At 64.6% G+C, this 111,468-nt stretch carries 105 protein-coding genes, 1 tRNA gene and 2 pseudogenes; 38 read left to right on the top strand and 70 right to left on the bottom strand.

All coding sequences use genetic code 11. From position 1 onward, the window contains the following. From JQ616_RS25155 to JQ616_RS25170, 4 genes and pseudogenes are all read right to left on the bottom strand, one after another. Positions 1-212 (bottom strand): annotated as a pseudogene (locus tag JQ616_RS25155) (protocatechuate 3,4-dioxygenase subunit beta); the annotation flags it as partial. Between the two features lie 54 nt (positions 213-266). After that, positions 267-806: a DUF4863 family protein gene (locus JQ616_RS25160; RefSeq protein ID WP_212019188.1), complete on the bottom strand. Its 540-nt coding sequence runs from the start codon at positions 804-806 to the stop codon at positions 267-269. A gap of 14 nt (positions 807-820) precedes the next feature. Beyond that, complete coding sequence (locus JQ616_RS25165) at positions 821-1,549, bottom strand: nitroreductase (protein ID WP_212019190.1); 729 nt, start codon at positions 1,547-1,549, stop codon at positions 821-823. Beyond that, complete coding sequence (locus tag JQ616_RS25170; protein ID WP_249137266.1) at positions 1,525-2,754, bottom strand: ABC transporter substrate-binding protein; 1,230 nt, start codon at positions 2,752-2,754, stop codon at positions 1,525-1,527. The genes JQ616_RS25165 and JQ616_RS25170 overlap by 25 nt, the downstream gene beginning before the upstream one ends. Before the next feature lie 205 nt (positions 2,755-2,959). Here JQ616_RS25170 and JQ616_RS25175 point away from each other — a divergent pair, with 205 nt between their 5' ends. Then, entirely contained in the window at positions 2,960-3,937 is a 978-nt protein-coding gene (locus tag JQ616_RS25175) for a LysR family transcriptional regulator (protein ID WP_212019192.1), read from the top strand. A gap of 28 nt (positions 3,938-3,965) precedes the next feature. Here the strand turns inward: JQ616_RS25175 and JQ616_RS25180 are convergent, their stop codons facing one another. Continuing rightward, positions 3,966-5,126 (bottom strand): ABC transporter substrate-binding protein, encoded by a 1,161-nt coding sequence (locus tag JQ616_RS25180; RefSeq protein ID WP_249137267.1) that lies wholly within the window; start codon positions 5,124-5,126, stop codon positions 3,966-3,968. A 251-nt stretch (positions 5,127-5,377) separates the two neighbouring features. Between JQ616_RS25180 and JQ616_RS25185 the strand changes: the two genes are divergently transcribed. Then, positions 5,378-5,971, top strand: a complete 594-nt coding sequence (locus tag JQ616_RS25185; protein WP_212019196.1) for a MarR family winged helix-turn-helix transcriptional regulator — start codon at positions 5,378-5,380, stop codon at positions 5,969-5,971. An 8-nt stretch (positions 5,972-5,979) separates the two neighbouring features. Here the strand turns inward: JQ616_RS25185 and JQ616_RS25190 are convergent, their stop codons facing one another. The 3 genes from JQ616_RS25190 to JQ616_RS25200 all read right to left on the bottom strand — a co-directional run bounded on the left by JQ616_RS25190 (position 5,980) and on the right by JQ616_RS25200 (position 8,869). Next, on the bottom strand, positions 5,980-7,218 hold the full coding sequence (locus JQ616_RS25190; RefSeq protein WP_212019198.1) for an NAD(P)/FAD-dependent oxidoreductase: 1,239 nt from the start codon (positions 7,216-7,218) through the stop codon (positions 5,980-5,982). Beyond that, positions 7,215-7,571 (bottom strand): non-heme iron oxygenase ferredoxin subunit, encoded by a 357-nt coding sequence (locus JQ616_RS25195; RefSeq protein ID WP_212019200.1) that lies wholly within the window; start codon positions 7,569-7,571, stop codon positions 7,215-7,217. The genes JQ616_RS25190 and JQ616_RS25195 overlap by 4 nt, the downstream gene beginning before the upstream one ends. 74 nt (positions 7,572-7,645) lie before the next feature. Then, on the bottom strand, positions 7,646-8,869 hold the full coding sequence (locus JQ616_RS25200) for a Rieske 2Fe-2S domain-containing protein (protein WP_212019202.1): 1,224 nt from the start codon (positions 8,867-8,869) through the stop codon (positions 7,646-7,648). Positions 8,870-8,972: 103 nt separating this feature from the next. Here JQ616_RS25200 and JQ616_RS25205 point away from each other — a divergent pair, with 103 nt between their 5' ends. Beyond that, the gene (locus tag JQ616_RS25205; protein ID WP_212019204.1) at positions 8,973-9,848 is read left to right on the top strand and encodes an SDR family NAD(P)-dependent oxidoreductase; all 876 of its coding nucleotides are present in this window, start codon (positions 8,973-8,975) and stop codon (positions 9,846-9,848) included. 13 nt (positions 9,849-9,861) lie between these two features. Here the strand turns inward: JQ616_RS25205 and pcaG are convergent, their stop codons facing one another. The 3 genes from pcaG to pcaF form a co-directional block, all read right to left on the bottom strand. Further along, positions 9,862-10,461, bottom strand: coding sequence for a protocatechuate 3,4-dioxygenase subunit alpha (gene pcaG / locus JQ616_RS25210; RefSeq protein ID WP_212019206.1), 600 nt, complete (start codon positions 10,459-10,461; stop codon positions 9,862-9,864). After that, entirely contained in the window at positions 10,462-11,163 is a 702-nt protein-coding gene (gene pcaH / locus JQ616_RS25215; RefSeq protein WP_212019208.1) for a protocatechuate 3,4-dioxygenase subunit beta, read from the bottom strand. Between the two features lie 105 nt (positions 11,164-11,268). Beyond that, positions 11,269-12,477: a 3-oxoadipyl-CoA thiolase gene (gene pcaF, locus JQ616_RS25220; RefSeq protein ID WP_212019210.1), complete on the bottom strand. Its 1,209-nt coding sequence runs from the start codon at positions 12,475-12,477 to the stop codon at positions 11,269-11,271. 214 nt (positions 12,478-12,691) lie between these two features. Here pcaF and mutS point away from each other — a divergent pair, with 214 nt between their 5' ends. Both mutS and JQ616_RS25230 read left to right on the top strand, forming a co-directional pair. Further along, positions 12,692-15,418 (top strand): DNA mismatch repair protein MutS, encoded by a 2,727-nt coding sequence (mutS, locus tag JQ616_RS25225; RefSeq protein ID WP_212019212.1) that lies wholly within the window; start codon positions 12,692-12,694, stop codon positions 15,416-15,418. A gap of 44 nt (positions 15,419-15,462) precedes the next feature. After that, complete coding sequence (locus JQ616_RS25230) at positions 15,463-16,548, top strand: hypothetical protein (RefSeq protein WP_212019214.1); 1,086 nt, start codon at positions 15,463-15,465, stop codon at positions 16,546-16,548. A gap of 5 nt (positions 16,549-16,553) precedes the next feature. Here JQ616_RS25230 and JQ616_RS25235 read toward each other — a convergent pair whose 3' ends face one another. From JQ616_RS25235 to JQ616_RS25255, 5 genes are all read right to left on the bottom strand, one after another. Further along, positions 16,554-17,354, bottom strand: coding sequence for a hypothetical protein (locus tag JQ616_RS25235; protein ID WP_212019216.1), 801 nt, complete (start codon positions 17,352-17,354; stop codon positions 16,554-16,556). 141 nt (positions 17,355-17,495) lie between these two features. Then, positions 17,496-18,005 carry an OsmC family protein gene (locus tag JQ616_RS25240; RefSeq protein WP_212019218.1) on the bottom strand — a complete coding sequence of 170 codons (510 nt, stop codon included), beginning with the start codon at positions 18,003-18,005 and terminating at the stop codon, positions 17,496-17,498. Positions 18,006-18,063: 58 nt separating this feature from the next. Then, positions 18,064-18,849: an ABC transporter ATP-binding protein gene (locus JQ616_RS25245; RefSeq protein ID WP_212019220.1), complete on the bottom strand. Its 786-nt coding sequence runs from the start codon at positions 18,847-18,849 to the stop codon at positions 18,064-18,066. Continuing rightward, complete coding sequence (locus JQ616_RS25250) at positions 18,849-19,685, bottom strand: ABC transporter permease (protein WP_212020149.1); 837 nt, start codon at positions 19,683-19,685, stop codon at positions 18,849-18,851. The genes JQ616_RS25245 and JQ616_RS25250 overlap by 1 nt, the downstream gene beginning before the upstream one ends. Positions 19,686-19,887: 202 nt before the next feature. After that, entirely contained in the window at positions 19,888-20,862 is a 975-nt protein-coding gene (locus tag JQ616_RS25255) for an aliphatic sulfonate ABC transporter substrate-binding protein (RefSeq protein WP_212019222.1), read from the bottom strand. Positions 20,863-21,060: 198 nt separating this feature from the next. Between JQ616_RS25255 and JQ616_RS25260 the strand changes: the two genes are divergently transcribed. After that, positions 21,061-23,853 carry a [protein-PII] uridylyltransferase gene (locus JQ616_RS25260; protein ID WP_212019224.1) on the top strand — a complete coding sequence of 931 codons (2,793 nt, stop codon included), beginning with the start codon at positions 21,061-21,063 and terminating at the stop codon, positions 23,851-23,853. 64 nt (positions 23,854-23,917) lie between these two features. Here the strand turns inward: JQ616_RS25260 and JQ616_RS25265 are convergent, their stop codons facing one another. The 3 genes from JQ616_RS25265 to JQ616_RS25275 all read right to left on the bottom strand — a co-directional run bounded on the left by JQ616_RS25265 (position 23,918) and on the right by JQ616_RS25275 (position 27,840). Next, on the bottom strand, positions 23,918-25,864 hold the full coding sequence (locus tag JQ616_RS25265; RefSeq protein ID WP_212019226.1) for a glycosyltransferase: 1,947 nt from the start codon (positions 25,862-25,864) through the stop codon (positions 23,918-23,920). After that, a complete protein-coding gene (locus tag JQ616_RS25270) occupies positions 25,861-27,219 on the bottom strand; it encodes an HlyD family secretion protein (protein WP_249137268.1) in 1,359 nt (452 codons plus the stop codon). The genes JQ616_RS25265 and JQ616_RS25270 overlap by 4 nt, the downstream gene beginning before the upstream one ends. Positions 27,220-27,582: 363 nt before the next feature. Continuing rightward, complete coding sequence (locus tag JQ616_RS25275; protein ID WP_212019228.1) at positions 27,583-27,840, bottom strand: hypothetical protein; 258 nt, start codon at positions 27,838-27,840, stop codon at positions 27,583-27,585. A 425-nt stretch (positions 27,841-28,265) separates the two neighbouring features. Between JQ616_RS25275 and JQ616_RS25280 the strand changes: the two genes are divergently transcribed. The 4 genes from JQ616_RS25280 (at position 28,266) to JQ616_RS25295 (ending at position 31,447) form a co-directional block, all read left to right on the top strand. Then, positions 28,266-29,960, top strand: a complete 1,695-nt coding sequence (locus JQ616_RS25280; RefSeq protein WP_249137269.1) for a PAS domain-containing sensor histidine kinase — start codon at positions 28,266-28,268, stop codon at positions 29,958-29,960. Next, positions 29,954-30,622 (top strand): response regulator transcription factor, encoded by a 669-nt coding sequence (locus JQ616_RS25285; RefSeq protein ID WP_212019230.1) that lies wholly within the window; start codon positions 29,954-29,956, stop codon positions 30,620-30,622. The genes JQ616_RS25280 and JQ616_RS25285 overlap by 7 nt, the downstream gene beginning before the upstream one ends. Positions 30,623-30,712: 90 nt before the next feature. Continuing rightward, on the top strand, positions 30,713-31,102 hold the full coding sequence (locus tag JQ616_RS25290) for a response regulator transcription factor (RefSeq protein WP_249137270.1): 390 nt from the start codon (positions 30,713-30,715) through the stop codon (positions 31,100-31,102). Between the two features lie 168 nt (positions 31,103-31,270). After that, on the top strand, positions 31,271-31,447 hold the full coding sequence (locus JQ616_RS25295) for a hypothetical protein (RefSeq protein ID WP_212019232.1): 177 nt from the start codon (positions 31,271-31,273) through the stop codon (positions 31,445-31,447). 342 nt (positions 31,448-31,789) lie between these two features. Here the strand turns inward: JQ616_RS25295 and JQ616_RS25300 are convergent, their stop codons facing one another. Then, positions 31,790-32,314, bottom strand: a complete 525-nt coding sequence (locus JQ616_RS25300; RefSeq protein ID WP_212019234.1) for a methylated-DNA--[protein]-cysteine S-methyltransferase — start codon at positions 32,312-32,314, stop codon at positions 31,790-31,792. A 110-nt stretch (positions 32,315-32,424) separates the two neighbouring features. Between JQ616_RS25300 and JQ616_RS25305 the strand changes: the two genes are divergently transcribed. The 3 genes from JQ616_RS25305 to JQ616_RS25315 all read left to right on the top strand — a co-directional run bounded on the left by JQ616_RS25305 (position 32,425) and on the right by JQ616_RS25315 (position 35,811). After that, positions 32,425-32,787, top strand: a complete 363-nt coding sequence (locus tag JQ616_RS25305; RefSeq protein WP_212019235.1) for a DUF1304 domain-containing protein — start codon at positions 32,425-32,427, stop codon at positions 32,785-32,787. A gap of 203 nt (positions 32,788-32,990) precedes the next feature. Then, positions 32,991-34,211, top strand: a complete 1,221-nt coding sequence (locus JQ616_RS25310; RefSeq protein ID WP_212019237.1) for an ABC transporter substrate-binding protein — start codon at positions 32,991-32,993, stop codon at positions 34,209-34,211. A gap of 373 nt (positions 34,212-34,584) precedes the next feature. Then, complete coding sequence (locus JQ616_RS25315; protein ID WP_212019239.1) at positions 34,585-35,811, top strand: ABC transporter substrate-binding protein; 1,227 nt, start codon at positions 34,585-34,587, stop codon at positions 35,809-35,811. Between the two features lie 168 nt (positions 35,812-35,979). Here the strand turns inward: JQ616_RS25315 and JQ616_RS25320 are convergent, their stop codons facing one another. Beyond that, positions 35,980-36,405 carry a DUF1330 domain-containing protein gene (locus JQ616_RS25320; protein WP_212019241.1) on the bottom strand — a complete coding sequence of 142 codons (426 nt, stop codon included), beginning with the start codon at positions 36,403-36,405 and terminating at the stop codon, positions 35,980-35,982. Between the two features lie 136 nt (positions 36,406-36,541). Here JQ616_RS25320 and JQ616_RS25325 point away from each other — a divergent pair, with 136 nt between their 5' ends. Next, positions 36,542-38,794: a transglycosylase domain-containing protein gene (locus tag JQ616_RS25325; RefSeq protein WP_212019243.1), complete on the top strand. Its 2,253-nt coding sequence runs from the start codon at positions 36,542-36,544 to the stop codon at positions 38,792-38,794. Between the two features lie 180 nt (positions 38,795-38,974). On the opposite strand, the gene JQ616_RS25330 is transcribed toward JQ616_RS25325, so the two are convergent. The 4 genes from JQ616_RS25330 to JQ616_RS25345 all read right to left on the bottom strand — a co-directional run bounded on the left by JQ616_RS25330 (position 38,975) and on the right by JQ616_RS25345 (position 43,095). Beyond that, positions 38,975-39,814: a M48 family metallopeptidase gene (locus tag JQ616_RS25330; protein ID WP_212019245.1), complete on the bottom strand. Its 840-nt coding sequence runs from the start codon at positions 39,812-39,814 to the stop codon at positions 38,975-38,977. A 198-nt stretch (positions 39,815-40,012) separates the two neighbouring features. Next, positions 40,013-41,341 (bottom strand): polyhydroxyalkanoate depolymerase, encoded by a 1,329-nt coding sequence (locus JQ616_RS25335; protein WP_212019247.1) that lies wholly within the window; start codon positions 41,339-41,341, stop codon positions 40,013-40,015. A 127-nt stretch (positions 41,342-41,468) separates the two neighbouring features. After that, positions 41,469-42,293 (bottom strand): ABC transporter permease, encoded by an 825-nt coding sequence (locus tag JQ616_RS25340; protein WP_212019249.1) that lies wholly within the window; start codon positions 42,291-42,293, stop codon positions 41,469-41,471. Continuing rightward, positions 42,286-43,095 (bottom strand): ABC transporter ATP-binding protein, encoded by an 810-nt coding sequence (locus JQ616_RS25345; RefSeq protein ID WP_212019251.1) that lies wholly within the window; start codon positions 43,093-43,095, stop codon positions 42,286-42,288. Before JQ616_RS25345 ends, JQ616_RS25340 begins: the two co-directional genes overlap by 8 nt. Before the next feature lie 105 nt (positions 43,096-43,200). Between JQ616_RS25345 and JQ616_RS25350 the strand changes: the two genes are divergently transcribed. Then, complete coding sequence (locus tag JQ616_RS25350) at positions 43,201-44,520, top strand: ActS/PrrB/RegB family redox-sensitive histidine kinase (protein ID WP_212019253.1); 1,320 nt, start codon at positions 43,201-43,203, stop codon at positions 44,518-44,520. 119 nt (positions 44,521-44,639) lie between these two features. Beyond that, entirely contained in the window at positions 44,640-45,194 is a 555-nt protein-coding gene (locus JQ616_RS25355) for an ActR/PrrA/RegA family redox response regulator transcription factor (RefSeq protein WP_021077587.1), read from the top strand. 286 nt (positions 45,195-45,480) lie between these two features. Here the strand turns inward: JQ616_RS25355 and JQ616_RS25360 are convergent, their stop codons facing one another. Then, the gene (locus tag JQ616_RS25360) at positions 45,481-45,963 is read right to left on the bottom strand and encodes an MmcB family DNA repair protein (protein ID WP_212019255.1); all 483 of its coding nucleotides are present in this window, start codon (positions 45,961-45,963) and stop codon (positions 45,481-45,483) included. 148 nt (positions 45,964-46,111) lie between these two features. Here JQ616_RS25360 and JQ616_RS25365 point away from each other — a divergent pair, with 148 nt between their 5' ends. Next, positions 46,112-47,230, top strand: coding sequence for a vWA domain-containing protein (locus tag JQ616_RS25365; RefSeq protein WP_212019257.1), 1,119 nt, complete (start codon positions 46,112-46,114; stop codon positions 47,228-47,230). Between the two features lie 29 nt (positions 47,231-47,259). Here the strand turns inward: JQ616_RS25365 and JQ616_RS25370 are convergent, their stop codons facing one another. Both JQ616_RS25370 and JQ616_RS25375 read right to left on the bottom strand, forming a co-directional pair. Continuing rightward, positions 47,260-48,873, bottom strand: a complete 1,614-nt coding sequence (locus JQ616_RS25370; protein WP_212019259.1) for an alpha-amylase family glycosyl hydrolase — start codon at positions 48,871-48,873, stop codon at positions 47,260-47,262. Positions 48,874-48,969: 96 nt separating this feature from the next. Continuing rightward, positions 48,970-49,782: an RMD1 family protein gene (locus JQ616_RS25375; RefSeq protein ID WP_212019261.1), complete on the bottom strand. Its 813-nt coding sequence runs from the start codon at positions 49,780-49,782 to the stop codon at positions 48,970-48,972. 168 nt (positions 49,783-49,950) lie between these two features. Here JQ616_RS25375 and JQ616_RS25380 point away from each other — a divergent pair, with 168 nt between their 5' ends. Further along, the gene (locus JQ616_RS25380; protein WP_212019263.1) at positions 49,951-50,619 is read left to right on the top strand and encodes an MBL fold metallo-hydrolase; all 669 of its coding nucleotides are present in this window, start codon (positions 49,951-49,953) and stop codon (positions 50,617-50,619) included. Here the strand turns inward: JQ616_RS25380 and JQ616_RS25385 are convergent, their stop codons facing one another. Continuing rightward, positions 50,620-51,807: an extracellular catalytic domain type 1 short-chain-length polyhydroxyalkanoate depolymerase gene (locus JQ616_RS25385; protein WP_212019265.1), complete on the bottom strand. Its 1,188-nt coding sequence runs from the start codon at positions 51,805-51,807 to the stop codon at positions 50,620-50,622. It abuts the gene before it with no gap. 209 nt (positions 51,808-52,016) lie between these two features. Further along, positions 52,017-53,423 carry an MFS transporter gene (locus tag JQ616_RS25390; protein WP_212019267.1) on the bottom strand — a complete coding sequence of 469 codons (1,407 nt, stop codon included), beginning with the start codon at positions 53,421-53,423 and terminating at the stop codon, positions 52,017-52,019. 298 nt (positions 53,424-53,721) lie between these two features. Between JQ616_RS25390 and JQ616_RS25395 the strand changes: the two genes are divergently transcribed. After that, positions 53,722-54,963: an LLM class flavin-dependent oxidoreductase gene (locus tag JQ616_RS25395; protein WP_212019269.1), complete on the top strand. Its 1,242-nt coding sequence runs from the start codon at positions 53,722-53,724 to the stop codon at positions 54,961-54,963. 208 nt (positions 54,964-55,171) lie between these two features. Here the strand turns inward: JQ616_RS25395 and JQ616_RS25400 are convergent, their stop codons facing one another. Both JQ616_RS25400 and JQ616_RS25405 read right to left on the bottom strand, forming a co-directional pair. Next, positions 55,172-56,185 carry an adenylate/guanylate cyclase domain-containing protein gene (locus tag JQ616_RS25400; RefSeq protein WP_212019271.1) on the bottom strand — a complete coding sequence of 338 codons (1,014 nt, stop codon included), beginning with the start codon at positions 56,183-56,185 and terminating at the stop codon, positions 55,172-55,174. 26 nt (positions 56,186-56,211) lie between these two features. Next, positions 56,212-57,051: an SDR family NAD(P)-dependent oxidoreductase gene (locus JQ616_RS25405; RefSeq protein WP_212019273.1), complete on the bottom strand. Its 840-nt coding sequence runs from the start codon at positions 57,049-57,051 to the stop codon at positions 56,212-56,214. Between the two features lie 179 nt (positions 57,052-57,230). Here JQ616_RS25405 and JQ616_RS25410 point away from each other — a divergent pair, with 179 nt between their 5' ends. Both JQ616_RS25410 and JQ616_RS25415 read left to right on the top strand, forming a co-directional pair. Next, complete coding sequence (locus JQ616_RS25410; RefSeq protein ID WP_212019275.1) at positions 57,231-58,193, top strand: sensor histidine kinase; 963 nt, start codon at positions 57,231-57,233, stop codon at positions 58,191-58,193. A gap of 203 nt (positions 58,194-58,396) precedes the next feature. Further along, the gene (locus JQ616_RS25415; RefSeq protein WP_212019277.1) at positions 58,397-60,169 is read left to right on the top strand and encodes a putative bifunctional diguanylate cyclase/phosphodiesterase; all 1,773 of its coding nucleotides are present in this window, start codon (positions 58,397-58,399) and stop codon (positions 60,167-60,169) included. 283 nt (positions 60,170-60,452) lie between these two features. Here JQ616_RS25415 and JQ616_RS25420 read toward each other — a convergent pair whose 3' ends face one another. Continuing rightward, the gene (locus JQ616_RS25420) at positions 60,453-61,106 is read right to left on the bottom strand and encodes a carboxymuconolactone decarboxylase family protein (protein WP_212019279.1); all 654 of its coding nucleotides are present in this window, start codon (positions 61,104-61,106) and stop codon (positions 60,453-60,455) included. Positions 61,107-61,207: 101 nt separating this feature from the next. On the opposite strand from JQ616_RS25420, the gene JQ616_RS25425 reads away from it, so the two are divergent. Continuing rightward, on the top strand, positions 61,208-61,612 hold the full coding sequence (locus tag JQ616_RS25425) for a YccF domain-containing protein (RefSeq protein WP_163160147.1): 405 nt from the start codon (positions 61,208-61,210) through the stop codon (positions 61,610-61,612). A gap of 121 nt (positions 61,613-61,733) precedes the next feature. Here the strand turns inward: JQ616_RS25425 and JQ616_RS39900 are convergent, their stop codons facing one another. Beyond that, positions 61,734-61,991 (bottom strand): GCG_CRPN prefix-to-repeats domain-containing protein, encoded by a 258-nt coding sequence (locus JQ616_RS39900; protein WP_433996000.1) that lies wholly within the window; start codon positions 61,989-61,991, stop codon positions 61,734-61,736. Positions 61,992-62,125: 134 nt separating this feature from the next. Next, a complete protein-coding gene (locus JQ616_RS25430; RefSeq protein ID WP_212019281.1) occupies positions 62,126-62,800 on the bottom strand; it encodes a CerR family C-terminal domain-containing protein in 675 nt (224 codons plus the stop codon). Positions 62,801-62,885: 85 nt separating this feature from the next. Between JQ616_RS25430 and JQ616_RS25435 the strand changes: the two genes are divergently transcribed. Beyond that, positions 62,886-64,229 carry an oxygenase MpaB family protein gene (locus JQ616_RS25435; RefSeq protein ID WP_212019283.1) on the top strand — a complete coding sequence of 448 codons (1,344 nt, stop codon included), beginning with the start codon at positions 62,886-62,888 and terminating at the stop codon, positions 64,227-64,229. 122 nt (positions 64,230-64,351) lie between these two features. Here JQ616_RS25435 and JQ616_RS25440 read toward each other — a convergent pair whose 3' ends face one another. Continuing rightward, on the bottom strand, positions 64,352-65,392 hold the full coding sequence (locus JQ616_RS25440; protein ID WP_212019285.1) for an alpha/beta hydrolase: 1,041 nt from the start codon (positions 65,390-65,392) through the stop codon (positions 64,352-64,354). Between the two features lie 93 nt (positions 65,393-65,485). After that, a complete protein-coding gene (locus JQ616_RS25445; RefSeq protein WP_212019287.1) occupies positions 65,486-66,565 on the bottom strand; it encodes an LLM class flavin-dependent oxidoreductase in 1,080 nt (359 codons plus the stop codon). A gap of 129 nt (positions 66,566-66,694) precedes the next feature. On the opposite strand from JQ616_RS25445, the gene JQ616_RS25450 reads away from it, so the two are divergent. Beyond that, a tRNA-Arg gene (locus tag JQ616_RS25450) sits at positions 66,695-66,771 on the top strand. Positions 66,772-66,801: 30 nt separating this feature from the next. On the opposite strand, the gene JQ616_RS25455 is transcribed toward JQ616_RS25450, so the two are convergent. Further along, positions 66,802-68,760 carry a glycoside hydrolase gene (locus JQ616_RS25455; protein ID WP_212019289.1) on the bottom strand — a complete coding sequence of 653 codons (1,959 nt, stop codon included), beginning with the start codon at positions 68,758-68,760 and terminating at the stop codon, positions 66,802-66,804. 224 nt (positions 68,761-68,984) lie between these two features. Between JQ616_RS25455 and JQ616_RS25460 the strand changes: the two genes are divergently transcribed. Further along, positions 68,985-70,271 (top strand): YXWGXW repeat-containing protein, encoded by a 1,287-nt coding sequence (locus JQ616_RS25460; RefSeq protein ID WP_212019291.1) that lies wholly within the window; start codon positions 68,985-68,987, stop codon positions 70,269-70,271. A 118-nt stretch (positions 70,272-70,389) separates the two neighbouring features. Here the strand turns inward: JQ616_RS25460 and JQ616_RS25465 are convergent, their stop codons facing one another. The 4 genes from JQ616_RS25465 to bioB form a co-directional block, all read right to left on the bottom strand. Beyond that, on the bottom strand, positions 70,390-71,652 hold the full coding sequence (locus JQ616_RS25465) for an adenosylmethionine--8-amino-7-oxononanoate transaminase (protein WP_212019293.1): 1,263 nt from the start codon (positions 71,650-71,652) through the stop codon (positions 70,390-70,392). Further along, positions 71,649-72,281 (bottom strand): dethiobiotin synthase, encoded by a 633-nt coding sequence (bioD, locus tag JQ616_RS25470; protein ID WP_212019295.1) that lies wholly within the window; start codon positions 72,279-72,281, stop codon positions 71,649-71,651. Before bioD ends, JQ616_RS25465 begins: the two co-directional genes overlap by 4 nt. After that, positions 72,278-73,432, bottom strand: coding sequence for an 8-amino-7-oxononanoate synthase (locus JQ616_RS25475; RefSeq protein ID WP_212019297.1), 1,155 nt, complete (start codon positions 73,430-73,432; stop codon positions 72,278-72,280). The genes bioD and JQ616_RS25475 overlap by 4 nt, the downstream gene beginning before the upstream one ends. A 64-nt stretch (positions 73,433-73,496) precedes the next feature. After that, positions 73,497-74,492: a biotin synthase BioB gene (gene bioB, locus JQ616_RS25480; protein ID WP_212019300.1), complete on the bottom strand. Its 996-nt coding sequence runs from the start codon at positions 74,490-74,492 to the stop codon at positions 73,497-73,499. A gap of 123 nt (positions 74,493-74,615) precedes the next feature. Between bioB and JQ616_RS25485 the strand changes: the two genes are divergently transcribed. Next, a complete protein-coding gene (locus tag JQ616_RS25485) occupies positions 74,616-75,254 on the top strand; it encodes a GntR family transcriptional regulator (RefSeq protein ID WP_212019302.1) in 639 nt (212 codons plus the stop codon). Between the two features lie 12 nt (positions 75,255-75,266). On the opposite strand, the gene greA is transcribed toward JQ616_RS25485, so the two are convergent. The 4 genes from greA to JQ616_RS25505 form a co-directional block, all read right to left on the bottom strand. Further along, positions 75,267-75,749, bottom strand: a complete 483-nt coding sequence (greA, locus tag JQ616_RS25490) for a transcription elongation factor GreA (protein ID WP_212019304.1) — start codon at positions 75,747-75,749, stop codon at positions 75,267-75,269. 80 nt (positions 75,750-75,829) lie between these two features. Further along, positions 75,830-78,976, bottom strand: a complete 3,147-nt coding sequence (locus JQ616_RS25495) for an efflux RND transporter permease subunit (RefSeq protein WP_212019306.1) — start codon at positions 78,974-78,976, stop codon at positions 75,830-75,832. Further along, complete coding sequence (locus tag JQ616_RS25500; RefSeq protein WP_249137272.1) at positions 78,973-80,208, bottom strand: efflux RND transporter periplasmic adaptor subunit; 1,236 nt, start codon at positions 80,206-80,208, stop codon at positions 78,973-78,975. Before JQ616_RS25500 ends, JQ616_RS25495 begins: the two co-directional genes overlap by 4 nt. Before the next feature lie 264 nt (positions 80,209-80,472). Next, entirely contained in the window at positions 80,473-81,510 is a 1,038-nt protein-coding gene (locus JQ616_RS25505; protein ID WP_212019308.1) for an MDR family NADP-dependent oxidoreductase, read from the bottom strand. 1 nt (position 81,511) lies between these two features. Between JQ616_RS25505 and JQ616_RS25510 the strand changes: the two genes are divergently transcribed. Next, a complete protein-coding gene (locus JQ616_RS25510; protein WP_212019310.1) occupies positions 81,512-82,222 on the top strand; it encodes a TetR/AcrR family transcriptional regulator in 711 nt (236 codons plus the stop codon). Between the two features lie 59 nt (positions 82,223-82,281). Here JQ616_RS25510 and JQ616_RS25515 read toward each other — a convergent pair whose 3' ends face one another. Together JQ616_RS25515 and JQ616_RS25520 are read right to left on the bottom strand one after the other, a co-directional pair. Then, on the bottom strand, positions 82,282-83,415 hold the full coding sequence (locus JQ616_RS25515; RefSeq protein ID WP_212019312.1) for a hypothetical protein: 1,134 nt from the start codon (positions 83,413-83,415) through the stop codon (positions 82,282-82,284). A 272-nt stretch (positions 83,416-83,687) separates the two neighbouring features. Further along, a complete protein-coding gene (locus JQ616_RS25520) occupies positions 83,688-84,122 on the bottom strand; it encodes a hypothetical protein (RefSeq protein WP_212019314.1) in 435 nt (144 codons plus the stop codon). Positions 84,123-84,238: 116 nt separating this feature from the next. On the opposite strand from JQ616_RS25520, the gene JQ616_RS25525 reads away from it, so the two are divergent. Together JQ616_RS25525 and JQ616_RS25530 are read left to right on the top strand one after the other, a co-directional pair. Then, positions 84,239-84,637, top strand: coding sequence for a TfoX/Sxy family protein (locus tag JQ616_RS25525; protein ID WP_212019316.1), 399 nt, complete (start codon positions 84,239-84,241; stop codon positions 84,635-84,637). Between the two features lie 136 nt (positions 84,638-84,773). After that, positions 84,774-85,886 carry a helix-turn-helix transcriptional regulator gene (locus JQ616_RS25530; RefSeq protein ID WP_212019318.1) on the top strand — a complete coding sequence of 371 codons (1,113 nt, stop codon included), beginning with the start codon at positions 84,774-84,776 and terminating at the stop codon, positions 85,884-85,886. 10 nt (positions 85,887-85,896) lie between these two features. Here the strand turns inward: JQ616_RS25530 and JQ616_RS25535 are convergent, their stop codons facing one another. Continuing rightward, positions 85,897-86,664 (bottom strand): dienelactone hydrolase family protein, encoded by a 768-nt coding sequence (locus JQ616_RS25535; RefSeq protein ID WP_212019320.1) that lies wholly within the window; start codon positions 86,662-86,664, stop codon positions 85,897-85,899. 226 nt (positions 86,665-86,890) lie between these two features. Between JQ616_RS25535 and JQ616_RS25540 the strand changes: the two genes are divergently transcribed. From JQ616_RS25540 to JQ616_RS25550, 3 genes are read left to right on the top strand one after another with little or no spacing between them, the layout of a single operon-like run. Further along, a complete protein-coding gene (locus tag JQ616_RS25540; RefSeq protein ID WP_212019322.1) occupies positions 86,891-87,244 on the top strand; it encodes a hypothetical protein in 354 nt (117 codons plus the stop codon). Between the two features lie 13 nt (positions 87,245-87,257). After that, entirely contained in the window at positions 87,258-87,899 is a 642-nt protein-coding gene (locus JQ616_RS25545) for a glutathione S-transferase family protein (protein ID WP_212019324.1), read from the top strand. A gap of 7 nt (positions 87,900-87,906) precedes the next feature. Beyond that, positions 87,907-88,419 carry a DUF1697 domain-containing protein gene (locus JQ616_RS25550; RefSeq protein ID WP_212019326.1) on the top strand — a complete coding sequence of 171 codons (513 nt, stop codon included), beginning with the start codon at positions 87,907-87,909 and terminating at the stop codon, positions 88,417-88,419. A gap of 153 nt (positions 88,420-88,572) precedes the next feature. On the opposite strand, the gene JQ616_RS25555 is transcribed toward JQ616_RS25550, so the two are convergent. From JQ616_RS25555 to JQ616_RS25620, 14 genes and pseudogenes are all read right to left on the bottom strand, one after another. Continuing rightward, the gene (locus JQ616_RS25555; RefSeq protein ID WP_212019328.1) at positions 88,573-89,796 is read right to left on the bottom strand and encodes a threonine ammonia-lyase; all 1,224 of its coding nucleotides are present in this window, start codon (positions 89,794-89,796) and stop codon (positions 88,573-88,575) included. Between the two features lie 65 nt (positions 89,797-89,861). Then, the gene (locus JQ616_RS25560; protein ID WP_212019330.1) at positions 89,862-89,999 is read right to left on the bottom strand and encodes a hypothetical protein; all 138 of its coding nucleotides are present in this window, start codon (positions 89,997-89,999) and stop codon (positions 89,862-89,864) included. A 100-nt stretch (positions 90,000-90,099) separates the two neighbouring features. Further along, positions 90,100-90,255: a response regulator gene (locus JQ616_RS25565; protein WP_249137273.1), complete on the bottom strand. Its 156-nt coding sequence runs from the start codon at positions 90,253-90,255 to the stop codon at positions 90,100-90,102. A 54-nt stretch (positions 90,256-90,309) separates the two neighbouring features. Continuing rightward, positions 90,310-90,720 (bottom strand): aminoacyl-tRNA deacylase, encoded by a 411-nt coding sequence (locus tag JQ616_RS25570; RefSeq protein ID WP_249137274.1) that lies wholly within the window; start codon positions 90,718-90,720, stop codon positions 90,310-90,312. Positions 90,721-90,844: 124 nt separating this feature from the next. Continuing rightward, on the bottom strand, positions 90,845-92,371 hold the full coding sequence (gene bchE / locus JQ616_RS25575; protein ID WP_212019332.1) for a magnesium-protoporphyrin IX monomethyl ester anaerobic oxidative cyclase: 1,527 nt from the start codon (positions 92,369-92,371) through the stop codon (positions 90,845-90,847). Positions 92,372-92,531: 160 nt separating this feature from the next. Beyond that, positions 92,532-93,272: a di-trans,poly-cis-decaprenylcistransferase gene (locus JQ616_RS25580; RefSeq protein ID WP_212019334.1), complete on the bottom strand. Its 741-nt coding sequence runs from the start codon at positions 93,270-93,272 to the stop codon at positions 92,532-92,534. Positions 93,273-93,302: 30 nt separating this feature from the next. Beyond that, positions 93,303-93,725 (bottom strand): transcriptional regulator, encoded by a 423-nt coding sequence (locus tag JQ616_RS25585; RefSeq protein ID WP_212019335.1) that lies wholly within the window; start codon positions 93,723-93,725, stop codon positions 93,303-93,305. Next, on the bottom strand, positions 93,712-94,329 hold the full coding sequence (locus JQ616_RS25590; protein WP_212019337.1) for a hypothetical protein: 618 nt from the start codon (positions 94,327-94,329) through the stop codon (positions 93,712-93,714). Before JQ616_RS25590 ends, JQ616_RS25585 begins: the two co-directional genes overlap by 14 nt. A 128-nt stretch (positions 94,330-94,457) precedes the next feature. Continuing rightward, positions 94,458-94,814: a DUF1428 domain-containing protein gene (locus tag JQ616_RS25595; RefSeq protein ID WP_212019339.1), complete on the bottom strand. Its 357-nt coding sequence runs from the start codon at positions 94,812-94,814 to the stop codon at positions 94,458-94,460. A 58-nt stretch (positions 94,815-94,872) separates the two neighbouring features. Then, positions 94,873-95,610 carry a DUF899 domain-containing protein gene (locus JQ616_RS25600; protein ID WP_212019340.1) on the bottom strand — a complete coding sequence of 246 codons (738 nt, stop codon included), beginning with the start codon at positions 95,608-95,610 and terminating at the stop codon, positions 94,873-94,875. An 18-nt stretch (positions 95,611-95,628) separates the two neighbouring features. Next, positions 95,629-95,991: pseudogene (locus JQ616_RS25605) on the bottom strand (SRPBCC family protein); the annotation flags it as partial. Continuing rightward, positions 95,976-96,428: an ArsR/SmtB family transcription factor gene (locus tag JQ616_RS25610; protein ID WP_212019342.1), complete on the bottom strand. Its 453-nt coding sequence runs from the start codon at positions 96,426-96,428 to the stop codon at positions 95,976-95,978. The gene JQ616_RS25610 and the pseudogene JQ616_RS25605, both read right to left, overlap by 16 nt. A gap of 126 nt (positions 96,429-96,554) precedes the next feature. Continuing rightward, complete coding sequence (locus JQ616_RS25615; protein WP_433996001.1) at positions 96,555-96,845, bottom strand: DUF3551 domain-containing protein; 291 nt, start codon at positions 96,843-96,845, stop codon at positions 96,555-96,557. Positions 96,846-96,966: 121 nt separating this feature from the next. Further along, entirely contained in the window at positions 96,967-97,938 is a 972-nt protein-coding gene (locus JQ616_RS25620; protein WP_212019344.1) for a Bug family tripartite tricarboxylate transporter substrate binding protein, read from the bottom strand. Positions 97,939-98,155: 217 nt separating this feature from the next. Here JQ616_RS25620 and JQ616_RS25625 point away from each other — a divergent pair, with 217 nt between their 5' ends. Beyond that, positions 98,156-98,575, top strand: a complete 420-nt coding sequence (locus tag JQ616_RS25625) for a VOC family protein (RefSeq protein ID WP_212019346.1) — start codon at positions 98,156-98,158, stop codon at positions 98,573-98,575. Between the two features lie 192 nt (positions 98,576-98,767). Beyond that, on the top strand, positions 98,768-100,348 hold the full coding sequence (locus tag JQ616_RS25630; protein ID WP_212019348.1) for an AMP-binding protein: 1,581 nt from the start codon (positions 98,768-98,770) through the stop codon (positions 100,346-100,348). Between the two features lie 100 nt (positions 100,349-100,448). Here the strand turns inward: JQ616_RS25630 and JQ616_RS25635 are convergent, their stop codons facing one another. The 4 genes from JQ616_RS25635 to JQ616_RS25650 all read right to left on the bottom strand — a co-directional run bounded on the left by JQ616_RS25635 (position 100,449) and on the right by JQ616_RS25650 (position 106,025). Next, a complete protein-coding gene (locus JQ616_RS25635; RefSeq protein WP_212019350.1) occupies positions 100,449-101,738 on the bottom strand; it encodes a cytochrome P450 in 1,290 nt (429 codons plus the stop codon). Between the two features lie 144 nt (positions 101,739-101,882). Then, on the bottom strand, positions 101,883-102,980 hold the full coding sequence (locus JQ616_RS25640) for an HD-GYP domain-containing protein (protein WP_212019352.1): 1,098 nt from the start codon (positions 102,978-102,980) through the stop codon (positions 101,883-101,885). Between the two features lie 271 nt (positions 102,981-103,251). Continuing rightward, positions 103,252-105,537, bottom strand: a complete 2,286-nt coding sequence (locus tag JQ616_RS25645; RefSeq protein WP_212019354.1) for a xanthine dehydrogenase family protein molybdopterin-binding subunit — start codon at positions 105,535-105,537, stop codon at positions 103,252-103,254. Next, positions 105,534-106,025: a (2Fe-2S)-binding protein gene (locus tag JQ616_RS25650; protein ID WP_212019356.1), complete on the bottom strand. Its 492-nt coding sequence runs from the start codon at positions 106,023-106,025 to the stop codon at positions 105,534-105,536. The genes JQ616_RS25645 and JQ616_RS25650 overlap by 4 nt, the downstream gene beginning before the upstream one ends. Before the next feature lie 284 nt (positions 106,026-106,309). Between JQ616_RS25650 and JQ616_RS25655 the strand changes: the two genes are divergently transcribed. The 3 genes from JQ616_RS25655 to JQ616_RS25665 are packed head-to-tail and all read left to right on the top strand — an operon-like array spanning position 106,310 to position 108,172. After that, positions 106,310-107,077, top strand: coding sequence for an alpha/beta fold hydrolase (locus JQ616_RS25655; protein ID WP_212019358.1), 768 nt, complete (start codon positions 106,310-106,312; stop codon positions 107,075-107,077). A gap of 35 nt (positions 107,078-107,112) precedes the next feature. Next, positions 107,113-107,448: a hypothetical protein gene (locus JQ616_RS25660; protein WP_212019360.1), complete on the top strand. Its 336-nt coding sequence runs from the start codon at positions 107,113-107,115 to the stop codon at positions 107,446-107,448. A gap of 49 nt (positions 107,449-107,497) precedes the next feature. Further along, positions 107,498-108,172, top strand: coding sequence for a dienelactone hydrolase family protein (locus tag JQ616_RS25665; protein ID WP_212019362.1), 675 nt, complete (start codon positions 107,498-107,500; stop codon positions 108,170-108,172). Between the two features lie 104 nt (positions 108,173-108,276). Here the strand turns inward: JQ616_RS25665 and JQ616_RS25670 are convergent, their stop codons facing one another. The 3 genes from JQ616_RS25670 to JQ616_RS25680 all read right to left on the bottom strand — a co-directional run bounded on the left by JQ616_RS25670 (position 108,277) and on the right by JQ616_RS25680 (position 110,247). Continuing rightward, positions 108,277-109,023, bottom strand: a complete 747-nt coding sequence (locus JQ616_RS25670; RefSeq protein WP_212019364.1) for a polysaccharide biosynthesis/export family protein — start codon at positions 109,021-109,023, stop codon at positions 108,277-108,279. A 116-nt stretch (positions 109,024-109,139) separates the two neighbouring features. Further along, positions 109,140-109,799 (bottom strand): peptide-methionine (S)-S-oxide reductase MsrA, encoded by a 660-nt coding sequence (gene msrA, locus JQ616_RS25675; RefSeq protein ID WP_212019366.1) that lies wholly within the window; start codon positions 109,797-109,799, stop codon positions 109,140-109,142. 130 nt (positions 109,800-109,929) lie between these two features. Then, on the bottom strand, positions 109,930-110,247 hold the full coding sequence (locus JQ616_RS25680) for a hypothetical protein (RefSeq protein WP_212019368.1): 318 nt from the start codon (positions 110,245-110,247) through the stop codon (positions 109,930-109,932). A gap of 371 nt (positions 110,248-110,618) precedes the next feature. Here JQ616_RS25680 and rpsT point away from each other — a divergent pair, with 371 nt between their 5' ends. Continuing rightward, entirely contained in the window at positions 110,619-110,885 is a 267-nt protein-coding gene (gene rpsT / locus JQ616_RS25685; protein ID WP_057015335.1) for a 30S ribosomal protein S20, read from the top strand. Positions 110,886-111,468 lie beyond the last annotated feature (583 nt).

The raw sequence follows: 111,468 nt of genomic DNA on the forward strand, positions 1-111,468 counted from the left end.
TCGCCGAGCGGCTCGCCCTTGGCCTGGACGGTGAGGTCGTTGTCGTGCGCGCGCACCGTCTCATGACCATAGACCGGACCAGTCAGCTCCGAGAGCGTGTGCCGCATCGGGATCAACGGCTTCTGCGGCGAGCGCTTGATCGCGCTCCGGTATGCCGGCGACAGCCGCGCGGGATGGACGCCATTCGAAGCGACCGGATAGATCAACGTCATGTGCTTGCTCCAGACCGGATTTGTTGCCGTGGCCTGTGCCACCGGCGCCGAACGTCAGGCCGGCTCCTTGAAATCATAGGAGATGCGCCCGGCCGGCAGATAGAACAGCGCGATGACAGCGCCGCCCCTGACCTCGGGATAGTGCCGGCTACCCGGATCCGGCGCGGTCCAGCCTGGTCCCTGCCAGCCCTGCAATCCCTTCAGCTCTGCGCCCTTGTCGAGGGGAACGACGAGGTTGAGCTCGCCATAGGGGTGGCCATGATACTGCCCGCGCAGCACGTCATGATCGTCCTCGTCCTTGAAACGGCGCGGATCGGTGCTGTTCATGTAGACCGCGGTGATGCTGAACTGGAATGTCTCGGGCACCGGCTCGAGGATGCGGCTGCGCCGATAATTCGGGCCTTCCACCTCCTGGTTTGCGGCCCAACCCTCCTCGACGCCCATTTTGATCAGACGCGCGAGATCCTGGTAGAGCGCGCTCGTCTCTCCATAAGTCTCGTTGAGCCAGCGCTCCATCGCCGCGCTCGGCGTCATGTCCTTGACTTCGCGCAGAAACGGAATGCTGCGTTCGATTAGTTGTTCACGGCTTCCCATGACACTCTCCTGTTCTAATTCTCGAAACCCTTGAAGGAAGCGAATGCCTCCAGATCCGCGCGCGGCATCAACCGCGCTCTCGCCTGATGCCTGGGGTGACCCATCGAGATCCCGCAGGCCACCATCTGCTCGGCCGGGATCGACAAGGCCGGACGCAAGATCCGGTGGTACTTGGCGAAGGTTTCCTGCGGACAGGATTGCAGCCCGCGTCCGACCGCCGCCAGCATCACGTTCTGGATGAACATGCCGAGATCGAGCCAGCTCCCCATCGCGAGGCGGCGATCGATGGTGACGATCAATCCGACCGGCGCACCGAAGAACGCGAAGTTCTTCGCGGTCTGCCTGCTTCGCGCCGCAGTATCGCTTTGCGCGATGCCGAGCGAGTCGTAGAACAACCGCCCGAACTCCTGGCGCCGGCCGAGATACGGCTGGGGAAACTCGCTGGCGTAATATTGATATTCGGAGACGTGCTCGTTCGGCTCATTCTCATATGCGTGCAGGAGCGCGGCCGACACTTCGGCCTTGGCGGCACCCGCCAGCACGTAAACGTGCCAGGGCTGAACGTTTGCCCCACTCGGTGCGAACCGCGCCACGCGCAGGATCTGCTCGACGGTCGATCGGGAGACGGGATTGCCGGAGAACTCACGGCACGAGAGCCGGCCAGCGATCACCTCGTCGATCGGATTGCGCGCAACGCCGCATGCTGCGTCCTGCTCGATCACGACTTCTTCACGAGCGGACATCCGCCGTCCTCCATCGGTCTGAAGGCCTCATCCCCCGGGATGGTGGCCAGGAGCTGGTAGTAGTCGAACCGGTACTTCGATTCCTCCGGCGACTTGACGCGGAACAGATACATGTCGCGGACCAAGCGGCCGTCCGGACGGATCTTGCCGTTGCGGGTCATGAAATCATTGACAGGCAATTCGCGCATCTTGGTAGCGACCGTCAGCCCATCGAGCGAACCGGCGGCTTCGACGGCCTTGAGATAGTGCATGACAGCGCCATAGGTGCCGGCATGGATCATGGTCGGCACCTTCCCGGTCTTCTCGATGAAACGCTTCGACCAGGCGCGTGTCTCATCGTTGATGTCCCAGTAGAAGGCCGAGCTGAGCATCAGCCCCTGCGCGCTTTGCAGCCCGAGGCTGTGAATGTCGGCGATGAAGACGATCAGGCCGGCGAGCTTCTGCCCGCGCGTCACGCCGAATTCGCCGGCCTGCTTCACGGCGTTGATGAAATCGCCACCGGCATCGGCAAGCGCGATCACGTCCGCCTTGGAAGCTTGCGCCTGCAGCAGGAAGGACGAGAAATCGGGCGTGTTGATCGGATGCTTCACGGCGCCGACCACCTTGCCGCCCGCAGCATCGATCACCTTGCGGCTGTCCGATTCGAGCTGCGCGCCGAGCGAGTAGTCGGCCGACAGGAAGAACCAGGATTTTGCGCCGAGACGGGAAATCGCCCGCGTCGTCCCCTGCGACAGCGCATAGGTGTCGTAAGTCCAGTGGATGCCGGTCGGCGAACACTCGTCGCCGGTCAGCCGGGACGTGGCTGCGCCGGTGGCGAGAAACAGCTTCTTCTTGTCGCGCGTGATGCCCTGCACCGCGAGGGCAACAGCGGAATTCGGAACGTCGAGGATCGCCTCGACGTTCTCGTTCTCCAGCCAGCGCCGGGCAATCGCCGCGCCGACATCCGCCTTGTTCTGGTGATCTCCGGCGATGATCTCGATCGGACGCCCGAGCACCTTGCCCTTGAAATCGTCCACCGCCATCTGCGCTGCGACAACCGAGCCCTGGCCACCGTTGTCGGCGTAGAGCGACGACATGTCCGTCAGCACGCCGAGCCTGACCGGCCCGCTCTCGGCAACCGTTGGCGTTGCTGTCGCCACGAGCATCAGCGCCAGTCCGATCGATTTACGTGCGCCACTTCGGGCCGTCTTCACCCAGGCCTTCATCGCTTTTCTCCTCCCAACCCGGCGCCGGCAATCTTGGCCAGAACGCCGGATCGCGGAAGTGAAAGTCTTGCAGGGTGATCTTGAACCGGCTTCAGAACGCCGGTGGTGGCGATGCGGCAGCCTGCTCTCGGGCAATCCGATCGGTTGCATCCGCCGAACGCTTGGCCTTAACTGCGAACGATCCGCGGCAGACGGGGCTCTCAGCGTGTCCGTTTCCTTCAAGACCCTCGACCTGAATCTGCTCAAGGTGTTCGACGCCGTGATGGAAGAGCGCAGCGTGCTGCGCGCCAGCCAGAAGGTCGCGCTGAGCCAGTCCGCGGTAAGCCACTCGCTGGCGCGGTTGCGCGAGATGCTGGATGACGAACTGTTCGTCCGCACCGCCACCGGCATGCAGCCGACCGCGCGCGCATTGACGATGGCCCCACAGGTCCGCCAGGCGTTGCGATCGCTGGAAGCGGCGGTCGAGCTGCCGACCTTTGCGCCGGCGGTCTCAACCAAGCCGTTCACGCTCGCCGCCAACGATTTCACGACGATGGTGCTGGCGCCGCCGCTGCTGAAAATACTCGGCCGGGAAGCCCCGTCGATCGACCTCACCATCAAGCCGGTGACGCGGATCGATCTTGCCGAGCAGATCGACCTCGGCCGCATCGACGTCGCGATCGGCGTGTTCTCATCGCCGCCGAGCCGCTTCCGCACCGCGCTGCTGTTCGAATATGACGATGTGCTGATCATCGGGAAAAAGCGCAAGCTCGGCCGGCTCGACAAGGCAAAGCTCGCAACCCTGCCACTGGTCGTCGTCTCCTTTGGCGGCGAGCAGGAGGGCGCGATCGGCGGGTTCATTTCGGAGCGCGGACTTGCCCGACGTTCGGAGATGTACGACCGCCCCGCGCTGGAACGGGCGCTGGCCGACAGCGAGCGGCCGCCGCGGATCGCGGTCTCGCTGCCGCACTTCCTGGCGCTGCCCGCGCTGCTGGTCGATTCCGAGCTGGCGGCGATCGTTCCGCGGCCGCTGGCGCAGGCGCTCGAGCGAGCCCATGCGATCACCACCCATGAATTGCCTTACACCACGACGCCCGTGGAGGTGCGGCTGCTCTGGCACGAACGCGTCGAGGACGAGCCATCGCACGAATGGCTTCACGAGGTGCTGCGCCGCGCGACTGAAGAGCTCAGGCGCGGCCGCTAGGCCGCGCTCCGCCCACGAACACCGCGTCTTATTGCGCGGCCATGGCTCCTGACATCGGAACCCAGCGCTCGCCGTCGAAACGCTGCGGCCGCAGCGATGTGATCAGGCGATAATCGTCCGGGCTGCTGTTGACGGTGATGCCCGGGATCAGGCCCGGCAGCGCCAGATTCTTCAGTGCGGTGGCATGCTTCATGATGTTCTGCCGCGATAGATCGTCGCCGCAGGCCTCGATGACCTTGGTCATCAGGACAGCGACGTTCCATCCGGTGAAGTTGAGCTGATCCTCGATATCGCCCTCCGGATAGTATTTCTTCATGAAGGCCAGCCACTCCAGATAGGCGGGATCGCTGGCCCATTCCGGATCGCCGACCGACTTGGTCGGCGTCGCCGAGATCGCGCCCTTGGCGTTGTCGAGCCCGGCCGGCTTGAGGATCGTCGGCACGAAGTTGCTGCCGATCGGCAGGAACTGCTGCGCATGCCAGCCAAGCTCGCCCGCCTTGCGGATCGCCTGCGAGGTGAACTTGCCGGTCGACGCATTGAGGAAGACGTTGGCGTTGGTGCTGGCCAGCGAGACGACCTGCGAATCGACCGTCGGCGACGTGACTTCGTAGGGTGAGGCCGCGACGATCTCGGCCTTGGGATCGAGCCGGCCCAGTTCGGCCTTGAAGCTGCGGAGATATTCGCGGCCGTAATCGTCGTTCTGGTACAGCACAGCGACGCGCGAGGCAGGCGTGTGCTCGGCTACCAGCCGCGCATAGATCGCAGCCTCGGTGCTGAACAGCGTCATTCCCGAGATGGTGTAGGGGCTGGTCTTTGGATCGGCAAAGCGCTCGCTGGCCGCAAACACGAACAGCTGAGGGATCTTCTTGGCGTTGAGATATTTCTGCACCGCCGCGTTCTGTGCGGTGCCCATGCTGCCGAAGATCGCGACCGCCTCGTCGTTCTCGATCAGCCGGCGCGTCTGCTCCACGGCCTTCGGCGGGCTGTAGCCGTCGTCAAGCGAGATCAGCTTGATCTTGTGGCCATTGATGCCGCCGCGATCGTTGATCATCTGAAAGTAGCGGGTCTGCACCTTGCCCACCGCACTCAGCGCCGACGCCGGCCCGCTATAGGGCATGGTCTGGCCAAGAATCAGTTCGGTCTCGGCCGCCCTGGCCGAACCGCAAGCGGCCACTAAAGCCGCAAACATGACTATCGCGCGCAATCCGCGCATGCGCCCCTCCCTTGTTTTCTTACCTGGAATATTCTTCCTAGGAAGACAATTGTCAACCCGGACGAAAGGCGGCAAATGGCCGCTGCGTGGCGCGGCGCACTCGTGCGGAGCAATGCCGGGAACTTGCAAGGCGACACGCCGATTCGACAGTGTTAGATTGCTGCGACGCATGGTGCCGACGCCCTTGGCTCGGGATCTTGGCGCGGGATGAAGGGGACTGGACGGGAATGAAGAAGAGCAGCGTGTCACGTCGCACCGAACCTGCGATCAAGCAGCCGCCCGCACCCGATAGCACCCTTTACGACGACATCGAGGCGGCCTGGCTGGAACAGCGCCCGGACCTCGATCTCGCCGCCGCCTGCACCTTGTTGCGGTTGGAGCGCGTCAACCAGCTTCACGAGTTGCGCCTGCAGGACATCGCGAAAGCCGTCGGCCTGCAGACCGGCGAGCTCTATGTGCTGCTGGCGCTGAGGCGCTCGGGAAAGCCGTACGAGCTGCGCCCGACCGACTTGTTCCGCGCCCTCCTCGTCACATCGGGCGCCATGACCAAGCGCGTGGCGCGGCTCCAGGAAGGCGGCTTCGTCCTGCGCGTATCGGCCAGCGACGACGGTCGTTCGGAGCTGGTCCGCCTCACCGCGAAGGGTCTTGCCGCCGCCGACCGCGGCATCGCCGAGGTGGCGCGGGTTGTGGAGGCCGTGACCGAGGCGAGCGGGCTTACCAAGGCAGAGCTCGCAATGCTTGATCGCTGCCTGCGCAAGCTGCTCGCCGTCCGATCCGTGAAGGCTCCGAAGAAATCCGGCCGGCTTGCAGCAGCGGATTAGCGACAACACTATGCAACGGCCTTGCGGCCTGGCTTCAGGAGCGATCTGAGATCGCAGGAGCTGTCTGCCGCCTGCCCCGGCGTCGGCGAAATGCCCGCTGCGATCAGCCGCCGCACCACCATCTGGTCGGCGGGATTGTTGATGCTGTCGACCGCAACCAATTTTCCTTGCCTATAGTTGAACACGGAGAACCGGCCGGCTTCGATCGCGCCACGGATCACCATCCGGTCGCTACGCGCGGCGTGGCCGACGATTTGCAGCTTGAGATCATGCTGATCCGACCAAAACCTCGGCACGCTATCGTAGGCTTCATGGCTGTCCGCGATCGCAAGTCCAACCGCCCTGCCCTGATCCTGCGCGTGCTGAACCGACTCCAGCTTGATCCAGCCCTCGGCAAACCGGCTGTAGTGGCTGGCGCAGTCGCCGGCCGCGTAGATGCCCGAGCACCCCGTGCGGCCATGCTCGTCCACCACGATGCCGTTGGCGCATTCGAGCCCTGCGGCGACGGCGAGCGCATCATTGGCGATACCGCCAATGCCGACGACGACAAGATCTGCGCCGAGACGAATGCTTCCGTCCAGTTCGACCGCCGTAACCCGTCCGCCATCTCCGATCATCGCCGAAACGGCCGTGCCGAACTTCACTTCGACGCCCGCCCGGGTGTGAGTATCGAGCAGGAAGCGCGACACCGCCGGAGACACCGCTCGTTCCAGCAGTCGCGATGCCGCCTCGATCACCGTCACCCGCTTGCCGAGCTTGGCAGCCGAGGACGCAACCTCTAGCCCGATGAAGCCGCCGCCGATGATCACGATCTCACCGGCCTCGCCGAGCCGCGCCTTGAGATCGGCGGCATCCGCGATCGACCTGAGATAGCAGACTCCGTCGAGGTCGGCGCCACGGACCGCGATCTTCCGTGCGCGCGAGCCGGTGGCGATGACGAGCTTGTCGAAGTCCAGCATCGTGCCGTCGGCTAACGCGATCCGACCGGCTTGACGATCGATCTCGACGACGCGGTGACCCAGACGCAGCTCGATCTTGGCGCCGGCGAAAACGGCTTCGTCGTGCATCAGGAAACCCTGCGCGTCGATCTCGCCGCGCAGAAAATCCTTTGACAGCGGCGGCCGCTGATAGGGCAACGCGTGCTCATCGGCGATCACAGTCACCGGCTCGGCATAGCCCGCTTCGCGCGCAGTGAGCGCCGCCTGAATACCCGCATAGGAGGCGCCGATGACGACAAGACCGCTCATGGTTTGATGTCCGCACCGCCATCGCCTGTGGCTTCCAGGGCAGCGCCGCCACCGAGCTGCACATAAACCTCACCATCGTGGATCTCGACCTTGAAGGCCTCGATATCCTTGTAGGCGCTCGAACGACATTTGCCGTCACGGACATCGAACATCGCGCCGTGCAGCGGGCACTCGATCACATGCCCTTCGAGAAAGCCCGTCGACAACAGCGCAAACGCGTGCGAGCAGACATCGTCCGTGGCGAACACGTCGTCGCCGACCTTGTAGAGCGCGACGCGCCGCTCGCCGACCCTGAAGCCCAACGGCTCCCCTTCGGACAGTTTTGCGGCTGCGCAGAGATGGTGCCAGGTCATGAGAACTCGTCTCCTGGGTCGATGCGGAGAAATGGGCGCGGACACGATGCCCGCGCCGCAGGCTTCCAATCCGATCAGCGCGGAATCTGCCGCCAATCCTCGGAAGCTGACGCAAGCCGGCCGCCGACCGCGCGAATGTCCTTGTAGGACATGGTCCCGCTCTGGCCGCTCTTCGGCGGCTTGCCGTCCATGAAGCCGCGCACCTCGTCGAGCAGTTGGCGGCGCACCCTGACGATCGCCTGGTCCGCCGAGCAGAGATATTCCTGCGAACGATCGACGATCGGACCCATGCTGACCATGACGACGAAATCCTCGATGACGATCTCGTGGAAGCCGGTGCTGTTGCCGGCATCCATGATCTGGCGGTTCTGTCCCCAATTGTTGCTTTGATCACCCGGCAGGCCGCCGGCCATCGGCCACTGGTTGGCGCGCTGCACTTTGCGCCAGGAATCCACCGGCTTCTCGGGATTATAGAAGATGTACCATTGGATCAGGTTCTCGTCGTCGATCGGCACCGCAATGATCGCGGTGCGATCCTGCTGCGGCCCGGAATAGATCGGCGCGATCAAGCCATAATAGGGCATCACGAACTCGGTGACGCGGGCGAGGCACGATCCATCCGGACCGGTGCGCAGCGCGGCGGCACGAAAGCCATAAGGCTTCTTCTCGAATTCGTAGCCCACTTCGGTGTTGACGCGGGTCGCGCCGAAATCGGTCGACGAGGTCGCGGTCCAGCTCTGGTGCAGCAGCGCGACGTGCGAGGAATCGATCGTAGCCTCGACGCCCTGCAACCAGTTGGCATTGAGCTCGATACCGGCCGTGTAGACCTGGTCCGGCGGCAAATCCATCCACTCGAAGTCGGGCGCCGGCGGTGCCGCGCCCTCACCGAGCCAGACCCAGATCAGCCCGGCGCCTTCGCGCACCGGATAGGCTTTCGCCCGGACGGTCCTGGCGAATTCCCTGGGGTTGTTCGGCTCGTTGGGAACATCGAGCACCTCGCCATCGGCCTTGATCTTCCAGCCGTGGAACAGGCAGGTCAGCGAGCAATCATCGACCCGCGCCAGCGCCAGCGACGCGCCGCGGTGCGGACAGGCTTCGTCGAGGAAGCCGACAGTGCCGTCCTTGCCCCTGAACGCCACGAAGTTGCGGCCGAACAGCTTGACGCGAACCGGCGCCTCGCCCTTGCGCACGCGCACCGAGAGCACGGCCGGCAGCCAGTAATGCTGCCGCAGCATGCGTCCCATCGGCGCGTCACCCGTGACGCGGCACAGCAATTCATTCTCTTCCCTCGTGACCATCGCGAAACCTCCCTGGTTGACGCTTTCGACGTTCTTCGCCTAATATCTTCCTAGGAAGATTATTGTCAAGATATCTTCTGAGGAAGCTATATCGGGAGATCACATGACCAAGGGACGCCTCAGGGATCGCATTGTGCTGGTGACGGGAGGAAGCCGCGGGGTCGGCAAGGGCGTCGCCATCGGCCTGGCCGAGGCCGGCGCGACGGTGATCGTCACGGCACGGACGCGCAACAGCGGCGGATCGGAATGGCCGGGCTCGCTCGACGAGACCATCGCCGCGATCGATGCGGCGGGCGGCCGCGGCATCGGGCTGCTATGCGATCATTCCGACGACGGATCGGTGAAAGAGATCTTCGATCTGGTCCGACGCGACCACGGCCGGCTCGACGTGCTCGTCAACAATGTGTTCGCGGCGCCCAACGTGATGCCGGTGAATGTGCCGTTCTGGCAGCTCCCCGCCTCGCTATGGGACACCATGCATCGCGTCGGCCTGCGTTCGCATTTCGTCGCCAGCCAGTTCGCAGTGCCGCTGATGCTGCCGCAAGGGCGCGGCTTGATCGTCAACACGTCGTCGGGCGGCGGCATCCGCTACACGTTCAACGTTCCGTTCGGCGTGCAGAAATCAGGCGTCGACCGGATGGCGCGCGACATGGCGCATGAGCTGCAGCCGTTCGGCATCGCCGCAGTGTCGATCTGGCCCGGCTACATCAAGAGCGAGAAGCTTGCGGCGCAGCCCGACCGGGTGCCACCGGCGCTTGCCAGGCTGATCGCCGAACGCGGCGAGACGCCGGTATTCGCGGGACGCGCGGTGGCGGCACTTGCGGCCGATCCCGGCGTGATGGCCAAGAGCGGCCAGATCCTGCTCGCCTCGGAGCTGGCGGCCGAATACGGCTTCACCGATATCGACGGCAAGGTCCCACCACCGCCGAGCCGCGATCCCGCGCCGCTCTCGGTGTTCAGGCCGACCGTCATGCCTTGATCAGGGCGACCAGCTAGACGTCGAAGAACACGGTCTCGTTGTCGCCCTGCAGATGGACGTCGAAGGTGTAGGTGCTGGCTGCACCGGCCTTCTTCGCAATCAACGTCGCCCGGCGATCGGCCGGCACCAGGGCGAGTACGGAATCGCCGGCGTTGCCGGCTTCGTCGTCGAAATAGATCCTTGTGTAGAGATGCAGCAGCATGCCGCGCGCGAACACCGCGAGCGCAATGTGCGGCGCCTGCGGTTTGCCGTCGGCATCCGGCACCACGCCGGGCTTGATGGTGTCGAACGCGTAAGCGCCGCTCTTGTCGGTTCCGGCGCGGCCGAAACCTTTGAAGCTTGAGTTCGGCAGCGCGCGCGTGTCCTGCGGGTCGGAGAAGCGGCCTTGCGCGTCGGCCTGCCAGATCTCCAGCATGCAGTCCGGGATCACGGCGCCGTCGCCGTCATAGACCTTGCCTTCGATCCGGATGCGTTCGCCGGATGTATCCGGTGTCAGCAGGTTGTTGGTGAAGGCGTCGTTCCAATCATACTCGCCGTTCGGCGTCAGGCCGTACTTGAAGTAGGGACCGACGGTTTGCGAGGGCGTAACTCCATCAGGACGCGGGTTCGACACTTACTTGGTCTCCATCGGCGTGGCGTTGCGGCCGCGCAGCACGATATCGAAGCGATAGCACAGCGCCCAATCCGGCTTGGTGTTGTCGAGATCGAACGACGAGATCATCCGGGAGCGCGCCTTCGCGTCGGTCACCGAGTTGAAGATCGGATCGAACGGAAACAGCGGATCGCCGGGGAAATACATCTGCGTCACCAGACGCGAGACGAAGGCATGGCCGAACACCGAGAAGTGGATATGCGCGGGCCGCCAGGCATTGTGGTGATTGCCCCAGGGATAGGCGCCGGGCTTGATGGTGATGAACTTGTAATAGCCCTTGTCGTCGGATTGCGTGCGACCGGCGCCGGTGAAGTTCGGATCGAGCGGCGCCGGATGCTGGTCGACGACGTGGATATAGCGGCCGCAGGCATTGGCCTGCCACAGCTCGACCAGCGTGTTCGGTACGCCGCGGCCGTCCTCATCCAGCACGTGACCGTGCACGATGATGCGCTCGCCGAGCGGCTCGCCCTTGGCCTGGACGGTGAGGTCGTTGTCGTGCGCGCGCACCGTCTCATGACCATAGACCGGCCCGGTCAGCTCCGAGAGCGTGTGCCGCATCGGGATCAGCGGCTTCTGCGGCGAGCGTTTCACGGTCGAGCGATAATCCGGCGACAGTCGCGCCGGATGGGCTGCGAGCGATTGCAGCGGATACAACAGGGTCATGGCGAATTCCTCCGCGGCCCACGCGCCCGGTGAGCTCACATCAGATCATTATAGCGCATAACCAAATTGGGGAAGGGCTGTTTTCAGTCCTTCCAAGCGATTGAATCAGCTCAGCTTTTCGATCGCGACCGCAACACCTTGGCCGACGCCGACGCACATAGTTGCCAAGGCAAGCTTCCCGCCCCGCTTCTCCATGCCGTGAACGGCGGTCAGAACCAGCCGCGCGCCGCTCATGCCGAGCGGGTGGCCGAGCGCGATCGCTCCGCCATGCGGATTGACGAAATCGGCATCTTCCTTGACGCCGAGCTGGCGCAGGCAGGCGATGCCCTGCGAGGCGAAGGCCTCGTTGAGCTCGATCAGATCGAAGTCCGACACCTTGATGCCGAGACGCTCGACCAGCTTCTTCGTCGCCGGCACCGGGCCGATGCCCATGATGCGCGGCGGCACCGCAGCCGAGGCAAGGCCGAGGATCTTTGCGCGCGGCGTCAGGCCGTGCTTCTTCACCGCGGCCTCCGAGGCGAGGATCATCGCGGCGGCGCCGTCATTGACACCCGACGCGTTGCCCGCAGTCACCGTGCCCGGATTGCGCACGATCGGCTTCAACTTGGCGAGAGCTTCGAGCGTGGTCTCTGGACGCGGATGCTCGTCCTTGTCGACGGTGATGGGACCGGCCTTGCCGCCGGGCACCTGGATCGGGATGATCTCCTCGGCGAAATAGCCCGACGCGATCGCGGCGCCGGCGCGCTGCTGCGAGCGGATCGCCATCGCATCCTGATCGGCGCGCGAGACCTGGAATTCCTCTGCGACGTTCTCGCCGGTCTCCGGCATCGCATCGACGCCGTACTGCGCCTTCATCAGCGGGTTGATGAAGCGCCAGCCGATCGTTGTGTCGTAGATGTCGGACGAGCGCGAGAAGGCTTCAGCGGCCTTGCCCATCACGAACGGCGCACGCGTCATCGATTCGACGCCGCCCGCGATCGCGAAATCGATCTCACCGGCGCGGATGGCGCGGCCCGCGGCGCCGACCGCATCGAGGCCGGAGGCACAGAGCCGATTCAGGGTCTGGCCGGGAACCGACTCGGGCATGCCGGCGAGCAGCAGCGCCATGCGCGCGACGTTGCGGTTGTCTTCGCCGGCCTGGTTGGCGCAGCCGAAATAGACCTCGTCGACCTCGTTCCAATTGATCGTCGGGTGCCTGGCCATCAGCGCCTTGATCGGGGCCGCCGCGAGATCGTCGGCGCGCACCTTGGCGAGCGAACCGCCGAAACGGCCGATCGGGGTCCGGACGGCATCGCAAATGAACACATCACGCATTGAATCTCTCCCTGAATGCCGCGACTTAGGCGCTGGATCGGCTGGAACTTGAGGGCAGTTTTAGGAGTGTGCCCGCGGCAGGTCAATTGACGCCGCTGCACGGTATGCGCGCATTGCCGTGATGCCTTGTCATATCTTAGCCCGTGGACAGGGTGGAAAACCCTCCTCTCGCGGATAGGACCGCCCGGCGAAATTTTGTAGTTTCCGCCCCCTCATGACCATTCAGCAGCCCATCCCCGTTCCGCCCGAAGCCACTCCCGCCGAGGCGCCGTCGCGCGTCACGCCGATGATGGAACAGTACCTGGAGATCAAGGCCGCCCATCCCGGCCTGCTGCTGTTCTACCGGATGGGCGATTTCTACGAACTGTTCTTCGAGGATGCCGAGATCGCCTCCAAGACGCTCGGCATCGTGCTGACCAAGCGCGGCAAGCATCAGGGCATGGACATCCCGATGTGCGGCGTGCCGGTCGAACGCTCCGAGGACTATTTGCATCGCCTGATCGGCGCCGGCCACCGCGTCGCGGTGTGCGAGCAGACCGAAAATCCCGCCAAGGCCAAGGCCCGCGGCAACAAGAGCGTGGTTCGCCGCGGCGTGGTGCGGCTGGTGACGCCGGGCACCCTGACCGAAGACACGCTGCTCGACGCCCGCACCAACAATTATTTGATCGCGATCGCGCGCGCCCGCGGTTCGGCCGGCGCGGATCGTCTTGGGCTTGCCTGGATCGACATCTCGACCTCCGAATTCATGGTGACCGAGTGCGCGACATCAGAGCTCGCGGCGACGCTGGCGCGGATCAATCCGAACGAGGCGATCGTCACCGACGCGCTCTACAGCGACAATGAGCTGGCGCCGACCTTGCGCGAGCTGCCGTCGGTGACGCCGCTGACCCGCGACGTGTTCGACAGCGCCACCGCCGAGCGGCGGCTGTGCGACTATTTTGCGGTCGCGACCATGGATGGCCTGTCCGCGATGTCGCGGCTCGAGGCGACCGCCGCGGCCGCCGCCGTCACCTATATCGACCGCACGCAAGTGGGAAAGCGTCCGCCGCTGTCGCCGCCGGCGCGCGAGGCTGCCGGCACCACGATGGCGATCGACCCGGCGACCCGCGCCAATCTCGAATTGACGCGGACGCTGGCCGGCGAGCGCCGCGGCTCGCTGCTCGATGCGATCGATTGCACCGTGACAGCGGCAGGCTCGCGCCTGTTGGCGCAGCGCCTTGCCGCACCGCTCACCGACGTTGCCGTGATCGCGCGGCGGCTCGATGCCGTGTCGGCTTTCGTCGCGGATTCCGCCGCGCGCGAGGACGTCAGGACCGTGCTGCGCGCTGCGCCCGACATGTCGCGCGCGCTGGCGCGGCTCTCGGTCGGCCGCGGCGGCCCGCGCGACCTCGCGAGCCTGCGCGACGGCATCCTTGCCGCCGACCAGGCGCTGGAGCTGCTGGCCCAGCTTGCCGATCCGCCGGCCGAGGTTTCGACCGTGATGGCGGCCTTGCGACGCCCCTCGCGCGACCTGGTGCGGGAATTCTCGCGCGCATTGAGCGAGCAATTGCCGCTGATCAAGCGCGACGGCGGCTTCGTGCGCGAGGGCTATGAAGCCGCGCTCGACGAAAGCCGCAATCTGCGCGATGCCTCGCGCCTCGTCGTCGCCGCGATGCAGGCGCGCTATGCCGAGGACACCGGCATCAAGACGCTGAAGATCCGGCACAACAACGTGCTCGGCTATTTCGTCGAGGTCACCGCACAGCACGGCGACAAGCTGTTCGCGCCGCCGCTCAATGCGACCTTCATCCACCGCCAGACGCTCGCCGGGCAGGTCCGCTTCACCACCGCAGAGCTCGGCGAGACCGAGGCCAAGATCGCCAATGCCGGCGATCGCGCGCTCAACCTCGAGCTCGAGATCTTCGAACGGTTGAGCGCGATGGCGCTCGCGGCCAGCGACGATCTGCGCAACGCCGCACATGCCTTCGCGATGCTCGATGTTGCGACCTCATTGGCGAAGCTCGCGATCGACGACAATTATGTGCGGCCCGACGTCGATGGCTCGCTCGGCTTTGCGATCGAGGGCGGCCGGCATCCGGTCGTCGAGCAGGCGCTGAAGCGCGACGGCCAGCCGTTCATCGCCAATGCCTGCGACCTGTCGCCGACGCCCGCACAAAAATCCGGCCAGCTCTGGCTGATCACCGGTCCGAACATGGCCGGTAAGTCGACCTTCCTGCGTCAGAATGCGCTGATCGCGCTCTTGGCGCAGATCGGCTCCTACGTGCCGGCGTCGCGCGCGCGGCTCGGCATCGTCGACCGGCTGTTCTCGCGCGTCGGTGCCGCCGACGACCTGGCGCGGGGACGCTCGACCTTCATGGTCGAGATGGTCGAGACCGCCGTGATCCTCAATCAGGCGAGCGAGCGGTCGCTGGTGATCCTCGACGAGATCGGTCGCGGCACCGCGACCTTCGACGGCCTATCGATCGCCTGGGCCGCGATCGAGCATCTGCATGAAAGCAACCGCTGCCGCACGCTGTTTGCCACCCACTATCACGAGCTGACGGCGCTCTCGGCGAAGCTGCCGCGGATGTTCAACGCGACGGTGCGGGTCAAGGAATGGCAGGGCGACGTCGTGTTCCTGCACGAGGTGCTGCCGGGCTCGGCCGACCGTTCCTACGGCATCCAGGTCGCCAAGCTCGCCGGTCTGCCGCCCGCCGTGATCACGCGCGCCAAATCGGTGCTGGCGAAACTGGAGGCCCAGGACCGCGGCCAGACTGCGCGCGCGTTGGCCGACGACCTGCCGCTGTTCGCCGTCCCCTCCCGCGCCGCCGCCGAGGACAAGCCGCCGAGCGATGCGGACCTGCTGGTCGAAGCCGTGAAGGCGCTGCACCCGGACGAAATGTCGCCGCGCGAGGCGCTGGATGCGCTCTATGCGCTGCGGGCGAAGCTGCCGAAGCAGTAGGCGATCCGGCTTCCAACAACCAGGGAATGCTGCCAAGCTGGGGCATGTTGTCGCCTGCTCGGTCCATCCTCTCGCCATTGCTTTTGGGTAAGCTCGCCGCTCTTGCAACGCGGCCAGCGACCAATCACGAATTGCACGACATCCTTACCGAACTCGCTACGCTGCCGGCACACCTTGTTGTGCGGGCTAGCCGGGAAATCGCGACCGTCGCAGGTCTTGGCCGGTGGCAGCCGGAAGAGCGGCCGCGCCAAGTCGTCCCATCCGACCAAGCGAGCCTTTTCCAGCAGATCAAAGACCGGTTCGTGCCGAAGCCGCCGCCCGTTTCCTTTCCGCCTGACCAAGAATTGCTCGTCGCAAATCGAGACTTCGCGTGGCTGTTCCTGTTTCACCCAAGTGGCTACCTCAGAGAGGCAGCGCTATGCCACATAGCGACACCGCCGAGCTCGCCCTTCTTCCTTGCGGCTCTTGCGTGGCGCCTGAATGATTGGGTTGAGCCGATTCGTCGCGCCGCGATGGAATGTTTCAGCCGCGTTTCGGCAGACATCCCCGCTGCTATTGCCGCGGAGGCGGCCATCTACCTGCTTGAACGACGGTTCGTCTGGGGACGGTGGTCCGATGAGGTCGCAACTCTGGATCCGATATTCGCTCGCGGCGACGTCCTCGCGGCACTAGCGGCCGAACTTGAAAGACGCCCGACTGGCAGGCTGAGTGGCTGTCTTCGCTCCGCATTGCGATATCCCGGCATCGACCAACACTTGCCGCGACTGGCAACGGCCGCGATTCAGCCCCCAATTAGAGCCATCGCTTATCAGTGCCTGATATTGCGGAAGCTCAGCTGGCCGGTGGGATTCGACTGGGTCTGGCTCGACAAGGTATATGGCTTGCGACGACGCATCCCGAAGCTGGACAGTCGCGACATCGAAAGCGATCAGCTGCTCGCAGATCTCATCGCTAGGGGTATCCGCGACAAATCAGCATTTGTGCGGAAAATTGTCGCGGATGCAATGATCGCCGTGCGCTCTCAGGTAGCCGAAGAGGGTCCGTTGGTGGCTCTGTTGGCGAACGATCCAAACCCTGCCGTACGATCGCGCGGTGATTTCTTGGTGAGGCACCCACGCTCGTCGCAATGATGTGGCTACGCCTTCACGGCGTTCCTCCGCCCGAGCTGCCACAGCACCAGATTCCATGCGATGCAGGTGGCGAGCGCGCAGCTGAGGCCGATCGCCGAGCCGAATTGCGCGACCGCGACGTGCAGCACGGCGATGCCGAGGCCGAAGCCGAGCAGGCCCCAGGCGCTGTTGGCGAGCACGGCGGCAGTTGCGGGGCCGCCGATCCGCGGATGCAGGATCAGCATCATCGAGGAGAACACGATCGGAAACAGCGCGATCACGCCGGTGACGCGCGGACCGACCCAGGTCGACGCGGTGACCACGGTGCCGACCAGGCTCGCGACCAGCGCGGCGCGCAACGGAATGTCGTACCAGCGCCGCGGGAGCAGCGGCATCTTCGCGACGTGCCGGTACGGCTTGAGCAACGGAATGCAGATCGCAAACGCAATGGCATTGAGGATCAGCCCGCCGGCCAGCGTCCAGGCGAACTGACGGATGATGGTGCCGAGCACGAGCCACAACGCGATCGCGGCGCCCGCACTGATCCACATGCTGAAGCGCTGCGCCAGCACCGCATAAGTGAGGCCCATGAAGATCGTCGCGGCGTTGACCGGCAGGCTCGACAGCGCGCCCTCGGCGATGAAGGCGGCGTCATGGTCGAGCGCGAGGAAGGTGTAGGACGGCCCAGCGGAGATCGGCAGGGTCGCGATCAGCGCGCCGATCACCGGCCCCGACCGCTCGGTGATGATGGACGCGCTGACCACGAACGCGGCCGCAACCGCCATGCGCAGCACGAGGAAGAGGGCGAAGTGGAGTTCGGGGGACATTCTGCGTCATCCCGGCGAAGGCCGGGATCCATAACCACGACTGTTCGTGGGGAGCGAAAGTCGACGGGCAGCGAAGCTTGAATCGAGAAGACACGACGTATGGGTCCCGGCTTTCGCCGGGACGACACCGATTAAACCTGTTTAAACCCTCACCATCGTCACCGACACCTTCGGACCGTTCTTGATGGTCTGATAGACCACGCAATAGCGCTCGGTGAGCTTCAGCAACAGATCGAGCTTGTCCTGCGGCGCGTCGGTGCCGACGTCGAAGCGGAGACGGATCTCACGGAAACCGACCGGGGCCTCCTTGTCGACGCCGAGCGTGCCGCGGAAATCGAGATCGCCTTCGGCGAAGACATTGCCGACCTTCAGCGGCACCTCGACGGCAGTCGCGACCGATTTCAGCGTGACGCCGGCGCAGGCGACCAGCGCCTCCAGCAGCATATCGCCGGAGCAGAGCTCGAGCCCGGAGCCGCCGGTGGCGGGATGCAGGCCGGCGACCGCGAGCGCGCGGCCAGTCTCGACCTTGCAGGACAGGCTTTCGTTGTCGATCGTGCCCTTGGCCTTCAGCGTGATTACGGCGGCCTGGGGATCGGTCTTGTAGCGCTCCTTGATCGGAGCCTGCATTGCGCGGAGTTCGGCGGAGTCCATGGGTCTGCTCCCGGCTGTTCTTCTTAGCCTTCGGATGTAAGGCCTTAGAGCGCCGATGTCACCACCACATCGCCTCGCCGGCGCTGGATTTGTCCGTGACGTCACGCACCGAACGGTCCAGCGAGCGGTCGAGCGCGGTCAATACGCGGCGCTTGAAGGTGTCGAACAGCTCCGATTTGCGGTCGCGCGGCCGCGCCAGATTGATGGTGATCTGCTCGAACAGCCGGCCCGGCCGCGGCCGCATCACCAGCACGCGGTCGGCCAGCACCACGGCCTCGTCGACGTCATGGGTGACCAGGATCAAGGTCGGCCGCGTATCGGCCCAGAGATCGAGCAGATGATCCTGCAGATCGCGCCGCGTGAAGGCATCAAGCGCCGAGAACGGTTCGTCGAGCAGCAGCACTTCGGGCTGCGGCACCAGCGCGCGGGCAATCGCCACCCGCTGCGCCTGCCCGCCGGAGAGCTCGCGCGGCCAGGCTGACGCCTTGTCGGCGAGAGCGACGCGGGCCAGCGCGGATGCGACCCGCTCGCGCCTGACGTCGGCCGGGAGATCGGCGAGGCCGAAGCCGATATTGTCGGCGACGCTGAGCCAGGGCAGCAGCCGCGGCTCCTGGAAGATGATGCCGATCTTGGCATGCGGTGATGTGATGACGGCATTGTCGAGCGTCACGCTGCCGGTCGTGGCGCGATCGAGCCCGGCGATGGCGCGCAACAGCGTCGACTTGCCGCAACCGGAACCGCCGATGATGGCGATGATCTCGCCGGGCGCAATCTCGGCCGAGAAGCGTTCCAGCGCATGGACACCGTTCGGATAGGTCTTGCCGACTTCCTTCAGCGCCAGCATCAGGTCGCTCCCCGCGTGCTGAACGCGTCCTGCCAGCGCAGCAGCGGCGCGGCGGCGATTTCGATCAGCCAGTCGGTCAGCTTGCCGAGGATCGCGAAGATCACGATCGCGGCGAGGATCTGCGCCGGCTTGCCTAGCTGCTGGCCGTCGATCAGGAGATAGCCGAGCCCTTCGGAGGCGCCCATGAATTCGGCCGCGACCACGAACATCCAGCCGAGGCCAAGCCCGACCCTCAGCGACACCACATAGGCCGGCAGCACCGCGGGCAGCAGGATGCGGCGGATCATCGCAAAGCCGGACAGGCGGAACACGCGGCCGACCTCAACCACCTTGCGATCGACCGACAGGATCGCGCCCATCACGCCGAGATAGACCGGAAAGAACACCCCGACCGCGATCAGCGCGACCTTCGAGGTCTCGAAGATGCCGAGCCACAGGATGAACAGCGGCACCCAGGCGATCGAGGGGATCGCGCGGAGCGCCTGCACGGTCGGATCAAGCAGCCGCCGCGCGAAATTCCAGTAGCCGGAGATCGCACCCATGATGGTGCCGGCGACGACGCCGAGCGCAAAGCCGGCACCGACCCGCCACAGCGTCGCCAGGATATGGCGCGACAGCTCGCCGCTTCCGGCGAGCGCCACGATGGTCTCGAACACTTTTGAGGGCGGCGGCACCAGCCGGCCATTTGAGTAGCCGAGAGCAACGGCAAGCTCCCAGCCGAGTGCCAGCACGACCGGCACCACGAGCCCCAGCACCGGCCGCGCAAAACGCGACCACCGCGCCGACGCGGCACGCGGCGCGGCCGTCTGTTCCAGCGCGGGCAGATCAACGGTCATGGCCATAGCAAGAACGACTCTTCGCGGGGGATTGCAAGGCGGGGATCGCGCTGGCTCCATCCCCACGTCGTCCCGGCGAAGGCCGGGACCCATCACCACAGGGCGTGGTGATGGAGCAGACTGGAGCCACGGCCTTGTTCAACAACAAAGCCCTGTGGTGATGGGTCCCGGATCGCGGTTCGCTTGTCCGGGACGACAACCATCAATTCGTCGGCAGCGGGACCTGGTCGTCGATCAGGGCATCCACCGCCGCCTTCACGTCGGTCTTGGCGTCGATTACGCCAGCCTGCTGCAGGGCGAGACCCGCGGCGAGGATCGATTCCCGCTGGGGGCTACCGATCCGGCTGTGGGTCAGCTCGGTGCGCTCCTTGAGCTGCTTGTCGACCACGGCGTCGGGCAGTTTCGTCACCGCAATGAAGGTCTTCTTCAGCTCGTCATAGTTGGCCAGCGAATATTTCCGCGCCTCTTCATAGGTTGCGAGCACACGGCGGACGATGTCCGGATGCGCCTTCAAAAACTCTTCGCGCACATTGAGGATGCCCCAGGTGTTGGCGTCGGGCTTGCGGTAGAACAGCTTGGCGCCGTCCTCGACCTCGGCCTGCGCCATCATCGGGTCGAGGCCGGCCCAGGCATCGACGTCGCCGCGGATCAACGCGGTCTTGCCGTCGGCGTGCTGCAACAGCACCGGCGTGATGTCCTTTTCGGTGAGGCCGGCGCCGAGCAGTGCACGGACCAGGAAGATGTGCGGGTCGGTGCCCCGCGTCACCGCGACGCGCTTGCCCTTGAGATCGGCGACCGAGGCGATCTTGGAATCCTTTGATGTGACCAGCGCGGTCCATTCCGGGCGCGAATAGACATAGATCGACTTGATCGGGTTGCCGTTGATCCGGGCAACCAAGGCGGCCGAGCCCGCGGTCGAGCCGAGATCGATCGAGCCGGCGTTGAGGAATTCGAGCGCCTTGTTGGAGCCGGCCGACTGCACCCAGACGATGTTGATGCCGTCCTTGGCGAATTCCTTTTCCAGCAGCCCCTTCTGCTTCAGGACCAGCGACACCGGATTGTAGGTCGCCCAGTCGATCCGGATCTCCTTCAGCGCGTCGGCGGCGAACGCCGCACCGGGCAACAAGGTCGCGACCGCGAGTAGCGCAGCGAAGCCGCGCCGGGAAAATTTCTGCATTCGTCGACCCCCTTGATCGGATTAAGAAACAATCTTTTATTTCAATGAGTTATCCTTGCGGTCAACGAGAAAATCTCTACCCTTTACGAGACGGCGCGAGAACGAACTTGCTCGAAGCGCCAGCACGAGAGCATGGAGCTGCTGTCATTATACTTTGGTCAGTGACAGCAACAGCTCCGTCCGATATCGGATGAACGTATGGACAGTGTCGTAGCCGAAGCCCGCCCTGAAGCGGATGATCGTTTCGAGACCGCGCGGATCACCGCGGCCGTCAATGCACTGGCCGAGCAGCATGCCGGCCGCGAGGACCAGTTCCGCGCCGCGATGGCACAGCTGCTCAAGGCCGAGCTGATCGCGGCGCGCGCCACGGCGCAGGCGCTGCTGCTGAAGGACCGTCACGGAAGGCGCTGCGCCGAACGGCTCTGCTTCGTGCAGGACGAGATCATCCGCATCCTCTACGCGGCGGCGACCCGACATCTCTACCACTCGCCGATCCCCTCGGGCGCCGAGCGCATGGCCGTGGTTGCGACCGGCGGCTATGGCCGCGGGCTGATGGCGCCGGAGTCCGACATCGATCTGTTGTTCATCCTGCCCTACAAGCAGACCGCCTGGGGCGAGCAGGTCGCCGAAGCCATCCTCTATTGCCTGTGGGACATGGGGTTGAAGGTCGGCCACGCCACGCGCTCGGTCGATGAATCGATCCGCCAGGCGCGCGGCGACATGACGATCCGCACCGCGATCCTGGAGACCCGCTTCCTGACCGGCGACCAGCCGCTCTATGACGAGCTGGTCGAGCGCTTCGACAAGGAAGTGGTGCAGGGCACCGCGCCGGAATTCGTCACTGCAAAACTCGCCGAGCGCGAGGAGCGGCATCGCCGCGGCGGCCAGTCGCGTTACCTGGTCGAGCCCAATGTCAAGGACGGCAAGGGCGGCCTACGCGACCTGCACACGCTGTTCTGGATCGCCAAATACGTCTACCGCGTCCGCGAGACCGACGAGCTCCTGGAACGCGGCGTGTTCGACGCGCAGGAGTACCGCACCTTCCGCCGCTGCGCCGACTTCCTGTGGTCGGTGCGCTGCAACCTGCACTTCTTCGCCGGAAGGCCTGAGGAGCGGCTGTCGTTCGACATGCAGCGCGAGATCGCCGTCCGCCTCGGCTACACCTCGCATCCCGGCATGCAGGACGTCGAGCGCTTCATGAAGCACTACTTCCTGATCGCCAAAGACGTCGGCGACCTCACAGCGATCCTGTGCGCCAAGCTCGAGGAAGAGCACAACAAGCCCGCGCCGGTGCTGAGCCGGATGGTGGCGCGGCTGCGGCCCGGCACCAAGCGGCGGCGGGTTAACGGCAGCGACGACTTCATCGTCGACAACAACCGCATCAACCTCGCCGCGCCTGACGTGTTCAAGCACGATCCGGTCAACCTGATCCGGATCTTCCGCCTCGCGCAGCAGAACAACCTCGCCTTCCATCCCGACGCGATGCGCACGGTGACGCGTTCGCTGAAGCTGATCAACACCCAGCTGCGCGAGAACGACGAAGCCAACCGCCTGTTCATGGAGATCCTGACCTCCAACGACGCGGAGACCGTACTGCGGCGGATGAACGAGACCGGCGTGCTCGGCCATTTCATCCGCGCCTTCGGCAAGATCGTCTCGATGATGCAATTCAACATGTACCACCACTATACGGTGGACGAGCATCTGCTGCGCTGCATCGGTTTCCTGCAGGACATCGAGCGCGGCGGCAATGAGGAGTTCACGGTCGCCAGCGACCTATTCCGCAAGATCCGCCCCGAGCACCGCCCGGTGATCTATATCGCGACGCTGCTGCACGACATCGCCAAGGGCCGGCCGGAGGATCACTCGATCGCCGGCGCCAAGGTGGCGCGGCGGCTGTGCCCGCGACTCGGCTTCTCCGCGGCCGACACCGAACTGGTGGCCTGGCTGATCGAGGAACATCTGACCATGTCGACGGTGGCGCAATCGCGCGATCTGTCGGACCGCAAGACCATCGAGAATTTCGCCGCCGTGGTGCAGTCGGTCGAGCAGATGAAGCTGCTGACGATCCTGACCACCGCCGATATCCGCGGCGTCGGCCCCGGCGTCTGGAACGGCTGGAAGGCGCAGCTGATGCGCACGCTGTATTACGAGACCGAGCCGGTGCTGACCGGCGGCTTCTCGGAAGTCAACCGCGCGCAGCGCATCGCGGTGGCGCAGGCCGAGTTCCGCCGCGCCTTCACCGAATGGCCGGAGACCGAGCTCAACGCTTATATTGGCCGGCATTATCCGGCCTACTGGCTCAAGGTCGAGCTGCCGCGCAAGATCCGCCAGGCGCGCTTCATCCGCGCCAGCGAGCAGGCCGGCCACAAGCTTGCGATCAATGTCGGCTTCGACGAGATCCGCGCCGTCACCGAACTCACAATTCTGGCGACCGACCATCCCTGGCTGCTGTCGATCATCGCGGGCGCCTGTGCCTCGGCCGGCGCCAACATCGTCGATGCGCAGATCTACACCACGACCGACGGCCGCGCGCTCGACACGATCTCGATCTCGCGCGAATACGACCGCGACGAGGATGAGGGCCGCCGCGCCACCCGAATCGGCGAGATGATCGAGCAGGTGCTGGAGGGCAAGCTCAGGCTGCCCGAGGCGGTGGCCAAGCGCGCCGTGCGCAGCAAGGTGCGGCCGTTCATCGTCGAGCCCGAGGTCATCATCAACAACCAGTGGTCCGATCGCTACACCGTGATCGAGGTCTCCGGCCTCGACCGGCCCGGCCTGCTCTACCAGCTGACCACCGCGATCTCGAAGCTCAACCTCAACATCGCCTCGGCCCATGTCGCGACCTTCGGCGAACGCGCCCGCGACGTGTTCTACGTCACCGACCTGCTCGGCGCCCAGATCACCGCACCGACCCGGCAGGCCGCGATCAAGAGCGCACTGCTGCATCTGTTGTCGAGCGAGGACCAGGCGGCGAAGCCGGCGGCCTAAGGCCGGGCTCTTTCCACGTCATTCCGGGGCGCGCGTAGCGCGAGCCTCGGAATGACGGCGAGAGTCAGCCAAACAACCGCATCAGCAGCGCCTTGCCGACCGGCGCGGCGCGGACGCTGCGGAAGGCGCGGACATACTCGCCGGCATAGAATGCGCGCACGACATTGACCCGCGTCGCGACCGCGTCCTCGAAACGGACGCCGAAACCGTCGCGGGTGCGGCGGACCACCAGTGCGGTGACGTTCTGCCCGTAGACGTTGCACTTGATCGAGACGCCGATGGCCGGCGGGGCCGGATCGATGAAGCGCGCGCCCGAGATCGAGATGTCGGCCATCCGCACCAGCCGCGACTCCGTGCCTTCCTGAATCAGGATCGGCTCGTCGCGCTCGAAACGCTCGGCCTTCCTGCGCCGCGGCTGCTCGATGCAGATGAAGCAGACGATCGCGAGCACCACGCAATTGTACAGGCTCCAGGCCAGCGCCAGTCCGCCATAGGCGATGTTCTCGCCGCGCAGATGCACGATGAAAGCGTAAGCGATCGCGACCAGCGTGATCAGCAAGGCTCCGCCATAGATCCGCAGCAACGGCCATTCGATGAAGCGGCGGTTGCGATCGCCGCCCTTGGCCGTCACCTTGAACTTATGGCCCTGCGGCTTGGCGAGCCCGGTGACGACTGCCTTCAGGACCGCGGGTGCGGCAATGTATTGCGAGACGTCGGTCATGATCGCGAGCGAGCGGCCGCGCGAGATCCAGGCCATCGTGAAGGCGTGCCAGACATAGAACGGCATGAAGTATTTCAGCAGCTCGAAAAGGTCGGCATGGACCGCCTTGATCCCGAACAGCAGATAAAGCCAGGGCACGACGAGGCCGAGGATCTTGGTGCCGTAGACCGCCGCCCAGCTCATGAAGGCATCGACCAGCGACAGACGGTCCATGAATTCGAGCTTCGACTGGCGTGAGAACGGCCCGCTGCGACCGCGGACGATCTGCATGAAGCCGAGGCACCAGCGCCCGCGCTGGGTGATGTATTCCTTCAATCCTTCCGGCGCGAGGCCGAGCGTCAGGCGCTCGTTGAGATAGACCGTGCGCAGGCCCTTTTCCTTCAGCCGCAACGTGACGAGGTAATCCTCCGTCACCGAGTCGGTCGGGAAGCCGCCGATCTGCATCAGGCCGGCGTAACGGATCAGCGATGAGGTGCCGCAACAGAACGCGGTGCCCCAGGCATCCTTGGCCGGCATCAGTATGTCGAAGAAGAAGCGCTGCTCGTCGGGCCACACATCGGTCGCGGCGAGATTGGTCTGGATCGGATCCGGATTGATGAAGTGCTGCGGCGTCTGCACGACGCCGACAGTGCCGTCCTGCATCAGGCTCATCGCCCGGGTCAGGAAATCCGGCATCGGGACGAAATCCGCATCGAGGATCGAGACGAAGTCCGGCCGCTCGGCCAACCCGGATACATGCCGGAGCGCATGATTGATGTTGCCGGCCTTGGCGTGACTGTTGTCCGGGCGGGTCAGATAGTTGCAGCCGAGTTCCTGGGCGAGCCTGCGCAGCCACAGCCTGCGGCCGTCATCGAGCACCCAGACGCGATAGTTGGGATAGTTCAGCCCGGTCGCGCCGATGATGGTGCGCTCCAGGATCGCCTTCTCCTCATTGTAGGTGCAGATGAAGACGTCGACGAGCGGCGCATCCGTGCCCGCCTTGGATCGACGCAGGATGGCGTTGACCTCGGGCGAACGGTCGATGGTGCGGCTGAGGAACAAGAGCGACAGGCACACCGCGATCATCGAGGCGGCCTCGGCCACCACGAAGGGATAGCCGACCACGGCGTCCGCGGTGAAACCCGGCGGCGGCAGGGTCTCCGTCACGCGCCAGACGAAATAGTGCAGCAGCAGAACGAACGACATGCCGGTCATCATGACGCGGGCCAGCGTCTGCTCGCGGTTGAGCAGGGGCAGGAGCGCAAGACAGGCACCGAAGGCCACCAGCCCGGGCGCGAATGCCGCCATCATGGCTTTGCCGCGTCCGTGTTGAACACCACCCGGCCGGTGCGGCCGACCGCGCATTCCTTGCCCGTGGTATCGATCTCCGGCATCGAGACCGTCACCCGGTACGGCTCCTTGTTCAGCGCATCCGGATTGATCGCAAGGTTCGCCGGCGCGCCCGACGCGCCGGTGAGGTTGACGATCTCGCCCTTGATCGCGGCGCTGCCGTCGTTCGGCTCGAAGCTCGCCTGCTCGCCGAGCTTGAGGCGGTTGTAGACGCCTTCGGTGACGTTGGCGGTGACCACCGCGCCGCTGCAATCCAGCAGCTTGAGCAAGGGCTGCCCGGCCCTGACGTCCTCGCCGGGTGACGTCATCATCTCCCAGATCCGTCCGGCGACCGGTGCCTTGATGTCGGCTTCGGCCCGGTTGATGTAATGCAGCTGCTCCGAGGCAATCTCGTGGGTGAGCCAATCGATCTCCGCATCGGAATGCGTCAGGTCGGCGCGCAGATCGCTGACGCGCTGGCGCATTTCCTCTTCGCGTTGCACGGAACTCGGCCGGTCATTGTAGCTGTCGCCGAGATAGGTCCCGTTCTGCGCGGCCGTGAGCTCGACCTTGGCGGCGTCGAGCCGCCGCTGTGCGCCGATCTCGGTCTGCTGTGCGATCGACTGCTCGCGCGTCAGCCGGGCCATTTCGACGGTCGAGACGCTGCCCGATTTGATCAGCGAGGAGGCGCGTTCGACCGCCGCCGTCGCCTCTTCGCGCCGCGCGGCCGCGGCCTCGATCGCGGTCTGGATTTCGGCGATGCGGGCCTGGAGCTGGAGGATGCGGCCGTCGCGGAACTGGCCGGCCTGGCGGGCGAGATCCTGTTGCGCCGTCTCGGCGGCCGCGAGCTTGGCGGCCAGGCTCGGCCGCTCATTCTCGAAGCGGGACATCTGCCGCCGGAGATCGTCGAGCCGCACGCGATCGCCGCGCGCGTTGACGACATGAAGGATCGCGTCGCCCTCATGGACCACGCTGAGCTGCGTCGAGCTTTGCTGCGGCTTCGCGCTCACGGTGCCGTCGATCGGCGAGCGCAAGGTCACAATCCTGGCATTGACCACGGCCTCGACGCTCGAGGTCTGCAGCACGGCTTTCAGCGGCAGCCATCCGAAGATCGCGACGATCGCAAGGCCAATCCCGACCTTGAACAGGCGGCGGACCATCCGCCCCGAGCCCGCGGGCGCTTCCGGCTGGGGAACGCTCTCGCTGACCGGCTCGTCATGCGCCGGCTGCAGGCGATCCTGCAAGTCGCGCTGCAATCCGCGCGCGCCATCGGCCTCGTCCTTGGTGACGGAAACATTGTCGTCGGGAAACGGCTTGTGCTGCTGCGCCTGATTCATGATGACCGGCCCCTGATCTGCGGAGTTGCGCGTACCAACGCACAGCTCTGAGGAGCGATGCCGTTGCCGGACCGATCCAATATTCAGGTGCTTCAAAACCGGCTAAAGTGAACCAGCCATCTTTCGGAAAAATTTCTGCAATTCTGCACGGGTCGGGAGCCTGATGCTGGAGCAAGGCCGTCGACCTGTTCCGCCGTCATTCGGGACGCGGGAGAAAAAACTGAGCCCGGAATCCATCAGGGCTAGAGGGGACTGGATTCCGGGCTCTCTCGGAAGGCTGTTGTCGGACCCGTCTTGCGCGACCCTGGCGTGAGCAGCCATCGCTCCGGTCCGGCAGCCTGCCGGGGCTAACTCCTGGCGTGCCTACGATCCTGGATCTGCTTGCGCCTGCAGCGCTGCCAGGCTCGCGCCCAGCAGGGCCAGATAGCTCGCCTGACAGATCACGACGCCCAGATCGAAGACGTCGAGCAGGTCGATCCAGGAATTGTCGGCCGGCGCGCTCGCCGCTTGCTTGCCACCATTAATCACGGTCGGCTGGAAGCTGCGGTCGAGCCTCTCGCGCTTTGCCTCGTGCCCGGCATCTTCGGAGCAGAGGATCAAATGCAGGCGCCTGTTGGGCATTTCAATCTCCCGTCTCTGATTGGCGATTGCCGAAGCCCGGAGACCTCTACCGTCATCGAGTTACCCAATAAGCGTAGTCACCGGGAGGAAACGGGCCATTGAACGGAGGTTGGTCCGGCCGTTACATTCGGATGGGGACGACATACTTAGGTTTATCCGCAACCTTGGCCTGGGCGTATCCGGCGATTTCACCTTCCGCGCGATTTCGCGCCACGCCGGCGGATCGCCAAAAAGGTCGGTGTGATCCGATCCGGGCGTTGAGAAAGCTGCTAAGATACAGCCCGTTAGGAGGGCGACGTTGTCGCCGCTGATGATAGCGGTCACCTAGCGACGCAGCGCGGCCCAAGTACTATGTACTGGTGCTGCCGATGAAGCGCATCCCGACCATGAAGTCCTGGTCGGCCGAGCAATGGCTGCTCGGCGGCATGGTGCTGGCCTTGGCCGCAACCTGCATGGGGCTGTTGCTTGCGCCGCAGCCCGAAGCTTCCGCCCATCTGATCGCGTTGGCCCTGCTCGTCGCCTCGCTTGCCGCGGCGCTACTGGTGATGCGCGTGGCGGGCCGCACCCACAGGCAAATGGAAGCCATGTTGCACGGTCGGGCCAGCGGCGAGCAGCGCGCGATGGAGGCGCTGCGCAACAGCGAAGCGCAATGGAAGGAGGTGTTCGAGCACAACCCGGTCATGTACTTCATGGTCGACGCCACGGGCCTCGTGCTGTCGGTCAACACCTTCGGCGCGGCGCAACTCGGCTACACCGTCGACGAGTTGCTCGGACAATCCGTGCTGCGGGTGTTTGCCGCCGCAGACCTGCATATGGTCCAGCGCAACGTCGCTGCGTGCCTCGACCATATCGGCCAGACCCTGAATTGGGAAATCCGCAAGGTCCGCAAGGACGGTTCGCGGCTTTGGGTACGTGAGAACGCCAAGGCCGTGCGGCGGCTCGACGGTCAGCTGATCGTCCTGATCGCATGCGAGGACATTACCGAGCGCAAGCAGGCCGAGAATGCGCTGCAGCAAAGCGAGATGTATCTGACCGAAGCCCAGCGATTGAGCCACACCGGCAGCTTCGGCTGGCACGTCGCCAGCGGCGAGATCATCTGGTCGGAGGAGACGTTCAGGATCTTCGAATTCGACCGGGTTCCTTCGATCAAGCATGCCACGGTCCTGCAACGCGTCCATCCGGATGATCGCGACCGCGTGCAACAGACCATCAACCGCGCCTCGCTCGACGGCAACGACTTCGAGCATGGCTACCGACTGCTGATGCCCGATGGGACGATCAAATATGTGCACGCCAGGGCGCATGCGGTGACCAACCTCTCGGGCGATACCGAGTTTGTCGGCGCCGTGACCGACGTGACCGCCCGCAAGCGAGCCGAGGCCGAGCTGCACGAAGCGCAGACCAACCTCGCGCATGTCACGCGCGTGACCGCGCTCGGCGAGCTCGCGGCATCGATCGCCCATGAGGTGAACCAGCCGCTTGCCGCCGTGGTCGCCAACGCCGCCGCATGCCTGCGGTGGCTCGACCGGGCGGTCCCCGACCTGAATGAAGCGCGCGGCGCGGTCAGGTCGATCATCAGCGACGGCAACCGGGCGGGCGAAGTCATCCAGCGCGTCCGCGCGCTGGTGAACAAGACCGCCGATCAAAAGGCGCCGCTCGACATCAATGAGGCCATCAACGAGGTGATCGGCCTGGTGCAACATGAACTGCAGAGCCACCTCGTGTCCTTGCAGCTGGACCTCGCTCCCGCGCTCCCGCCCATCGTCGCTGACCGCATCCAGTTGCAGCAAGTCATCCTCAACCTGGTCATGAATGGCATCGAGGCGATGCAGCCGGTCACGGACCAGCCGCGGCAACTCGTCATCCGGACGCGCCATGACGATGCCGGACAGATCGTGGTTACCGTCACCGATCGTGGCGTCGGGATCACGCCGGAGAATGCGGAGCGCCTGTTCGACGCCTTCTACACCACCAAGGCCAGCGGCATGGGAATGGGATTGTCGATCTGCCGCTCGATCGTCGAAGCCCACCGGGGCCGCCTGTCGGTGACCGGAAATAGCAACCACGGCGCGACATTCCAGTTTACCCTGCCACTGCGTCAAGAGGATCACGCATGGTGACCGGACGCGCGGCATCGCCTCTCACAAACGCGGAGGATCCGATCGTGTTCGTCGTCGACGACGACGCGTCGGTGCGGGACGCACTGAACAATCTTTTCCGGTCGGTCGGCCTGCGGACCGCCGTGTTCGGATCGGCCCATGAATTTCTGCAACACAAGCTCCCGGATGTCCCGAGCTGCCTGATCCTGGACATCAGGCTGCCCCGGCTGAGTGGGCTCGACTTTCAGGCCGAGCTGGCCAAGGCCGATATTCATATTCCGATCATCTTCATGACCGGCCATGGCGATATCCCGATGACGGTCAGGGCCATGAAGGCCGGGGCCATCGATTTCCTGACCAAGCCATTCCGCGATCAGGACATGCTGGATGCCGTCACGACGGCGATCAAGCGCGACAAAAGCCGACGCGATGACGCCAGGGTTCTTGCCCGTTTGCGCGCGGCCTTCGCGGCCCTGACCCCTCGTGAGCGTCAAATCATGAGCCTCGTCACCGCAGGGCTCATGAACAAGCAGGTCGCCGCCGAAATCGGCGTGGCCGAGATCACGGTCAAGATCCACCGTGGGCACATCATGCGGAAAATGGCGGCGAAATCGTTGCCTGATCTGGTCAGGATGGCACAGACCCTCGGGATCGGGCCGGCATCCGGCGGCGCGCAAACCTAAGTATGATTCTCCGGCCCCGATTGGCGACGCACTGTGCCGCGTATCATCGCACAGGTTGCAGGCCCTCCGCCCGTCCCCAGGAAGACCCTTTTGTCCAATCCGCCAGTGATATCAATCATCGACGATGACCTGTCGGTCCGCACCGCGACCGACAATCTCGTCAGATCGCTGGGCTATGCGGTCGAGACCTACGCGTCGGCCGAGGAATTCCTGCACTCGCCGCACCTCGGCGACACATCCTGCGTGATCACGGATGTCAGGATGCCGGCGATGAGCGGGCTCGACCTGCAAGCCCATCTGATTGCCGGTGGACGGCGCTTTCCGTTCATTTTTATCACGGCGTTCTCCGTTGAAGCCGACCGGGCCCGGGCCATGGAGGCGGGCGCAATCTGCTTCCTGATCAAGCCCTTCGACGGCGATACCCTGATCAGATGCCTCGATACCGCGCTCGCGCGGCAGGGCACAGCGCCGAGCGAATGAGTTCGGGTCGCGTATACGCAGGGATAATGCCGCGAAACATCTGGACAAGTTGCGGATGGACGATCTTGGCGCGAGATTTCGCGCCGCCGCCCATCGGGAAGATCGGCGGCATGGACAGCATCAGACATTTTGATTGGCAAATGGCAATTCCTCGGGAGGGAGGTCGCCATGCGTGCGGAACCGCGCTGCGCCCAGTGTGACAGCGAAGAGCCCAAGATCATCTGCCTGCGAAATCCGGCGGGTGAGCGCTACTGCGGACGGCTCTGTCTCTACAAAGGTCAGGAGAACTTCATTCGCTGGCTTTGGCGGGCGAATGCGGAGGCGGAGGCGGAGGCCGTATCATGACAGGCTGTTGTGGGAATCCGGGATGCAAGCGTCCCTTCGGACTGATCCGACATAGCTGGCACTTCGAGCAGTTTTGCTCGACGAAGTGTCGCGAAATCTACAAGCGGCAGCTGGAGCGCAACAAGGCCTATTGGAAGTGGCTCTATCCCTTCGCCAGAACCGGCGACGGCCGATCGGGAAAACTGGTCTGACCTACAACGCGCGAGGAAGATCCGATGACGACGGTCGATGCGATGCTGGTAGGCGCGATCCTCGCGTGGGTGCCTTCGCTGATTGTCTTCCTCTACATCGTGCGTGATCTGCGCAACATGCCCCGCGAAGACCTCGATTGATTGCGGGCCGCTAGACCTCCACGCCCTCGTGACGCAGCAGCCAGCGCTTGCGTTCCAGCCCGCCGCCATATTTGACCAGCGAGCCGTTGGCGCCGATCAGGCGATGGCAGGGCACGACGACGCTGATCGGGTTGGAGCCGTTGGCGTGGCCGACCGCGCGCATCGCATTCGGCGCTTTCAATTTTGCCGCCAGCGCGCCGTAGCTCATGGTGGTGCCAGGCTGAATTGTCGGCAGCGCGTGCCAGACCTTCTGCTGAAACGGCGTGCCGGCGACGCGCCACGCCACGTCGGTCAGGCGATCGAGATCGCCCTTGAAGTAGTCGCCGAGCGCCTTGCGCATCGCAGCCGGCGCGCGGCCGTCGCGCAGCGTCACGGCGCCATGGTGCAGCCGCAGCAGCTCGAGCATGCGCCCTTCGTAGTCGTCCCAGTCGAGCGCGCGCAGCACACCGTCGTCGTCAGTCACCAATAGTGCCGTGCCGATCGGCGTCTTGAGGCGGTCGAGGTTGAAGATCTGTGCAGTCTTATGGTCGGCCATTGTTGTCTCTGGAAGTCATCGCTCTGCGAGCAGGTCGCTGAGCATACAATTCACCGCCCGTATGCTAGCGTCCACCCGAATTCCGGTGAGAGCTCTGGGGGCACCGAACAATGCTTTGGCTTGCTAATTTTCTGGTCGCGGTGGTGGCCGCGCTGCACATCTATTTCCTTGTGCTCGAGATGTTCCTGTGGACCAAGCCGCTCGGGCTGAAGACCTTCCGCAACACGATCGAGAAGGCAACTGATTCCGCGGTGCTCGCCGCCAATCAGGGGCTCTACAACGGCTTCCTCGCCGCCGGACTGATCTGGGGCCTCATGCACGGCAATCCAGCCTTCGCGTTCCAGATCAAGACATTCTTCCTGCTCTGCGTGATCGTCGCCGGTGCCTATGGCGCGGCCACCGTCAGCCGCCGCATCCTTTATGTGCAGGCGGCTCCCGCAGCGCTGGCGCTGATCCTGCTCTGGCTGGCCTAAAGCGCGGACGCGCTCTTGTTTGCTCGAGCATGATCCGCTCGGAAAGCCGCTTCGCACTTTTCCGGATCATGCTCAAACGCGACATCGCGCGCAGGCGCATCGTCTTGCAATGCCCCGGCCCTTCCTCCATCATCCCTGACAACGGTGACATCCGCCGGCCTGAGCTTGCGGACAAGATCACCGGCAACAGGGAGGTCACGGACATGAGGAGCGTGCAATTGCTCGCTGCGACAGCGCTTGCCATCGCGTTGTCGGTTACATCGGCCACCGCGCAGAAGAAATACGACATCGGCGCGACCGACACCGAGATCAAGATCGGCCAGACCGTGCCGTTCTCCGGCCCCGCATCCGCCTATGCCGGAATCGGCAAGACCCAGGCGGCCTACCTCAAGATGATCAACGATCAGGGCGGCATCAACGGCCGCAAGCTGAACCTGATCCAGTATGACGACGCCTATTCACCGCCGAAAGCGGTGGAGCAGGTGCGCAAGCTCGTCGAGGGCGACGAGGTGCTGTTCACGTTCCAGATCATCGGCACGCCGTCAAATGCCGCCGTGCAGAAATACCTGAATGCCAAGAAGGTCCCGCAGCTGCTCGCCTCCACCGGCGCCTCGCGCTTCTCCGATCCGCAGAATGCGCCGTGGACGATCGCGTTCAATCCGAATTACCAGTCCGAGGGACGCATCTACGCCAAATACATCCTGGCCAATCACCCGAACGCCAAGATCGGCATCTTCTACCAGAACGACGATCTCGGCCGCGACTACATCACCGGTCTGAAGAGCGGGCTTGGCGACAAGGCCGCCAGCATGATCGTCGCCGAGGTCTCCTATGAGCTGACCGACCCGACCGTCGATTCCCAGATCGTCAAGCTGAAGGCCGCCGGCGTCGACCTCGTCTATGACGCCTCGACGCCGAAATTCGCGGCACAGGCGATCCGCAAGATCGCGGACCTCGACTGGCACCCGGTGCACATCCTCGACATCAATGCGAGCCCGGTGTCGGCGACGCTGAAGCCGGCCGGCCTCGACATTTCCAAGGGCATCATCTCGACCAATTACGGCAAGGACCCCGCCGACCCGCAATGGAAGGACGATCCCGGCGTGAAGGCCTATTTCGCCTTCATGGACAAGTATTATCCGGAGGGCGACAAGCTCAACACCGTCAACACCTACGGCTACTCGACCGCCGAGCTGTTAATCCAGGTGCTCAAGCAGTGCGGCGACGACCTCACCCGCGAGAACCTGATGAAGCAAGTGACCAGCCTGAAGAAGTTCGTGCCGTCGCTGGCGCTGCCGGGCATGTCGATCACAACTGGACCGAACGACTACCGCATCAACAAGCAGATGCAGATGATGAAGTTCAACGGCGAGCGCTGGGAGCTGTTCGGCCCGATCATCGAGGACACCGGCCCGGCGGGTTAGGTCACGCCACGACGACGCTACACCCCCTCTCCCGCTTGCGGGGGAGGGTTGGGGTGGGGGTCTATCCACAGGTCACTTAGTGGAGAGAGCCCACACCCGGATTGCATCTACGATGCAATCCGACCTCCCCCGCAAGCGGGAGAGGTGAAGAGAAGAACAAGACCAACCGGCGCAGCGCTTCCCCGCTGGCGCCGGTTTGTTTTTGCGGTGCCCCCTACTTTGGTTGACTGAAATCGCTCACCTTTTCGGCACCGGTCGTCTTGCGTCGCAGCAAACGTTCCTCCAGTATCCCGGCCCAGCGATGGCGACCGCGGGCCTTGAACCCGCGGACAAGATCATCGGCCAACATCAGTCACGTGAGGGAAACAGCATTATGAGGAATGGGATTTTCCACCTGGTCACGGGAACGGCGCTCGCAATCGCGCTGTCTGCAACGTCGGCCTCCGCGCAGAAGAAATACGATCCCGGCGCGAGCGATACCGAAATCAAGATCGGCCAGACCGTCCCCTTCTCCGGACCGGCCTCCGCCTATGCCTCGATCGGCAAGACCCAGGCGGCCTATTTCAAGATGATCAACGATCAGGGCGGCATCAACGGCCGCAAGATCAATCTGATCCAGTATGACGACGCCTACTCGCCGCCCAAGGCCGTCGAGCAGGTGCGCAAGCTCGTCGAGAGCGACGAGGTGCTCCTGACCTTCCAGATCGTCGGCACGCCGTCGAACGCCGCGGTGCAGAAATATCTCAACGCCAAGAAGGTGCCGCAGCTGTTCGCCGCCACCGGCGCCTCGAAGTTCACCGACCCGAAGAACTTCCCCTGGACGCTCGGCTTCAACCCGAACTACTTCGTCGAGGGCCGCATCTACGGCCAGTACATCCTGAAAGAGCACCCGAACGCCAAGATCGGCGTGCTCTATCAGAACGACGACCTCGGCAAGGACTACCTGAACGGCATCAAGGCCGGTCTCGGCGACAAGGCCGCCAAGATGATCGTGGCCGAAGCCTCCTATGAGGTCTCCGACCCGACCATCGATTCCCAGGTGATCAAGATCAAGGATGCCGGCGCCGATCTGTTCTTCTCAGCCTCGACGCCGAAGCAGGCCGCGCAGGCGATCAAGAAGATCGCCGAGCTCGGCTGGCATCCGGTCCACATCGTCGACATCAATGCGACCTCGGTCGGCGCGGTGTTGCAGCCGGCGGGCCTGGAGGCCTCCAAGGGCCTGATCTCGACCAATTACGGCAAGGATCCGGCCGATCCGCAGTGGAAGGACGATCCGGGCATGAAGCGCTATTTCGACTTCATGGCCAAGTACTATCCGGACGGCGACAAGAACTCGAACTTCAACACCTATGGCTACTCGACCGCGCAGCTGATGGTGCATGTGCTGAAGCAGTGCGGCGACGAGCTGACCCGCGAGAACGTGCTGAAGCAGGCCACCAATCTGAAGAACGTCGACCTCGACATGGCGCTGCCCGGCATCAAGGGCAACACCACGCCGAACGACTATCGCGTCAACAAGCAGCTGCAGATGATGAAGTTCAACGGCGAGCGCTGGGAGCTGTTCGGCCCGATCCTCGAGGATTCCGGCCCGGCGGGCTAGTGGTTCGGCAGAGTTGAAAATGCAATCGGCGGCCTCCGGGCCGCCGATTTGTTTTTGGCTTGTCATTGCCGGGCTTGACCCGGCAATCCATCAATTGAGAAGAGTTCTTCTGTGATGGATGCGCGGGTCAAGCCCGCGCATGACGACATCGGCTGACGGCCGACATCGTCACCCCGGAATCTCGCCGAAATTCTTCCCGACCGGCAACACCGCATGCCGGATCAGCCGCGAATCCTCGACGCCGGCCTGGCGGTGCTTCACCGCCTCGCGATAGACGGGGTCGCGGATCATCTCGACGAAGGCGGCGACGCTGGGATATTCGGCGATGAAGCAATGATCCCAGCGCTCCTCCTGCGGGCCGATCAGCATCAGTTCGAAGCGGCCCTGCCAGACGATGCGGCCACCGAGGCGCTCGAACACCGGACCGCTGTCGCGGCCATACGCGGCGTAAGCCTCCGCACCGGTTGCCTTGCGGCCGTCGGGATAAGCGGCCCATTCGCGCAAGCGCACCAGATTGAGCATGTGGATCGGGCCCGGCCGGTTGTTGTCCCGGAATTGCGCAAACACGTCCTTCGTCGGATCGATATGGCCCATGCGGTGCTCCCTGCTTCTTGTTCCAGCGTGATATAGCAACGCGCTGCCCCACCTCCTAATCCCCCGTTAAGCTTTGCGTAACCGCCCCTTAAACCGGGAACGCTAGCGTGCGGCCCGTAAGGGTGTGAGCGTGCGGATGGCGTGGGGACGTAAAAAAGGCGGTGGACGCAAGGAGCCGCTGTTCGGGCTTCCGGCCGCGCTTGCCGACCTCCGACTATCGCCTTCCGACCGCATTCCCGGCGGCGATGACGACAAGCCCGCCAAATCGAAAACGAAAAGCGCCGACAAGAGCAGCGGTTCCGGTAGCGAGAGACCGCGCCCGTCGCGCAGCGGCAGCAAGCGGCGCAGCAAGTCACGCGGCTTCGGCATCGGCCGGCTGTTTTATTGGACCGCGGTGCTCGGCCTGTGGGCCGGCATCGCGGTGATCGGTGTCGTGGTGTGGGTCGGCGCGCATCTGCCGCCGATCCAGTCGCTGGAGATTCCAAAGCGCCCACCGACGATCCAGATCGTCGGCATCGACGGCTCAGTGCTGGCACAGCGCGGCGAGATGGCCGGCGCCAACATCGCGTTGAAGGACCTGCCGCCCTATCTGCCGAAGGCATTCATCGCCATTGAAGACCGCCGCTTCTATTCGCATTTCGGCGTCGACCCGGTCGGCATTTTACGCGCAGCGGTCACCAACCTGCTGCATCGCGGCGTCTCGCAGGGCGGCTCGACCTTGACCCAGCAGCTCGCCAAGAACCTGTTCCTGACTCAGGAACGCACCATGCAGCGCAAGCTGCAGGAGGCCGAGCTCGCGCTGTGGCTGGAGCGCAAGCATTCCAAGGACGAGATCCTCGAGCTCTACCTCAACCGCGTCTATTTTGGGTCTGGCGCCTATGGCGTCGAGGCTGCCGCGCAGCGCTATTTCGGTAAGTCGGCGAAGAACGTCACGCTGCCGGAAGCCGCAATGCTCGCAGGGCTCGTCAAGTCGCCGTCGCGGCTGGCGCCGAACCGCAATCCCGAGGGTGCCGAGCAGCGCGCTCAGGTCGTGCTCGCGGCGATGGCCGACGCCAAATTCATCACCGAGGCCCAAGCAAAAGCCTCGATCGGTCAGCCCTCGATCGCGGTGAAGCCGGCCGGCGCCGGCACCGTGAACTATGTCGCCGACTGGATCGGCGAGGTGCTCGACGACCTGGTCGGCCAGATCGACCAGGACATCATCGTGCAGACCACGATCGATCCGAAGCTGCAGAGCGTCGCGGAAGCCGCCGTGATCGACGAGCTCGCCGCCAAGAGCGTGAAGTTCAACGTCAGCCAGGGTGCGCTGGTGGCGATGACGCCCGACGGCGCGGTGCGCGCCATGGTCGGCGGAAGGAACTACTCCGAGAGCCAGTACAACCGCGCGGTCACTGCAAAGCGGCAGCCGGGCTCGTCGTTCAAGCCGTTCGTCTATCTCACAGCGGTCGAGGCCGGGCTGACGCCGGACACCATCCGCACCGATGCGCCGCTCGACATCAAGGGCTGGAAGCCGGAGAACTACACCCACGAATATTTCGGCTCGGTGACGCTGACCCAGGCGCTGGCGATGTCGCTCAACACTGTCGCGGTGCGGCTCGGCGTCGAGGTCGGCGCCAAGAACGTCGTGCGCACCGCGCACCGGCTCGGCATCTCCTCCAAGCTGGAGCCAAACGTCTCGATCGCGCTCGGCACCTCGGAAGTGTCCGTACTCGAAATGGTCGGCGCCTACGCGCCGTTCGCCAATGGCGGCTACGCGGTGTCGCCGCATGTGGTGACCAGGATCAAGACCAGCACGGGCAAGCTGCTCTACGACCGCCCGATCGATCCGCCCAACCAGGTGATCGAGCCGCGCTATGACGCGATGATGAACGCCATGATGCGCGAGACGCTGATCTCAGGCACCGCGCGCAAGGCGGAGATCCCGGGGTGGACCGCCGCCGGCAAGACCGGCACCAGCCAGGATTATCGCGACGCCTGGTTCATCGGCTACACCGCCAAGCTCGTCACCGGCGTCTGGCTCGGCAATGACGACAATTCGCCGACCAAGAAGGCGACCGGCGGCGGCCTGCCGGTGGAGGTGTGGACCCGTTTCATGAAATCAGCGCATCAGGGCGTGCCGGTCGCCGCGATCCCGAACTCGCAAGGCAGTTGGGGACCGGCGAACCTGATGCAGATCTCGTCGCAGGTCACCGCGCCTTCCGCGCCGGCAGCGCCGATGCAGATTCAACCCCCGATGCAGGCACCGCCGCCGGCGCAGGTCCCACCCGGCGGTTATTATCGCCAACCACCGCCGACGCCGACCCGCGCCTCCGCGCCACCCAACCCGAACGCGCGGCCGGAAGCGGCGGCGGGACTGGATGGCTGGCTGGCGGATCGGTTGTTTCGCTAGGCGTTAAGGTCGCACCGCGAATCTAACTGTCATCCCCGCGCATGCCGGGGATCCAGTACGCCGCGGCTCATCGGTTGAACACGAACGTCTCTGGAATACTGGATCGCCCGCTTTCGCGGGCGATGACAGCGGAGCTGATGGAAACAGTGCGTGGGATGGGCAGAGCGGCGAGAACCTCGCCTATTCCTGGATCCCGTAACGGTGCAGGTCGTTGCCGTGGGTGTCGAGCCAGTTCTTGGCGCGCGTGACCGACGCGCAGACCTTGTCGACCACCCGCCAGAACCGCGCCGAGTGGTTCATCTCGACGAGATGCGCGACCTCATGCGCGGCGAGATAATCGAGCACGAAGGGCGGCGCCAGGATCAGCCGCCACGAGAACGACAGCGAGCCGGCCGAGGTGCATGAGCCCCAACGGCTGGACTGATCGCGAATCGAGATCCGCCGCACCCGCACGCCGAGTTCCGCGGCATGCAGGGCCGCCGCCTTCTGCAAGTCCTTGCGCGCCTCGCGCTTGAGGAAGTCATGCACCCGGCGGTCCATGTGCTCGACACCGCCGGCGACGCAGAGGACCTTCTCGCCGCTGTCCCGCGTCTCGGTCCACACCGTGCCGCGCTCGCCCGAGCGATGCACCAGCCGATGCGGCACGCCGCGCAACGGCACCACAGTGCCGGGCTGGAACGGCGCCGCCTTCGGCAATCGGCCAAGACGGGCGGCGATCCAGCCGCCATGAACGTTGGCGAACTCCTTGGCTTCGACGATCGTGCCGCGCGGCGGCATCGTCAGGATCGCTTCACGATCGGTCGGATGGATCCGAAGCGTATAGCGGCGCGCACGCCTGTGCCGGCGCAACCTGACGGTGAAAAACTGGGAGCCGTGTCTGACCAATACGGTCGCGGGTTCGGCAGGCCGCCGATAGAGGAGCGCGCGAGTAGCCATGTCTGAAAGTCCGGGGAGCAGGAGTTCGCCCGAACTTTGCCATATCCGCCGCCAGGGAAAGCGCTCGGCGCAAAAACAAATCATTTGCCCAATATACAGGGGTCGGCCGTTAACTGACCTCTACCGGCTGGGGTCGGAACCGGATTTTTTCTGATGAATCTGAATGCCTAAAAAAGCCCATGAAATGAAATCTAATTCACCCCTTGAGCCTGACCTGATTTGAGAATCTTTTAGTTAAATCAACAGCTTGCGCGACCGCGAAAAACGCGGCCGGGGCGATACCTATTCGGCCGCGGCGACCAGAGAAAGCCGCGTATTGGCCGCCGAAACCATGAAATCGGAGATCCGCGGCACGATTTCGGAGCGGAAACGCGAGCCGTTGAACACGCCGTAGTGCCCGACGCCCTTCTGCACATAGTGCACGCGGCGATGGTTCGGAATCGAGGTGCAGAGCGCGTGCGTCGCCTCGGTCTGACCGAGACCGGAGATATCGTCCTTCTCGCCTTCCACCGTCATCAGCGCGACCCGGCGGATCTTCGACGGATCGACCGGCTTGCCGCGATGGGTCATCTCGCCCTTCGGCAGCGCGTGCTTGACGAACACGAGGTCGACGGTCTGCAGGTAATACTCGGCGGTGAGATCCATCACCGCGAGATATTCGTCATAGAATTCGCGGTGCTTGTCGACGAGATCGCCGTCACCCTTCACCAGATTGGCGAACAGCGCCTTGTGCGCGTCCATGTGCCGATCCAGATTCATGCTGATGAAGCCATTGAGCTGCAGGAAGCCCGGGTAGACGTCGCGCATCACGCCGGGATGCGGGAACGGCACCTTGGTGATGACGTTGTTGCGGAACCACTCGATGCCGCGCTCTTCCGCGAGGTTGTTGACCGCGGTTGGATTGCGGCGGGTGTCGATCGGGCCGCCCATCAGCGTCATCGACAGCGGCACGAACGGGTCGTTGTTGGCTTCCATCACGGAAACCGCTGCAACGACAGGCACCGAAGGCTGGCACACCGCGATGATGTGCATGTTGCCGCCGAGCGCGTGCAGCATCTCGATGACGTAGTCGACGTAGTCGTCGAGATCGAATCGGCCGGCCGCGAGCGGCACCATGCGCGCATCGGCCCAGTCGGTGATGTAGACCTCATGCGTCGGCAGGAACGCCTCGACCGTGCCGCGCAGCAGCGTCGCATAGTGGCCGGACATCGGCGCCACGATCAGCACCCGCGGCTGCGGCGAGCGCAACGGGCGCGTCAGCTTGCGATCGAAATGCAACAGGCGGCAGAACGGCTTTTCCCAGACCGTGCGAACCTCGACCGCGGTGCGGATGCCATTGACCTCAGTGGTCGGCAGGTTCCAATCCGGCTTGCCGTAGCGGCGCGTGGTGCGCTCGAACAACTCGCAGCCGGCGGCGATCGATTTGCCGAACTCGGTGTGCGTCCACGGATTGAGCGGGTTCTGAAACAGGATCTTGGTGGCGTCGGTCACGGCGCGTGCCGGATTGAGCGACGCCTGCGCCATTTCGTACATCCAGTACAACGGCGTCGTGAATGCCGGACCGCCTTCCGCCGCTAGTGGCGGGGCACCGCCAAATTCACCGATGGGCATAGTATTTTCAGACCCCTGTTTGCGCCGCAATATTCTGACCGCTGCGCAACAATGCGTCAATGCGCCGCGAGCCCAATGTGGGGTCGATATCGGGCTAAAACACCGAGAATCCACGGGAAAGTGACATTTATTCACCACCTGACAGCAGCGACCCATGCCGCTTCGCGCTCTGCAAAAGGGCAAGGAAGACCGCAAAAGAGGCAGCGAACAGGATGGCGTTGATGGCGAGCGCCCAAGCCATCAGGTCGGCGCGGAAGACGTGATCGATCAGCAGCGACCGCATGCCTTCGAACACATAGGTCGGTGGCAGCGTCCAGGCAACATATTGCAGCCAGTCCGGCAGCACCTCGACCGGATAGTAGATGCAGGCGAGCGGCATCACCGCGAACATCAGCGTCCAGACGATGCTTTCCGCCCCCAGCCCGTTGCGCAGCACGAGACCCGAGGCAAACACGCCGACCGACCAGCTGGTGAAGATCAGATTGCAGAAGAACGCGATCAGCGGCAGCCCGATGGCGTAGAAATTGAAGCCGAAAAAGAACAGCGCCAGCAGCGTCATCGGGATCACGCCGATGGCGAGCCGGATCAGGCTCATGATCATCAGCGAGAGCAGGAATTCGATCGGCTTCAGCGGGCTCATCATCAGGTTGCCGAGATTGCGCGCCCACATCTCTTCGAGGAACGAGATCGAGAAGCCGAGCTGGCCGCGAAACAGGATGTCCCACAGGATCACCGCGCCGATCAGCGTGCCGCCCGCCTTGGCGAAGAAGCCGGACGTCTGCGAGATGTAGTTCTGAAGGAAGCCCCAGGTGATGATCTGCAAGGCGGGCCAGTAGATCAGCTCCAGCAGCCGCGGCCATGATGACATCAAGAGATACCAATAGCGCAGCACCATCGCATTGATGCGATGCAGGGAAATGCCGCGCGGCTGATGGCTGACGATCTCACTCATGCGCGCCCTCCCGCACCCGTCCGCGGGCCACGTCGAGGAACACCTCCTCCAGCGTGTCGCGGTTGTAGCGCGCCATGATCCGCTCCGGGCTGTCGTCATCCTCGATCTTGCCGCGCTTCATGATGATGACGCGGTCGCAGAGCCGCTCGACCTCCAGCATGTTGTGCGACGCCAGCAAGATGGTCGCGTTATGGGTCTTGCGATAGGTCTCGAGATGCTCGCGCACCCAGTCCGCGGTGTCAGGATCGAGCGATGCGGTCGGCTCGTCGAGCAGCAGCAGGTCCGGCTCGTTGATCAGCGCCTTGGCCAGTGCGACGCGGGTCTTCTGCCCGGCGGAGAGCTTGCCATTGGAGCGGTCGAGGAATTCGGTGAGATCGAGATCGGCGGCGAGCTGATCGATCCGCTCGCGGAGATGCTTCACGGCATAGAGCCGGCCGAAAATCGTCAGGTTCTGCCGCACGGTGAGCCGCATCGGCATGTCGACATAGGGGCTCTCGAAATTCATCCGGCCGAGCACGTCGTAGCGCTGCTCGGGGATTTTGGCGCCCAGCACCGCGACGCTGCCCGAGGTCGGCAGCACCAGCCCCATGATCATTGCAATCGTCGTGGTCTTGCCGGCGCCATTGCCGCCGAGCAGGCCGGTGATGCTGCCGCGCGCGATGCGGAAGGAGATATCGTCGACCGCGCGGGTGGTCTTGTAGACTTTGACCAGGTGCGCGACGTCGATCGCGGCCGATCCGTCCTGATCGGCCGCGGGCGCTCGGTTAGGCGCTTGCGCCGGACCTGTCCCGCTCTGTTGCATATGGCCGTCATTGAGCCATTGCGACAATAAGCGCAAGGCTTCGGCCGCGTCCTTGCGCTAAGTCGCGAATTTGTGCGCCGCCCACAGCACAGCTAAAGTCAAGGCATGACCGACTTCGCTTCCGATTTCCGCCAACCCCGCCGCTATGTCCGCCTGGATACGATCCTGCGGCTGCGCTGGCTCGCCGCGCTCGGCCAGCTGGTTGCGATCTTCATCGTGGCACAGGGACTGGAATTCGACGTTCCGATTGTCCCCTGCGTCACCATCGTGACCTTCTCGGCGCTGCTCAATCTGGGGCTGCAGGTCGCGTTCAACCCGATGCAGCGGCTGGAGCCGGTCTATGCCGCGGCGCTGCTCGCGATCAACATCGTCGAGCTCGGCGGCCTGCTTTACTTCACGGGCGGCTTGCAGAACCCGTTCTCGTTCCTGTTCCTGGCACCGGTGTTGATCTCGGCCACGGTGCTGCCGATCCGGCTGACCATCGCGCTTGGCTGCCTTGCGGTCGCCTGCGCTTCGGCGCTGTTCTTCTACCATCTGCCGTTGCCCTGGGATAACGACGACCCGCTGGTGCTGCCGCCGATCTATCTGATCGGCGTCTGGCTCTCGATCCTGCTCGCGATCGGCGTCACCAGCCTTTATGCCTTCCAGGTGACCGAGGAAGCCCGCCAGCTCTCCGATGCGCTCGCCGCGACCGAGCTGGTGCTGACGCGCGAGCAGCATCTGACCCAGCTCGACGGCCTTGCCGCCGCCGCCGCGCACGAACTCGGCACCCCGCTGTCGACGATCTTCCTGATCTCGCGCGAGCTCGAGAAGACGGTGCATGACCCGGCCATCACCGGCGACCTCAAGACGGTGCGCGAACAGGCGCAGCGCTGCCGCGACATCCTGAGTAAGATTGCGCAATTGTCATCGAGCGGCGCGCCGTTCGACAACATGAAGCTGTCGACCCTGATCGAGGAGGCGGTGGCGCCGCATCGCGATTTCGGCATCAACATCAAGGTGCGGCTTGCTGTCGCAGCAACGCGCGAACCGGTCGCCGCGCGCAATCCCGCCATCCTCTATGGCGTCGGAAACATTCTCGAAAATGCGGTCGATTTCGCCCACCAGACCGTCGAGGTGAACGCGTGGTGGAACGCGGAAACCATCGAGATCGTCGTCTCCGACGACGGTCCGGGCATCGCGCCTGACATGCTGAAACGGATCGGCGAGCCCTATTTGTCGCGCCGCCGGGGCGCAGATGAGGCCCAAAATGCCCGTGGTGGCCTGGGCTTGGGCGTTTTCATCGCAAGGACGCTGCTGGAACGGACCGGAGCCAAGGTGTCGTTTACCAATCGCACCTTCCCCGATCACGGCGCCGTGGTGCAGATCGTCTGGCCGCGCGAGCGTTTCGAGGAATCGGCTGGAGACACAGAGACGTCATCTTAAGAACGGTTCTTAATCGCACCTCTGGCATTACGGATGCAGCCACCGCGACTTTCGGCTGCCTTGGCAGCGCCCCAGTGCAACCCCATATTTGGGCGGTCTATCACAGGGAAAAATGGATCGTGAACGCAATCGCTGAACTGAATGACCATGCTGACAAATCGCTCCTCATTGTCGAGGATGACAAGCCGTTCCTGGAACGTCTGTCGCGCGCGATGGAGACGCGGGGCTTCTCGGTGAAGTCATGCGATACGGTGTCGGACGGCATCGCCGAGATCGGCCGCGCTGCTCCGGCTTTCGCGGTCGTCGACCTCCGCCTCGGCGACGGCAACGGTCTGGACGTCGTCTCGGCGTTGAAGCGCAAGCGCCCCGAGGCGCGCGCCATCGTGCTGACCGGCTACGGCAACATCGCCACCGCCGTCACCGCGGTGAAGATGGGCGCCGTCGACTATCTGTCGAAGCCCGCCGATGCCGATGACGTCGTAGCTGCGCTGCTTGCGACCGGCACCGAGAAATCCGAGCTGCCGGCCAATCCGATGTCGGCGGACCGCGTGCGCTGGGAGCATATCCAGCGCATCTACGAAATGTGCAACCGCAACGTCTCGGAGACCGCGCGCCGTCTCAACATGCACCGCCGTACCTTGCAGCGCATCCTCGCCAAGCGCGCCCCGCGCTAAGCGATCGGTTCATTTGGTTTCGCGATGGCCGGGCCTTGCCCGGCCATTTGCTTTTTGTGGGGTGCTGCGTAGGCGCTCTTGTAGGGTGGGCAAAGGCGCTCTTGCGCCGTGCCCATCATCACGAGCCGTGCAAGACGTGGTGGGCACGCTTTGCTTTGCCCACCCTACGACTTCACCTATCCCGTCATCCTGAGGTGTGAGCGGAGCGAGCCTCGAAGGATGAACAACCCCGGTGGTGGCCGTGCATCCTTCGAGACGCGCTCCTGAGGATGACGGATCACTGCTTCTAAAACTCATGTCCCTGCGGATCGACCAGGCGGTTGATCCGCTGCGCCGCGGCCATCGCAAACCGCACCGTCATCGCCTTGCGTGTCGCCGCCGGCAGACGATGCTCCGGCGCCTCGCAATGCAGATGCGCGCCATAGGCGTCGGCGATGATCAGGCCGGTATCGACCGGAAAGATCTCGCACGGCAGATCCTGCGTGAAGGCGAAGAACAGCCGGTCGCAATGCATCCGGTAGTCCTGCCATTTCTGGTCGGCGCGCAGATCCTCGACCGATGACTTGATCTCGACAATCCAGATCTCGCCGCGCTCGTTCAGCGCGACCAGGTCCGCCCTGCGGCCGGACGGCAGCAGCAATTCGCTGATGCAGGAAAATCCGAGCGATCTCAGAAGCCTCGCGGTGCCGCGCGCGATCGCAAGCGCGGTCTCCGACTGGCGTCGGTCGGGCGCGGGCACAAGCGCGATCTGGCGGGCGTTCGATTCCATTGAACGAAGACTAGCCGATTCCTTACCTCAACGGCAGCGCCGGAATCGGCCGCAAATTCGCGAGGAAGCCGCCTTGGTTTCGGCCTCAAGCCACCGCGAAGCCGAAGGAACCTTGGTTCCGAGGGACGAAACCACTGGAGAGAGACCCATGCGGTCACGCATCACACTTCGCTCGTTCGTCTTCGCTCTCGCAACCCTTCCGTTCACAGCCGGACTGTCCTCGGCCGTCGCCAAGCCCGTGGTCGAGGTCGCCTTCGTGCTCGACACCACTGGCTCGATGGGCGGATTGATCGAGGGCGCCAAGCGCAAGATCTGGTCGATCGCGACCGCGATCGTCGATTCCAATCCCGATGCCGACATCAGGATGGGCCTGATCGCCTATCGCGACATCGGCGATGAGTATGTGACCAAGAAGGTCGAGCTGACGCGCGACATCCAGGATCTTTACGCCAATCTGCTGGAATTGAAGGCGCGCGGCGGCGGCGACTGGCCGGAGAGCGTCAACGAGGCGCTCGATGTTGCCGTCAACAAGATGCGGTGGACGCAGGGTCGCGACAGCACGCGCATCGTGTTCCTGGTCGGCGATGCCCCGCCGCACATGGATTATGCGCAGGACACGAAGTATCCGGTCACGCTTGCGGTCGCCAAGCAGAAGGACATCATCGTCAACGCCGTGCTCGCCGGCAACGCCGAGGATACCGCGCTCGTGTGGCGCGATATCGCACAGCACGGCAATGGTGAGTTCATCCCGATCCCGCAGGATGGCGGTCAGATCGTCACCATCGAGACGCCGTACGACGGGGACATCATCATCCTGCAACGCGAGATCAACGGCACCGTGATTCCCTACGGGCCGCGCGCGATGCAGAAGCGCACGGAATCCAAGACCCAGCAGCTCGCGAGCGTCGCGGCGGCTTCGCCGGCCCGCGCCTCGGAGATGGCGAGCTTCATCAACAAGCGTGCCAAGGTGACGTCGGAGGCGGTCACCGGCGACGGCGACCTGGTCGCCGACGTCGCGGCCGGCCGCAACGACATCGCCAAGGTCAAGGACGAGGATCTGCCCGACAATCTCCGCGCCATGAAGCCCGAGGCGCGCACCGCTGAGATCGACAAGCAGATCGCCCAGCGCAAGGCGCTGAACGAGAAGCTCGCCGCGCTGGTCGCCAAACGCGACAAATACGTCGCCGAGCACCGCAAGAGCGCGCCGAAGGCATCATCGTTCGATCGCGTGGTCGAGGATACGCTGAAGGCGCAGATCAAGCGGTAGGGACTGGACCACAGTCTCTCCATTCCCTCTCACTCGTTGACATCCATCGGCGGGCCGAGGATCACGCCCTCATTGGCGCGCAGGTCGAGCACGCCTTCGACCTTCTCGCCCTGCCGGTCCATCAAGGTCGACAGCAGAACCTCGTTGCTGAAGCCGATGGCGCTGGAGGAGACCGACGCGGGCGCGGCGCCGAAATTCAGCGCGATCACCGCGACGCCCTCGGCGCTGCGCCGACGGTAGAGCAGCACATCGCCGTGCGCGGCAACCGGCTCATAGCTGCCATGGACGAGCTGCGGCAGCTTTCGCCGCAGCGCGATCAGCGCCTTGTAGAGGTTGAGGATCGACGCCCGCTCCGCCTCGAGGCTTGCGACGTTGTCGCTGGCGAAGTCCTGCGCCAGCGGCAGCCATGGCCTTGCGGTTGAGAAGCCGGCATGGCGCTCGGCGCTCCATTGCATCGGGGTGCGGCAGCCATCGCGGCCGACGCCGATGCCAGGCACGTTCGTCTCGAAGGGATCGCGCACCTCGTGCGGCGCGATCGCAACCTGGTGCATGCCGATCTCGTCGCCGTAATAGAGCGTCGGCGTGCCGCGCAGCGTCAGCAGCAGCATCGCCGCGACCGGTGCCTGCGCGGGTCCCACCCGGCTCGCCACCCGCGGCCGGTCGTGATTGCCGAGCACCCAGTTCGGCCATGCGCCCGGCGGCAGCGCCTTCTCGTAATCGGCGATGATCTGCTCGACCGCGCGCGCGCTCCACAAGGTCGACAGCAGCGCGAAATTGAACGGCATCTGTGCGCCGCGCAGATCGTTGCCGTAATAGGCGACCAGCCGATGCAGCGGCAGATAGATCTCGCCGATCAGCACGCGATTGTCGAACTCCTCGGTGACGCCGCGCATCTCGGTGATGACGGCGTGGACCTCGAGTTGATCGGTCGAATATTGCGTCAGCACCTTCTCGTGCGGCGGCCGGTCTTCGCGGTAATGCGGGTTCGGCGGGTTGTCGCGGAATTCGGCATCCTTGATCAGGTGCCAGATCACGTCGACACGAAAGCCGTCGACGCCCTTGCGCAGCCAGACGCGCATCACCTCATAGATCGCGTCCCTGACCTCGCGATTGCGCCAGTTGAGATCCGGCTGCTGCGCGAGGAAGGCGTGATAGTAATACTGGCCCGAAGCCTCGTCATAGGACCAGGCGCTGCCGCCGAACTCCGACAGCCAATTGTTGGGCGGACCGCCATCCGGCGCCGGATCGCGCCAGATGTACCAGTCGCGCTTCGGATTATCGCGCGAGCTCTTCGCCTCGATGAACCAGGCATGCTGATCGGAGGTGTGATTCGGCACCAGATCGAGGATCAGCTTGAGGCCGGCATCGTGAGCGGCCGCAACCAGCGTGTCGAAATCCTCCATCGTTCCGAACAGCGGATCGATGCCGGTGTAATCGGAGATGTCGTAGCCGAAATCGGCCATCGGCGAGGTGAAGATCGGCGACAGCCAGACCGCGTCGACGCCAAGCTGCGTCAGATAAGGCAGCCGCGCAAGGATGCCCCTGAGATCGCCGACACCGTCGCCGTCGCTATCCTGGAACGAGCGCGGATAGACCTGATAGAAGATGCCGCGCCGCCACCAGTCCCTGTTGTCCTGGTCCATCCGATTCCCCCTCGCTCGTCGCCCCGTGTCCCCGGGGTTGTCCGCAGGTTCAGGGATGACGCACAATTCGGGACAGAAAAATGGCGCTGCAGCGCGTCAGTGGCGGGCCATCGCCAGCTGATAGATGGTGATCAAGACCTCAAACAGGATCAGGAAGACGATGATCAGCTCCAGCCGCAGCGAACGGCCGGTGTCGATGATGTCGGTCAGGACCTGCGCGGTCTCGGCGACGACCGCGAGCTTGCGGTTCAGCGATTCCGCACGCTCCTTCAACTCATACTCGTCCTCGAGCCGGGCATAGAGCCGCTCGAGCTGGGGCTTGTCCCAGAGGATGTCGGGCTTCTCCGACACCTCGACCGGGCCAGCCACGCGATGCCGCACCAACAGCGCGTTGCCGATGTGCTTGAGGATCGCAACGCGGCCACCATCCACCCGGCCGCCCTTGGCGAGCTCGCGCGCCAGCGGCTCGGTGGTGTCGAACACCGCCCGCACCTCGCGTTCATGCCGCGCCAACACCACGCTTTTCGCCAGCGCCTCACCGACCAGGATCAGCCGCTCGGGCGACAGGCTCTGCAGATAGATCGGGCCGCCCGGCGGAATCTGGTCCTCCTTCTCCGCGGCGACCTCGATGATCGCGATCTCCTCCTCGCGCCGCGCGAACAGGCCGGTCATGCGCGACTGCAGGCTGCGCAGGAATTCATCCTCCTCGAGCGCATTGAGGCCGATCAGGACCACGACGCCGTAGCGGAACAGGATCGCCACACCATTGTCATTGACACGAAACGCCAGCGGCGTCGTGGCCAGCACGTCGCCGCGCTCGAGGCCGGACGTGTTGATGCGGTCCGCGACGAAGAACGCGCGGGCTGTGGTCCGGGGGCCGCCGAGCGATGAGTTGGGAGCCTGGGTCATGAAGTTCCGGACTGCGATGGCTTGACGCGTGTAGCGAGCAACCGCGTACCGGCCTGCTCATGAATTGTTCTGTTGGACCTTATCACGGTCCGTTTTGAGATCACACGCCGGGGCAGGCGCATGTCCCGTGCGTGTTGACGGCATTGCCGGGAAGCCTATGGTGCCCCCATGACCGAGACAACCGAGACCAAACCGAAGGCTGGCGCGATCATCGTGCCGGTGACGCTGTTCGAGCAGAACTGCACCATCATCTGGCACGAGCCGACCAAGAAGGCCGTGGTGATCGACCCCGGCGGCGACGTCGCAAAGATCCAGGCTGCGATCAAGCAGACCGGCGTCACCGTCGAGAAGATCTGGCTGACCCACGGCCATATCGACCATGTCGGCGGTGCCGCCGAATTGCGCGACGCGCTGCAGGTCAAGATCGAGGGCCCGCACATCGCCGACAAATATCTGCTCGACAACGTCGTCTCGAGCGGCGAGCGCTTCGGCATGACCGGGATGCGCAATTTCGGCCCTGACCGCTGGCTCGATGAGGGCGATCAGGTCTCGATCGGCGACCTCACCTTCGACATCCTGCATTGCCCCGGCCATTCGCCGGGCAGCGTGGTGTTCTTCAACAAGGAGCTGCGCTTCGTCCATGTCGGCGACGTCTTGTTCGCCGGCTCGGTCGGGCGCACCGACCTGCCCGGCGGCAGCCATCCGACATTGATCCAGTCGATCAAGGAGAAGCTGCTGCCGCTCGGCGACGATGTCGGCTTCATCTGCGGCCATGGCGCCGGATCGAGCATCGGCCAGGAGCGGATGACAAATCCGTTCCTGACCGGCGAGATGTAGCTACTTCATCAACCCCGCGGCGGTCAGCGCCCGCGTGATGACGGCGCCGACGTCGACGCTCTTGCCTCCCCGCTTGCGCGGCCGGTCGCTTTTGCGGCCGGATACGGGCTTCGGATCGGTCTCGGGCTCGGCCGCAGGCACCGGGATCGTCATCGAGATCGTGTCGGCATTCTCGCGCGGCACGCCGGTCGGCGCGGTATGCGGCTGACGGACCTTGTCGGTCAGACCGAAGAACGTCGCGATGTGATAGGACGAGGAGATTCCGGCCTCGATCAGGAACGCACCCTCCACACCATAGCGCTCGTCATTGTCGGCAAGTCCGAGCGGCGTGCCATGCGCCATGTCGGTGATCGAGTAGGATTCGACCAGCGTTTCGCCATCGGCGTTCCACCACACCTCGCGCGGATGGCCGTCGATATCCGACTTCGACATCGCAGCAGGCGGCAGGCCGTGCACGTCGAGCCACTGCCGCACGATCGCATCGGCATTGCCGGGATGCACGGTGCGGTCGGCGCTGCCGTGCCACACCGAAATCTTCGGCCATGCGCCGCTGTGCGCGGACGCGTTGCGGACCAGGCCGCCGAGCTCCGGCGCGGACAACGCGCTCGCATGCATCATCGCCTGCAACGCCTCGCGCAGATCGGTGGCAACACCGAACGGCAGGCCGGCGATGATGGCGCCGGCCGCGAACACATCCGGATAGGTCGCGAGCATGACGGACGCCATCGCGCCGCCGGCGGACAGTCCCGTCACATAGACACGCTTCGGATCGATCTCATGCGCGCCGACCATATGCGCGATCATCTGCCTGATCGAGGCGGCCTCGCCCTGATCGCGCGCGATGTCCTGCGGATTGAACCAGTTGAAGCAGGTGTTGGCGTTGTTGATAGCCTGCTGCTCCGGCATCAGCAGCGCAAAGCCGTAATGCGCCGCAAGCGCCGACCAGCCGGTGCCGAGATCGTAGGACGCTGCGGTCTGGCCGCAGCCATGCAGCACCACGACGAGCGCGGGTGACCGCGCGAGCTGCGCGGGCACGAACGAATACATCTTCAGATCGCCGGGGTTGGCGCCGAATTCGGTCGTCTCGACGAGCGGCGTCGGCACGGCCGGCGCAAATGCGCTCAAGCCGCTGAACGCGTTCATCTTGGGCAGATGACGCAGAAATTCGACGTTGTTGACCAGGGACAACAGCAACTCCTGAGGTGATTTATTCTTCTGTGTCACCCGATCAGATAATTGCTGCACTGCGAAATGAAAAGGCCGTGTGCTGTCTTTCCCTGCGGAATTGTGAGAATCGGCGTTAACGCCTGATCGCGATGCGGGCTGGGTGAAATAGTTGCCTTAGCACCCTGTTTGAGCATGAACTTTTCGAAAGACCGCGCCATGCGTCGTCGGATTCATGCGCTGGCGCGGCGCATCCATGACAGAAATGCGGCTGAAATAATGATCGACAGCACAAACAATGCGCATGCCGTAAACAGCGCCAGACGCGCCGATGTCGCGCTCTCGACGGCGAAGAAAACCGCGCCGATCGCGGCAACCCCGGCCGCGTTGCCGATCTGCGTCGTGGTGCCATACATGCCGGAACCGGCGCCGGCGCTGGCGGGTTTCACGCTCGACAGCACCGCGCTGGACAACGGCGCCATCACCAAGCCCTGCCCGTAGCCGAAAATTACAAGCACCAGCGCGAGCAGCAGCGCCGATGGTGCCGTGACGGTCTGAACCGTCGCAACCAGCACCGCGATCCCGACGATCTGCAAGGCGCAGCCCTCGATCAGCACCAGCGTGCCGCGATGCCGGGCGCGCGCGCCGCTGTGACGCGAGGCGATCACGAAGGTCAGCGCCAGCGGCACGAACACCAGGCCGGCCTGCAGCGGCGGAATCTGCAAGCCCTTCTGCATGAACATCGTCATGATCAGGTAGAACGACAGATTGGCGAAGAAGAAGAAAAACACTGCGACCAGGCCGCGCATGAACGCCACATCCGCCAACAGCGACAGGTCGATCAGCGGCATGCCGCCGCGGCGCGCGACGCTACGCTCGAGCCGCACGAAGGCCGCGATCACGGCAACGCCCGCGGCCATCACCAGCCACACAAACGGCGACCATTGCAGATCGTGACCGAACAGCAGCGGGCCAATCAGGCACAGCAGGCCCGCGAACAGCACGATCGCGCCGGGAATATCGAGCCGCGTGCCGGCGCGGCGTGGCACCGTCGGCATGATCTTCAGCCCAGCCGCGATGATGATGACGCCGAACGGCACGTTGACGAAGAACACCGCGCGCCAGCCGAGCCCGGCGAGATCGAGCGTCACCAGCACGCCGCCGAGCGCGAATCCGGTGACGCCGGCGAGCCCCAGCACGATGCCGTAGATGCCGAACGCCCGCGCCCGCGCCGCATCGGAGAACAGCAGATGCAGCGTCGCCAGCACCTGCGGCACCATCAGCGCCGCGGTCGCACCCTGCGCCAGCCGTGCGATGATCAGCTCCGGGCCGGACTGCGCGAGGCCGCACCACAGCGAGGTCACCGAGAAGCCTGCGACGCCGGCGATGAACACGTTCCTTGTGCCATGGATATCGCCGAGCCGACCGCCGGTGACCACCAGCGTGGCATAGGCGATCAGATAGATCGCGATCACGGCCTCGATCTGTGCCGGCGTGGCGTGCAGCTCCGCCGCAATGGTCGGGATCGCGACGTTGACGATGAAGGCATCGACGCCGAACATGAATTGCGCCGACACCACGATCGCAAGCACCCACCAGCGGCGGGAGGTCTCCGCGCGCGTCGAAACGATCTGGTGCATGCCCTGTCCTGCCCGAAATGACGTGATGGTCGACATCAGCAGATTCCGGTCATTGGCTCGATTACCTCGGACGTAAGCGTTGGTTCACGGGCGCGTCATCCACGGCCATCCCGCACCTGCCCGCGCTCCGCCGCGCGATTTGCGTTGATGCGCTGGGAAACATTCCGGACGGCGGCAATCGCCGCCGATTTGCGCAACAACCATGCGGGTGCCGCAACCCCCAAGCATTGCCTTGCCGGGGGCCACCCCGTAGGTTGGCGGAAAGCCCCCGATAACAAAAAGCCGGAGAGAACGACCTATGGCGCGCCTCAAGTTCGGAGCCTTCCTCGCCCCGCATCACCCGATCGGCGAGCATCCGATGCTGCAATTCCGCCGCGACCTCGATTTCGTCGAGCAGCTCGACGCGCTCGGTTACGACGAATTCTGGTGCGGCGAGCATCATTCCTCGGGCTGGGAGACCATCGCATCGCCGGAGATGTTTTTGGCCGCCGCCGGCGAGCGCACCAAGCGCATCAAGCTCGGCACCGGCGTGATCTCGCTGCCCTACCACCACCCCTTCAACGTCGCGCAGCGCATGGTGCAGCTCGACCACATGACCGGCGGCCGCGCCATTTTCGGCTCGGGCCCCGGCGCGCTGGCCTCCGACGCCCATACGCTCGGCATCGACCCGATGACCCAGCGCGACCGCCAGGACGAGGCGATCGCGGTGATCCGCCGCCTGTTCAACGGCGAGCGCGTCACCGCCAAGACCGACTGGTTCGAGATGCACGACGCGGCATTGCAGATCCTGCCGCTGCAGGAGGACATGCCGTTCGTGGTGGCCTCGCAGATCTCGCCGTCGGGCATGACGCTGGCCGGCAAATACGGCATCGGCATCATCTCGCTCGGCTCGATGTCGACCCAGGGCCTGATGGCGCTGCCGCAGCAATGGCAGTTCGCCGAGGACGCCGCCGCGAAGGCCGGCACCACGGTGAGCCGTTCCAACTGGCGCGTGCTGCTGTCGTGGCACATCGCCGAGACCCGCGAGCAGGCGCGGCGCGAGGCCGGCGCCGGGCTGCTGCGCTGGCACAACGAATATAATGTCGGCACCTTGATGCGGCCGGGCCTGACCGCATATGCATCGGCGGACGAAGCCGTCGACAAGACCGCCTTCGTCGAAGGCGCGGCGTCGACCATCGGCACGCCGGATGATCTGATCAAGATGATCAAGAACCTGGTCGATGTCTCCGGCGGCGTCGGTTCGATCATCGGCTTCGCCCATGACTGGGCCAATCCCGAAAACACCCGCCGCAGCTGGGACATGGTCGCGCGCTATGTGGTGCCCGAGATCAACGGCTATATCGACGGCCTGCGCCGGTCGCGCCAGTTCCTGATCGACAACCGCGCCGTGTTCGAGCGCGCCGGCCAGGCCGTGATGGCCAAGATCATGCAGAACGACAAGGCCGCCGCCGCCCTCCAGCAAACCGGCACCGGCCGCGTCGCGATCCCGGCCGTGAATGCGCCGGATCTCGCCAAGGAAGCGGCGAAGCAGAAGGCGTGATGTGCGGCCTCGCGCCAGAGGGCGGTGGGAAGGCACATCGCGCCGCATCCACCGCCGTCGTCCCGGCGAAGGCCGGGACCCATAACCACAGGGTTGAGTTGGTGAGGAAAGCTGTTGCTCCAGCGTCGCGCAACAATTGAGATTTGGGGTAATGGGTTCCGGCCTTCGCCGGGACGACGCTGAAATTGTTGCGCTGGCTGTCGCAGCGCTACGCCACCGCTCCGATCCCCACGACATCAATGCCGTCGACGCGGCCGCGGATCGGCAGTCGGCCGAGATCGCTCAGCGGAAATGGCGGCGGGGCGGCGAAACGGGACATCGCCGCGCGTGAGGCGAGGAAGCCGCCATCGACCTTGCGGCTCAGCTCCTCCAGCCGCGCCGCGGTGTTCATCACGTCGCCGTTGAACACGATGGCGCGCTTGACGTCGCCGATCTCGCCGACGATCACCGGGCCGAAATGCAGGCTGCCGCGGATCTGCGGCACGGCGCCGAATTCGCGCTCGAACTGCGGCGCCGCCTTTTGCAGCGCGCGGCGCATCGCCACGAAACAGCGCAGCGGCCGGCAATCGACCGCGCCGCTCTGCTCCGGCCAGGTCACGATGATCTCGTCCCCGACATAGTTGAGCACCTCGCCGCGATAATCGACCACGGACTGCGTCAGCAGGCGGAAGGTACGGTCGAGGAAGCGATGGATGCCGATGCCGCCGAGCCGCTCGGCGAGCCCGGTGGATCCTGCGATGTCGACGAACAGCACGAAGCGGTCTTCCTCGACCGGCGCGTGATAGCGCCCGGTGACGAAATTCAGGAGCGCGCGCGAGCCGATCAGGTTAGCGACGCCGAATCCCAGATTGATCAGCACCGAGACGATCGCGGAGCGCGCAAAACTCGACCAGAAATCCTGCAGCGAATCCTGCGGCGTCACCCCGACGATGCGTTCGCCCGGCTGCAGCAGCTGGATGCCGATGATGATCGCCGCGTAGATTGCGCTGCGCACGGCCAGAGTGGGGAGGAAGGACAGGCGATTGAGCCAGTCCCAATCTTCAAGGACGAACAACTCGATCGAGCCGATCACGCCAGCAAGCAGCAATCCGTAGGTGATGCCGACCGTCAGCTGGGCGGCCCCGCCACCGAAAGCACCGAGCGTGATCGCAACGCCGGAAAGGATTCCGGCGACGAGGATGGCGACAAGACGTTGCAGCTTCCGCTCGAGCCTGGCGTTCATGCTTCCTGCCCCGGCGAGTATCCCAGCTACGTCCCCTGATCGAACGCCTTGCGCAGCGCGACGTAACCCGCCTGCTGCTGGCTCCAGTTGCGGCCGCCGGTGATCGCGCCGTCGACGACGAGGTCATGGCCGTTGATGAAGCTCGATTCGTCGCTCGCCAGGAACACCGCGGCATGCGCGATGTCGTCCGGCAGCCCTGCGCGCGGGATCGGCTGCGCCGCCTTGTAGACCTCGCGCATCACGTCCGAGGTCTTCTCTGCCGCTTCGGTCGACAACCCGAGCGCCTTGCCGAAAATGCCGGTGGCGATCGCACCGGGCGAGATCGAGTTGACGCGGATGCCGGACTCGCCGAGCTCCATCGCCACGCATTTGGTGAAGTGAATGACGGCGGCCTTCGCGGCGCCATAGACCATCGACGAGGAGAAGCCGGCGAGCCGGCCGGCGATGCTGCCATTGTTGATGATGCTGCCGGAGCCCTGTTTGCGCATGATGGGTGCAACATGCTTCATGCCGAGCATGACGCTGCGCACCAGGGTCGCCATCGCGGCGTCGAACCGCTCGACATCGAGGCTCTCGATGCCTCCGGTCTGCGCCGGGCCGCCGGCATTGTTGAACAGGCAATCGATCCGGCCGAACTTCTCGACCGCAAGCGCGATCAGCGCCTGCATCTGCTGCTCGACCGTGACGTCGGTCTGACGGAATACGCAGTTGCCGCCGAGCTGCTTCGCCAGCGCCTCGCCTTCCGCCGCGCGGCGGCCGGCGATCACGATCCTCGCGCCTTCAGCGACAAAGACCTCCGCCGTGCGCAACCCGATGCCGCTGGTCGCCCCCGTGATCACCGCAACCTTGCCGTCCAGCCGTCCCATGCCGGTCCCTCATCTTAGCGTCTGATGTGGCGGATATTCCCCAGCTGCTTCCACCAACGCAAGCGCGGGCGCGGTTAACCGCCGGCGAGGTCCATCTGTGACCAGAAGGCCACAACTGCGGTTTTTCGGTCGCAGCGGCCTTATTTTGGTTCGCCTGTTCACGTGAACTGGAACGACAGATGGCGAAGTGGATCGACGATTTCAGAGCGGGTTGGCGGGGCGATTCCCAGCCCTCGATGCTGCTTGCGGTCGTCTTCGCGGTGCTTTGTCTCGTTTTGGCCACGGCCGCGCGCTTCGGGCTCGCCCAGATCAGGCCCGACGTGTTCTTCACGCCCTATTTCCCGGCGGTCTTCTTTGCGACCGCCTTTGGTGGTTTCCGGATCGGGATCGCGACCGCGCTCGCCAGCGGCCTGCTCGGGGTGGTGCTCAATTTCAGCAGCTCGACCGTCGATCCGGCCCGCTTTGCGCTCCTGATGATCTTCTGGGTGGTGTGCGGCATCGCGATCTGGGGCGTCGAGCACTACCGTTCCATGGTGGCGCAACAGCGCGAGGTGTCCAGGCGGCTGCTCGAGGAGGAGCAGTACCGCAAGATCGTGGTCGATGAATTGCAGCACCGGCTGAAGAACAAGTCCTCGACCATCCATGCCGTGCTGCATCAGGCGCTGCAGGACCGGCCCGATGTCTGGCAGCGCATCGACCATCGTATCCGCGCGCTGTCGGCGACCGACGATCTGATCGCGCGGGTCGACGGCTATGGCTGCGATATCAAGGATTTGCTGCGCTCGGAGCTCGGACCTTACGGCCATGTGCGGTTCAATCTGAACGGCGAGCAATTGTTCCTGCCGGCCAAGCTCGCGGTCTCTTTGGCGCTGATCTTCCATGAGCTCGCAACCAACGCAGGAAAGTACGGCGCCTTCTCCTCGCCGCGCGGGTTGCTGCAAGTGTCATGGACGGTGGACGACGGCCGCCTCAACGTGATCTGGGACGAGACCGAGGGACCGGTGGTCGAGGCGATTGGCGAAGCCGGCTTCGGCACCAAGCTGTTGAAGTCGGCGCTGCGTCCGTTCGACGGCAAGACCGAGATCAGCTACCTGAAGACCGGCGTTCACTGCACCATGCAGTGCAAGCTGCCGAGCTGTTGATAAGTCGACTTTCCGGCACACGCGCATGATTGATGCAACCGCGCAGTGCGCAATCGCTTTCACCGGCGGCCAGAGCCGGCATTGATACTCTGTTAATGACGATTGCCGCGACGGCTTGCGAAAGCCGCCCGGGTCTCATTCTGTCACGGCATTTCGCAGGTCCGCTTAACCAAAACTACAACGGACTTTGCCAAGGTCGGCACATGCATAGTCTCACCAGAAACGATTTTCAGGCGGGCGCGGCAGCGACCGGCCAAGACGACATTTCCAGCAATGAATTGCGCGTCCTGCGCGATCTCCTCCAGCTGCTGCCGGCGGGCGTGACCGTCCAGGACGAGCAGGGCCAGTTCATCCTGGTGAACGAAGCCGCAGCGAGCCAGTTGCAGCTTGCCGCCAGCGCGACCCAGCCGCCGCCGGTCGACGAACGCCACGCCGCCAATCTCGACCTTTTGCGCAGCGGCCGTCCGGTGGTGCTCGAGGAAGTGCTGTCCTGCGGCGCCTCCAAATACGTGTTCCTCACCGCGCACCGACCGGTCCAGATTGCCGGCCGCAACCTCTTGATCTCGGCATCGACCGACATCAGCGAGCAGAAGGCGTTCGAGGACCAGCTGTTCCGCTCGGCCTATTACGACGAGTTGACCAGCCTGCCGACCCGCCGAGTGATCGAGCATCGCGTCAACGGCCTGATCCGCGACGATTCACAGAGCCATTTCGCGCTCGCCTTCCTCGACGTCGACAATTTCAAGCACATCAACGACTATTACGGCCACGCGATCGGCGATGCGCTGCTGGTGGAGCTGTCGAAACGGCTTGGCCTTGCGCTGCGCGACACCGACATCCTGTCGCGGATTTCCGGCGACGAGTTCCTGCTGCTGCTGAACCCGATCAGCGGCAATGACGAGGTCGCCGAATTCATCCATGTGATGCAGGAGCGGCTGAAGGCCCCGTTCTTCATCGAAGAATCCGAGATCTTCGCCTCGACCTCGATCGGCGTCAGCCTCTATCCCGTGCACGGCCGGAGCTACGAGGCGCTGCGCCAGAATGCCGACATCGCGATGTATCGGGTCAAGAACAACGGCAAGGGCTCGATCGCTTTCTTCGACAACAGCATGGAGCGCGAGGCGCTGGCGCGGATGAAGATCGAGCAGTCGCTGCGGCTGGCGATCCTGGAGAAGCGCTTCTGCTGCGCGTTCCAGGCCAAGGTCGATATCCGCACCCAGGAGGTCAAGGGCATCGAGGCGCTGGTGCGGCTGCGCGACGACGAGGGCGTGATCCAGGCGCCGGGCACCTTCATCGACCTCGCCGTGGAGCTCGGGCTGATCGACGAGCTGACGTTCCTGGTGCTGGCGGAGATCGTCAAGTCGATCGACCTGATCAACGACACGTTCGGCCCGACCGCGACGATCAGCATCAACGTAGCGGCCAAGCAGGCCGGCAATCTCGAATTCATGCGCCGCTTCGCGCGCGCGATCGAGGAGACCGGCTTCCCGAAGCGATTCATGATCGAGGTCACCGAGGATGCGTTCGTGACCCGGACGCATTTCCAGGACGAGATCCTGCCGATCCTGCGCGGCATCGGCGTCGGCATCTCGATCGACGATTTCGGCATCGGCTATTCATCGCTGTCGGCGCTGGCCGACATCACCGCGGACGAGATCAAGATCGACCGCTCCTTCATCACCGACATCCATCAGCGGCCGCGCAGCCAGGGCATCCTGCGCGCGATCGAATCGCTGAGCGAGGCGCTCGGCATGACCGTGATCGCCGAAGGCATCGAGTCCTACGAAGAGCTCACCTATCTGCAGGCGGCGACCAAGATCCGCTATGCGCAGGGCTATTATTTCGCCAAGCCGATCTTCCTCGAGGATTTGCGGCCCGCGACGCCGGTCGCCAGCGAGTCCCGCGCCAGCATGTCGGCGCGCCCGGCCCAGGAGGGCCGCCAGAGCTATTCGCGCGCCAGCGGCTTCAGACGGTAGGTAATCCTCCTCGCTTCGCCCCGCTTGCGGCAAGGTTATCGCATATAGCGCGCCCCCACGGGGCCGCGCTGCCAAAACATCGAAAACAACCCCATGCACAGTAGCCGGCGGCGCCGGCATTCGACATGGCACCTTGACATGTCGGGCAACTCAGCAGCATAATTCTATTATTCAGAACTTGCGCACGTCGCCCTGCACTACAGGAGATAGCCTTCTGCCGAGGTAGCCCCTCACCCAATCCTCCCCGCAAGAACGGGACGAGGGAGAAGACCACAGCCGAGATCTACCTCTCCAGCACCGGTAGCGGCGCCACGCCGTTGTTCGCGGCGCCGGCCTGCATCGTGATCAGTGTCATCGAGACCAGATCGTAGTAGCCCATGATGCCGATGATATCCATGATGCCGCGCTCGCCGAACTTCTCCAGCGCGGCCTTGTAGACGGCGTCCGAGACCTTCCTGTCGTGATAGAGCGCGCTGCCGAGGTCGTACAGCGCGACCTCGTCGTCCTTCATCCCTTCCGGCCGCGTGCCCTTGGCGATCGCGTCCGCGATCTTCGGATCGAGCCCGCCCTTCATCGCCAGCGGATAATGCGCCGACCACTCGTACTGCGCGGTCCAGTGCCGCGCCGTGATCAGGATCGCCATCTCGCTGAGCCGCGCCGGCAGCAAGGTGTTCCAGCGCAGATATTCCGACAGGTTCGACAGCTTCGGCGCCAGATCGGGGTTGCGGATATAGGCGCGGTAGGGCGGCGCGGTGAATTTGGCGTTGCGCGGCGGCGCGCTGATCATGTCGGCCCAGGCCTTTTGCGCCGGCGACAGTTCCTCGGCCTTGAGCGGCGCAAAACGCACGGCGTCCTCGGCGCGCGCGACCTGCACCGAAAATGCCAGCAGCACCAAACTCCCGGCTCCAACAATCCCTGCCCCAAATCTTTTTCTCATTGTCGTTCTCCCCTTTGAGGCGCGGCGCGCCCGGCCCGCACCCTACCGCGGCGCCGCGCGCCGGCCTATATTGGGGCTGGTGTCACGCGAAGGTGTCAGCCATGCAGCCTGTGTCTATCCTCCTGAACATCCTCTGGATCCTGATCGGCGGCGCGTGGATGGCGTTCGGCTGGCTGATCGCCGCCGTCATCATGGCAATCACCATCATCGGGCTGCCCTGGGCGCGCGCCGCCTTCAACATCGCGGTCTACACGCTGCTGCCATTCGGCTCGCGTGCGGTGCGCCGCGATGAAGTCACCGGCATGTCCGACATCGGAACCGGACCGCTCGGCGTGATCGGCAACCTGATCTGGTTCATCCTGGCCGGCTGGTGGCTCGCAATCGGCCATCTGATCACCGCGATCCTGCTCGCGGTGACGATCATCGGCATCCCCTTCGCCTGGGCACATCTCAAGCTTGCCGGCATCGCGCTGTGGCCGATCGGCAAGGTGATCGTGCCGGCGTAAGGCGGACCGGTCGGCGCGCGAGAGAGCGCGATGAGATTTGGTTGAATCTTCATCGCGCTCCAGCCCGTTGTTTGAGCGTGATCTTTTCGGAAAACCGCTCCGCAGTTTTCCGGATCATGCTCTAGAGCCAATCCTTCGTCGTTTGGGAGCAAGCCTGGTAGTCGCGCCGCCAGATAAATCCATGGCCGCCACACGGGGGCCGTGCGCGCGTGGTGGCGGGACATTCGTTCCTGACCCGCGCGCTGGTGCCCCAGCCGTCAATCACACAAGCGCCTGCTGAGGTCCTGTGGCAACCGTCGCCACATCCCTCCGCGGCATTGGCCGGGGTCAATCCGAGCAGCGCTGCCGTCGTTAGAACCGTGAGCAAACATGACTTCATGATGTCCTCCATCGTGCCGTCGGTGAGGATGCTTCATTCACGCTTCCACCCCTAGCGTATGCGACATCGACAGCGCTCACCACCGGGCACCGCGCACATTTTGGTGTTTGCAGCGTTGAGGGCGCGAGGGCCCGTCAGCTCGCCAGCGCGTCGACCTGGGCTTCGAGCGCTTCGATCACCATTGTCAGCGAGGCTGCCTTGCCCATCGTCCGCGAGATGATCGGCGCGCCGGACTGGAAGCCGGTCAGGCCCGCGATCATCATCACGGCGCGGACCCGCGCCTGCGCTGTCGTCAACTGCGCGCTCGAGGCGGCGATGATCAGGCCGGCGACGAGCTCGATGCCCGGACGCCACAGCCCGGTATAGAGAACCTCGAACGCGCGCCCGGGATCCGCCAGCTCGCGTTGAACAAAGAGACGGTTCTGCTCGCTCGCGGATGTCAGCAGGAATCGCGCCAGCGCCGTGAGCAGCAGCTTCAGCTGTGCACGGGCGCCGTCCGGATCGGGCGGCCCTTCGAGCGAGGCGAGCGCGGCCTCACCGACCGCGGCCATGCTCTCGCGATAGCGCGCCAGGATTTCATGTGCGCAGGCGAGATAGAGGCCCTCCTTGTTGCCGAAATAATAGTTGAGCGCCGGCAGGTTGATGCCGGCGTCTTCGGCGATCTGGCGCGTCGTCACGCGGGCGAAGCCGCTGTTGCCGAACGCCGCGAGCGCGGCGTTGAGGATCCGGACGCGGGTCTCGTCACCCTTCTTATAAGGGGTGGTGGCCGATCGCGTCGGCGGCGGCAGCGGGCTGTTTCGTGCGCTCATCGGAAAATCATATCACACGATATTAATTATTGCATTTTCTATCGCTTGATATAAATTGACGCATAAACCTCAGGGAGAGCCGCTTATGCAGGCCGAAACGCTGGAAAGGCTGCGCAGCAACGTCGCCGCGCAGAAAGAGAAAAATCCCGCCATCTACGGCAAGGTCGATTTCTCCATCGTCCCGGAACGGTTTGCCGCCGATGCCGGCACGCCGAGCGTCCTCCCCGGCAAATTCGATGCCGCCCGCGCGGCGTTGCTGGCCGACCCCGATCGCATGGCGTTCATCCGCAGCTACACCATGATGGGCGACCCGCCTGCCGACGCCTATGCGGCGCTGATGCGCGAATACGGCTTCCGCCGGCTGGTCGGCATGCTGGTTCAGGCCTGCGACGTCGGCATCGAGACGGTGGCCGATGCGCCGGCCGAACTCGTCGCGCTGATCCGCGCCATGGAGCGAACGCCTGCCTGGCTCGACATGAAGCTGGTCGAGGAAGGCGCGCGGATCGACCGCAACGGCGCCGCCAATCTCAGTCCGTTCATCATCCGCGGCGCGTTCCTCGCGACCTTCATGAACAAATACGCTGCGCTGCCGATGGCGATCACCAACGCCCTGTCGAGCGGCTCGTCGGCGCGGCGCGTCAAGGAAACCGCGACGTTCTTTGCAACTTCGGTGCTGCCGGGCGCGCTCGGGCGCCTCGGGCCGGGCTTCAAGGCGGCCGCGATGGTGCGGCTGATGCACTCGATGGTGCGCGCCAATGTGATGCGGCGTGCCGACAATTGGGACATCGCGGTCTACGGCATCCCGATTCCACAGGTCGACCAGATGCCGGCCGGGTTGATCCCGATCTTCCTGCTGGCGCAGAAGGTGCTGGCCGACGGCCGCACAGAGTTCACGGCGGAAGAGCGCGCACGCGTCGAGCTTGCGCGCTACCGCTGCTTCCTGCTCGGCCTGCCGGAGGAACTGCTCGCCGATACGCCGAAGGGCATCGTCGATCTGATGCTGTTGCGGTCCGCGACGTTGCGCGCCGGTTATGACGACAAGACCTGCGGCGAATTGGTTCGCGCCACGATGGCGGCGACCTTGCGCTCCGACACCTCCATCAGCAGCCGTCTCTTTGAAGTCTTCGAGCGCAGCTTCGCGAAGACGTTCTTCCTGAACAGTTTTCTGAATGGCGACAGGGCCAGGGCTGCATCGATCGGCGTGCCGCTGACCGCGAAGGATCGCGCCCTCACGGCACTGGTCGGGATTTTTCTGTTCAGCCGGCTTGCGCTCTACCGGCTGGCATCCCGCATTCCCGGGCTGCGCGAGGTCGCGGACCGGCGCCTGGTCAAGCGAATCGAAAACCAGTTGAAGGACTATGGCCACGCCGAGTTCACGACGGATGCCTCGGCCTATCGGCCGGCGCAGCCCTCGGCGGTGAAGTCGTAGCGCGATGGGATCGGGTCGGATCGTCGTCGCGCTTCGGCCTGTTGTTTGAGCATGATCTCCGCGCAAGCGCGTTCCGCGCTTGTCGCGAGGGAAAACCGCTTCGCACTTTTCCGGATCATGCTCTAGCGCGCCGCCGCGCAGCCGCGGATATCGAACACCGCGGTCAGGCCGCAGGGCGAGTTGAGCATCTTGCCGCCCTCGTGGCCGACGCCGGGCACGTCCCACACGCTGTGGTTCGGCGTGCCGCCGTCGCGGGCGGCCATCGTGGCGACATAGGAGTGGCCACGCGCGTAACGATACGGGCCTTCGGCTTCCGCCATGCAGGATTTGTCGAGCGCGGGATGATCGGGGTTGGTGTCGAGCGTTCCCAAGAGATAGATCACGCGGCGCGCGACATAGGCCTGTTCCAGTGCGGCTGGGGTCGGCTCGGCGAGATAGGGCGGACGCTCGTCCATGCCGAATTTCCAGCTGTTATAGCCTTCGCACCTCGCCGCGATCGCGGGCTCCGGGCGCTCCTTGGTGAAATACGCATAGGAAGAGGGGTTGGCGACGACATAGCGCACACCGATGCCCTCGCGCAGCAGCACCTGATCGCCCTTCACCGCGATCGCATAGCGCTGCACCACCTGGCCGCCGCCGGAATGGCCGAACACCACGACCTGTTTCAGGTTCGGAAACAGCTTGCGGTCGCCGAGCCTGGCCAGGATCGCATCGAGCGCGTCGAACGAACTCGCCGGGCCAGGTGCGATTGCAGGCTCGCCGCCCTGCCAGCCATAGAGGCTCCAGCGCAGCGTCTCCGCCGGCAGCTTGAACGCCTCGACGTCGGGCGCGATCAAAAACTGCGGCGCGATCATCAGCGTGTGCTTGCCGACATCGCCCGCCGCCGCCTGCGCGCTCAGCGCCGCGCGGAAATAATCGTTGGCGTTGCGCAGCACGCCATGCAGCACCAGCACCGCGCGGGTGACATCGGGCAGCGGATTGGACCAGTCGGTCGAGAGATAGAGCGGAAACGTCGCGTTGCCGACGGCGATGCGCCCGCTGGCAATCTCCTTGACCGGCTTCATGTCGCGCTCGGTCTGCGCCGGCGTGGCGGACGCGACCGGCGCGTGCGCCGCCGTCACGACCAGCAGCGCCAATGCCGCAAGCCAGCCCCGATGATGCATGGTTCAACTCCGTTACGCTGCGAGCTCGGCAGGATCATGCCGTGTCGGGTGTCAATTCACCCGTGAATTTTCGGAAAGTTTCCGGACCGCGCCTCAAGCCGCGAGCCGCCCGCGATTGTTGGCGGCAAGGATCGGGCGAATCAGGCGGCCGAACCGCTCCGCCTCCTCGTCATGCAGATAGCCGGACAGGCAGAAGGAGTGGCAGCCGGCATCGATGAACTGCTGCAAGGTCGCGGCGCATTGCTCGGGATTGCCGACAACGGCGATCCCCGCACCCGGCCGCACCTTGGTGATCCCGGTCCACAGATGCGGCATCAGCAGATCGCCATGGTCGCGCGCCAGCTGCTGCACGCGCTGATTGGCTTCCGAGCGATTATACAGCGTCTTCATCTCCTGCTTCTGCCGCTCGGTGGCATGACGCACCAATTGATCGGCCGCCTCCCAGGCATCGGCCTCATTCTCGCGGCAGATCACCTGCAACCGCATGCCGAAGCCGATCGCATCCTCGCGGTCGTGCGCCCGCGCCATCTGCCGAATCTCGGCGATATTCTCCGCGATGCGCTGCGGCAGATCGCCCCAGAAAAGATGGACGTCGGAGTGCTTCGCCGACACCTCCCAGGCCTGCCGCGAGCCGCCGCCGAGATAGAATTTCGGAAACGGCTGCTGCAGCGGACGCGGGCGGATATGCGCGCCCGAGATCGTGTGAAACTTGCCTTCGAAATGCACCGGCCCGCGCGTCGTCCACAGCGCCTTCAGGATCGAGACCTCCTCGTCCATCAGCGCGTAGCGCTCCTCCTTTGCGTAGCGCACGCCTTCGGCCTCGACCTCGCTCTCGTTCTGCCCGGCGATCAAATTGATGCAGATCCGCCCTCCCGACATCTGGTCGAAGGTCGAGATCATCTTGGCCATCAGCACCGGATTGATGTAACCCGGCCTTGCGGCGATCAGCGGCTTGATCCGCTCCGAGCGCGCCGCCATGAAGGCGCCCGATATCCAGGCCTCCCAGCACACCGAGCCGACCGGGATCAGCAGATACTCAAAACCGGCATCCTCGGCCGCCTTGACCACGCGCTCGCAGAGTTCCGGCGAACCCGCGATTTGCGCCTCCATCAGCCCATAGGCCGTGGTGTCGCCGTGCGTGGGCAGATACCAGCCGAATTCCAGCGGACGCATGGGCAAACTCCCTCGAAAGACGGCCTTTTTACATGGCCTGTCATACTAACGCGGGCAGTTTACAGCCCGGAGCCGGCCGGACAACGCCGTTGCCGACCCGGAGCCAATCAGCTAAATGAACCCCTGCACGCACCCGTAGCTCAGCTGGATAGAGCGTTGCCCTCCGAAGGCAAAGGTCACACGTTCGAATCGTGTCGGGTGCGCCAAACGCCCCATCATTCCGGCGCCGAAGGTCCTCAGTCGACCAGCGAGAATTTCTGGTTCGCCGCCGCTGCGTCGCAGCGGTTCTGGCGCAGCGTGCCGCCCTTGCCGGGATCCTCGAGGCAAAGCCCGGACTCCTTCACCCTGATACGATAGGCGCCGGGCGTCGCGATCTCGATCCGAAACAGTTCATTCTCCGGCAGACGACCATCTCCGCAGCTCCACTGAATCAGATTCCCCGGACCTCCGCGTGTCGTGCCATCGCCAGGAGACGTCGCGCCGTTCGATATGTTCAGACACAAGCCGGGGCGCGCATTGACTGTATGGACCGAGTAGAAGCCGTCGCCTCGATCGACGATGTTGAACTCTTCGTTGCTGTATGAGCCGCACGGATAAGGAATGATCGCGGCTCCCGGATTTGTCGCGCTGGCCGAGACATTCAGGCAAAGCCGCGTCGCCTGGGAAACGATTTTGTGCACGCCCGGTATCTTGTCGATCGGCACATCGGATCGCGCCGTCACGCCGTCGACCAGGTAGGCCGTGATGGAGCGAGCGGGCGTGACGTTGACGATATGCTTTTCGCGGGACAGGGCGACCGTCTCCTCGCGAAGGTTTGTCTGCGCATCCGACGTCGTGCGGTAGGCCGTGACCGTGGCGGGCAAGCCCGCAAAGGCCGACAAGTCGAGATCATCCTCGCCGGCCTCCCAACTGGTCGTCACCAGAACCAGACGTTTCGCTGCAGGCGAATAGGCCGCGAGCGTATTGTAGGCGCCGCCGGCCGATACGATCTGATAGCCCGGACGAATGAAGCGGCTGTACTGCGCCAGCGCATAATATTGCTTCTTCGGGAGTGCTGGCCCTCCGTGCGGATCGAAGCCGATCACCTCCCAGTCCGGTTGCCACAGCAGCCAGGCCTCCGCGCCGAGATCACGCAGGTCCATGCGGATCGCATCCGCCATGAACAGCGCGCCCCACATCTCGCCCTTTTCCTTCTGGTCGGCAAAGCAGCAGCCCAACTCGCTCATCCAGATCGGCTTGTGGAGCCTCCCGGCGAGGGCCCCGTACTCCTTCAGCTTGGCAAGATCGCCGACACCATGATGATAATCGTGGGTGTCGAACCGTCCGATCGCGGCCAGCGCCGCCGCATCGAGGTGACTTGCATCGCTGACGGCAGCGGAGATGTTGTTCGCATCCACACCGGCGACGAAGGTCTCCAGGCCATCATGCTGCAGCCGGGCCTTGAGCATCGGCAGCACGGCATTTTGCACAGCTACCGGAGCGGAATATCCCTCCTGTGTGCCTCCGGCACGCCAGCTTCCGTCCGGTTCGTTGAATGCCTCGACGCTCTCGAACTTGATGCCCTCGGCCTCGCGGAAATGCTTCACCACCGTCGCCAGATAGTCGACGAAGCTCTCCCTCATCTCCGGACGAAGGTTGTCCTGGTGCGGCTCTCTGCTCCCGGCAGAGCATCCGCTCATCGTCATCCAGTAAGGCGGTGAGTACGAGACCGCTTCAAAGATGTCCGCTCCGCGCTTTTTCGCCTCATGCAGCATGCGTAGCTGGGCAGCGTCGCGCTTCCAGTCGAACGCTGCACCTGGACCGGACTGATACCCCTCCATCTGTGCATCCGGGCGCATGTGGGTGTGGGTGGGATCGTCACCACCGCCGATGTCGTAGCGTGCGATGTTGAACCCCAGCGTCAGACGGGTCGCGGGATCGCCAAACAGCAGGTCCATATACACGCCTTGCAACGCAGGATCTGAGATCTTCGCGGCTTGACGTCCGCCGCCATAGAGATCGTTTGCTTCCCACGCCAATGACATTCCCCAGCCTCGAAAGGAATGAGAGACGTGTGCTGCGATCTTTCCTCTGTTGATCGAAGCCTCGGGAACGCTCGTGACGGAGCCTTCGCGATCCAGAGCGGCAGCCTTGAGGCCGCAGCCGATCGAAAGCAGCAGGACAAGGCTCGCCAGTGCAGAGCGAGAAGCAGTCATGCGGAACTCTCAGTTTGCGTTCGAGCCGCTCGACTGATGTTCGAGCGTCGATCGACATCATCGCGTTCCATACTGACACCGAGCTGACACGCATCCGCTGTCGTTAACGATTCCATCGTCGCGCGACCTCGAAATCATGGAGTCAGCACAAACATTCACAACGGGTTCATGTCGCCGCCACTATTCGACTCCAACGCTGGGGGAATAAGATTGGAGTATGTGCCATGCGCCGCATCGCCGGACTGCCTTTCGCTCTTGCTCTCAGCCTCTGCTGCCTCTCACCGCCTAACGCTGCACACGCGCAGCTCGCCATCGGCATCGGCATTTCCGTGAACGCCGCGCCGCCGCCATTGCCGGTCTATGTGCAGCCGCCGATGCCCGCGGTCGGCTATATCTGGACCCCGGGCTACTGGGCCTGGAGCGACGATACCGGCTACTACTGGGTGCCCGGCACGTGGGTGCTTCCGCCCGCGCCTGAGTTGCTGTGGACGCCAGGCTACTGGGGCTGGAACGACGGCGCCTACGGGTTCCACGCCGGATATTGGGGCGCGACCGTCGGCTTCTACGGCGGCATCTCTTACGGCTTCGGCTACACGGGCGCCGGCTATGAGGGCGGCTATTGGCGCGGCGGCAGCTTCTTCTACAACAGCTCCGTCAACAACATCTCCAACGTCTCCGTCACCAACGTCTACAACAAGACCGTCATCAACAACACGACCAACGTCAGCTACAATGGCGGCACCGGCGGCACCACGGTGAGGCCGACGCCGCAACAGGCCGCGGCCGCGAACGAGCATCACGTGGCAGCGACCGCCGAGCAGACCCGGCACGCGGAAGCGGCGATGAAGGATCCTGCGCTGACGCTCGCCAACAACCATGGTCATCCGGCGGTCGCCGCGACCGCCCACGCCGCACAGTTCAGCGGCGCCGGCGTGATCGCGGCGCGACCAGGCAAGCCGATCGCGGCGCCGCCGCCCCGGCATGCGCAACCGACGGCCGAGCACGCTGTGCCGACAGGGAATGCCGTGCCGCCGGGACATGCCCTGCCGAGCGGAAACGCATTGCCGGCTGCGCACGCTGCTCCGGCAGAGCACGCTCAAACGACAGGACACGCCCTCCCCACCGGAAACGCGCTGCCGCCAGAGCACACAGCGCCAACGGGACACGCCCTGCCCGCGGGGAACGCGGTGCCGGCTGCGCACGCACAACCGGCGGAACACACCCTGCCGACAGCACATGCTGCGCCCGCCGTCGGAGAACATCCCGCCCCGGCGCCGCACGTCGCAGCAGCGCCAGCCGTGCATGCGCCAAGGCCGCAGGCCGCACAGCATGCTCCACCCGCGCCACGCCCGGCTGCGCACTCGCCGGCGCCGCACGTCGCGCAAGCCGTGCACCGTGCCCCGCCGCCGCGGCCCGCAGCGCCGCATGTGTCACGACCGGCACCGCGGCCGCATCCTGCGCCACGGCCGCAACATCCCGCGGCGAGGCCAACGCCACACAAGCACGCATGATCCAGCTGACCGGCGTGCCCGCAAGGGCACGCCGATTTCACATGAGAGATCATCGCGTGCAACACGGCACACGATGCAAATCGTCAGTCACGGATTTTGCGGCGCGCAAGGCGTACCGTCAGGCCAATTCGTCGGCTGCGTCCGCGATCGCGCTGTAAATCTCGTCGAGGTCCGCCTCGGTGACGCAATAGGGCGGCATGACGTAGATCGTGTTGCCGAGCGGCCGCAGCAGCAGGTCGCGGCGTGCGAAGAAGGCCTGAAGCTTCGGGCCGATGCCGGCCAGATAGCCGGCATCGCTGGCCTTCAGATCGAGCGCCGTGATGGTTCCGGTGCGGCGGACGTTTTCAAAACGCGCATCGCTGCGGAACGGCGCGATCAGGCGCTCCTGCATGGCCGCGACGGAAGCGACGCGCTCGCCCGCGCCATGCTGCCAGAGCTCAAGGTTTGCCCGTGCAGCAGCGCAAGCGACCGGGTTCGCCGTGTAGGAACTGGAGTGAAAGAACATCCGCGCGCGATCGCTGGAATAATGCGCGTCGTAGATCTCGGCACGGCACAGCGTCACCGCGAGTGGCAGCGATCCGCCGGTGAGGCCTTTCGAGTAGCAGACGATGTCGGGCGTGATTTCGGCCTGCTCGCACGCGAACAAGGTACCGGTGCGGCCCCAGCCGGTCATCACCTCGTCGGCGATGAACAGCACATCAGAGGCTTCGCAGATGCGCTTCATTTCCTTGAGCACCCACGCCGGATACATCAGCATGCCGCCGGCGCCCAGGATCAGCGGCTCGACGATGAACGCCGCCGCGGTCTGCGCCTTGCATGCGGCTTCGAGCGCATCGAGCGTCGCCTGCTCATGGCCTGTGGCTGGAAACGGGATCGTTGCGACGTCGAACAACAGCGGCTCGTAGGCCTTGTTGAAGACGCCGCGCGCGCCGACCGACATCGTGCCGACGGTGTCGCCATGGTAGGAGTGCTGCATCACGATGATCCGCGTGCGCGGCACGCCGATATTGTGCCAGTAGCCGAGCGCCATCTTCAGCGCCACTTCGACGCTGGTCGAGCCGCTATCTGAAAAGAACACATGCTCAAGACCGCGTGGCGCCAGCTTCAGCAGTTGCGCGGCAACCTGTTCGGCCGCATCGTGGGTGTGGCCGGCAAAGATGATCTGATTGAGCTGCTCCGCCTGCTCCTGGATCGCGCGCACGATATGGGGATGGCAATGGCCATGGGTCACGACCCACCAGGACGCGATCGCATCGATGATGCGGCGATCGTCCGCGGTGTAGAGGTAGGCGCCCTCGCCGCGCACGATCCGTGTCATCTCGCCATGCAGCGCGTGCTGGGTGAACGGATGCCAGATCGGCGACCTCCTGGGCGACGTCATGTGTCGAAATCTCCGCTCCGGAATGACGACTTGAACGCTGCGCGCAGTGTATCCTCCGTGAGCGGTGAAAGCAGGGGCAGCCGGCCCAACCGGCGCATCTGTCCGAACTCGCAGATGGCGCGCTCGCTCTCGGGATTGCTGTCGCCGATAAACGCGACGCCGAGAATGTCGATCCGGCGCTGGCGCAATGCCTCGACCGACAGCAGCGAGTGGTTGATGGTGCCGAGCGCGGTGCGGGCGCAGAGCACCACCGGAAGCCGCCATCGCTCGAAGATGTCGATGAAGAGCAAATCATCGTTGAGCGGCACCATCAGCCCGCCGGCGCCCTCGATCACCAGCGGCTGGCTCCCAACGTCGGGGACGTGGAGTGCGGCAGGATCAATCCGCACGCCGTCGATCGCGGCGGACTGATGCGGCGAGGCCGGCGTTCGCAGGCGGTAGCGCTCGGGCACGATGCGATCGGCCGAAAGTCCCGCAAGCCGCGCCACCAATTGCGCATCGGTCTCCTCGTCAAGGCCGGACTGAACCGGCTTCCAGTAGCTCGCGCCGAGGAAACCGGCGAGGCCCGCGGAGAAGATCGTCTTGCCGATCCCGGTATCGGTACCGGTCACCACGATCCGGCTGCTCATCGCGACCAGCCCTTGGTCTCCTCGACCAGCGCATCGAGCAGCGCGCGCACGTCGGCCTCGTCGACATTGAGGGTCAGCGCAATGCGCAGCCGCGCGGTTCCGGCCGGCACGGTCGGCGGCCGGATGCCCCTGACGTCGAAGCCGCGGGCCTGCAGCGCTGATGCAAGCTGCATCGCGCGCGCATTGTCGCCGACGATATAAGGCACGATCTGCGAGCGCGACGGACTGTGCCAGCCGCGCCGATCGAGCTCGTGATGCGTGAACGCGACCAGCTTGGCGAGGCGCTGCTGATGCTCGGGCTCCTCTCGCAGGATCAGCAGGGCCTCACGCACCGCGACGGCCACAAGCGGCGACGGTGCCGTGGCAAAGATGAACGGGCGGCAGCGATTGACCATGAAGTCGCGCAGCACGGTCGAGGCGGTGACCAGCGCGCCGGCAGCACCCAGCGCCTTGCCGCAGGTGTGCACGATCACGAGGTTCTCTCGCCCCTCATAGGGCGCCGTCAGCCCGCGTCCCTGCTCACCATAGACGCCGGTGCCGTGCGCCTCGTCGACCATCAGGAACGCGTCGTGCCGGTCGGCGATGGCGACGAGGTCGTCGAGCGGCGCGACGTCGCCGTCCATGCTGTAGACGCTTTCGACCACGATCCAGACCCGGCCTTTGCCGCCTTCGGCGCGCCAGCCGCGAATGGTGCCTTCGACCGCCTCGGGATCATTGTGCGCGCTGAACCGGAATTCGGCCCGACCGGCCCGCGCGCCTTCATGGATGCTGGCGTGCACCAGCGCATCCAGCACCAGCAGGTCGCCGCGCTGCGGCAGCGTGGTCAGCACGGCGAAATTGGCGACATAGCCGCCACCGAAGAACAGTGCGGTCTCGGCGCGGAAGAACGCGGCGGCTTCGGCCTCAAGCCGTTCGTGCTCTTCGCAATTGCCGCGCAGCAGCCGCGAGCCGCCGGCGCCGATCGGCGTGCCGGCCGCGAGCGCAGCCGAGACGACCCGCTTGATGCGCGGTGCGTTGGCGAACGCCAGATAGTCGTTCGAGACGAAATCGATGCCCGCGCGCGGCTTGAGGCCGCGCAGCCGATCGTCCTTGCTCAGGGCGCGCAAGGCCGCGGCGTAATCAGCGGCCTCGGCCGCATGGATTGCGCTCATGCGTCTCTCTCAGATTTGCAGTTGGCCGCGCGGCGAATGACGCCGCGCGCGCCGGAGGTTACGATCAGGCGAGGCGGGAGGTGATGCCGAGCCGGTCCAGCAGATCGGCGTCACGATCGCGTTGCGGGTTCTTAGTGGTCAACAGCACGTCGCCGATAAAGATCGAATTGGCGCCGGCGAGGAAGCACAGCGCCTGCAATTCATCGGTCATGTACTGACGCCCGGCCGACAACCGCACCACGCTGTTCGGCATCAGGATGCGCGCGGTCGCGACCAGCCGCGCCAGCGCGATCGGATCGGGACGCTCCGCGGTGTCGTTGACCGGGACGCCCTTGACCTCGTTCCACAGGTTGATCGGCACGCTCTCCGGGGGGCTCGGAAGATTGGCGAGCAGCACCAGCATGCCGAGCCGGTCCTCGACCATCTCGCCCATGCCGATAATGCCGCCGCAGCACACCTTGATGCCGGCGTCACGCACATGCGCGAGCGTATCGATGCGATCCTGCAGCGTGCGGGTGGTGATGATCTTGTCGTAGAACTCGGGAGAGGTGTCGACATTATGGTTGTAGAAGTCGAGCCCGGCGTCGGAGAGGCGTTCAGCCTGCTTAGTCGTCAGCATGCCGAGCGTGACGCAGGTTTCCATGCCCAAGCCCTTCACCGCGCTGACCATGTCGCAGACCTGGTCGAGATCACGGTCCTTCGGACTGCGCCAGGCCGCGGCCATGCAGAACCGGGTTGCGCCGGCGTCCTTGGCACGCTGCGCCACCGCGACCACTTCGTCCCTCGGCATCAGGCGGGTGGCCTTCAGGCCGGTGTCGTAATGCGCGCTCTGCGAGCAGTAGCCGCAGTCTTCCGGACAGCCGCCAGTCTTGATGCTGAGCAGGCTCGCGGTCTCGACGTGGTTCGGATTGAAGTTGGCGCGGTGAATGCCCTGCGCCTGGAACATCAGGTCGGCGAACGGCAGGTTATAGAGCGCCTCAGCCTCCGCCCGCTCCCAAATCTTGCGGGGCGCTGCGCTGCTGCGGCTCTCGGTCCGTTCGATCTCAACGACATCAACCATCGGGCTTGCCTTCTTGTTTGTGATCGATCATAGATAATTGAAGATATTATCTATGATCATGCTCTTAGAATGATGCTAGCCGAGGCCGTGCGGCGGCGCACTCGTTTTTATGATAGATAATCTATGATGGACGAAGGCGAGAACACGACGACCGCTGGACGCATTGCCGAGGTGCTCGCTGAGGGCATCATCAGCGGCGCATTGCCGCCGGACGTCCCGCTCCGGCAGGATCATATCGCGCGCGAATTCCATTCCAGCCATGTCCCGGTCCGCGAGGCCTTCAGGCAGTTGGAGGCGCAGCATCTCGTCGTCGCGGTGCCACGTCGCGGCGTGCGGGTCGCACCGCTCGACACCAAGTCGGTGAAGGAGATCGCCGAGATGCGTGCCGCGCTCGAGGTGGTCGCGCTGCGCAACGCTGCGCCGAAATTCACATCGGCCCATCTGGCGCGGATCGAGGTCGCCATGATCGAAGGCGACAATGCCGAGACGGTGCAGGATTTCGAGATGGCCAATCGCGCCTTCCATCACGCGCTGGTGGCGCCGTGCGCGATGCCGCGGCTGCTCGCCAGCCTCGACGGCCTGCAGTTGGCGAATTCGCGACTGGTGTTCGCGATGGCGCGCAACGCCGGCTGGCGGCCGCGGCCGAGCCAGGATCATCGCGTGATCCTGCAGGCGCTGCGCGCCCGCAACATCGAGCAGGCCTGCAGCCTGCTCGCACGGCATATTCAGACCATCGAACGGCTTGCGCTGCCGGCGACGTGATTAGAGAGCGCGTTAGGCGATCGCGACGATCTCCAGCTCCTGACCGCCCGAGCCTGCGACGTCGCCGAGGGCCTTGCCCATCAGCAACCGCGCCACCGGCGAGACATAGGAAATCGAACCTGCCTTTGGATCAGCCTCGTCCTCGCCGACGATGCGATAGGTCTGCACCCGCCCGTCGGCGCGGCTGAAGGTCACGGTGCTGCCGAACGCAACGGTCTCGGTCGAGGTAGGGTCTGCGACGACCTGCGCCGTGCGGAGGCGTTCCGTGAGATAGCGCGCATCGCGCAGCGGAACCGCCGACTGCCGCCGCCGTTCGTTGACGTCGTCCAGTTGCTGCGCGGCCTCATACGCCTCGCGCGCCTGCTGGAGCTGAAGCTCCAGCGCTTTGCGTCCTGCTTCCGTCACCAGATTGGGATGCGGCGAAATGGGGCGGTCCGGCAACAGCGTTTCGGACGCGGTCTCGGCACTCTCTTCCTTGGTGAAGGCAACGCTCAATCCGGAACTCCATCGATGAGATGGAGCAGTATAGCCCCGCCCCACGCGCCCCGCTAATGCGCGATGGGATTAGGCGGGAGTTAATGCGGCGCCGACTGTTCCGCCTTGCCCCTGCGCCCGAAGCGGTTCTTCACGCCTTCGCGCCAGCCTTGGAAGGTGACAAACAGCATCGGCACCAGGAAGATGCCGATCGAGCTGGCGGCGAGCATGCCGCCGAACACCGCGGTACCAACCGCACGGCGGCTGATTTCCGCAGCGCCGGTCGCGACCACCAGCGGCACCAGGCCGAGGATGAAGGCGATCGAGGTCATCATGACGGCGCGGAAGCGCATTTGCGCGCCCATCGTCGCGGCCTCCAGAAGTGGCTTGCCGGCCTCGCGCTGCTCCTTGGCGAACTCGACGATGAGGATGCCGTTCTTGGCGGCGAGCGCGATCAGCACCACAAGGCCGATCTGGCCGTAGAGATCGAGGTTCAGCCCCGCGAGCTTGATCGCGAGGTACGAGCCGAACACGCCGACGGTGACCGACAGCAGCACCGGAATCGGGATCGTCCAGCTCTCATACAGCGCGACCAGGAACAGATAGGCAAACAGCACCGCGAGCGCGAGGATGATGCCGGTCTGGCCGGAGGCCGCCTGCTCCTGATAGGCGGTGCCGGTCCATTCATAGGAGTAGCCGGCCGGCAGCGTCGACTTGGAGAGGTCGGCCATGGTCGCAATCGCGGTGCCCGACGACACACCCGCCGCCGGGCTGCCGTTGATCGTGACCGAACGATAATTGTTGTAGCGGGTGATTACTTGCGGGCCGGTCACGATCCGCAAGCTTGCAATCGATCGGATCGGCACCATCTCGCCGCCGGTGTTGCGCACATAGATCTGCCAGATGTCGGGGATGTCGGCGCGGTTAGCCGCATCGCCCTGCACGTTGACCTGCCACGTGCGGCCAAACAGGTTGAAATTGTTGACGTAGATGCCGCCGAGCGTAGCCTGCAGCGCGGTGAAGACGTCGGCCATGTTGAGGCCGAGCGCCTGCGCCTTGGCACGATCGATGTCGAGATAGACCGACGGATTGGTCGCGGTGAAGGTCGAGAACACGCGGGCCAGATTCGGATTGCGGTTCGCAGCGCCAATCAACCCGCCCATCACGCTGCTGAGCGAAGCCGGATCCTGCCCCTCCAGCGCCTCGAGCTGATACTCGAAGCCGCCTGAGGTCGAGAGCCCGATGATCGGCGGCAGGTTGAACGGAAGCACCGAGGCCTGGCGGATCTGCGATCCGCCGACGAAGGTCTGCCCGATCGCGGCCTGCACCGAGTCAGTGACGGCCTTGCGATCGGCAAACGCCTTCATGCGCGCCACCATGAACGCGGAATTCGGCTCACTGGCGCCGTCGAGCAGCGAGAAGCCGATGATCGACAGCACATGGTCGACCGCCGGGTTCTTCTTCAACAGCGCTTCGACCTGCTTGGTGACCTCGCTGGTGCGCGCGACCGACGCGCCGTCGGGCAATTGCACCGCGATGAAGAAGGCGCCCTGGTCTTCCTCGGGCAGGAAGCCGGTCGGCGTGATCTTCGACACGCCGAATACCGCACCGGCAAATACCAGCACCGCGACCAGGGACAACACCGCCAGGCGGACCAACCGCTGCACGACGCCGGCATAGCGGTCGCGCACCCAGTCGATGCCGCCGAGCACCCGCCCCATGATGCCACGGCGCGGCCCGCCATGGCGCAGGAACACCGCGCACAGCGCCGGCGACAAGGTCAGCGCATTCAGCGCAGAGATCACCATCGCAGCACTGATCGTCACCGCGAACTGGCGGAACAGGGTGCCGGAAATGCCGGGAATGAACGCAATCGGCACGAACACCGACAACAGCACCAGCGAGATCGCGATGATCGGCGCCGTGATCTGCGCCATCGCCTTCTTGGTGGCATCCGCCGGCGACAGCTCCGGCTCCTCCTCCATGACACGTTCGACGTTCTCGACGACGACGATGGCGTCGTCGACCACGATGCCGATCGCGAGCACCATCGCCAACAGCGAGACCGTGTTGGCGGAATAGCCCATCGCGAGCAGCACCGCGAAGGCGCCGATCAGGCTGACCGGAACCGCGACCGCCGGGATCACCGTGGCGCGCAGATTGCCGAGGAACAGGAACACCACGATCACGACGAGCACGAAGGCCTCGCCGAGCGTCTTCATCACCTCCTTGATCGTATCGGAGACGAATGTCGTGGAGTCGTACTGCACAAGGTAGGTCAGCCCCGGTGGAAACCGCTCCGACAGCCGGGCAAGCGTCGCCTGCACGGCCTTGGCCGTGGTCACCGCATTGGCGCCGGGCGCGAGGTAGATGCCCATCGGCACGCCGGGATTGCCGTCGATCCGCGATTCCGAGTCCGAGTTCTGTGCGCCGATCTCGACGGTTGCGACGTCCCTGATCCGCAGCACCGAGCCATCGGGATTGGCCCGCAGCACGATGTCGCCGAACTGCTTGGATGTGGTCAGCCGGCCCTGGGTCTGCACGTTGAACTGAAACTGCTGGTCATTGCTGATTGGACGGGCACCGATGCGACCGACCGGCGCCTGCACGCTCTGGGCGCGGATCGCGGCAATCACATCCGACGGCGCTAGATTGAGGCTGGTCAGGCGCTGGGTGTCGAACCAGATCCGCATCGAATAGTTCAGCTTGGCGAACAGCGACGCCTGGCCGACGCCGGGCGTGCGCGAGATCGCGTCCAGCACGTTGATGATCGCGTAGTTGGTGATGAACAGCGGGTCCTGCTCGGCGCTCTTGCTGTACAGCACGATGAACTGCAGCACCGCCGAGGATTTCTTCTGCACGGTCAGGCCCTGCGCCTGCACCTCGGTCGGCAATTGCGCGAGCGCGCTCTGCACCCGGTTGTTGACGTTGACGGTGTTGATATCGGGATCGGTGCCGAGCGCGAACGAGACCGTCAGCGTGTAGCTGCCGTCATTGCCGCTGGTCGACTTCATGTAGAGCATCTTGTCGACGCCGACGACCTGCGCTTCCAGCGGCTGGGCGACGCTGGATTCGACCACCTCGGCGGACGCGCCGGGGAACACGGCCGAAACCGTGACCTGCGGCGGCACGATGTCGGGAAACTGGGCGACCGGGATCTGCATCAGCGCCAGTGCGCCCGCGATCGTGATCACGAACGCGATGACGATCGCAAGCCGCGGACGATCGACGAAGATGGCGGAAATCATGGGTTGTTGCCCGTCGATTTCGGCATGCTGCCGGCGCCGCCCTCGGCCGAGACATTCATGCTGGACTGGATCAGCGCACTGGCCGGCCCCGGCGCGACCACCTCACCCGGCCTGACCTTCTGCAATCCCTCGACGATCACCTTGTCGCCGAGCGCGATGCCGCTCGTCACCGCCGCAATCGTCGACGTAGATTGCCCGAGCTTGATCCGCTTTTGCTCGGCCTTGTTGTCGGCGCCGACGACGTAGACATATTCACCCTGCTGGTCCGACAGCACGGCCGAACGCGGGATCGCCAACACCTCGACCGGCTGCACGCCTTCCAACAGGACGGTCACGAACTCGTTGTCGGTGAGCTCGCGGAGCGAGCCGCCGGTTGCGACCGAGGTGTAGGTCGACGGGTTCGGGATGGTGCCGCGCAGGGAGATGGTGTCGGTGTTCTGTGCGATCGTGTTGTTGACGAAATTCAGCTCACCGGTCTGCTGGTAGAGCCGGCCATCCGGCAACCGCAAGCGGATCACGACGGCCTTGAAACCGCCGCGCGTCGCGTAACGGTCGCGTAGATCGAGCGACTCGCGGACCGACACGGGGAACGTGACATACATCGGGTCCTGGCTGACGATCGTCGTCAGGGTTCCAGAGCTCGGCGTCACGACGTTGCCCTCGGTGACCGCGGTGCGCCCGATCCTGCCGTCGATCGGCGAGTGGATCTCGGTGTAGTCGAGATTGATCTGGGACAGGTCGACCTGCGCCTGCGCGGCCTGCACCTGGGCCTCGAGGCTCTGCTGGTTGGCGACCGCCGCATCGACGCTCGATTGCTGGCCGGCCGGGCCGCCGAGTAGCGATTTGGCGCGATCGGTGGTCAGCTTGGCGTTGACCAGCGTCGCCTGCAACTGGGCGACCTGCGCCTTCTTCGATGCGAGGTCGGCCTCGAACGGGCCGCGCTCGAGTTGATACAACAGGTCGCCGGCCTTGACCTCGGCACCCTCGACGAAGTTCCGCTTCTCCAGGAACGCGGTCACGCGCGCCACCACGTTGACGCGGTTGGGAGCCTCGATGCGCCCGAGAAACTCGTTGGTTTCGGTGATCGGCCGCTTCACTGCCTCGAACACGCCCACCGCGGGAGGTCCGGGCGGGCCCGCCTGGGCATGGGCCGCCGAGATCCCGATCACCGCCACTCCCGCCGATACCAGAAGTCCTGCCAATCCGCCGAGCATTCGTTCCGTACCACTCATGCTGTCCAACCCTTCGGCTACCAACAAGCTCTACGAGACGGATATGACGTCGAGTTCCCCGAGACCGGGACGGTCAGGAGATCATAACGCGCCTAATCCGACAATCCTGTAACCCCGGTTCCAGATTCGGACTGACGACAACGGATTGGAGGGACGGAGGACCGCTTGAGAATGTGCATCGGCTGCGGATTGACACGATCGCCGCGCATTCACGAGCGGCAATGCCGCGTCGATTGACGCGGACGGCGTCAGCCCGACAGGCCGTCAAAGCCCGATGACGACCATGCCGAAATGGCGCCCATGAGCGGCATCAGACAATGCAAGCGCGGCCTGCTCCAGCCCGTCGATCACAACATGCGGCAGAGCGATGTCGCCGGAGCGGCACCAATCGGCCAGACGGCCGAACCACTCGGCGCGCGCCTCCGGACTGTCGTCGGCGCTAAAGCCCCGGATGGTGATCTTCCGCAGCAGGATCTGGGTGGAGTCCAACACGACAGGCGCCACGCGCCCCATTCCGGCCGTGGCGAGCTGCCCCGACAGCGTCCCCGTGATCACGAAGCGGGCGTTCTCGCGCGCGACGGCTGCGGCGGCCTGCAACTGCTCGCCTCCGACATTGTCGAGGAAGACGTCGATGCCTTCGGGCGCCACCTCGCGCAATTGCGTGACGAAGGGCTTGTCGACGCCGCGGATTACCGCCGCGTCGTAGCCGAGCTCAGCAACCAGTCGATCCGCTTTCGCCGATGTGCCGGTGCTGCCGATCACGCGCCCCGCCCCCAGCAGGCGAGCGATCTGCCCTGCCATCGAGCCGATCGCCCCGGCGGCGCTCGACACGAACACGGTATCGCCGGCGCGAATCTGCACGCCTCGCGTCAGCGCCGCATAGGCAGTCCAGCCATGCCCCAGATAGCCGAGGTACCCGAGGGGATCGGGCAGCGGCCGATCCAGCCGGATGCACTGCGCGGCCGGAACAACGGCGTAGTCGCGCCAGCCGAACATGTGCTGCACCATGTCGCCCGGCGCCAGGCCGCCGGCAAGCGACGCCGTCACGACCTCGCCGATGGCCTCGCCGCGCAGGCCGTCGCCTACGCGCAGCGCGGGAAATGGAACCCCCGGCACATCCTCCGCACCCTGGCTCACCATCTGGCGGAGCGAAGCCGAGACCAGGAAGAAGCGATTGCGCACCAACACCTCGTCCGCGCCGGCCAGCCGCAGCGGCGCCTCCACCAGCTCGAAATGCTGCGGCCCCGGCAGCCCCTCTGGCCTGATCTTCAGCCTGACCTCGCGCGCGGTCTCCGTCACCATCATGGATATCCTTTGCTTCGCAGGTCGGATGAAATATGAGTACTTTGCTCACATTACTAACGAAGAGGCGCGCCTGACTACTCGCATTCCGAAACCGACGAGCGCGATGCGGAAAGCGCCGCGACAGGCCCGTTCGCGCGCCACCATCGAAATCATCCTCGAGACGGCGGCTCGCATTCTCGGCGAGCGCGGCTGGTCCGCGACGACCACCAATGCGGTTGCCGAGACGGCAGGCGTCAGCATCGGATCGCTGTATCAGTATTTCCCCAACAAGCTTGCGCTAGTCGAGGCGGTCCGGCGCCGTCATTTCGACGAAGTGCTGGTCGTGCTGCATGCGGCGACCGACGCCACGACGCCTCGCGTGCGCCGCATCGCCGCGTTTGTCGACGGCATGATCACGGTGCATCGTCGTTTTCCCGCCGCGCACCGCGTGCTGCTCGAGGAGTCTCCGCGCGACGCGGTCAGCGAGGCCACGCACCGCCGCTTCGAAACGGAATATCGCAGGGGGTGCGACGCATTCTTCGCGGCCAATGTCCGAGGCAACGCCGCCGTGGATATCGGGATCGCCGCTCAGGTCCTGGCTGCCGCCGTGGCGGGCGCCGTGCACGATGCGGCGCGGCTCGGATTGCTCGCCTCGCCGACGTTCAGATGGGAACTGATCGCGCTGGTCGAATCCAGCCTGACCAGACGACGCGCCACCGCCGACAGATGATCAACCGCGTTGGCGGCGCCATGCGCCGTCGGCGATGCAACGGCAGCAGCCCGAGCCGTTCACAACGCGATGGCGTTCTTCAAGCGCGACGTCGCTTGGTAGGCGGGCGACGCCAGATGCTCGGACAGCCATGGCCGCGCGCGCAGACCGCTGGCTTCGTGCACGCCGTCGAAGATCGCCATGTCGATCGAATGCGGATGGCCTGACAACGCGTAGACGGATCGCATTTCCGCGAACTTCTCTTCGCGCCCGAGCTCGATTGCGTTGGCGCCGTCGCGGCTGCCGATCTCGACGAACAGCGGACACGGGCAGAGCAAATACGCTAACTCCGCGCTGGCGTATTTGGCGCGGCTGTTGGCGAAATGGATGTAGGCCGCCAGTTCGATGCCGAGGTTCTTGCTGATCACGGATGACATCAGAAACTTCTTCTCGTCACGCATATATCCGGAGACAACGGTCGGCCGCATCCGCCCCGTCGCGGCTTCCAGATGTAGCGCAAGAAAGGCGCCCGAGGACACACCATAGACGCCGACATTCAGACCGGATGCTCCGGTCAGCTTCCGGCAGACGATTTCGCCGGCATCGATCGATGCGCACGACACGTTGTGGGCGGAAACGCCGTGCGATGCCAGCATCGCGGCGATGTTGTTCTGGCTTTCCTGATTTCCGATCTGGACGATGTAGGGACACCAGACGACATAGCCATCCTGGCACAGCTGTTTGCCGATCGCGTTCATGTAGTCCTTGTCGGCATCGTCGAAGCAGCGCTCCGGCGTGCTCGCCATGCCGTGACCGAGCAGGATCAATCCTTTGAACGCGCCGTCGGGGATCCCGAGACAGCCGCGCACCGGCACGCCGCATTCCAGATCGAACTCGACCTTGACGACCGAGAATCCGTCCGCGGTGCCGCGCCAGAGAATCCGGATCTCGTCGCCGGATGGCCGGTAAAGCCGCCGTCCCCGGAGAAGAGAGCGCATCTCGCGACGAATGTCCGATCCGGTCGCGACCGCGCGCAACTTTCCGCTTGCCGCGATATCGAAGAACGAGCGGCAGAACGTATCGTAGCCAAGTGCCGGCAGATCGACATTGGCACACGACCCCTGACAGTGACTCAGCGCCAGCGTGTTGCTGGCCACCGATGCGGGTCCAACCAGCGTCATCAACAATCCGGACAGCGCCCTGCGGCTGATCATCGGCTCCCCTCGAGCCCGCGATGGCTCGGCTGAATGACGGAGGTTACTGTCGCCACGAATTGCGCGGATACAAATTAAAGGATGTTCATGGTCGAACGAGCGCAAGCAATGTTGCAAACGAGTAACGCTGGCAGGCCGGACGCAGCGGCCGCCGATGCCGAATACGTTTCGAGACGCTTCGGAAATATGTCTGATCGTCACGACGATTCAATTTCGCCACACACGGCGATGATCGTCAGGCTAGCGTTAGGTTCCGATCATCAAGTCGACTATCAAGTTTTGGGCTTGATCTCGGTGACCTTGGCATCGGCGGCCTTCGGCGGATCGCCGAAATCGAGCTTCTTCTGGAAGCCGATCTGCAAGTTCAGCGCCCAGGGCTGAACCTCGTCGGGCCGGCGCACCTGCCGGACCGAGGCTCCGGCCGTGCCGATATATCCGTCACCGAAATCATGCGCGAAATCGAGCCCGGTGAGGAACGTCGTGCTGGTGGCGGCATCAACGTCCTGAACGGCAACAAGACCAACGTCTCGGCCATCCTGCCGATCAGCCTCAAGAACACCAACATCCTGTCCGGCATCCTCGGCGGAGGTCGTTCGCACGGCTGCGGCTGCAACTAAGTGCGCTTGTCGGGAGGGCACCGAGGCCCTCCCAACAGCTTCAGGCGAAAGCCGCTTGCATCCGCCTCGCCACGCGACCCATTCATCCACCCCCAACATCCCGGTAGCCTCGCCCCTTCCACGACTCCGGATCGCGTCACAGCGGTTGTCCGGCGCGCAAGTTCCCGTCATCATTCGGCGGGTCATGATCGTCCTGCGAGACCGGAATGGTTGCCAGTCCTGCGTTTGCCGAATTCCTGCGCGAACAACTCGCGCCGCTCGGCCGCCTCACGATGCGACGCATGTTCGGCAAGACCGGCGTATTCTGCGACGGCGTCATGCTCGGAATGATTACCGACAATACGTTCTACGTGCGGGTCGACGATCAGAACCGCGAGACCTTCAAGGAGGCCGCGACGAGCCCGCCGCTCAGCTACGCCAAGCAGGGCGCGACCATCGATCTTGCGTTCTGGCGGGTGCCGGAACGGCTGTTTGACGAACCCGACGAACTCGTCGTCTGGGCGCGGGCGGCACTGGCGGCCGCGCGCCGGGTCGCAGCCAGGCGAGCGAAACCCCTCACGCCTGCGCGAAAACCACGGAGAAAATCACAGGCAAGACCTGCGTAACACCGGGTTTCCCCGTGATGCGCCCGTGCGCCGCACCGGAATAGCCCGGACTCGTGGCCCGGATTGAATTGCTCTACGCAATATTTCCGGGGTCGATGGGTTTATCTGTTGGGCAACGCTTTTTTTGGAATGGCCGATGGCGAACGACCTGCATGAGCACCTGATCGAACTGGCCTATGAGGCCGCGGTCGTTCCCGAGCTGTGGCCGAACGTGCTGCATCAGGTCGGCGGGATCGCGAAAGCGCGCGGTATCGTGCTGCTGACGGCGGCCCCGCACGACGTCCGCTGGGTCGCCTCCCCCGACATGCACGACGACACCGTGGCCTATGTCGAAGGCGGCTGGCACGAGCGCAACGGGCGGCTGCCGCGCCTGCTCGCGGCCAACCATGCCGGCTTCCTGCGCGACATCGACGTATTTGCGACGCCCGAGGAGGTGCAGCAGGACTACCAGATCCGCGAATTCTTCCGCCCGCGCGGGTTAGGATGGGGCGCCGGCACCGCGATCCCGGTGCCGAGCGGCGAGGTGCTGATCTACAGCGTCGAGCGCGAATATCAACATGGGCCGATCGAGCGGGAAGCCATCGAGCAGCTCGATGCGCTGCGCCCGCATCTGGCCCGCGCGGCGCTGCTGTCGGCGCGGCTCGGAATGGAGCGCGCCAGGGCGGCAACCGAATCGCTTCAAATGCTCGGCCTGCCCGCAGCGGTGCTGCGGCGTGGCGGCCGTCTGATGGCGGCCAACACGCTGTTCGATCGTCTGGTGCCCGACGTGATGCAGGATCGCGCCGAGCGGCTGGCGCTGGCGACAGCTAACGCCGACACGCTGTTCGCCCAGGCGCTGGCCGCGCTCGAGCAAGGGCTCATCAGCACGGAGGTCCGCTCGGTGCCGATCGCGGCGCAAGACGATCGTCCGCCGTTGATCGTGCATCTGGTCCCGATCCAGGGCGCCGCGCGTGACCTGTTCGATCGCGCGCTGGCGATCGTGATCGTGACGCCGGTGGTGCCGGCCGAGGTGCCGACTGCGGAAGTCTTGCAGGGCCTGTTCGACCTGACGCCGGCGGAAGCCCGCGTCGCGCGCGGCATCGGCGAAGGCCGAACCGTCGACGCCATCGCCGCCGCCTTCGGCATCTCCCGCGAAACGGTGCGCAACCAGCTCAAGGCCGTGCTGGCGAAGACCGGGCTCGGCCGCCAGGTGGAGCTCGCCGGCCTGCTCGCCGGCACGAAGGTGCCGCCGGGGTCGTCCGTAGAATAGCGCGCTGCATTCAGGCTGCGTTCAGACGGGCCTTGAGGAATCCAGCAACTCGGCTGACCGCATCAGCGGTCATTGGATCGTCGTCCGCGAAATCGAAGCCGTGCGCCTTGCCCGGATATCTGACGATCTCCGCCGCGGCGCCGACCGACTTGCCGAGCCTGACAAGCTTCTCACCGCTGGCGAGCGGCACGTTGCGGTCGGCCTCGCCGTGCAACTCGATCAACGGCGGCAGGTGCTTGACCTCGGGCGCAATCTTGTCGGGCATGCCGCCATACAGCACGGCCAGCGCCGACACCCGCGCGTCGCGGGCCGCCGCGGCCGCTGCAACATAGCCGCCGAGCGAGAAGCCGAGCAGCCCGATCCGGCCCGAGCTGTCCGCGCCTGCCTGCACCGAGGTCAGCACGGACGAGACGCGTGCGGCCCAGGCATCGAACCGCTCGGCTTCATAGGGCGCGCGGCTCTCGCTCGTGTGCATCGTCGCAAGCGCCTGCTCGTCGGCCGGCGTGTAGTAACGAACGAAGTAGGCGTCGATGCCGTCCGCGGTCAGCGCATCGGCATAGCGCTGATAGGCCTGCGGCTTGAGATCGAAGCCGCGCAAGCCGTGCAGGACCAACACAGCCGGCCGCTTGCCCGTGCGCCCGGCGGCAAAATGGTTGAGCGTGATGCGGCCCTCGGCGGCATCGATGCTGAGCGTCTCGGCCGGCGCTGCCGCAAGCGCTGGCGATGCCGCCAGCAGGGCAAGGCTTCCAAGCAGGCTCCGTCGGCTGATGGCTGGCATCGAAACCTCGATTGGACCGCCCGGCCGGCGACCGGGTCGCGCCGCTATATCACGCCGGAGCGCACGCTCGATAGAGCGCTTAGGGCCGCCCTACGACGTTGCCGGTTGTGCCGGCCTCCTCGGGGCGATCGCAAAACGATCGCATGTTCAAATCGCGCCAGTTGCGCTAGTGATAGCTCCCTCCCTGCGCCAGCCGGCGCATGTCCAGTCAAATGAGTGTATCTGAATGGCCGAAGCCGACCTCGACGCCGTCATCCGGCAAACCGCAAGAGCGCAGACCAAGGCCGTGATGGCGGCCGCCAAGAAGCGCCAGGCCGTCTGGGTCGCGCGCGCCGCCAAGGCCACGGACAAGGACACCAAGGCGCGCTTCCGCCACCTCGCCAAGAGCACGATCCTGAACGCCACCGCGACCGCCAAGCGGTTGCAGAATTCGGCGGAGAATGCGGCCGACGCCTATGCCCGTGCGATGAAGAAAGCGATGGAAGAGCCGCCGCCGGTTACGGAATCCAAGAAGAAAGCCGAGAAGAAACCCGACAAGCAATCCGAGAAGAAGCCGGCGAAGAAGAAAAAGAACGCCTGAGAGGCAGCCCCGCATGCTCACCGTTCACCATCTCGGCAAGTCGCAATCGGAGCGGATCGTCTGGCTGTGCGAAGAGCTTGCGATCCCATATGAGCTGAAGTGCTATGCGCGAGACCCTGTGACGGTGCTCGCGCCGGCCGACTACAAGGCGCTGCACCCGATCGGCGCCGCGCCCGTCATCACCGACGGTGAGCTGGTGCTGGCCGAATCCGGTGCGGTCGTCGAGTACATCGTCGCCCGATACGGCAACGGACGGCTGACGCTGCAGCCGGATCATCCCGACTTCGCCCGGTTCCTGTACTGGTTTCACTTCGCCAACGGCACGCTGCAGGCACAGATGGGCCGAAGCATGATCCTGCATCGGCTGAACCTCGCAGCCGACAATCCGATGCTGGTGGCGACCAAAGCGCGTGTCGACCGCTCCTTCGACCTGATCGAGGCGCGGCTGCGCGACGCCGAATATCTCGCCGGCGACACGTTCACGACCGCCGATATCATGATCGGCTTCTCGCTGACCACGATGCGCTATTTCCTGCCCTACGACCTCGGCCGCTGCCCGAACATCAGGACCTATCTCGGCCGCATCGCGGCGCGCCCGGCCTATCAGCGCGCGATGCAGAAGGGCGATCCGGGCATGACACTGCTGCTGACGTGAGATCGTGATGCCGCGTTACGTCGCCCTGCTGCGCGCGGTCAATGTCGGCGGCACCGGCAAGCTGCCGATGACCGAGCTGAAGGCGATGTGCGTCGACGCGGGATTTGCCGACGTGCAGACCTATATCGCCAGCGGCAACGTCGTGTTCTCCTCGAAACTCGGTGCACCCAAGGTCAAGGCCGCGCTGGAAAAGCGGCTGCAGGCCTATGCCGGCAAGCCGGTCGGCGTCGTGGTGCGGAGCGCCGACGAGATCGCCGCGGTGCTGAAGGCCAATCCGTTTCCGAAAGCGCCGCCGAACTTCACGGTCGCGATCTTCCTCGACGAGCCGCCGCCCAAGGAGGCTCTCAAGGACGTCAAAGGACAGCAGGACGAGGAAATCCGGCTCGGCAAGCGTGAGATTTATGTCGTCTATGGCAGCGGCATGGGCCGCTCCAAGCTGAAGATCCCGGCCGCCGCCCGTGGCACCGCTCGCAATATCAACACGATCGCGAAGCTGGCTGAGCTGGTGGCGGGCGACTGATCGGAAGACCCGTCATCCTGAGGTGCGAGCCTCTTTGGCGAGCCTCGAAGGATGCACGGCCGCACTATGGCCGATTCATCCTTCGAGGCTCGCTCCGCTCGCGCCTCAGGATGACGGGTCGGGTGCTTCGACTCGCGGATGGGTACCTAGTTGCTAAGTCTCCCGCACCGCAAATCCCGCCGCGCCGAGCTTCGTCAGCACCTCTTCCAGATGCGCGCGGTCGCGGGTCTCGATCACGAGCTCGAGCAGCGTCGCCTTCGCCGGCAGGTCGGAGAAGGTGCGCTGGTGCGAGACCTCGATGATGTTGGCGCCGGCATCGGCAAGCAGGATCGACACCGCTGCGAGCTGGCCGGGCCGGTCGACGATATCGAGCGCCAGTTGCGTCAGCCGCCCCTCGCGCGCCAACTCGCGGGTCAGGACCGAGGCGATCAGCCTGGTGTCGATATTGCCGCCGGTCAGCACCAGGCCAACATTGCGGCCGGCAAAGCGCTCGGGTGCCGCGAGCACCGCCGCGAGGCCGGCAGCCCCGGCGCCTTCGACTACCGTCTTCTCGATCGAGATCAGGGTCGCGACCGCGCGCTCGATCTGGTCTTCGCTGACCAGCACGATGTCATCGACGAGATCGCGAACGATTTTCGTGGTGATCTGCCCGGGCGCCTTGACCGCAATGCCCTCGGCAAGCGTGTCGCCGCGCATCGGCAGCCGCTCACCTTTGACCGCATTGTACATCGACGGATAGAGCTGGGCCTGGACGCCGATGATCTGCACCGACGGCTTGATCGCCTTCGCGGCCGTGGCGATGCCCGAGATCAACCCGCCGCCGCCGATCGGCACCACTAGGATATCGAGCTCCGGCACCGCCTCGAGCATTTCGAGCCCGATCGTGCCTTGTCCCGCAATGATCAAGGGATCGTCGTAGGGATGGACCAGGATCAGGCCGCGCTCCGCAGCATGGGATCCGACGAACGCAAAACATTCTTCGAGCGTCTGCCCGGTGAGGATGACCTCGGCGCCGTGCCGTCTGGTGTTCTCGATCTTCACCATCGGCGTGCCTATCGGCATCACGATGGTGGCGGGAATGCCGAGCCGCTTGGCGTGATAGGCGACGCCCTGGGCGTGGTTGCCAGCGGACATCGCGATCACCCCTCGCTTGCGCTCGTCTGACGACAGCGCCTGCAGACGATTGAGCGCGCCTCGCTCCTTGAAGGTCGAGGTGAACTGCAAATTCTCGAACTTGAGGAACAGGCGGCAGCCGCAGATCTCACCCAGCGTACGGCTCTCGTTGCACGCCGCGACCATCACCGAATCCCGGATCACGCCGGCGGCGCGGCGCACGTCATCGAGGGTTACGGCGGGTGGATTGGAAGGATGCGGCATCGGCTTCGCTCAGGTCCGTTTCGTTAGACGGAACCTAGCGGGTTTCGGCGCCGAAAACGACCACGCTATCGTGCGGCCGACGCTGCCGGCTCCGGCCTGGCGGGCACCGCCAGCTGGGCCTCGTCGCATTTGGGGCACAGCAGCGCGGTGCGGAAATGCTTGTCGAGCGCAATGGTTCGCGTCCTGCCGCATTGGCAGCGCATCGGCTTATCCATGGGAGATCGGCCCGGGTTCGAGATGCAAGGAAAGCGTGCGCTTAGCTAGCCCGGTCCGGTTAACCCAATATGACTTGCAACCGGAAAACTAGAAAAAGCCCGCGCTGAGATCGAGGCCATAGCTTGCCCTGAGCACCGCGACGAACAGCACGGCGACGGCGAACAGCAGAACATGGCGGGCGATGTTGCTCCGAAGCGAATTGGCCGGAAACACACGTGCAATCGATTGAGCCAATGCAGTCATTTGCGACCTCCAGAGCTGCGTCCCGAAGGTAGGTCGCGCACAGGCCCGCGAGGTTCAACGCGGCTCGCGGAACGGGCGGCGGCGCGCCGACGCGCCCGATTCCGGATCACGTTGCACCCGGGCCCGGTTCCTGAAGCGGTGGCCGACCACGATCAGCGCGCCCTCGGCGCGAATCGCAGTCTCCTCCGACGGCGCAGGCGGCAGATTGTCTTGCGTCACCGCTTCCAGCGCGCGCAGGAACGCGCGGCCGGCCGGTGTGATCTCCCAGCCGTCGGCATCACGCAGCACATAGCCATTGCTGAAGATGTCGAGCTCGGGAACCCGCGACGCGAGACGCTTGACCCGCGAATGCCAATCGTCGCCGCTCGATGACAGGATGGCGAGGTCGTGCTTGAGGGAATCGAGTGCGGCTCTGCCGCTGACGTGACTGGCCAATATTTTTAGAATCGCAACCTGTATGCTCAACTCGACGCCTCGACCGCCACGGTTCTTTTTGTTCTGCGCAGCCGATCCGGAAATTATCGCGCTGACGACTCCGACGTCCAGTCGTCAGCGCCACTTATCCAGAACCCGGCGTGACGGTATGAACTTACGCCGCGCGCGATGAGCCGACGCGACGCTCCGGACGTTGCGACGACATCGATTCCTCCTCCATATCCTGCGGCGCGCCCCAAAATTCCTGCACGGTTGGGCCGTGCTTCAACCTCTTGTCGCGCAGGAAGCCGAGAATTTCGTGCGGCCAGACCCGGCGTCCCATCTGCGTGTACCAGCGCATCGCGTGACGCAGCCCGGCGTCACGATGAAACAGCACGCGCAGTAACGCCTTCGGCCGGCATTGCAGCACCACCTCGGTGAACTTGAACCAGAGCAGCACGCGCCATGGCGACATGTGCCGTGTCGCGAGCACCTGATGCTTGTAGTCCCAGAGCCTGCGGTCGGCCTGGATCACGCGCCGCTCTGCCGCAAGACGGAAATACGGCGTCCAGCGATGCGGCGTGACGTAGAGCATCTGGATCTGGTCAGGATCGTAGGACAACAACTGCCGCAGACCGCGCCAATGATCGCGATCGGTCTCCTCCTCGAAGCCGACCACCCAGGTCGCCATCGACAGGATCCCGTGCCGGCGCATCAGACGGATGGCCTCGCGGTCGATCGTCGTGGTGGCGCCCTTGCGGATCAGCTCAAGCGTCTTCTCGTCGGTGTTCTCCATCCCGAGCAGAAAACGTTGCCAGCCTGCCTTCTTGTAGAGATGCAGGATGTCGGCATCGCGCACGATGTCGTCGGCGCGGGTGGAGCCGACCAGGATCAGATCGACATTCTCCGCGATCAAGGCCTCAAGGAAGGTCCGCCAGGCCTTCTTCGAGACGGTTGGATTTTCATCGGCGAAATTGATCACCTTGACGCCGTGCTCGCGATTGAGCCGCGCCAATTCCTTTGCGAAGCGCACGGGATCGCGGTGCCGCCACCGGGTCCAGAAGCCGCGCTGGCCGCAATAATTGCAGAGATGCGGACAGCCGCGCGAGAACTGCACCACAACGGCGCGTAGGCCGCCCCAATAGCTGTAGCGCGCGTGATCGATCAATTCCCAGCCGACGCGATAGGCATCGAGGTCGCGGATGACGGGCGTGGGCGGCGTGACACGCGGCCCATCATCGCTGCGGAATGCGATGCCGTTGATGATGCGCAGATCGTCGCCGGTCGCCAGCGCCCGCATCAGCCGCCGCGCGGTCTCTTCGCCCTCGCCGCGCACGATCGCGGTGACGTAGCGCTCCTCGCGCAGGATGTCGCGCCAGTGATAAGTCGGAAACACCCCGCCATAGACGATCCGCACATGCGGCAGCGCCTTGACGATCGCCTGCGCGATTTCGGCGATGACGGGATGGCCCGAGGTCGAGCCGGAATGGCCGAACAGGACGGCATCCGGCGAAAAGCGCGATGCCTCCATCACGATGGCGTCCGTCGGCATCGGCCCGAACTCGGCATCGAGCAGCCGGACGTCGTGGCCGTCGTCGATCAGCGGACCGCCGATCGACAGCAGGCCGAGCGGCGGCAGATGGTCGTCCGGAATCCGGCTGCCGATCGCCGGATGCGGCACGTTGATGAGAAGAATACGCATGGATGATCGCTCCCGCTTTGGTTGGCGTGATCGGTCGTCCCCGCATCGTGTGGAAGAGAGCCCGGCCCCCCGGGCCGGGCTTTAGGAGAGGCGCAGCACAGCCTCTTTATTTGAGCACGCTCCTTTCGGAAAACCGCTTCGCGCTTTTCCGGATCATGCTCTAGAGATTCGGCACCTCCGCCGGCGCGATCGCGGTCAGCCCGCCGAAGCGGCGCTCGCGGCCATGGAAGGAGGCGAGTGCGTCGGCGAGGTCGTCGGCTTCGAATTCGGGCCACATCCGCTCGGTGAAGTGCAGCTCGGCATAGGCGCCTTCCCAGAGCAGGAAGTCCGACAGCCGCTTCTCGCCCGAGGTGCGGATGATCAGATCGACGTCACGCAGGCCGGCTTCGCCGGTGATCAGATCGGCAAAAGTCTCGCGGCTCAGCGGGCCTGCGCCGGCCACGCGCGCGGCGGCGTTCAGGATGGCGTCACGCGCCGAATAGTCGATCGCGATGCGCAGATGCAGCGTGGTGCCGGAGGCGGTCTCGACCTCGGCGCGCGTGATCGCGGCAGCGATGCCGTCGGGCAGCCGGTCGCGGCGGCCAATCACGGTGAGGCGGACACCGTTGCGCACCAGGGCTGCGATCTCGTTGGCGAGATAGAACCGCAACAGCCCCATCAGCGCCGCGACCTCGGCCTTCGGGCGGCGCCAATTGTCGCTGGAGAAAGCGTAGAGCGTCAGCGTGCCGACGCCGTGGTCCGGCGCGGCCTCGACGATGCGGCGGATCGCTTCGACGCCCGCTTCATGTCCGCGCAGCCGCGACAGGCCGCGCCGCGTCGCCCAGCGGCCGTTGCCGTCCATGATGATGCCGACATGGAGCCGTGTGGCCAGCTCCGGCTTGAGCGCGACGTTACTTTGCATCACAAAGTCTCCGGATAAAAAATGGAATAATCAAACTGGCTGAATGCCGAGACGTCCGGGCGCGCCGTCGTCCTTGCCGGCAGCCTTTTCAGCCCTGCCAGCGGCCTTCTCGGCCGTGCCGGCTGCCTTGGCTGCGTCGCGCACCAGCTGTTCGAGCACGGCGAGATAATCGAGGAAGCGACGGCGGCCGCTCTTGGTCAGGCGGCAGCTGGTGTGCGGGCGATTGCCTTCATAACCCTTGATGACATCGACCAGGCCGGCCTCCTGCAGCACCTGCAGATGCCGGCTGAGATTGCCGTCGGTCAAGCCGCAGAGCTGCTTGAGATCGGCAAAGGCGAGTCCCTTCGGATGCGCCATCAGCGAGGTCAACAGCCCGAGCCGCGCCTTCTCGTGGATGACGCGGTCGAGGCCATCATAGGCAAACGGCGCGGTGGTCACGTCAGTCTTCGGCATCATTGCCTCCGGAAGCGAAATACAACAGCGCGGCGAGCAGCAGCTGGCCGATCGCGAACGGCAGACCCATGGTCCAGGGCGACAGCGCATGGCTCTGGCTTGCGATCAGCAGCACCGTGAAGCCCGACAGAAAATACCAGGCGCCACCGAGCGCGATCGTGCGCGGCAGCAGGCGAACCGAGGCGAACACGCCGAGGCTGACCAGCACCTGCCAGAGGCCGGGCAGCATCCACAGCGTCTCCGGCGCGAATTTCCATTGCAGGATCGCGAGCAGCACGCCGGCGATGACAGCGGGAACGAACTGCTCGATCGCCTGCTGCACCATCGCGTCCGCGAGGCCGGAATGATGCCGCCGCGAGCGCGCCTGCATCTCGATCCAGATCAGCACGGCCGAGAGCAACGCGGCCGCGGCCCAGCCCGCGAGGAACGCAATCGGATGATTGGTGGGATCGTCGAGCCAGAGATATTGCGCAATCGCTGTGACCAGCGCGATGCCGCTGGTGGCCGCCACGGTCGCCGGGCCGTAGCCGCGAAACGCGGTTCCGGCCGCAATCTGGCTGCGGATCGCGAGAATATCGGCCAACGCCTTGTCGAGGTCGCGCATGATTCGCCCGCACTTTGTATTGCAAAGTATACGGGATCGCCAAGTAAAGGCAAGCGGCAAGGCACGGCGTGCCGATCGCGATGTTTAACAGCCGGTTACCGCACGGATTGCGGCGAAAGCGTGCTGTCTTACACCTTCACGAGGCTGGTAAAGCCGCCATAGATCATCCGCTTGACGTCGAACGGCACGTCGCCCGTCCCCATCGATTCCAGGCGCGGATCGGCCATCACCTTGGCATTGATCTTGTCGCGCTGGGCGCGCGACTTGTAGGTGATCCAGGCGAACACGACGGTCTCGCCGGCCTTCAGCTTCACGCTTTGCGGAAACGAGGTCAGCTTGCCCGGCTTGACGTCGTCAGCGACCCATTCTCGATAATCCAGCGCGCCATGTTCGCGCCAAACCTTGCCGGCCATCTTCGAGAGCTTGGCATAGGCTTTGAGTTTCTTCTTCGGCACGGCGACGACGAAACCATCGACGTAAGGCATTGGGCGATTCCTGCTGTTTGACTCCCCGTCATTGCGAGCGTCAGCGAAGCAACGACGCTCAGGAGCGACAGCAGGATGCCTGAACCGGTGCCGGTTGGTACTGGTCACGTAGCCGCACCCAATCCATCGGATAGGGCAAGCCCTCCTCGTGGCGGCCGAGCGGCGTCAGATCGAGATAGTGATAGGCGGCATTCATCATGTCGAGGCCACGCGCGAAGGTCGAGTAGGTGTGGAACACGCTGCCCTGCTCGTCGCGGAAGAACACGCTGATGCCGGGCAGCTCGGGGCCGTAGAGCGGGGTCGTTCCGTAATTGTATTTCGCGTCACCCGCAACGATCTGGCCTTGCGTGAACGACACGCCGTAATCGTAGTTGAACTCATTGGCGCCGGACGACACCCAGTCGAAGGTCCAGCCCATCCGCGTCTTGAACGCTTCGAGCTTGGCGAGCGGCGCGAGCGAGATCGCGACCATCGTGGTGTCGCGCGCGGCCAGATGCGGAACCATCCGCTCAAACCCGTCGACCCAGAACGAGCAGCTCTTGCACGCGGCGTCCCATTCCGGCGCGAACATCACGTGCTGCACGACGAGCTGCGGCCGGTCCTTGAAGAGATCGCCGAGCGTCACCTTGCCGCCCGGCCCGTCGAACACATAGTCCTTGTCGACCTTGACCCAGGGCAGCTCGCGACGTTGCCGGCTCACCGCTTCGCGGGCTTGCGTCAGTTCCTTCTCACTGATCATCAGCGCCTTGCGGGCGGCGATCCATTGTTCGCGTGAGACGATTGCGTGCTGAGACATGCGATGCTCCCTTGCAGGTCAGGCGTCGACATATTGTTCCAGATTGCCGAGGAATTCGGTCCAGCCGCGCTGGTGGTTGTCGCGGGCGGCCTCGTCGACGAACTGCGCGTGATGGAAGGTGAGCAAGGTGCCGCCGGCATCCGGCTTGATCGACACCGTCACCTCGGAGACGCGCTCCGGCGTCGAATGCCAGGCCCAGCTGAACACCAGTCTCTCGTTCGGCACCACCTCGCGATAGACGCCGCCGACCTCATGATACTCACCGTTCGAACCGGTGAACTTGATCCGGTAGTGTCCGCCGACGCGGACATCGAGCTCGGCGTCCGTGGTGCCGGGCTTGACCTGCCCGGGGCCGAACCACCGCGCTAGGTTTTCCGGCTCGGTCCACGCGGCGTAGACTTTTTCCGGCCGCGCGCGGAGCCGACGCGTGAGTGTGAGGCTGGGGCGCGCGGCGAGGCCGGCATCGGCGACTGCGGATTGGTTGGCCATGGGTCTTCCTCCACAAAAGCTGCAAGGCGATCGAGATTGTCGGACCAGAATTGCGCGTAGCGATTGAGCCAGTTCATCGCCTGCTCCATCGGCCTCGCGGTGAGTCGGCACGCCACCGTGCGGCCGGTCTTTTCGCGCGTGACGAGACCCGCATCGGTGAGCACGTCGAGGTGCTTCATGATCGCCGGCAGCGACATCGCGAATGGCTGCGCCAGCTCGCTCACCGACAGGCCGTCCTGCTCGCCGAGCCGCGCCAGCAGTGCGCGGCGGGTGGGGTCGGAAAGCGCTGCGAAGGTGCGGTCCAGCGTCTCGTCCTGATACTTAACCATATGGTTTAGTATAAGCGCAATCGGCGCGGCGTCAAGCGGAATGCTTCACGATCGCGTTAGACGGAACGCTGTGCGAGAACCAGTATTGATACGGCGGCAACCTGCGCCGTGCGGTGACGCCGGATTCTAATCGGGGTAGGCGTGCCGGTGCCGGCGATGATGGCGGCGCGGCGGCGGTGGCGGCGGCGGCTCGCGAAACAGGAAGCGCGGGTTCTCGCCACAGCTGAGATAGCGCCCGGACACGCTCGCCGAACACTGATCGTAGGTCTGGTAGGCGCATTCGCCGGGATAGCCGAGGCTCGGCCCCTGCGCGCACCAGGGATAGTCATACGGATCGGCGGACGCGGGCTTGATGCTCGCCGCACCGGCAAGCGCCATCGTCCCCAAAACAAGCATTGCCAATCGCGATATGCGCATGATCCGCCTCCTTCGATGCCGCAGCGAGCAAGAGCGCGGCATCTTAGGTAAGGTTCCTGAAGCTCATTTTATTCCGCGTCAAGACCCGGCAAAGGACCCGGCGTCTCCTGACGCGCGACGCCTACTCGACCTTGAGGCCGGCAAACTCGACCACCTTCTTCCACTTGTCGGTCTCGGCCTTGATGTCGTTGCCGAAGGCGTCCGGGGTCTGGATCAGCGAATCGCCACCGAGCTCGACCAGGCGCTTGCGCATATCCGGTTCAGCGAGAACCGCATTGATCTCGGTATTGAGCTTGGCGATCAGTTCCTTGGGCGTGTTCTTCGGCGCGCCCATGCCGAACAGCGCGCTCGCCTCGTAACCCTTCACTGTCTCGGCGATCGCCGGCACGTCGGGCAGCTGCGAGGAACGCTCGGTCGTCGTCACGCCGAGCGCGCGCAGCGAGCCGGAGCGGATGTGCTGGATGATCGAGGGCATGTTGTCGAAGATCACCTGCACCTGTCCACCGAGCATGTCGGTGATCGCAGGCGCGGCGCCGCGATACGGCACATGCTGCATCTTGCAGCCGGTCATCGACATGAACATCTCGCCGGACAGATGCACCGAGGTGCCGTTGCCGGACGAGGCCATGTTCACCTTGCCGGGATTGGCCTTCACATATTCGATGAACTCGGCGACGGTCTTGGCCGGCACGTCCTTGTTGACGGTCATCACGTTCGGCACGCGGTTGAAGGAGGCAACCGGCGCGACGTCGCGCACGAAGTTGAATTTCAGATTGGCGTAGAGCGAAGCGTTGATGTAGTTCGCCGGATTGACCAGCAGCACGGTGTAGCCGTCCGGCTCGGCGTTGATCGCAGCTTCGGTGCCGATATTGTTGCCGGCGCCCGGCTTGTTCTCGATCACGAATTGCTGGCCGAGCTTCTCCGACAACCGTTGCCCGATCAGGCGCGCGATGATGTCGGTGGCGCCGCCCGGCGGATAACCCACGATCCAGCGCACCGGCCGCGCCGGATAGTCGGCTGCGGACGCACGGCCGATCGCGAATGTCGAAATTCCCGACCCGATCAGGCCCAGCGCGGTGCGGCGTGAAATCATGAAGTTTCTCCCAATCCAGCAGGGTTTGGTGCCCTGCCCGTTTCTGTTGCGTTGCGTGCGGCGCGGTTTTAACAAACAATGTGTGAGGCGGCCAGTGCGACACGTGCGCCGCCGACCGCGACGAAAGACTAAGCTGCAATCTTGTTATGATGCGTTTTCTTCACGCGAACCGGTGGCCACTTCGCTCGAAAACGCTCTGGACCGAAGAGGATCGATCATGTCCGTCAAGGTGAATGGGCTCGACCATCTCGTGATCAACGTCAGCGATGTCGTGCGCTCGGTTGCCTGGTACAGCAGGATCCTCGGCATGGAGGTGAAGGTGTTCGATCCCGGCAAGGGCAAGACACCGCGCACCTCGCTGGTGTTCGGCAACCAGAAGATCAACGTGCGGCCGCGCGATGCCGACAAGGTGGACTGGTTCACCGCTGATCACGAAGCGGCCGGCAGCGACGACCTCTGCTTCCTCACATCGAGCACGCCTGATGAAGTGGTCGCGCATCTGAAGGCCAACGGCGTGAAGATCGAGGAGGGCCCGGTCGCCAAGCAGGGTGCGCGCGGCACGCTGCGCTCGGTCTATTGCCGTGATCCCGACGGCAGCCTGATCGAGATCTCGTCGTATGAGCGAGACGCAACCTAGCATCAGTGTGAGGCGGCGCCTGCGCGCCCGATCATAGCCGCCGAGAGCAGACCCACCTCTTCCGCGCGGCGGAACGGATCGCTTCAGCGCAACATTGCTCTGCAAATCCCGATTTGCTCTCGGTGCACGCCGATGGCAGAACTGCTCCCAACCAAGACCAATGACAGCCGGCAAGGCTGTGCGGGAGGACATATGACCAGTTCAAAAGCAGTACCGGGAATCGTCGGACCGTTTGCCGGGCTCGACGTGCCATGGCTGCTCAAAATGCGCGCCGAGGTGCGCCGCGATCATCCATTCCTGATCTGGGCGCCGTTCGACGCACCGGCGCGGCGCTGGAGCTACGGCGAATTCCATGAGCGGGTCGGCGCGCTCGCGGCGGGTCTCGCCAAACGTGGCATCAGGCAGGGCGACTATGTCCTGATCCACCTCGACAATTGCATCGAGGCGATCATGTCGTGGTTCGCCTGTGTCGAGCTCGGTGCCATCGCCGTCACCACCAACACGCGCTCGGCGGCAGCCGAGATCGAATATTTTGCCGGCCATTGCGGCGCGGTCGCCGCGATCACCCAGCCAGCCTATGCCGAGCTGATCGCGACCAACTGCAAGGGGCTGCGCTGGATCGCAGTGACCTCACACGATGCGGGCCAAGCACCCGCGCAGGCGCCTTCGCACAGCGACAGTTTTGAGGCGCTGTTTGCCGACAGTGCCGACCGGCCGCAGCGCCCGACCGATCCGCTCGCACCGTGCAGCGTGCAATACACCTCCGGCACCACGTCGCGGCCGAAGGCAGTGCTGTGGACCCACGCCAACGCGCTGTGGGGCGCTAAGATCAACGCCGCGCATCAGGATCTGCATGCTTCCGACGTGCACCAGACCTATCTGCCGCTGTTTCACACCAACGCGCTGGCTTACTCGATGCTGGCGATCCTGTGGGTCGGCGGCAGCTGCGTGATCCAGCCGCGTTTCTCGGCAAGCCGATTCTGGCCGGTGGCGCTCGAGCACGGCTCGACCTGGACCTCGACGATCCCGTTCTGCATGAAGGCGCTGCTCGAGCACGAGGTGCCGAAACATCACAAGTTCCGGCTCTGGGGCACCGCCGTGAACGCACCGCCGGCCTTCGCCGTATTCGGTATCAAGATCATCGGCTGGTGGGGTATGACCGAGACCATCACCCACGGCATCATCGGCGAGGTCGATCAACCGAACCCGCCGATGTCGATCGGCCGCGCCGCGCCGGAATACGAAATCCGCATCACCAATGATGACGGCACGCCGACCGGCGTCGGCGAGACCGGAAACCTGCTCATCAGGGGCATTCCCGGCCTGTCGCTGTTCGCCGAGTATCTGCACAACGAGAAGGCCACGCGCGAGAGTTTCGACGAGCACGGCTATTTCATCACCGGCGACCGCGTCACGATGCTGGAGCGCGGCTACACCAAGTTCGGCGATCGCTCCAAGGACATGCTGAAGGTCGGCGGCGAGAATGTCGCGGCCTCCGAGATCGAGCAGGTAATCGCGGTGGTGCCGGGCGTGCGCGAGGCCGCCGTGGTGGGGAAGAAGCATCCGATGCTGGATGAAGTGCCGGTCGTCTTCATCATCCCGCAAACCGGCGTTGCCGCCTTGCCGGCCGATTTGCACGACAAGGTCATGACCGCCTGCCGCTCCGCGCTCGCCGACTTCAAGGTGCCGCGCGAAATCCGCTTCGTCGACGAGATGCCGCGATCGACGCTGGAGAAGGTCGCGAAGGCGGAGCTGAGGAAGATGCTGGAGTAGGCTCTACTCGTCATTGCGAGCGAAGCGAAGCAATCCATGGTTCAGCGCATGCGGGACAATGGATTGCTTCGTCGCTTCGCTCCTCGCAATGACGAGAGGATCAATTCACCTCGAACCGGATCGGCAGCTTCTTCGGGCCGCTGACGAAATAGGCCTGCGTCAGCTTCACCTCGCCGTCGAGCGACAGCGATTTCAGGTGCGGCAGCAGTTCCTCGAACAGGATTCGCATCTCGAGCTTGGCGAGATACTGGCCGAGGCAGAGATGCGCGCCATAGCCGAACGCGACATGACGGTTGGGCTTGCGGTCGCTGCGGAAGCGATCGGGGTCCTCGAACACCTCCTCGTCGCGATTGCCCGAGGCGTAGCACAGCATCAGCCAGTCGCCCTTGGCGATCTTGCGGCCGCCGAGCTCGGTGTCCGCAGTGGCCGAGCGCATGAAATGCTTGACCGGCGTCATCCAGCGGATCGACTCGTCGACCAGGCCCGGGATCAGCTCCGGGTTGGCCTTCACCTTGGCGAATTCGGCGGGGTCTCGCGCCAGCGCCCAGATCGCGCCCGCGGTCGAGGATGAGGTGGTGTCGTGGCCCGCGGTCGCGACGATCATGTAATAGCTGGTCTGATCGTGCTCCGGCATGTAGTCGCCGCCGATCTTCGCATTGGCGATGACGGTGGCGAGATCGTCGCGCGGGTTCTGGCGGCGCTCCTCGGTGATCTTGCGGAAGTAGGCCGAGAAGTCGGCGATGATCGCCTGCAACATCACGGAGACCTGCTCGGCGCTCAGCGCATCCCGGACGCGCGCGGTGTCGGGATCCTGCGGGCCGAACAGCTCCTGCGTCAGCTTCAGCATGCGCGGCTCGTCCGCCTCGGGTACGCCGAGGATCTCCATGATGACGTGCAACGGGTAGTGGAGCGCAACGTCCTCGACGAAATCGCAGGCGCCGCCGCGGTCGAGCATGCGCTGCACCGTGGCGCGCGCGATCTCGCGCACGCGGCCTTCGAACTTGCCGAGATTGGCCGGCATGAACCAGCCCTGGGTCAGCGCGCGGTATTTCGGATGGTCGGGCGCATCCATCTGCACCAGCGAGCGCACCAGATTGGGCCCGCCGGTGATCTTGCGAACACGTTCCTCGAGCGCCTGGTTGGTCAGCGTGGTCGGCCGGTCGGCATTGTGGAACAGGTCGTTCTGCCGGCTGATGGCCTGGATATGGGCGTGCTTGGTCACCACCCAGAACGGATCGAACTTGTCCGGCCGGGCGATCCCGAGCGGGTTGTTGGCGCGCAGCCAGCGATAGCTGTCGTGAATGCGGTCGTCGGCATAGGCGACAGGATCCACGAGGGTTGCCGCGATGTCAGCGGGGATGTCGAGATCCCCGGTCGTTGCCGTGTCCATGATCGTCCTCACCCGCGCAAATCATCGGTCGTGCCGATGATCGCCGGAATCTAGGCGGGGTTAAGGAGGACGACTTGCGTTGATTGGCTAAGGGCCGCGCCGCACGCGTTCTTGCGCGGCGTGACGGAGCGACGACGTCAGGGTTCAATAATGCCCGAATGCCACCGGGCGGAACGCCTGCAGCAATTGCTGGTCGAGCTTGCCGCCCATCTCCTCCATCATGGAGAACGCCTTGGCGTGGGTGAACTGCAGCCGGTAGGCGCGCTTCTCGACCAGGGCGGCATAGACATCGACGATCGTGGTGACCCGGACGATGTCGCTGATCTGGTTGCCGCTGAGACCGTTGGGATAACCGGTGCCGTCGAGGAATTCGTGGTGATGCAGGATCACGTCGAGCATTTCAGGCGGGAAGCCGCCCTGCGCGGACAGCGCCTCATAGCCGCGGCGCGGATGCTCGCGCATCTCGGCCATTTCCTCGACCGTCAACGCGCCGGGCTTGTCGAGCAGCGCGACCGGAACGAAGGCCTTGCCGACATCGTGCAGCAGGGCGGCACGCGCAAGCCGGCGCTGATCGTCGTCGCGCATGCCGAGATGCTGCGCGAAGGCGACGGCAAAGCCGGTCACGAACAGGCAGTGGCGATAGGTCTCCTGATGATGGCAGCCGACCGTGGTCAGCCATTCGCGCAGCGAATTGTGTTTGATCGCCTTGAGAATCTTGTTTTCGGCGGCAACGATGTCCTCGAACTTGAGCGGCTCGCCGGCGCGCATCCGCTCGAACATCTTGACCATCACGCCATGCGCGGCTTCGACGCCGCGGTTGAGCGCCTTGCCGCGATCGGTCTCGTCATAGCCGCTGTCGTCGGGAAATGCGGCGCGGATGCGCTGCAGGATGCCACGCGCATCGAACGGCCGCGAAATCGTGTCGGTGGCGCCGAGCGCCCAGGCCTGCATCGAGGCGTGATGCAGCGCATCCGCCAACACGAACAGCCGCGGCATCTCGCGATAGGCATCGGCCTGCAGCTTGCTACGGACCAGTTGCACGGCTTCGGGCGAACGCAAATTGATGTCGACGACGATGCCGGAGAGATCGCGGGCCGGCTGTTCGGGAATATCTGAAGTCGGAACGGTATCGACCTCGCCCACCGAGCGCAGGATGCTGGCGAGTTCGTTGCTCTGATCGCTTCGATCTGACGCCAGCAGGAGACGACGCTTCGAAGTCTGGTTATTGGCTAAGGCAGTCATGACATCCCCGTCGCGGTAACGACCGACGCCGGGACGCTACCTGACGATGCGTTCCCTCCGGCTTAATGGGGATGCTGAACGATGGTTAAGCGCAATAGGCGCAATTTGAACGATCGCGGAATCCGCTTGCAAAATCAGGCCGGCCGGAAATCAATCGAGCCGGCCACATCGCCGTCGAATCATGAATTATTGCGACTTCATCCACGCGCGACGCAAAAGAAAAACGCCGGAGAGCGGTTAAGCTCTCCGGCGTCTGCATTGGTTCAGGCCGTTACGCCTTCATCGCCGCCTTGACCGCTTCCGCGGTGATCGGCAGGCCGCGGACGCGGGCGCCGACTGCGTTGAAGACGGCGTTGCCGATCGCCGGCGCCACCACCGTCACGGCAGGCTCGCCGACGCCGGTCGCCTTCTCGCCATTGGCGATGACGTTGACCGCGACTTCCGGCAGCTGGCTCATCCGAAGCGGCGTGTAGGTGTCGAAGTTGGTCTGCTCGATACCGCCGTCCTTCAACGTCGCCTTCTCGAGCAGCGCCAGTGACATGCCCCACAGCGCCGCGCCCTCGACCTGGGCTCGGATGCCGTCGGGATTCACTTGCGTACCAACGTCGGTCGCAACCGTCAGCTTCTTCACCGTCACCTCGCCCGACGGGGCAACGGCGACATGAGCGACGCAAGCGGTCCAGCTCGCCGTGGCGCGCTCCTGCGACGACACGCAGGCCACGCCCATGCCTTCGCCCTTTGGCAGCTGCTTGGTGCCGTAGCCGGCGAGACCCATCGCAGCGAGCAAGGTGTTGCGGAGACGCTGCGCGCCGCCGTCATTCTTGCCCTTGCCGTCGAGCAGCGAGATGCGCAGTTGTGCCGGATCCTTGCCGGTCGCATGCGCGATCTCGTCGATCATGCTTTCGACCGCCCAGAACGTCCAGCCCGGCGCCACCGAACGGAGCTGACCCGACGGGGTGGCGTTGTGCGCCATCTCGTTCTTGATCGCCCGCACATAGTGGTTGGGCACGGTGTAGAAGAAGTCCGACCCGTTCACCGTGAAGGAATCGAGCGGACCCTTCTTGTCGACCGAGGGCGTGAGGAAATCAGGGATTCCCCAGCGCTGGGTCGGCCAGGCCGAGACCACGTCATGGCTCATCGCGACGATCTTGCCGTCGGCGTCCATGCCGGCCTTCACCTTCTGGAAGGTCAACGGACGCGAGAAGTCCATCGTCATGTCGTTCTCGCGCGTGTAGATGACCTTGACCGGCTTGCCGACGGCCTTCGCCGCCTGCACCGCGGGCACCATCATGTCGGCGTCGAGACGCCGGCCGAAGCCGCCGCCCAGCCACGCCTGGTGCATCACCACGAACTTCGGATCGATCCCGGCGGCGCCGGCCGCGATCGCACCGGAGCGCGTCGCGAACTGGTTGCCGGAATAGATGTGCAGGATGTCGCCCTTGAACTCCGCGGTGGCGTTCATCGGCTCCATCGGTGCATGGATGTTGATGTTGGTGGTGTACTCCGCCTCCAGCACCTTGGCCGCCGAGCCGTAGGCCGCATCCGGATCGCCGTCCTTGACGAAGAACTGGCCGGAATCGCTCAGGCCCTGAAGCCGCTTGGCTTCCGCGAGCAGCGACTCGCTCGACAGTTTGGCGTTCGGGCCGCCGTCATAGCTGACCTTCAGCGCCTCGGCCGCCTTCTTGGCATTGGCATAGGTGTTGGCGACCGCGACCACCCAGCCGGTCGTGGTGGTGGTCTTGTCGTCGAGGGTGACAGCCTTGATGAAGCCCGGCACCTTCTTCGCCGCGCTGTCGTCGACCGACTTCACGGTGGCGCCATAGCGCACCGGCGGGGTGACCAGCGCGCCGTAGACCATGCCCGGCAGCATCGTGTCGATGCCGTATTTCGCCGTGCCGTTGACCTTGAACGGAATGTCGAGCTGCGGCACCGAGACCCCGATCATGGTGTACTGGTCCGCCGTCTTCAGCTTGATCGCCTTCAGATCGTCAGCCGTGAAGGTCTTGGTTGCCTTGCCGCTCTTCACGACGTCGGCGAACGACATCGACTTCTTCGACTTCGGATGGCTAATCCTTGAGTCGCGCACCACCAGCTCGCTGGCCGGCACGCCCATCGAGGCGGCCGCCGCTTCGGTCAATGCGATCCGGCCGGCAGCGCCGGCGCGGCTCATGGCGTCGAAGTTCATCATCGTCGACCAGCTGCCGCCGGTGATCTGCGCGCCGAGCACGGGATCGTTGTACTTCGGATCGTTGGAGGCGAGCTGGACCCGCATGTCCTTCCAGTTCGCGCCGAGCTCTTCGGCCACGATCTGCGCCATGGTCGAGGCGACGTGCTGGCCCATGTCGGCCTTGCCGCAGGTCACGGTGACGACACCATCGGGCGCGATCGCATACCAGACGCTGGGTTCGAAGTGGGCCGGTGCGGGCGCCGCGAGCGCCTGATCGATGCCGGACGCGGCGTAGCCGAGCACGAGGCCGGTCGCAGCGGTGCCGACCAGGAAGGAGCGGCGGCTGAGATCGGTCGTCTCGGGAGCGAGGTTCTTCACGTGCTTGTTCATGTGGCCCTCCGCTCGGATCCGGTGGCCGATGCGGTGCGCATGTCGGACGCAGCGCGCATGATCGCCTTCTGGATTCGTGAATAGGTCATGCAACGGCAGAGATTGCCGTCCATATGCGCGACCACTTCTTCCTTCGTCGGGTTGGTGTTCTTCGACAGCAGCGCTGCCGCCTGCATGATCTGGCCGGACTGGCAGTAGCCGCACTGCGGCACCTGCTCGGCGACCCAGGCCTTCTGCAAGGGATGATCGCCCTTCGGCGAGAGGCCTTCGATGGTGGTGATCTTCTTGCCGACGGCGTCGGCGACGGAGGTCTGGCAGGACCGCACCGCTTCGCCGTTGACGTGAACCGTGCAGGCGCCACAGAGACCGGCGCCGCAACCGAATTTGGTGCCCGTCATCTGCAATTGCTCGCGGATGACCCAAAGCAGCGGCGTGTCATTGGCCGCCTCGACGGACATATTCCGTCCGTTGATATTGAGATTTGGCATCTCTCTCCCCTTCCGGTGTCGGAAGCCGCTTACGGCGGCAACTCACTGTTGGGTCATGGCTGGCGCCCACCGGGTAAGCGACAGTTGCCGAAACAATGATCCGGTTCCCGGCTGGAGGCAATCCAATTTGGAATTGATCGAAAAGAATAAATTTCGGAAACTGCTTGTTGTGCGATGCGGCAACGGCATGAAGCTTTTGAAATGCCAGTATTGATGCCGTATCGATCACTCCTACCAAGGTCGGTATCGCCAGACCTGACGTCGACAACAGAAGGAGCCCGTCAATGGCCAAGCTCAACCGCGGCGGCGTCGACATCTATTATGAGATTCACGGCAGCGGCCCGCCCTTGATTCTCACCCACGGCTATTCGTCGACCTCGGCGATGTGGCAGGGCCAGATCGAGGCGCTGTCGAAGCGACACAAGCTCATTCTCTGGGACATGCGCGGGCACGGGCAGTCCGACTATCCCGACAATCCGGATGCCTATAGCGAGGCGGCGACGGTCGGTGACATCGCCGCGCTGCTCGATGCCGCCGGCGCCGATCAGGCGATCGTCGGCGGGCTGTCGCTCGGCGGCTACATGTCGCTGGCCTTCCATCGCGCCCATCCCGAGCGGGTGCGCGCGCTGCTGATCATCGACACCGGCCCGGGCTTCAAGAAGGACGATGCGCGCGAGGTCTGGAACAAGCGCGCCGGCGACACCGGCGACCGGTTCGATCGCGAAGGCCTCGACGTGCTGAAATCGCTGAGCGCCGAGCGCGCCTCGGTCTCGCATCGCAACGCCAAGGGCCTCGCGCTCGCCGCGCGCGGCATGCTCGCACAGCGCGACGCGCGGGTGATCGAGTCACTGCTCGGGATCAAGGTGCCCGCGCTGGTTGTGGTCGGCGCCGACGACACGCCGTTCCTGGCGGCATCCGACTACATGGCGGCGAAGATCCCGGGTGCGCAGAAGGCCGTGATCCCGAACGCCGGCCACGCCGTCAACATCGACCAGCCGCAGGCCTTCATCGCCGCCGTGCTGCCGTTCCTGGATGGTCTTGAGGCCAAGTAAGGGATCGAGTGCAAGTAAACGATCAAGGACAAGCCATGAAGACGATTGCCGTCGCATTGTTGCTGACTGCCGCGGCGACCGCGGCGAGCGCGCAGAAGCTGCCGTTCGTGACAGCCCCGTCGACATTCACCGCGACGCTGTCGAACAACACGCCGCTGGTGTTCGGCATGGGCGTCGACGACGCGCAACGCGCGCTCGGCACGCACTTCACATACGTCAGCGGCCGGCCCGGCAACGAAGTCTTCCTGACCTTCCGCGACCTCGGCGGCAGCGGGCTGTTCCCGCATCACGACCGTCTCTTTCTCCAGTTCCGCAAAGGCCGGCTCGCCGGCTGGAAGGGCGACTGGGGCGAGAACTGGATGTGGCGCTAAGCCCGATCCCCAAAGCTTCATGCAACCCCCAACATGACAAGGATGGACCATGGGACAAGACATCAGACTGAAGGCTGCCGACGGATTTGAACTCGGCGCGTACCGCGCCGATCCCACCAGTGCGCTGAAGGGCGCCGTTGTCGTGATCCAGGAGATCTTTGGCGTCAATCACCACATCCGCTCGGTCTGCGACCGGCTGGCGAAGGAGGGCTACGTCGCGATTGCCCCCTCGATCTTCGACCGCATCACGCCGAACTTCCAAAGCGGCTATTCCCCCGACGAAGTCGCCGAGGCGCGCAAGTTCGTTGCCAATCCGGACTTCGCCGCGATGCTGCGCGACAGCCAGGCGGCGATCGACGCGGTGAAGTCGGCCGGCCCGGTCGGCATCATCGGCTTCTGCCTCGGCGGCAGCATCGCCTATGCGGCGGCCACCAAGCTGTCAGGGCTGTCGGCTGCGATCGGCTATTACGGCGGCGCCATCATCCGTTTCGCCGACGACAAGCCGGCGGTGCCGACGCAGCTGCATTTCGGCGAGAAGGATGCCGGCATTCCCTTGAGCGACGTCGAGACCATCAAGTCGAAACGGCCCGAGGTCGAGGTCTTCATCTATCCCGGCGCGCAGCACGGCTTCCATTGCGACGAGCGCGCCAGCTACGACAAGGCCAGCGCCGACATCGCCTGGCCGCGCAGCATGGAATTTTTCGCGAAGCATTTGCGGACGTAGGGCGCGGCTCTTCACGTCTGTCATTCCGGGCCTGCGCCTAACGGCGCATCCTCAGGTGCGCAATTGCGCACCGGGAATGACGACTGGAGAGTGATTTGCCTGGACTAGAACCAGCGCTCGCCGACGAACACGGTATCGCCCGGGCTCATCGGCGTGCCCAGCGGCACCACGAAGCGGCCGGAACCGGAGGCGTCGGTATGCGTCAGGGTCACGCTGTCGCGGCGGGCGCGGGGCGAGAAACCGCCGGCGATCGCGACCGCGCTTTCGACGGTCATGTTCGGCACGTAGGGATATTGGCCGGGGGCCTGGACTTCGCCGAGAATGAAGAACGGCCGGTAGGACTCGATCTCGACCGCCACCGAAGGCTCGCGGATGAAGCCATTGCGAAGCCGCGCCGAGATGTCGCCGGCGAGACCGGCCGGCGTGCGGCCGCGTGCCGGCACCGAGCCGATCAGCGGCATGGTGATCGCGCCCGCGGCGTCGATCGCGTAGGAGTTGGTCAGGCCTTCCTGGCCGTAGACCACAACGCGGAGCTTGTCGCCCGGGCCGAGATGATAGGAATTGTCGTAACCGGCGGGCCCACCCGGGGCGGCAGCATAAACCACCGGAGCGGCGACCGGCGCGGCATAGCCATAACCAGGAGAGGTGCTGGCGAAGGCCGATCGCAATGCGCTGATCGCACCACCGCCGCCGTCAGCAACCGGAGCGGATGCGTAGGCCGGGCCGTAGGTGACGGCGTCGACACCTTGCGGGCCGACGGCAACCGGACCGGACGTGCTCATGCAGCCAGACAGCGCGAGCGCAGCCACAACGGCAGTGATCGGCAATCGTAACGCGCGTGCAACCGGCACCGGACCTATCCCTCAACTACGAGACAAGCCCAGTCTTGCACCACTTATGGTTAATAAAGGGTTTTCGGGGATCGAACGGGAAGCCGGAGAACCCGGCCTCCCATCGACTTGGAACATCAGGCGGCGGTGACGCCGACGCCGATCGGACACGACACGCCGGTGCCGCCGAGCCCGCAATAGCCCGCCGGATTCTTGGCGAGGTACTGCTGGTGGTAATCCTCGGCGAAGTAGAATTCGCCTGACGGTGCGATCTCGGTGGTGATCGCGCCGAGCCCCTTGGCGGCAAGCGCCTTCTGATACATCGCCTGCGACTGCTCGGCGGCTTTGCCCTGCGCATCACCGAAGGTGTAGATCGCCGAGCGATATTGCGTGCCGATGTCGTTGCCCTGGCGCATGCCCTGCGTCGGGTTGTGGTTCTCCCAGAACGTCTTCAACAGCTTCTCGTAGGAGATCTTCTTCGGGTCAAACACGACCAGCACCACTTCGGTGTGGCCGGTGCGCCCCGAGCAGACTTCCTCATAGGTCGGGTTCGGCGTGTGGCCACCGGCATAGCCGACCGCGGTGGTGTAGATGCCGTCGCCGAGTTCCCAGAACTTGCGCTCCGCGCCCCAGAAGCAGCCGAGCCCGAACACCGCCTGCTCGAGGCCTTGCGGATAAGGCGGCGTCAGCTTGCTGCCATTGACGAAATGCGTGGTCGCAGTCGGGATCGGTGTCGCGCGGCCCGGCAGCGCCTCGGCGGCACTCGGCAACGCGGTGGTCTTGCGCATGAACAACATGGATACCTCCGGGCGGGACATCGGCCGACGCGGGCTGCGGCCTGCGGGCCGGCTGTCACCTATATATGTCGTTACGCAGATGATGGCAGCCCTGTTACGAAAGGCTGCACCGGGGCGGGCTGCAGTCGGGTCAGTCGCGCGCGTAGCCGATCAGGCGCTTGCGCGGCCGGAACAGGAACATCAGCAGGATCCCGGCGATGCCGAGCACCGCGAACACCGGCTGCTCCAGAAGCAGGCGGATCACGTCATTCCAGAGCCATGGCGCGAAGCGATCCACCCAGGCATGGAACGCCTGCTGGCTCGACTGGTGGATGTCGTTCCAGAATTGGCCGAATTGGGTGAACCGCAAGCTCTGGTCAGCGACGTAGCGCGCTCCGTCATAGACCATGAAGATGAAGCCGCCAGCCAGCAGCAAAAGGCCGATCAGACGGAAAAAACCGCGGATCATGCGTCACCCTAACTCCCTGTCGCGCCCCACGCGTCGTCAGGCCTTACCGGGCGCCCCCCGGAAATTCAACCTCTTCAGCGGCTTATCCGGCCCCCGGAGGCCCAATTTCCGGTCTTTTTGAGCCCCGAAAGCGTTGACGCTTCTGCCTGCGCCATCTATAAGACCGGCCGATGGCGGCGGGCGCAATCCTGCCGCCGCTGTTCTTTGGACAGTGCCGCATGCGGGGGCTGCATTTTGCGCTCTTCGGATGGCCGCCTCAAGGACACCCAAGCAGATACCTTGGACCAATACATCAGAGTTGAGATTTGAACCGGCCGGTGCGCGCAAGCCCGACCACTGAGCGATCACCGCCGAAGGACAGTTAGAGAACCATGGCCAACACCACCTCCGCCAAGAAGGCGACCCGCAAGATTGCCCGCCGCACCATCGTCAACAAGTCGCGTCGCACCCAGATGCGTGGCGCGGTGCGCACCGTCGAGGAAGCGATCAAGAGCGGCGACCGCGAGGCGGCACTCAAGGCGATGAGCCGCGCCGAGCCCGAGCTGATGAAGGCAGCGCAGCGCAACATCATTCACAAGAACCTCGCGAGCCGGAAGGTGTCGCGCCTCACGCAGAGCATCGCCAAGCTCGCCAAGTAAAGTTCGCGAAGCTCGCAGCGCGAGCTGACTGAAAAACACATTTGTCACGAAGCCCGGCTCGCGCCGGGCTTTTTGTTTTGTCTGGTCGTTTGTCGCGGAAGTTTTTGTCGTGGAAGTTTCGTAGCGCGAGAAGACTGCGCATTGCCGCGCAACGAACCGCGTGTCATGTTTCGTCGCGTCCGTAGTTCTACCGGCTGAACATGCTTAACGCGTCGCACTCGCGCACAGATTGTTCTTCGCTAAGCTAGATAGATGGAATAGCGCGCGAATATCGCGCGTCAAAAAAAGCGACGCGGGGTTACCCTGCAAAAGTAATCGTGAAAAATCACGCTTCGCGAATTACTTATGCACATAGCGCCAGACAGCGATTGGAAAAATGACCGGCGCGAGACCAAATGTAAATTTTCTATGAAAAATTTTTGGTATTGCACCGTCGTTTGTGACGCGCGTGATTCTGTACGCTGATTCAAAAACTTGCTTTCGCAACTCCGCATCGGCAACGCCGCAACAGTCGCGAAGAGTCGCGATCCCCGTCGAATCCACGGATTGTCAGAAAATGCGCTTGGTGTATTTATTTCTTGTT

It is taken from the genome of Bradyrhizobium tropiciagri (assembly GCF_018130545.1).
In the GTDB taxonomy this organism is placed as follows: Bacteria; Pseudomonadota; Alphaproteobacteria; order Rhizobiales; family Xanthobacteraceae; genus Bradyrhizobium; species Bradyrhizobium tropiciagri_A.

What these genes read in the sequence shown, in the direction of transcription:
- JQ616_RS25160 (WP_212019188.1), bottom strand. Translation starts at nt 806, where the DNA reads ATGGGAAGCCGTGAACAACTAATCGAACGCAGCATTCCGTTTCTGCGC.
- JQ616_RS25165 (WP_212019190.1), bottom strand. Translation starts at nt 1,549, where the DNA reads ATGTCCGCTCGTGAAGAAGTCGTGATCGAGCAGGACGCAGCATGCGGC.
- JQ616_RS25170 (WP_249137266.1), bottom strand. Translation starts at nt 2,754, where the DNA reads ATGAAGGCCTGGGTGAAGACGGCCCGAAGTGGCGCACGTAAATCGATC.
- JQ616_RS25180 (WP_249137267.1), bottom strand. Translation starts at nt 5,126, where the DNA reads ATGTTTGCGGCTTTAGTGGCCGCTTGCGGTTCGGCCAGGGCGGCCGAG.
- JQ616_RS25185 (WP_212019196.1), top strand. Translation starts at nt 5,378, where the DNA reads ATGAAGAAGAGCAGCGTGTCACGTCGCACCGAACCTGCGATCAAGCAG.
- JQ616_RS25190 (WP_212019198.1), bottom strand. Translation starts at nt 7,218, where the DNA reads ATGAGCGGTCTTGTCGTCATCGGCGCCTCCTATGCGGGTATTCAGGCG.
- JQ616_RS25195 (WP_212019200.1), bottom strand. Translation starts at nt 7,571, where the DNA reads ATGACCTGGCACCATCTCTGCGCAGCCGCAAAACTGTCCGAAGGGGAG.
- JQ616_RS25200 (WP_212019202.1), bottom strand. Translation starts at nt 8,869, where the DNA reads ATGGTCACGAGGGAAGAGAATGAATTGCTGTGCCGCGTCACGGGTGAC.
- JQ616_RS25205 (WP_212019204.1), top strand. Translation starts at nt 8,973, where the DNA reads ATGACCAAGGGACGCCTCAGGGATCGCATTGTGCTGGTGACGGGAGGA.
- pcaH (WP_212019208.1), bottom strand. Translation starts at nt 11,163, where the DNA reads ATGACCCTGTTGTATCCGCTGCAATCGCTCGCAGCCCATCCGGCGCGA.
- pcaF (WP_212019210.1), bottom strand. Translation starts at nt 12,477, where the DNA reads ATGCGTGATGTGTTCATTTGCGATGCCGTCCGGACCCCGATCGGCCGT.
- mutS (WP_212019212.1), top strand. Translation starts at nt 12,692, where the DNA reads ATGACCATTCAGCAGCCCATCCCCGTTCCGCCCGAAGCCACTCCCGCC.
- JQ616_RS25230 (WP_212019214.1), top strand. Translation starts at nt 15,463, where the DNA reads ATGTTGTCGCCTGCTCGGTCCATCCTCTCGCCATTGCTTTTGGGTAAG.
- JQ616_RS25235 (WP_212019216.1), bottom strand. Translation starts at nt 17,354, where the DNA reads ATGTCCCCCGAACTCCACTTCGCCCTCTTCCTCGTGCTGCGCATGGCG.
- JQ616_RS25240 (WP_212019218.1), bottom strand. Translation starts at nt 18,005, where the DNA reads ATGGACTCCGCCGAACTCCGCGCAATGCAGGCTCCGATCAAGGAGCGC.
- JQ616_RS25245 (WP_212019220.1), bottom strand. Translation starts at nt 18,849, where the DNA reads ATGCTGGCGCTGAAGGAAGTCGGCAAGACCTATCCGAACGGTGTCCAT.
- JQ616_RS25250 (WP_212020149.1), bottom strand. Translation starts at nt 19,685, where the DNA reads ATGACCGTTGATCTGCCCGCGCTGGAACAGACGGCCGCGCCGCGTGCC.
- JQ616_RS25255 (WP_212019222.1), bottom strand. Translation starts at nt 20,862, where the DNA reads ATGCAGAAATTTTCCCGGCGCGGCTTCGCTGCGCTACTCGCGGTCGCG.
- JQ616_RS25260 (WP_212019224.1), top strand. Translation starts at nt 21,061, where the DNA reads ATGGACAGTGTCGTAGCCGAAGCCCGCCCTGAAGCGGATGATCGTTTC.
- JQ616_RS25265 (WP_212019226.1), bottom strand. Translation starts at nt 25,864, where the DNA reads ATGATGGCGGCATTCGCGCCCGGGCTGGTGGCCTTCGGTGCCTGTCTT.
- JQ616_RS25270 (WP_249137268.1), bottom strand. Translation starts at nt 27,219, where the DNA reads ATGAATCAGGCGCAGCAGCACAAGCCGTTTCCCGACGACAATGTTTCC.
- JQ616_RS25275 (WP_212019228.1), bottom strand. Translation starts at nt 27,840, where the DNA reads ATGCCCAACAGGCGCCTGCATTTGATCCTCTGCTCCGAAGATGCCGGG.
- JQ616_RS25280 (WP_249137269.1), top strand. Translation starts at nt 28,266, where the DNA reads ATGGTGCTGGCCTTGGCCGCAACCTGCATGGGGCTGTTGCTTGCGCCG.
- JQ616_RS25285 (WP_212019230.1), top strand. Translation starts at nt 29,954, where the DNA reads ATGGTGACCGGACGCGCGGCATCGCCTCTCACAAACGCGGAGGATCCG.
- JQ616_RS25295 (WP_212019232.1), top strand. Translation starts at nt 31,271, where the DNA reads ATGCGTGCGGAACCGCGCTGCGCCCAGTGTGACAGCGAAGAGCCCAAG.
- JQ616_RS25300 (WP_212019234.1), bottom strand. Translation starts at nt 32,314, where the DNA reads ATGGCCGACCATAAGACTGCACAGATCTTCAACCTCGACCGCCTCAAG.
- JQ616_RS25305 (WP_212019235.1), top strand. Translation starts at nt 32,425, where the DNA reads ATGCTTTGGCTTGCTAATTTTCTGGTCGCGGTGGTGGCCGCGCTGCAC.
- JQ616_RS25310 (WP_212019237.1), top strand. Translation starts at nt 32,991, where the DNA reads ATGAGGAGCGTGCAATTGCTCGCTGCGACAGCGCTTGCCATCGCGTTG.
- JQ616_RS25315 (WP_212019239.1), top strand. Translation starts at nt 34,585, where the DNA reads ATGAGGAATGGGATTTTCCACCTGGTCACGGGAACGGCGCTCGCAATC.
- JQ616_RS25320 (WP_212019241.1), bottom strand. Translation starts at nt 36,405, where the DNA reads ATGGGCCATATCGATCCGACGAAGGACGTGTTTGCGCAATTCCGGGAC.
- JQ616_RS25325 (WP_212019243.1), top strand. Translation starts at nt 36,542, where the DNA reads ATGGCGTGGGGACGTAAAAAAGGCGGTGGACGCAAGGAGCCGCTGTTC.
- JQ616_RS25330 (WP_212019245.1), bottom strand. Translation starts at nt 39,814, where the DNA reads ATGATTTGTTTTTGCGCCGAGCGCTTTCCCTGGCGGCGGATATGGCAA.
- JQ616_RS25335 (WP_212019247.1), bottom strand. Translation starts at nt 41,341, where the DNA reads ATGCCCATCGGTGAATTTGGCGGTGCCCCGCCACTAGCGGCGGAAGGC.
- JQ616_RS25340 (WP_212019249.1), bottom strand. Translation starts at nt 42,293, where the DNA reads ATGAGTGAGATCGTCAGCCATCAGCCGCGCGGCATTTCCCTGCATCGC.
- JQ616_RS25345 (WP_212019251.1), bottom strand. Translation starts at nt 43,095, where the DNA reads ATGCAACAGAGCGGGACAGGTCCGGCGCAAGCGCCTAACCGAGCGCCC.
- JQ616_RS25350 (WP_212019253.1), top strand. Translation starts at nt 43,201, where the DNA reads ATGACCGACTTCGCTTCCGATTTCCGCCAACCCCGCCGCTATGTCCGC.
- JQ616_RS25360 (WP_212019255.1), bottom strand. Translation starts at nt 45,963, where the DNA reads ATGGAATCGAACGCCCGCCAGATCGCGCTTGTGCCCGCGCCCGACCGA.
- JQ616_RS25365 (WP_212019257.1), top strand. Translation starts at nt 46,112, where the DNA reads ATGCGGTCACGCATCACACTTCGCTCGTTCGTCTTCGCTCTCGCAACC.
- JQ616_RS25370 (WP_212019259.1), bottom strand. Translation starts at nt 48,873, where the DNA reads ATGGACCAGGACAACAGGGACTGGTGGCGGCGCGGCATCTTCTATCAG.
- JQ616_RS25375 (WP_212019261.1), bottom strand. Translation starts at nt 49,782, where the DNA reads ATGACCCAGGCTCCCAACTCATCGCTCGGCGGCCCCCGGACCACAGCC.
- JQ616_RS25380 (WP_212019263.1), top strand. Translation starts at nt 49,951, where the DNA reads ATGACCGAGACAACCGAGACCAAACCGAAGGCTGGCGCGATCATCGTG.
- JQ616_RS25390 (WP_212019267.1), bottom strand. Translation starts at nt 53,423, where the DNA reads ATGCACCAGATCGTTTCGACGCGCGCGGAGACCTCCCGCCGCTGGTGG.
- JQ616_RS25395 (WP_212019269.1), top strand. Translation starts at nt 53,722, where the DNA reads ATGGCGCGCCTCAAGTTCGGAGCCTTCCTCGCCCCGCATCACCCGATC.
- JQ616_RS25400 (WP_212019271.1), bottom strand. Translation starts at nt 56,185, where the DNA reads ATGAACGCCAGGCTCGAGCGGAAGCTGCAACGTCTTGTCGCCATCCTC.
- JQ616_RS25405 (WP_212019273.1), bottom strand. Translation starts at nt 57,051, where the DNA reads ATGGGACGGCTGGACGGCAAGGTTGCGGTGATCACGGGGGCGACCAGC.
- JQ616_RS25410 (WP_212019275.1), top strand. Translation starts at nt 57,231, where the DNA reads ATGGCGAAGTGGATCGACGATTTCAGAGCGGGTTGGCGGGGCGATTCC.
- JQ616_RS25415 (WP_212019277.1), top strand. Translation starts at nt 58,397, where the DNA reads ATGCATAGTCTCACCAGAAACGATTTTCAGGCGGGCGCGGCAGCGACC.
- JQ616_RS25420 (WP_212019279.1), bottom strand. Translation starts at nt 61,106, where the DNA reads ATGAGAAAAAGATTTGGGGCAGGGATTGTTGGAGCCGGGAGTTTGGTG.
- JQ616_RS25425 (WP_163160147.1), top strand. Translation starts at nt 61,208, where the DNA reads ATGCAGCCTGTGTCTATCCTCCTGAACATCCTCTGGATCCTGATCGGC.
- JQ616_RS39900 (WP_433996000.1), bottom strand. Translation starts at nt 61,991, where the DNA reads ATGAAGTCATGTTTGCTCACGGTTCTAACGACGGCAGCGCTGCTCGGA.
- JQ616_RS25430 (WP_212019281.1), bottom strand. Translation starts at nt 62,800, where the DNA reads ATGAGCGCACGAAACAGCCCGCTGCCGCCGCCGACGCGATCGGCCACC.
- JQ616_RS25435 (WP_212019283.1), top strand. Translation starts at nt 62,886, where the DNA reads ATGCAGGCCGAAACGCTGGAAAGGCTGCGCAGCAACGTCGCCGCGCAG.
- JQ616_RS25440 (WP_212019285.1), bottom strand. Translation starts at nt 65,392, where the DNA reads ATGCATCATCGGGGCTGGCTTGCGGCATTGGCGCTGCTGGTCGTGACG.
- JQ616_RS25445 (WP_212019287.1), bottom strand. Translation starts at nt 66,565, where the DNA reads ATGCGTCCGCTGGAATTCGGCTGGTATCTGCCCACGCACGGCGACACC.
- JQ616_RS25455 (WP_212019289.1), bottom strand. Translation starts at nt 68,760, where the DNA reads ATGACTGCTTCTCGCTCTGCACTGGCGAGCCTTGTCCTGCTGCTTTCG.
- JQ616_RS25460 (WP_212019291.1), top strand. Translation starts at nt 68,985, where the DNA reads ATGCGCCGCATCGCCGGACTGCCTTTCGCTCTTGCTCTCAGCCTCTGC.
- JQ616_RS25465 (WP_212019293.1), bottom strand. Translation starts at nt 71,652, where the DNA reads ATGACGTCGCCCAGGAGGTCGCCGATCTGGCATCCGTTCACCCAGCAC.
- bioD (WP_212019295.1), bottom strand. Translation starts at nt 72,281, where the DNA reads ATGAGCAGCCGGATCGTGGTGACCGGTACCGATACCGGGATCGGCAAG.
- JQ616_RS25475 (WP_212019297.1), bottom strand. Translation starts at nt 73,432, where the DNA reads ATGAGCGCAATCCATGCGGCCGAGGCCGCTGATTACGCCGCGGCCTTG.
- bioB (WP_212019300.1), bottom strand. Translation starts at nt 74,492, where the DNA reads ATGGTTGATGTCGTTGAGATCGAACGGACCGAGAGCCGCAGCAGCGCA.
- JQ616_RS25485 (WP_212019302.1), top strand. Translation starts at nt 74,616, where the DNA reads ATGATGGACGAAGGCGAGAACACGACGACCGCTGGACGCATTGCCGAG.
- JQ616_RS25495 (WP_212019306.1), bottom strand. Translation starts at nt 78,976, where the DNA reads ATGATTTCCGCCATCTTCGTCGATCGTCCGCGGCTTGCGATCGTCATC.
- JQ616_RS25500 (WP_249137272.1), bottom strand. Translation starts at nt 80,208, where the DNA reads ATGAGTGGTACGGAACGAATGCTCGGCGGATTGGCAGGACTTCTGGTA.
- JQ616_RS25505 (WP_212019308.1), bottom strand. Translation starts at nt 81,510, where the DNA reads ATGGTGACGGAGACCGCGCGCGAGGTCAGGCTGAAGATCAGGCCAGAG.
- JQ616_RS25510 (WP_212019310.1), top strand. Translation starts at nt 81,512, where the DNA reads ATGGATATCCTTTGCTTCGCAGGTCGGATGAAATATGAGTACTTTGCT.
- JQ616_RS25515 (WP_212019312.1), bottom strand. Translation starts at nt 83,415, where the DNA reads ATGATCAGCCGCAGGGCGCTGTCCGGATTGTTGATGACGCTGGTTGGA.
- JQ616_RS25525 (WP_212019316.1), top strand. Translation starts at nt 84,239, where the DNA reads ATGGTTGCCAGTCCTGCGTTTGCCGAATTCCTGCGCGAACAACTCGCG.
- JQ616_RS25530 (WP_212019318.1), top strand. Translation starts at nt 84,774, where the DNA reads ATGGCGAACGACCTGCATGAGCACCTGATCGAACTGGCCTATGAGGCC.
- JQ616_RS25535 (WP_212019320.1), bottom strand. Translation starts at nt 86,664, where the DNA reads ATGCCAGCCATCAGCCGACGGAGCCTGCTTGGAAGCCTTGCCCTGCTG.
- JQ616_RS25540 (WP_212019322.1), top strand. Translation starts at nt 86,891, where the DNA reads ATGGCCGAAGCCGACCTCGACGCCGTCATCCGGCAAACCGCAAGAGCG.
- JQ616_RS25545 (WP_212019324.1), top strand. Translation starts at nt 87,258, where the DNA reads ATGCTCACCGTTCACCATCTCGGCAAGTCGCAATCGGAGCGGATCGTC.
- JQ616_RS25550 (WP_212019326.1), top strand. Translation starts at nt 87,907, where the DNA reads ATGCCGCGTTACGTCGCCCTGCTGCGCGCGGTCAATGTCGGCGGCACC.
- JQ616_RS25555 (WP_212019328.1), bottom strand. Translation starts at nt 89,796, where the DNA reads ATGCCGCATCCTTCCAATCCACCCGCCGTAACCCTCGATGACGTGCGC.
- JQ616_RS25560 (WP_212019330.1), bottom strand. Translation starts at nt 89,999, where the DNA reads ATGCGCTGCCAATGCGGCAGGACGCGAACCATTGCGCTCGACAAGCAT.
- JQ616_RS25565 (WP_249137273.1), bottom strand. Translation starts at nt 90,255, where the DNA reads ATGACTGCATTGGCTCAATCGATTGCACGTGTGTTTCCGGCCAATTCG.
- bchE (WP_212019332.1), bottom strand. Translation starts at nt 92,371, where the DNA reads ATGCGTATTCTTCTCATCAACGTGCCGCATCCGGCGATCGGCAGCCGG.
- JQ616_RS25580 (WP_212019334.1), bottom strand. Translation starts at nt 93,272, where the DNA reads ATGCAAAGTAACGTCGCGCTCAAGCCGGAGCTGGCCACACGGCTCCAT.
- JQ616_RS25585 (WP_212019335.1), bottom strand. Translation starts at nt 93,725, where the DNA reads ATGCCGAAGACTGACGTGACCACCGCGCCGTTTGCCTATGATGGCCTC.
- JQ616_RS25590 (WP_212019337.1), bottom strand. Translation starts at nt 94,329, where the DNA reads ATGCGCGACCTCGACAAGGCGTTGGCCGATATTCTCGCGATCCGCAGC.
- JQ616_RS25595 (WP_212019339.1), bottom strand. Translation starts at nt 94,814, where the DNA reads ATGCCTTACGTCGATGGTTTCGTCGTCGCCGTGCCGAAGAAGAAACTC.
- JQ616_RS25600 (WP_212019340.1), bottom strand. Translation starts at nt 95,610, where the DNA reads ATGTCTCAGCACGCAATCGTCTCACGCGAACAATGGATCGCCGCCCGC.
- JQ616_RS25610 (WP_212019342.1), bottom strand. Translation starts at nt 96,428, where the DNA reads ATGGTTAAGTATCAGGACGAGACGCTGGACCGCACCTTCGCAGCGCTT.
- JQ616_RS25615 (WP_433996001.1), bottom strand. Translation starts at nt 96,845, where the DNA reads ATGCGCATATCGCGATTGGCAATGCTTGTTTTGGGGACGATGGCGCTT.
- JQ616_RS25620 (WP_212019344.1), bottom strand. Translation starts at nt 97,938, where the DNA reads ATGATTTCACGCCGCACCGCGCTGGGCCTGATCGGGTCGGGAATTTCG.
- JQ616_RS25625 (WP_212019346.1), top strand. Translation starts at nt 98,156, where the DNA reads ATGTCCGTCAAGGTGAATGGGCTCGACCATCTCGTGATCAACGTCAGC.
- JQ616_RS25630 (WP_212019348.1), top strand. Translation starts at nt 98,768, where the DNA reads ATGACCAGTTCAAAAGCAGTACCGGGAATCGTCGGACCGTTTGCCGGG.
- JQ616_RS25635 (WP_212019350.1), bottom strand. Translation starts at nt 101,738, where the DNA reads ATGGACACGGCAACGACCGGGGATCTCGACATCCCCGCTGACATCGCG.
- JQ616_RS25640 (WP_212019352.1), bottom strand. Translation starts at nt 102,980, where the DNA reads ATGACTGCCTTAGCCAATAACCAGACTTCGAAGCGTCGTCTCCTGCTG.
- JQ616_RS25645 (WP_212019354.1), bottom strand. Translation starts at nt 105,537, where the DNA reads ATGAACAAGCACGTGAAGAACCTCGCTCCCGAGACGACCGATCTCAGC.
- JQ616_RS25650 (WP_212019356.1), bottom strand. Translation starts at nt 106,025, where the DNA reads ATGCCAAATCTCAATATCAACGGACGGAATATGTCCGTCGAGGCGGCC.
- JQ616_RS25655 (WP_212019358.1), top strand. Translation starts at nt 106,310, where the DNA reads ATGGCCAAGCTCAACCGCGGCGGCGTCGACATCTATTATGAGATTCAC.
- JQ616_RS25660 (WP_212019360.1), top strand. Translation starts at nt 107,113, where the DNA reads ATGAAGACGATTGCCGTCGCATTGTTGCTGACTGCCGCGGCGACCGCG.
- JQ616_RS25665 (WP_212019362.1), top strand. Translation starts at nt 107,498, where the DNA reads ATGGGACAAGACATCAGACTGAAGGCTGCCGACGGATTTGAACTCGGC.
- msrA (WP_212019366.1), bottom strand. Translation starts at nt 109,799, where the DNA reads ATGTTGTTCATGCGCAAGACCACCGCGTTGCCGAGTGCCGCCGAGGCG.
- JQ616_RS25680 (WP_212019368.1), bottom strand. Translation starts at nt 110,247, where the DNA reads ATGATCCGCGGTTTTTTCCGTCTGATCGGCCTTTTGCTGCTGGCTGGC.
- rpsT (WP_057015335.1), top strand. Translation starts at nt 110,619, where the DNA reads ATGGCCAACACCACCTCCGCCAAGAAGGCGACCCGCAAGATTGCCCGC.